This window comes from Segniliparus rugosus ATCC BAA-974, from assembly GCF_000185725.2.
Classification (GTDB): Bacteria; Actinomycetota; Actinomycetes; order Mycobacteriales; family Mycobacteriaceae; genus Segniliparus; species Segniliparus rugosus.
This window is the reverse complement of record NZ_KI391954.1, coordinates 1,292,951-1,403,991: the sequence shown is the minus strand read 5'-3', so window position 1 is coordinate 1,403,991 and position 111,041 is coordinate 1,292,951. Positions and strand designations below refer to the sequence as shown.

104 protein-coding genes, 1 other RNA gene and 4 pseudogenes (2 of these 109 running past the window's edge) are annotated in these 111,041 nt (G+C 69.1%); 46 read left to right on the top strand and 63 right to left on the bottom strand.

Annotated elements, in window-relative coordinates:
- The 5 genes from HMPREF9336_RS16435 to HMPREF9336_RS16415 all read right to left on the bottom strand — a co-directional run.
- Positions 1–718 carry the 5' portion of a TetR/AcrR family transcriptional regulator gene (locus HMPREF9336_RS16435; protein WP_040586184.1) on the bottom strand. It extends 68 nt beyond the left edge of the window, so 718 of the gene's 786 nt are visible here — the first part of the coding sequence; the start codon lies at positions 716–718; its stop codon lies beyond the left edge, outside the window.
- Positions 719–744: 26 nt separating this feature from the next.
- Positions 745–1,626: an SDR family NAD(P)-dependent oxidoreductase gene (locus HMPREF9336_RS16430; RefSeq protein ID WP_007468916.1), complete on the bottom strand. Its 882-nt coding sequence runs from the start codon at positions 1,624–1,626 to the stop codon at positions 745–747.
- Between the two features lie 39 nt (positions 1,627–1,665).
- Positions 1,666–2,130 (bottom strand): hypothetical protein, encoded by a 465-nt coding sequence (locus HMPREF9336_RS16425; protein ID WP_007468915.1) that lies wholly within the window; start codon positions 2,128–2,130, stop codon positions 1,666–1,668.
- A 38-nt stretch (positions 2,131–2,168) separates the two neighbouring features.
- Positions 2,169–2,582 (bottom strand): hypothetical protein, encoded by a 414-nt coding sequence (locus tag HMPREF9336_RS16420; RefSeq protein ID WP_021030886.1) that lies wholly within the window; start codon positions 2,580–2,582, stop codon positions 2,169–2,171.
- 492 nt (positions 2,583–3,074) lie between these two features.
- Positions 3,075–3,902: a TetR/AcrR family transcriptional regulator gene (locus tag HMPREF9336_RS16415; RefSeq protein ID WP_007468913.1), complete on the bottom strand. Its 828-nt coding sequence runs from the start codon at positions 3,900–3,902 to the stop codon at positions 3,075–3,077.
- A 461-nt stretch (positions 3,903–4,363) separates the two neighbouring features.
- On the opposite strand from HMPREF9336_RS16415, the gene HMPREF9336_RS16410 reads away from it, so the two are divergent.
- The gene (locus tag HMPREF9336_RS16410) at positions 4,364–5,347 is read left to right on the top strand and encodes an amidohydrolase family protein (protein ID WP_007468912.1); all 984 of its coding nucleotides are present in this window, start codon (positions 4,364–4,366) and stop codon (positions 5,345–5,347) included.
- Between the two features lie 62 nt (positions 5,348–5,409).
- Here HMPREF9336_RS16410 and HMPREF9336_RS18590 read toward each other — a convergent pair whose 3' ends face one another.
- On the bottom strand, positions 5,410–5,709 hold the full coding sequence (locus HMPREF9336_RS18590) for a hypothetical protein (protein WP_156920443.1): 300 nt from the start codon (positions 5,707–5,709) through the stop codon (positions 5,410–5,412).
- A gap of 124 nt (positions 5,710–5,833) precedes the next feature.
- Here HMPREF9336_RS18590 and HMPREF9336_RS16405 point away from each other — a divergent pair, with 124 nt between their 5' ends.
- The 4 genes from HMPREF9336_RS16405 (at position 5,834) to HMPREF9336_RS16390 (ending at position 9,844) form a co-directional block, all read left to right on the top strand.
- On the top strand, positions 5,834–6,583 hold the full coding sequence (locus tag HMPREF9336_RS16405) for a glucose 1-dehydrogenase (RefSeq protein WP_007468911.1): 750 nt from the start codon (positions 5,834–5,836) through the stop codon (positions 6,581–6,583).
- A gap of 245 nt (positions 6,584–6,828) precedes the next feature.
- Positions 6,829–7,533, top strand: coding sequence for a GntR family transcriptional regulator (locus tag HMPREF9336_RS16400; protein WP_007472597.1), 705 nt, complete (start codon positions 6,829–6,831; stop codon positions 7,531–7,533).
- Positions 7,534–7,556: 23 nt separating this feature from the next.
- Positions 7,557–9,308, top strand: a complete 1,752-nt coding sequence (gene atzF / locus HMPREF9336_RS16395; RefSeq protein ID WP_021030885.1) for an allophanate hydrolase — start codon at positions 7,557–7,559, stop codon at positions 9,306–9,308.
- Positions 9,309–9,415: 107 nt separating this feature from the next.
- Entirely contained in the window at positions 9,416–9,844 is a 429-nt protein-coding gene (locus HMPREF9336_RS16390) for an arsenate-mycothiol transferase ArsC (protein WP_007468907.1), read from the top strand.
- On the opposite strand, the gene HMPREF9336_RS16385 is transcribed toward HMPREF9336_RS16390, so the two are convergent.
- Positions 9,825–10,811: an alpha/beta fold hydrolase gene (locus HMPREF9336_RS16385; protein WP_007468906.1), complete on the bottom strand. Its 987-nt coding sequence runs from the start codon at positions 10,809–10,811 to the stop codon at positions 9,825–9,827. The genes HMPREF9336_RS16390 and HMPREF9336_RS16385 overlap by 20 nt on opposite strands.
- 21 nt (positions 10,812–10,832) lie before the next feature.
- Positions 10,833–12,092, bottom strand: coding sequence for an FAD-dependent oxidoreductase (locus HMPREF9336_RS16380; protein ID WP_007468905.1), 1,260 nt, complete (start codon positions 12,090–12,092; stop codon positions 10,833–10,835).
- Between the two features lie 150 nt (positions 12,093–12,242).
- Between HMPREF9336_RS16380 and HMPREF9336_RS16375 the strand changes: the two genes are divergently transcribed.
- The 3 genes from HMPREF9336_RS16375 (at position 12,243) to HMPREF9336_RS16365 (ending at position 14,520) form a co-directional block, all read left to right on the top strand.
- Entirely contained in the window at positions 12,243–13,019 is a 777-nt protein-coding gene (locus HMPREF9336_RS16375) for a TetR/AcrR family transcriptional regulator (protein ID WP_021030884.1), read from the top strand.
- 74 nt (positions 13,020–13,093) lie between these two features.
- Positions 13,094–13,510 (top strand): ArsR/SmtB family transcription factor, encoded by a 417-nt coding sequence (locus HMPREF9336_RS16370; RefSeq protein WP_007468904.1) that lies wholly within the window; start codon positions 13,094–13,096, stop codon positions 13,508–13,510.
- The gene (locus HMPREF9336_RS16365; protein ID WP_007468903.1) at positions 13,507–14,520 is read left to right on the top strand and encodes a cation diffusion facilitator family transporter; all 1,014 of its coding nucleotides are present in this window, start codon (positions 13,507–13,509) and stop codon (positions 14,518–14,520) included. The genes HMPREF9336_RS16370 and HMPREF9336_RS16365 overlap by 4 nt, the downstream gene beginning before the upstream one ends.
- On the opposite strand, the gene HMPREF9336_RS16360 is transcribed toward HMPREF9336_RS16365, so the two are convergent.
- Positions 14,492–15,460, bottom strand: a complete 969-nt coding sequence (locus HMPREF9336_RS16360; RefSeq protein ID WP_007468902.1) for an oxidoreductase — start codon at positions 15,458–15,460, stop codon at positions 14,492–14,494. The two genes, HMPREF9336_RS16365 and HMPREF9336_RS16360, sit on opposite strands and share 29 nt — an antisense overlap.
- Before the next feature lie 51 nt (positions 15,461–15,511).
- Here HMPREF9336_RS16360 and HMPREF9336_RS16355 point away from each other — a divergent pair, with 51 nt between their 5' ends.
- Positions 15,512–15,949 carry a MerR family transcriptional regulator gene (locus tag HMPREF9336_RS16355; RefSeq protein ID WP_007468901.1) on the top strand — a complete coding sequence of 146 codons (438 nt, stop codon included), beginning with the start codon at positions 15,512–15,514 and terminating at the stop codon, positions 15,947–15,949.
- A 14-nt stretch (positions 15,950–15,963) separates the two neighbouring features.
- Here HMPREF9336_RS16355 and HMPREF9336_RS16350 read toward each other — a convergent pair whose 3' ends face one another.
- Positions 15,964–17,583 carry an AMP-binding protein gene (locus HMPREF9336_RS16350; RefSeq protein ID WP_021030882.1) on the bottom strand — a complete coding sequence of 540 codons (1,620 nt, stop codon included), beginning with the start codon at positions 17,581–17,583 and terminating at the stop codon, positions 15,964–15,966.
- Positions 17,583–18,509: an SDR family NAD(P)-dependent oxidoreductase gene (locus tag HMPREF9336_RS16345; protein WP_007468899.1), complete on the bottom strand. Its 927-nt coding sequence runs from the start codon at positions 18,507–18,509 to the stop codon at positions 17,583–17,585. Before HMPREF9336_RS16345 ends, HMPREF9336_RS16350 begins: the two co-directional genes overlap by 1 nt.
- Positions 18,510–18,585: 76 nt before the next feature.
- Here HMPREF9336_RS16345 and HMPREF9336_RS16340 point away from each other — a divergent pair, with 76 nt between their 5' ends.
- On the top strand, positions 18,586–19,185 hold the full coding sequence (locus HMPREF9336_RS16340) for a TetR/AcrR family transcriptional regulator (RefSeq protein WP_007468898.1): 600 nt from the start codon (positions 18,586–18,588) through the stop codon (positions 19,183–19,185).
- 135 nt (positions 19,186–19,320) lie between these two features.
- Positions 19,321–20,178, top strand: a pseudogene (locus tag HMPREF9336_RS16335) (class I SAM-dependent methyltransferase); the annotation flags it as partial.
- A 222-nt stretch (positions 20,179–20,400) separates the two neighbouring features.
- On the opposite strand, the gene HMPREF9336_RS16330 reads toward HMPREF9336_RS16335, so the two are convergent.
- Together HMPREF9336_RS16330 and HMPREF9336_RS16325 are read right to left on the bottom strand one after the other, a co-directional pair.
- Positions 20,401–21,126, bottom strand: a complete 726-nt coding sequence (locus HMPREF9336_RS16330) for a hypothetical protein (RefSeq protein WP_007468896.1) — start codon at positions 21,124–21,126, stop codon at positions 20,401–20,403.
- Positions 21,127–21,137: 11 nt separating this feature from the next.
- Entirely contained in the window at positions 21,138–21,728 is a 591-nt protein-coding gene (locus tag HMPREF9336_RS16325; protein WP_007468895.1) for a DinB family protein, read from the bottom strand.
- Between the two features lie 102 nt (positions 21,729–21,830).
- On the opposite strand from HMPREF9336_RS16325, the gene HMPREF9336_RS16320 reads away from it, so the two are divergent.
- On the top strand, positions 21,831–22,631 hold the full coding sequence (locus tag HMPREF9336_RS16320) for an acyl-CoA thioesterase (protein ID WP_007468894.1): 801 nt from the start codon (positions 21,831–21,833) through the stop codon (positions 22,629–22,631).
- Here HMPREF9336_RS16320 and HMPREF9336_RS16315 read toward each other — a convergent pair.
- Genes HMPREF9336_RS16315 through HMPREF9336_RS16305 form a run of 3 tightly spaced genes read right to left on the bottom strand, consistent with a single transcriptional unit; the run spans position 22,615 to position 26,247 of the window.
- Positions 22,615–24,009 (bottom strand): CoA transferase, encoded by a 1,395-nt coding sequence (locus HMPREF9336_RS16315; protein ID WP_021030879.1) that lies wholly within the window; start codon positions 24,007–24,009, stop codon positions 22,615–22,617. The two genes, HMPREF9336_RS16320 and HMPREF9336_RS16315, sit on opposite strands and share 17 nt — an antisense overlap.
- A gap of 29 nt (positions 24,010–24,038) precedes the next feature.
- On the bottom strand, positions 24,039–25,397 hold the full coding sequence (locus HMPREF9336_RS16310; RefSeq protein WP_007468891.1) for an ABC1 kinase family protein: 1,359 nt from the start codon (positions 25,395–25,397) through the stop codon (positions 24,039–24,041).
- A gap of 58 nt (positions 25,398–25,455) precedes the next feature.
- Positions 25,456–26,247, bottom strand: a complete 792-nt coding sequence (locus tag HMPREF9336_RS16305; RefSeq protein WP_021030878.1) for a polysaccharide deacetylase family protein — start codon at positions 26,245–26,247, stop codon at positions 25,456–25,458.
- A gap of 195 nt (positions 26,248–26,442) precedes the next feature.
- Here HMPREF9336_RS16305 and car point away from each other — a divergent pair, with 195 nt between their 5' ends.
- The 3 genes and pseudogenes from car (at position 26,443) to HMPREF9336_RS16290 (ending at position 31,734) form a co-directional block, all read left to right on the top strand.
- Positions 26,443–30,009: a carboxylic acid reductase gene (gene car / locus HMPREF9336_RS16300; protein ID WP_007468889.1), complete on the top strand. Its 3,567-nt coding sequence runs from the start codon at positions 26,443–26,445 to the stop codon at positions 30,007–30,009.
- Between the two features lie 95 nt (positions 30,010–30,104).
- Positions 30,105–31,090: pseudogene (locus HMPREF9336_RS16295) on the top strand (MerR family transcriptional regulator).
- An 11-nt stretch (positions 31,091–31,101) separates the two neighbouring features.
- Positions 31,102–31,734: an FMN-binding negative transcriptional regulator gene (locus tag HMPREF9336_RS16290; RefSeq protein WP_007468887.1), complete on the top strand. Its 633-nt coding sequence runs from the start codon at positions 31,102–31,104 to the stop codon at positions 31,732–31,734.
- A 39-nt stretch (positions 31,735–31,773) separates the two neighbouring features.
- Here the strand turns inward: HMPREF9336_RS16290 and HMPREF9336_RS16285 are convergent, their stop codons facing one another.
- From HMPREF9336_RS16285 to HMPREF9336_RS16275, 3 genes are all read right to left on the bottom strand, one after another.
- Positions 31,774–32,265: a hypothetical protein gene (locus HMPREF9336_RS16285; protein WP_007468886.1), complete on the bottom strand. Its 492-nt coding sequence runs from the start codon at positions 32,263–32,265 to the stop codon at positions 31,774–31,776.
- A gap of 138 nt (positions 32,266–32,403) precedes the next feature.
- Complete coding sequence (locus HMPREF9336_RS18120; RefSeq protein WP_244431685.1) at positions 32,404–32,865, bottom strand: hypothetical protein; 462 nt, start codon at positions 32,863–32,865, stop codon at positions 32,404–32,406.
- Positions 32,865–33,617, bottom strand: coding sequence for an alpha/beta fold hydrolase (locus tag HMPREF9336_RS16275; RefSeq protein WP_007468884.1), 753 nt, complete (start codon positions 33,615–33,617; stop codon positions 32,865–32,867). The genes HMPREF9336_RS18120 and HMPREF9336_RS16275 overlap by 1 nt, the downstream gene beginning before the upstream one ends.
- 98 nt (positions 33,618–33,715) lie before the next feature.
- Here HMPREF9336_RS16275 and HMPREF9336_RS16270 point away from each other — a divergent pair, with 98 nt between their 5' ends.
- Positions 33,716–34,342 (top strand): TIGR03085 family metal-binding protein, encoded by a 627-nt coding sequence (locus tag HMPREF9336_RS16270; RefSeq protein WP_007468883.1) that lies wholly within the window; start codon positions 33,716–33,718, stop codon positions 34,340–34,342.
- A gap of 558 nt (positions 34,343–34,900) precedes the next feature.
- Here HMPREF9336_RS16270 and HMPREF9336_RS16265 read toward each other — a convergent pair.
- Positions 34,901–37,003, bottom strand: coding sequence for a prolyl oligopeptidase family serine peptidase (locus HMPREF9336_RS16265; protein ID WP_007468882.1), 2,103 nt, complete (start codon positions 37,001–37,003; stop codon positions 34,901–34,903).
- Between the two features lie 84 nt (positions 37,004–37,087).
- Here HMPREF9336_RS16265 and HMPREF9336_RS16260 point away from each other — a divergent pair, with 84 nt between their 5' ends.
- Positions 37,088–37,339 carry a hypothetical protein gene (locus HMPREF9336_RS16260; RefSeq protein WP_007468881.1) on the top strand — a complete coding sequence of 84 codons (252 nt, stop codon included), beginning with the start codon at positions 37,088–37,090 and terminating at the stop codon, positions 37,337–37,339.
- A gap of 30 nt (positions 37,340–37,369) precedes the next feature.
- Here HMPREF9336_RS16260 and HMPREF9336_RS16255 read toward each other — a convergent pair whose 3' ends face one another.
- Positions 37,370–37,729, bottom strand: a complete 360-nt coding sequence (locus tag HMPREF9336_RS16255; RefSeq protein ID WP_007468880.1) for a hypothetical protein — start codon at positions 37,727–37,729, stop codon at positions 37,370–37,372.
- A gap of 83 nt (positions 37,730–37,812) precedes the next feature.
- Here HMPREF9336_RS16255 and HMPREF9336_RS16250 point away from each other — a divergent pair, with 83 nt between their 5' ends.
- Positions 37,813–38,739 (top strand): dienelactone hydrolase family protein, encoded by a 927-nt coding sequence (locus HMPREF9336_RS16250; RefSeq protein ID WP_007468879.1) that lies wholly within the window; start codon positions 37,813–37,815, stop codon positions 38,737–38,739.
- 12 nt (positions 38,740–38,751) lie between these two features.
- On the opposite strand, the gene HMPREF9336_RS16245 is transcribed toward HMPREF9336_RS16250, so the two are convergent.
- Entirely contained in the window at positions 38,752–39,501 is a 750-nt protein-coding gene (locus HMPREF9336_RS16245; protein ID WP_021030874.1) for a hypothetical protein, read from the bottom strand.
- Positions 39,502–39,621: 120 nt separating this feature from the next.
- On the opposite strand from HMPREF9336_RS16245, the gene HMPREF9336_RS16240 reads away from it, so the two are divergent.
- Positions 39,622–40,905, top strand: a complete 1,284-nt coding sequence (locus HMPREF9336_RS16240) for an FAD-dependent oxidoreductase (protein WP_007468877.1) — start codon at positions 39,622–39,624, stop codon at positions 40,903–40,905.
- Positions 40,906–40,942: 37 nt separating this feature from the next.
- Here HMPREF9336_RS16240 and fadD5 read toward each other — a convergent pair whose 3' ends face one another.
- Together fadD5 and HMPREF9336_RS16230 are read right to left on the bottom strand one after the other, a co-directional pair.
- Complete coding sequence (gene fadD5 / locus HMPREF9336_RS16235) at positions 40,943–42,481, bottom strand: fatty-acid--CoA ligase FadD5 (protein WP_040586176.1); 1,539 nt, start codon at positions 42,479–42,481, stop codon at positions 40,943–40,945.
- Between the two features lie 424 nt (positions 42,482–42,905).
- Complete coding sequence (locus tag HMPREF9336_RS16230) at positions 42,906–44,498, bottom strand: DEAD/DEAH box helicase (RefSeq protein ID WP_007468874.1); 1,593 nt, start codon at positions 44,496–44,498, stop codon at positions 42,906–42,908.
- 60 nt (positions 44,499–44,558) lie between these two features.
- Here HMPREF9336_RS16230 and HMPREF9336_RS16225 point away from each other — a divergent pair, with 60 nt between their 5' ends.
- Together HMPREF9336_RS16225 and HMPREF9336_RS16220 are read left to right on the top strand one after the other, a co-directional pair.
- Complete coding sequence (locus HMPREF9336_RS16225) at positions 44,559–45,428, top strand: 1,4-dihydroxy-2-naphthoate polyprenyltransferase (protein WP_007468873.1); 870 nt, start codon at positions 44,559–44,561, stop codon at positions 45,426–45,428.
- 163 nt (positions 45,429–45,591) lie between these two features.
- Complete coding sequence (locus HMPREF9336_RS16220) at positions 45,592–46,458, top strand: cyclopropane mycolic acid synthase family methyltransferase (protein ID WP_007468872.1); 867 nt, start codon at positions 45,592–45,594, stop codon at positions 46,456–46,458.
- A gap of 7 nt (positions 46,459–46,465) precedes the next feature.
- Here the strand turns inward: HMPREF9336_RS16220 and HMPREF9336_RS16215 are convergent, their stop codons facing one another.
- The gene (locus HMPREF9336_RS16215) at positions 46,466–46,798 is read right to left on the bottom strand and encodes a DUF4229 domain-containing protein (protein WP_007468871.1); all 333 of its coding nucleotides are present in this window, start codon (positions 46,796–46,798) and stop codon (positions 46,466–46,468) included.
- A gap of 66 nt (positions 46,799–46,864) precedes the next feature.
- On the opposite strand from HMPREF9336_RS16215, the gene HMPREF9336_RS18750 reads away from it, so the two are divergent.
- A complete protein-coding gene (locus HMPREF9336_RS18750) occupies positions 46,865–47,017 on the top strand; it encodes a hypothetical protein (RefSeq protein WP_007468870.1) in 153 nt (50 codons plus the stop codon).
- Positions 47,018–47,107: 90 nt separating this feature from the next.
- Here the strand turns inward: HMPREF9336_RS18750 and ccsB are convergent, their stop codons facing one another.
- Positions 47,108–48,058 (bottom strand): c-type cytochrome biogenesis protein CcsB, encoded by a 951-nt coding sequence (gene ccsB, locus HMPREF9336_RS16210; protein WP_021030872.1) that lies wholly within the window; start codon positions 48,056–48,058, stop codon positions 47,108–47,110.
- 62 nt (positions 48,059–48,120) lie between these two features.
- Here ccsB and HMPREF9336_RS16205 point away from each other — a divergent pair, with 62 nt between their 5' ends.
- A complete protein-coding gene (locus HMPREF9336_RS16205; protein ID WP_007468868.1) occupies positions 48,121–48,555 on the top strand; it encodes a hypothetical protein in 435 nt (144 codons plus the stop codon).
- Here HMPREF9336_RS16205 and resB read toward each other — a convergent pair.
- From resB to hemL, 5 genes and pseudogenes are all read right to left on the bottom strand, one after another.
- A pseudogene (gene resB, locus HMPREF9336_RS16200) lies at positions 48,497–50,061 on the bottom strand (cytochrome c biogenesis protein ResB). The gene HMPREF9336_RS16205 and the pseudogene resB overlap by 59 nt on opposite strands.
- Positions 50,058–50,837, bottom strand: coding sequence for a cytochrome c biogenesis CcdA family protein (locus HMPREF9336_RS16195; RefSeq protein ID WP_007468866.1), 780 nt, complete (start codon positions 50,835–50,837; stop codon positions 50,058–50,060). Before HMPREF9336_RS16195 ends, resB begins: the two are co-directional and overlap by 4 nt.
- The gene (locus tag HMPREF9336_RS16190; RefSeq protein ID WP_007468865.1) at positions 50,834–51,445 is read right to left on the bottom strand and encodes a TlpA disulfide reductase family protein; all 612 of its coding nucleotides are present in this window, start codon (positions 51,443–51,445) and stop codon (positions 50,834–50,836) included. Before HMPREF9336_RS16190 ends, HMPREF9336_RS16195 begins: the two co-directional genes overlap by 4 nt.
- Positions 51,442–52,074 (bottom strand): histidine phosphatase family protein, encoded by a 633-nt coding sequence (locus tag HMPREF9336_RS16185; RefSeq protein ID WP_007468864.1) that lies wholly within the window; start codon positions 52,072–52,074, stop codon positions 51,442–51,444. Before HMPREF9336_RS16185 ends, HMPREF9336_RS16190 begins: the two co-directional genes overlap by 4 nt.
- Before the next feature lie 93 nt (positions 52,075–52,167).
- Complete coding sequence (gene hemL / locus HMPREF9336_RS16180; RefSeq protein ID WP_051357456.1) at positions 52,168–53,490, bottom strand: glutamate-1-semialdehyde 2,1-aminomutase; 1,323 nt, start codon at positions 53,488–53,490, stop codon at positions 52,168–52,170.
- A gap of 109 nt (positions 53,491–53,599) precedes the next feature.
- On the opposite strand from hemL, the gene HMPREF9336_RS16175 reads away from it, so the two are divergent.
- Together HMPREF9336_RS16175 and HMPREF9336_RS16170 are read left to right on the top strand one after the other, a co-directional pair.
- Positions 53,600–54,541: a TIGR03564 family F420-dependent LLM class oxidoreductase gene (locus tag HMPREF9336_RS16175; RefSeq protein ID WP_007468862.1), complete on the top strand. Its 942-nt coding sequence runs from the start codon at positions 53,600–53,602 to the stop codon at positions 54,539–54,541.
- Positions 54,542–54,621: 80 nt separating this feature from the next.
- Positions 54,622–55,875 carry an HNH endonuclease signature motif containing protein gene (locus tag HMPREF9336_RS16170; RefSeq protein WP_007468861.1) on the top strand — a complete coding sequence of 418 codons (1,254 nt, stop codon included), beginning with the start codon at positions 54,622–54,624 and terminating at the stop codon, positions 55,873–55,875.
- A 127-nt stretch (positions 55,876–56,002) separates the two neighbouring features.
- Here the strand turns inward: HMPREF9336_RS16170 and HMPREF9336_RS16165 are convergent, their stop codons facing one another.
- The 11 genes from HMPREF9336_RS16165 to aspS all read right to left on the bottom strand — a co-directional run bounded on the left by HMPREF9336_RS16165 (position 56,003) and on the right by aspS (position 74,630).
- Positions 56,003–57,070 (bottom strand): endolytic transglycosylase MltG, encoded by a 1,068-nt coding sequence (locus tag HMPREF9336_RS16165; RefSeq protein WP_007468860.1) that lies wholly within the window; start codon positions 57,068–57,070, stop codon positions 56,003–56,005.
- Between the two features lie 196 nt (positions 57,071–57,266).
- Positions 57,267–57,761, bottom strand: a complete 495-nt coding sequence (ruvX, locus tag HMPREF9336_RS16160) for a Holliday junction resolvase RuvX (protein WP_007468859.1) — start codon at positions 57,759–57,761, stop codon at positions 57,267–57,269.
- Positions 57,754–60,417, bottom strand: a complete 2,664-nt coding sequence (gene alaS / locus HMPREF9336_RS16155; protein WP_021030870.1) for an alanine--tRNA ligase — start codon at positions 60,415–60,417, stop codon at positions 57,754–57,756. The genes ruvX and alaS overlap by 8 nt, the downstream gene beginning before the upstream one ends.
- 88 nt (positions 60,418–60,505) lie before the next feature.
- Positions 60,506–61,465 carry a hypothetical protein gene (locus tag HMPREF9336_RS16150; RefSeq protein ID WP_007468857.1) on the bottom strand — a complete coding sequence of 320 codons (960 nt, stop codon included), beginning with the start codon at positions 61,463–61,465 and terminating at the stop codon, positions 60,506–60,508.
- Between the two features lie 44 nt (positions 61,466–61,509).
- Positions 61,510–63,222, bottom strand: coding sequence for a DUF4185 domain-containing protein (locus tag HMPREF9336_RS16145; protein ID WP_007468856.1), 1,713 nt, complete (start codon positions 63,220–63,222; stop codon positions 61,510–61,512).
- A gap of 10 nt (positions 63,223–63,232) precedes the next feature.
- Complete coding sequence (locus HMPREF9336_RS16140; RefSeq protein ID WP_007468855.1) at positions 63,233–64,582, bottom strand: replication-associated recombination protein A; 1,350 nt, start codon at positions 64,580–64,582, stop codon at positions 63,233–63,235.
- Positions 64,570–65,724: a phosphotransferase family protein gene (locus HMPREF9336_RS16135; protein WP_007468854.1), complete on the bottom strand. Its 1,155-nt coding sequence runs from the start codon at positions 65,722–65,724 to the stop codon at positions 64,570–64,572. The genes HMPREF9336_RS16140 and HMPREF9336_RS16135 overlap by 13 nt, the downstream gene beginning before the upstream one ends.
- 186 nt (positions 65,725–65,910) lie before the next feature.
- Positions 65,911–66,804 (bottom strand): transglutaminase family protein, encoded by an 894-nt coding sequence (locus tag HMPREF9336_RS16130; RefSeq protein ID WP_007468853.1) that lies wholly within the window; start codon positions 66,802–66,804, stop codon positions 65,911–65,913.
- On the bottom strand, positions 66,795–69,464 hold the full coding sequence (locus HMPREF9336_RS16125; protein ID WP_007468852.1) for a circularly permuted type 2 ATP-grasp protein: 2,670 nt from the start codon (positions 69,462–69,464) through the stop codon (positions 66,795–66,797). The genes HMPREF9336_RS16130 and HMPREF9336_RS16125 overlap by 10 nt, the downstream gene beginning before the upstream one ends.
- Positions 69,465–69,475: 11 nt before the next feature.
- A complete protein-coding gene (locus HMPREF9336_RS16120; protein ID WP_007468851.1) occupies positions 69,476–72,823 on the bottom strand; it encodes a transglutaminase family protein in 3,348 nt (1,115 codons plus the stop codon).
- Positions 72,824–72,830: 7 nt separating this feature from the next.
- Positions 72,831–74,630 (bottom strand): aspartate--tRNA ligase, encoded by a 1,800-nt coding sequence (gene aspS, locus HMPREF9336_RS16115; RefSeq protein ID WP_007468850.1) that lies wholly within the window; start codon positions 74,628–74,630, stop codon positions 72,831–72,833.
- 213 nt (positions 74,631–74,843) lie between these two features.
- Here aspS and HMPREF9336_RS16110 point away from each other — a divergent pair, with 213 nt between their 5' ends.
- Positions 74,844–75,194 (top strand): hypothetical protein, encoded by a 351-nt coding sequence (locus tag HMPREF9336_RS16110; protein ID WP_007468849.1) that lies wholly within the window; start codon positions 74,844–74,846, stop codon positions 75,192–75,194.
- A gap of 9 nt (positions 75,195–75,203) precedes the next feature.
- Here HMPREF9336_RS16110 and HMPREF9336_RS16105 read toward each other — a convergent pair whose 3' ends face one another.
- From HMPREF9336_RS16105 to HMPREF9336_RS16075, 8 genes are all read right to left on the bottom strand, one after another.
- Positions 75,204–76,451, bottom strand: coding sequence for an MFS transporter (locus HMPREF9336_RS16105; protein ID WP_007468848.1), 1,248 nt, complete (start codon positions 76,449–76,451; stop codon positions 75,204–75,206).
- Between the two features lie 51 nt (positions 76,452–76,502).
- Positions 76,503–78,335 (bottom strand): phospholipase C, encoded by a 1,833-nt coding sequence (locus HMPREF9336_RS16100; RefSeq protein ID WP_007468847.1) that lies wholly within the window; start codon positions 78,333–78,335, stop codon positions 76,503–76,505.
- A gap of 73 nt (positions 78,336–78,408) precedes the next feature.
- Positions 78,409–79,632, bottom strand: coding sequence for a Dyp-type peroxidase (locus HMPREF9336_RS16095; protein WP_021030869.1), 1,224 nt, complete (start codon positions 79,630–79,632; stop codon positions 78,409–78,411).
- Positions 79,629–80,726: a hypothetical protein gene (locus tag HMPREF9336_RS16090; protein WP_021030868.1), complete on the bottom strand. Its 1,098-nt coding sequence runs from the start codon at positions 80,724–80,726 to the stop codon at positions 79,629–79,631. Before HMPREF9336_RS16090 ends, HMPREF9336_RS16095 begins: the two co-directional genes overlap by 4 nt.
- The gene (locus tag HMPREF9336_RS16085; RefSeq protein WP_007468844.1) at positions 80,723–81,163 is read right to left on the bottom strand and encodes a nitroreductase family deazaflavin-dependent oxidoreductase; all 441 of its coding nucleotides are present in this window, start codon (positions 81,161–81,163) and stop codon (positions 80,723–80,725) included. The genes HMPREF9336_RS16090 and HMPREF9336_RS16085 overlap by 4 nt, the downstream gene beginning before the upstream one ends.
- 9 nt (positions 81,164–81,172) lie before the next feature.
- Positions 81,173–82,726 carry a sensor histidine kinase gene (locus HMPREF9336_RS16080; protein ID WP_007468843.1) on the bottom strand — a complete coding sequence of 518 codons (1,554 nt, stop codon included), beginning with the start codon at positions 82,724–82,726 and terminating at the stop codon, positions 81,173–81,175.
- A gap of 4 nt (positions 82,727–82,730) precedes the next feature.
- A complete protein-coding gene (locus HMPREF9336_RS17690; RefSeq protein WP_007468842.1) occupies positions 82,731–83,375 on the bottom strand; it encodes a response regulator in 645 nt (214 codons plus the stop codon).
- A gap of 10 nt (positions 83,376–83,385) precedes the next feature.
- Positions 83,386–84,273, bottom strand: coding sequence for a universal stress protein (locus HMPREF9336_RS16075; protein ID WP_007468841.1), 888 nt, complete (start codon positions 84,271–84,273; stop codon positions 83,386–83,388).
- A gap of 172 nt (positions 84,274–84,445) precedes the next feature.
- On the opposite strand from HMPREF9336_RS16075, the gene HMPREF9336_RS16070 reads away from it, so the two are divergent.
- The 6 genes from HMPREF9336_RS16070 to HMPREF9336_RS17685 all read left to right on the top strand — a co-directional run bounded on the left by HMPREF9336_RS16070 (position 84,446) and on the right by HMPREF9336_RS17685 (position 89,298).
- On the top strand, positions 84,446–85,282 hold the full coding sequence (locus tag HMPREF9336_RS16070) for a hypothetical protein (RefSeq protein ID WP_040585700.1): 837 nt from the start codon (positions 84,446–84,448) through the stop codon (positions 85,280–85,282).
- A 132-nt stretch (positions 85,283–85,414) separates the two neighbouring features.
- Positions 85,415–85,915: a WXG100 family type VII secretion target gene (locus HMPREF9336_RS16065; RefSeq protein ID WP_007468839.1), complete on the top strand. Its 501-nt coding sequence runs from the start codon at positions 85,415–85,417 to the stop codon at positions 85,913–85,915.
- Entirely contained in the window at positions 85,915–87,354 is a 1,440-nt protein-coding gene (locus HMPREF9336_RS16060; RefSeq protein ID WP_007468838.1) for a lipase family alpha/beta hydrolase, read from the top strand. The genes HMPREF9336_RS16065 and HMPREF9336_RS16060 overlap by 1 nt, the downstream gene beginning before the upstream one ends.
- Positions 87,354–87,959, top strand: a complete 606-nt coding sequence (locus HMPREF9336_RS16055) for a hypothetical protein (protein ID WP_021030866.1) — start codon at positions 87,354–87,356, stop codon at positions 87,957–87,959. Before HMPREF9336_RS16060 ends, HMPREF9336_RS16055 begins: the two co-directional genes overlap by 1 nt.
- A 27-nt stretch (positions 87,960–87,986) precedes the next feature.
- Entirely contained in the window at positions 87,987–88,430 is a 444-nt protein-coding gene (locus tag HMPREF9336_RS16050; protein ID WP_007468836.1) for a DoxX family protein, read from the top strand.
- On the top strand, positions 88,420–89,298 hold the full coding sequence (locus tag HMPREF9336_RS17685; protein ID WP_007468835.1) for a hypothetical protein: 879 nt from the start codon (positions 88,420–88,422) through the stop codon (positions 89,296–89,298). The genes HMPREF9336_RS16050 and HMPREF9336_RS17685 overlap by 11 nt, the downstream gene beginning before the upstream one ends.
- A 21-nt stretch (positions 89,299–89,319) precedes the next feature.
- Here HMPREF9336_RS17685 and HMPREF9336_RS16035 read toward each other — a convergent pair whose 3' ends face one another.
- Positions 89,320–90,780 (bottom strand): flavin-containing monooxygenase, encoded by a 1,461-nt coding sequence (locus tag HMPREF9336_RS16035; RefSeq protein ID WP_021030865.1) that lies wholly within the window; start codon positions 90,778–90,780, stop codon positions 89,320–89,322.
- Positions 90,780–91,652, bottom strand: coding sequence for an SDR family oxidoreductase (locus HMPREF9336_RS16030; protein ID WP_007468833.1), 873 nt, complete (start codon positions 91,650–91,652; stop codon positions 90,780–90,782). The genes HMPREF9336_RS16035 and HMPREF9336_RS16030 overlap by 1 nt, the downstream gene beginning before the upstream one ends.
- Before the next feature lie 156 nt (positions 91,653–91,808).
- Between HMPREF9336_RS16030 and HMPREF9336_RS16025 the strand changes: the two genes are divergently transcribed.
- Positions 91,809–92,477, top strand: coding sequence for a TetR/AcrR family transcriptional regulator (locus HMPREF9336_RS16025; RefSeq protein WP_051357455.1), 669 nt, complete (start codon positions 91,809–91,811; stop codon positions 92,475–92,477).
- Between the two features lie 41 nt (positions 92,478–92,518).
- Here the strand turns inward: HMPREF9336_RS16025 and HMPREF9336_RS16020 are convergent, their stop codons facing one another.
- Positions 92,519–93,415, bottom strand: coding sequence for a metal-dependent hydrolase (locus HMPREF9336_RS16020; RefSeq protein ID WP_007468831.1), 897 nt, complete (start codon positions 93,413–93,415; stop codon positions 92,519–92,521).
- Between the two features lie 250 nt (positions 93,416–93,665).
- On the opposite strand from HMPREF9336_RS16020, the gene HMPREF9336_RS16015 reads away from it, so the two are divergent.
- The 6 genes and pseudogenes from HMPREF9336_RS16015 to HMPREF9336_RS16000 all read left to right on the top strand — a co-directional run bounded on the left by HMPREF9336_RS16015 (position 93,666) and on the right by HMPREF9336_RS16000 (position 97,275).
- Entirely contained in the window at positions 93,666–93,962 is a 297-nt protein-coding gene (locus HMPREF9336_RS16015) for a metal-sensitive transcriptional regulator (RefSeq protein WP_007468830.1), read from the top strand.
- A 28-nt stretch (positions 93,963–93,990) separates the two neighbouring features.
- Positions 93,991–94,581, top strand: a complete 591-nt coding sequence (locus tag HMPREF9336_RS16010) for a mycothiol-dependent nitroreductase Rv2466c family protein (RefSeq protein WP_007468829.1) — start codon at positions 93,991–93,993, stop codon at positions 94,579–94,581.
- A gap of 19 nt (positions 94,582–94,600) precedes the next feature.
- Positions 94,601–94,768: a hypothetical protein gene (locus tag HMPREF9336_RS18745; RefSeq protein WP_169727327.1), complete on the top strand. Its 168-nt coding sequence runs from the start codon at positions 94,601–94,603 to the stop codon at positions 94,766–94,768.
- 2 nt (positions 94,769–94,770) lie between these two features.
- Positions 94,771–95,928, top strand: a complete 1,158-nt coding sequence (locus HMPREF9336_RS16005; RefSeq protein WP_007468828.1) for an NAD(P)/FAD-dependent oxidoreductase — start codon at positions 94,771–94,773, stop codon at positions 95,926–95,928.
- A 162-nt stretch (positions 95,929–96,090) separates the two neighbouring features.
- Positions 96,091–96,217: pseudogene (locus HMPREF9336_RS19370) on the top strand (MMPL family transporter); the annotation flags it as partial.
- A 14-nt stretch (positions 96,218–96,231) separates the two neighbouring features.
- Entirely contained in the window at positions 96,232–97,275 is a 1,044-nt protein-coding gene (locus HMPREF9336_RS16000) for a TQO small subunit DoxD (RefSeq protein WP_425277277.1), read from the top strand.
- Between the two features lie 21 nt (positions 97,276–97,296).
- On the opposite strand, the gene HMPREF9336_RS15995 is transcribed toward HMPREF9336_RS16000, so the two are convergent.
- From HMPREF9336_RS15995 to prfB, 9 genes are all read right to left on the bottom strand, one after another.
- Entirely contained in the window at positions 97,297–98,007 is a 711-nt protein-coding gene (locus tag HMPREF9336_RS15995) for a lysoplasmalogenase family protein (RefSeq protein ID WP_007468826.1), read from the bottom strand.
- Positions 98,008–98,457: 450 nt separating this feature from the next.
- On the bottom strand, positions 98,458–98,985 hold the full coding sequence (locus tag HMPREF9336_RS15990) for a hypothetical protein (protein WP_156920441.1): 528 nt from the start codon (positions 98,983–98,985) through the stop codon (positions 98,458–98,460).
- Positions 98,986–99,399: 414 nt separating this feature from the next.
- Positions 99,400–99,768 (bottom strand): hypothetical protein, encoded by a 369-nt coding sequence (locus tag HMPREF9336_RS15985; RefSeq protein ID WP_007468824.1) that lies wholly within the window; start codon positions 99,766–99,768, stop codon positions 99,400–99,402.
- A gap of 65 nt (positions 99,769–99,833) precedes the next feature.
- Positions 99,834–100,205: a transfer-messenger RNA gene (ssrA, locus tag HMPREF9336_RS18115) on the bottom strand.
- Between the two features lie 57 nt (positions 100,206–100,262).
- Positions 100,263–100,751 carry an SsrA-binding protein SmpB gene (gene smpB / locus HMPREF9336_RS15980; RefSeq protein ID WP_021030863.1) on the bottom strand — a complete coding sequence of 163 codons (489 nt, stop codon included), beginning with the start codon at positions 100,749–100,751 and terminating at the stop codon, positions 100,263–100,265.
- 33 nt (positions 100,752–100,784) lie between these two features.
- The gene (locus HMPREF9336_RS15975) at positions 100,785–101,609 is read right to left on the bottom strand and encodes a hypothetical protein (protein WP_007468821.1); all 825 of its coding nucleotides are present in this window, start codon (positions 101,607–101,609) and stop codon (positions 100,785–100,787) included.
- Positions 101,610–101,611: 2 nt separating this feature from the next.
- A complete protein-coding gene (ftsX, locus tag HMPREF9336_RS15970; protein ID WP_007468820.1) occupies positions 101,612–102,538 on the bottom strand; it encodes a permease-like cell division protein FtsX in 927 nt (308 codons plus the stop codon).
- Positions 102,539–102,548: 10 nt separating this feature from the next.
- The gene (ftsE, locus tag HMPREF9336_RS15965; protein ID WP_021030862.1) at positions 102,549–103,241 is read right to left on the bottom strand and encodes a cell division ATP-binding protein FtsE; all 693 of its coding nucleotides are present in this window, start codon (positions 103,239–103,241) and stop codon (positions 102,549–102,551) included.
- A 75-nt stretch (positions 103,242–103,316) separates the two neighbouring features.
- Entirely contained in the window at positions 103,317–104,435 is a 1,119-nt protein-coding gene (prfB, locus tag HMPREF9336_RS15960) for a peptide chain release factor 2 (protein ID WP_007468818.1), read from the bottom strand.
- A 198-nt stretch (positions 104,436–104,633) separates the two neighbouring features.
- On the opposite strand from prfB, the gene HMPREF9336_RS15955 reads away from it, so the two are divergent.
- From HMPREF9336_RS15955 to HMPREF9336_RS15935, 5 genes are all read left to right on the top strand, one after another.
- The gene (locus HMPREF9336_RS15955; protein WP_007468817.1) at positions 104,634–105,542 is read left to right on the top strand and encodes a metal-dependent hydrolase; all 909 of its coding nucleotides are present in this window, start codon (positions 104,634–104,636) and stop codon (positions 105,540–105,542) included.
- Between the two features lie 43 nt (positions 105,543–105,585).
- Positions 105,586–106,494 carry a metal-dependent hydrolase gene (locus HMPREF9336_RS15950; protein ID WP_007468816.1) on the top strand — a complete coding sequence of 303 codons (909 nt, stop codon included), beginning with the start codon at positions 105,586–105,588 and terminating at the stop codon, positions 106,492–106,494.
- A gap of 72 nt (positions 106,495–106,566) precedes the next feature.
- Complete coding sequence (locus tag HMPREF9336_RS15945; protein WP_007468815.1) at positions 106,567–107,454, top strand: metal-dependent hydrolase; 888 nt, start codon at positions 106,567–106,569, stop codon at positions 107,452–107,454.
- A gap of 50 nt (positions 107,455–107,504) precedes the next feature.
- Positions 107,505–108,404: a metal-dependent hydrolase gene (locus HMPREF9336_RS15940; protein WP_007468814.1), complete on the top strand. Its 900-nt coding sequence runs from the start codon at positions 107,505–107,507 to the stop codon at positions 108,402–108,404.
- Positions 108,405–108,447: 43 nt separating this feature from the next.
- Positions 108,448–109,488, top strand: coding sequence for a ferredoxin--NADP reductase (locus HMPREF9336_RS15935; RefSeq protein WP_007468813.1), 1,041 nt, complete (start codon positions 108,448–108,450; stop codon positions 109,486–109,488).
- A gap of 135 nt (positions 109,489–109,623) precedes the next feature.
- Here HMPREF9336_RS15935 and HMPREF9336_RS15930 read toward each other — a convergent pair whose 3' ends face one another.
- Entirely contained in the window at positions 109,624–109,986 is a 363-nt protein-coding gene (locus HMPREF9336_RS15930; protein ID WP_021030861.1) for a hypothetical protein, read from the bottom strand.
- Between the two features lie 24 nt (positions 109,987–110,010).
- Between HMPREF9336_RS15930 and hisN the strand changes: the two genes are divergently transcribed.
- Together hisN and HMPREF9336_RS15920 are read left to right on the top strand one after the other, a co-directional pair.
- Positions 110,011–110,802, top strand: coding sequence for a histidinol-phosphatase (gene hisN, locus HMPREF9336_RS15925; protein ID WP_021030860.1), 792 nt, complete (start codon positions 110,011–110,013; stop codon positions 110,800–110,802).
- Positions 110,803–110,891: 89 nt separating this feature from the next.
- Positions 110,892–111,041: the 5' portion of an acyl-CoA dehydrogenase family protein gene (locus tag HMPREF9336_RS15920; RefSeq protein ID WP_007468808.1), read on the top strand. The gene runs 1,218 nt beyond the window's last position; 150 of the gene's 1,368 nt are visible here — the first part of the coding sequence; it begins with the start codon at positions 110,892–110,894; its stop codon lies off the right edge, out of view.

Genomic DNA, 111,041 nt, shown 5'->3' with positions numbered 1-111,041 from the left:
CGGGCAGTTCGACTCCAGGCACCTGGGTCACGGCCGGGCGCAGCAACATGTGGATGAGGACCGGAGACATCAGTTGTTGGACCAGCAGCAGCGGAGGCAGCTCACGGATCCGGCCTGCCCGGACCTCCCCGTCGAGCCACGCGCCGACCACCGCCAGCAGGCGGGGCGAGTTATGTCCCAAGAGGTTCTGCACCGCCTGGCCGTCCGGGCGGGCCATCGCCTCCGCGAACAACGCCGGAGTCACCCGGGGCTCGCGGTCGAGGTCCCGAGCGAGCACCCCGTAAAACTGCCGCACCGTCGCGCGCAAGTCGCCCGGCGTGGCTTCGAAGAGATCTTCGATGTCCAGCATCGGGCTGTAGCTTTCGAAGACCGCCCGCAGCAGCTCGTCCCGACCCCCGAACACCGCATACAGGCTCTGCGTGGAGCAGCGGGCGCGGGCGGCGATCGCCTCGGACGTCGCGGCGGCGAGCCCGGACTCGCTGATCAGCTCGGCTGCGGCTTCCAGGGCGCGGGCGCGCACCGGGGCCTGGCCGCCCGGATCGACGCCGACGGCGCGCACCGCCTCGTCCAGCGCGGCTCGTGAGCCGCCGAGGCGGCGCAATAGGGTGCTGCGCGAAACGCCAGCCTCACGGGCGATCGCGATGATTGGGACGTCAGCGACATCTTTGCCCAATGCGGCCGCGGCCCGCAACGCAGCCTGCACCAAGTCCTCGCCCACGATGGCTTCTTCGGTCATGTCAGCGCTCACCGTAGGCTCTGGGCGCCGTCAACGACGATGTTGGCCCCGCTCACGTAGCTGCCCAAGTCCGAGGCGAGGAACAGGACCGCTTTGGCGATCTCGTCGGGCCAGCCCGGCCTGCCCAGCGGCATCATCGCGGTCAGCATCTGCGCCATCGACCCCGACTGGACCCGTGCCTGCAGCAGCTGGCGGGTCGCCTCGGCTTCCGCGGGCACCTGTTCCAAAGGAGACGAGCCGTCCTGGAACGCGGCGAGCCGTTCCTCGGTGATCGTCGAGCCCGGAGTGACAGCGTTGACCAGGATCTGATGCGGGGCCAGTTCCTTCGCCAGGTTCTGGGTGGCCGCCCACAAACCGGCTTTGGCCGACGCGTAGGCGGCCAGGATCCCCATAGGCCGGAACGCATCCACCGACAACACGTTGACGATCCGCCCTCCCCCACCAGCGGCGATCATCGCCTTCGCGGCGTATTGGGCCATGAAGAACGCGCCCTTCAGGTCCGTGTCCACGACGCTGTCGAACAGCTCTTCGGTGGTGTCCAGCGCCAGCGACGGTGTGAAGATGGCGGCGTTGTTGACCAGGACGTCCACCCGGCCGAACCGCTCTGCCGCCACGTTGACCACCCTTTGCGAGTCAGCCGGTTGGCTGATGTCGGCGGGCACGCCGACCAGCGCGGCTCCAGAACCGGCGAGCCGTTCTTCGGTCTCGCGCAGCGCGCCTGCGCCGCGTCCGGTGAACACCACCGCCGCGCCCGCTTGGGCGAGCCTGCGCACGATGGCCTCCCCAAGGCCTCGGCTGCCGCCGGTCACCACCGCGCACTTTCCATGCAACGACAACAACTCGTCTTGCGGGGTTGGTTCGGGGATGGTCGGCAATGCGGGTGCGGTCATCTCGATCTCTCTTTCTCGTCGTCTGACGGGTTCGTCTGTTCAGTCGTGCTCGCCGAGCATCATCAGTTGGACGCTGCCCGACGGCATGTTCGCCCAATCCGTCCGCTCGATCTGCTGATACATGGCTTTAAGCTCGGCGCGGATCGCCGGGATGTCGACGTCCGGGTCATCCGTGGCGTGGAAGTTGTACATCGGCGGCGGCGCGTCCGCCGCCGCGATGGCGGCCACGATTTTCGTGTGCAGCGCCACGTGCTCCGGAGCGCCCAACGCCCATTCCTTGAACAATTCCAATGTCGGGAACGTGTAGAACCACAACGTCAGACGCTCGTCGTCGCCCGCGCCGAGGAATTTCGGCCCGATGATCCGCAACCCTCCCGGCATCATGTTCCACGACAGCATCTTGCCCGGCTTGATCCACCTCTCCTCGATCGCCGCCACCTCGTCAGCGACGTCCAGCTCGGCCAGCCACTGCGGACACGGCCCCATCTGTCCTCGCATAAACATGCGTTCGCCTCTGCTCTCTCAGATCATTCCTGCGTCGGTCACAAGTAGGGGAAGCTCGCGTCCACCTCTTCGCGCAGCACTTTGGCGACGTCGGGAAACAGCTCCCACCGCTGCTTGTAGAGCTCGATGATCTTCTGAGGCGTGTCGGCGGGCTCGTCAGGAGTGATGATGTCGAACGAGCGCACCCTGGCCACCGTCTCCCGCAGGGAGTTGGCCTCGTCGGGGCCGTGTGGGGCGCGCATGTGGATCCCGTAGGCCTCGATGTCTTTGAACTTCACCCACGCGGCGTCGTCGTAGCCGTCCTCCGGGTTCCCCAAGTAGCGGCCAGCGTTCCCCTCTTCGATATACGGGGCAGCCGAGAAAGCCGCGTTGAACATCGACAACCGCTGCTCGGCCTCCTCCATCGTCGGCTTGCGCTTATACCCGTGGTACGCGATGTGGTAGATCGCCATCATGCTCCTCCTGAGGTAGGTCCCGCTGTCATCTCGTGCGAGATATCTGAATAGTGGAACTTCTATAGTTATATCACTTAATCACATCTCATGCAACGCGGCCCCGCCCAGACGTTCCGCATCTATCCGCAGCGCAGCAACAGACCGCCCGCAGTTCTGCGAACACCCCCTCGCAAAACACTGCGATGCGACAGATCAGGTGAGACAAATGCCGAAATGCGACAACCAAACTGAGACAGAATGCCGAAATGCCGTCTCACATTGTTGTCGCAGGACTGATCAGAGCCCCCGACTGCGACAGATCAAACGAGACGGGACACTCGCGGAGAACACCGATGCCTCGACCGGAACGGTGGATCGGTTGATGCGGCTGGTCAACAAGGTGGTGGAGGCCGAACACGGAGCCGACGCGGACGCTGGCCAACCAACCGTCCGGGTTGTTCGAGCCGGCGACCGCGTGCCATGGACGCAGAAAGAAGCCGTAGCCGCCCGCTACCCCGAGACGGTTGCTATGACCGCGTTACTGCTCAACCCCGGCTGGGTCTCTGCTATTCGAAACCGGAAAGAAGGGGCAAGGGTGTTCGGGCTCGACATGCTCGTCCGACGAGCCACAGGACGATACAGCCCCATCGGCCAAGCCGATCCGCTCTCGCCAAGCACTATCGCTAGAGGGAACTCGCGCCCGAGTCCTGACCAGGAGGAAGGCTCCTCCCTAGACAAGGGGGTCGATGCCGGTCGTGGGCGTGCGCCGTCGAGCGCGAGGTCGACTAGTCCGCTGATGTAGTCGCGGTCGGCGGTCTTGTTGCGCAGCAGGATGTGTAGGTTCAGCGCCCCCGCGACGGACTCGACGACGATCTCGGGATCGACGTCGGGGTCGAGTTCGGCGCGTTCGACGCCTCGATGGACCAAGAGCCGCGCGCGGGCGAGCCGCAGGTCCCAGAACTGGGCGCGGGCCTCTTCGAACGAAGCCTCGTCCTGCGTTGCGGCGAAGACGAGGGAGGCCACGGAGCGGCCCGCCAGTGTGGCCAGGAACTCGGCCAACACGGTGTAGAACAGGATGAGATCTTCGCGCGCTGAGCCGGTGTCCGGAAGCGCCAGCTCAGCGTCCACTTGGTCGGACAAGGCGGCGGCGATCAGTTTGGCGCGGCTGCCCCACCGTCGGTAGATCGAGGTCTCGTGCACCCCGGCCAGGGCGGCGACATCCGCGATCCTCGCGCCCCCGAGCCCCTCGGCGGCGAGCAGTTCGCGAGCCGCTTCGAGGACCGCGCGGTCGACTGTCGCGCCCTTGCGGTACGCGGGCGGGCGGCGTGCTGCGGACATACGGCCATTCTATCGCAAGTCAACTTGCGGAATTTGACGCGCGATGGTTTACTGGTGCTACCGCAACTCGACTTGCGGTAGCACCAGTGGTCGAAGGCCGGCTTGAAGCCGAGAGAGGGAAGCATGAAAATCCGCAGATGGCCGAGTGCGGTCGCCGCCCTATTCTCGTGGCGGTCAATGGGTCTATCAGTTCGACTACGCCGCCTCCGCATCGCTCCTCGGCTCCTGCCATCGCGCGGAACCGCCCTTCCTCCTCGGGGCGGACTCCGACCGGGCCGCCGCGCCGATGCTCGCAGGCTCGGAACCGGACGACGTGGCCACGCTCGGACACCGCATGAGAGCGTCCTGGCTCATCTTCGTGCGCACCGGCGCACCGACCAGGACGGCTCATGGCCGCAACACACGCCCAAAGCATCCACGATCCACCGCTGGAACGCCGACGACCGAAAGGAACACGCATCATGAAAAACAAGATCGCCCTCGAAGAGCACTTCGCCACACCGCAAACCATCGGCGACTCCGAAGAGTACTTCACCGCCGACGTCTGGCCCGAACGTCGCCGTCAACTGCTGGACCTGAACAGCGAACGCGTCGACAGGATGGACGCCTGCGGCATCGAGTACAGCATTCTGTCGCTCAACGCCCCCGCGGTGCAGGCCATCCCAGAGGCCGCGAAGGCCGTTGACGTCGCCAGGCACGCGAACGACGCCCTCGCGGAGCAGGTCTCCGCGCACCCGAACAGATTCGGGGCCTTCGCCGCGCTGCCCATGCAAGACCCGGACGCGGCCGCCGCCGAACTGAACCGCGCCGTCACCGAACTAGGATTCAAAGGCGCGCTGGTCAACGGATTCAGCCAAATCGGTTCCCTCGATAACGCCACGTACTACGACCTGCCCCAATACCGGCCGTTCTGGGCAGAGGTCGAACGCCTGGGCGTGCCGTTCTACCTGCACCCGCGAAACCCCTTGAACAGCCAGCAGCTCGGCTACCAGGGGCACCCCTGGCTGCTCGGGCCCGCGTGGGCGTTCTCCATGGAAACGGGCTTGCACGCGCTGCGGCTGATCGGCAGCGGGCTCTTCGACGCCTATCCCAACCTGACCGTGATCCTCGGCCACCTCGGAGAGTTGGTGGCCACCCATCTCTGGCGCACCTCGCACTGGGCCTCTCCGGACGGCAAGAACCCCATGGGCGTCGTCACCGAGCAATCCTTCACCGACTGCTTCCGCCGCAATTTCTACGTCACCACCAGCGGGAACTTCCGCACCATCGCCATGCGCAACGCCATGGAGGAAATCGGCTCGAACCGCGTGCTGTTCTCCACCGACTACCCCTTCGAGACGATGGAAGAAGCAGCCACCTGGTTCGACCACGCCGAGATCGGCGAGAACGACCGCGAACGCATCGGCCGGAACAACGCGGCCGAACTCTTCGGAATACCCAGCTGAGCTGCAGGTCAGAGTTCGCTACTGCGACAGATCCATTGAGACAGGACGCCCAGCGGTTGTCATCACAGCCCGAAGCTGACTGCATGGCCGCCGCTCGCCCGGTCCGCCGAATGGCACGCACCAGCGATGCTGGCTTTTCGCTCAATTCGTTGTCGCCTTGAAGCGGTTCGCTCAATCTCAATATAGTCGGCGTAGTTGGCGCGGCGTATTGATCCTTTTGCGCGCGATTCGGGCGCTGAGCGCTGGGCCATAGCCCTGGCGTTCAGGCTGCCGGCCAGCCGCCCTTGAAACTCGTCTTCGAGCGCTGACAAAAATTGGTTGTGCTGGAACAAAAATGATTTGTTTGACGCAAAGCGCGGCATGCATGTATGCATATATTGTTACACCTCGCCGTTGGATAGGAGGTGAACCCCGTCGCCCGAGCGAGATGACCCTGGGCAGCCAGTGACTCCTAATCAGGACACAAGATCGAGCGAGGAGCAGTTGATGGGTTTTGAGGGCAAGGTCGCGATTGTCACCGGGTCGTCGAAGGGGCTGGGCCGCGCCATCCTGCTGCGCCTGGCCTCGTTGGGCGTCAGCGTGGTGGTGAACTATTCCAGGGACAAAGCCGCCGCCGACGAAGTCGCCTCGGCAGCTGAAAAGCTCGGGGCCAAAACACTCGTGGTGCAGGCCGATGTCTCAGAGGTGAGCGAGATCGCCCGCCTATTCGACGAGACGTTGCGCGCTTTCGGGAAGATCGACATAGTGGTGGCCAATGCCGGAGTCGAGAAGGTGAATATCCCCGTTGTCGATGTGACCGCAGAGGACTTCGACCTGCTGTTCCGGGTCAACACCAAGGGGCCGTACTTCGTGATGCAGGCCGCGGCCCGGCATGTTGCGGACGGCGGGCGGATTATTAACATCGCTTCGAGCTCGACCTCGCGGCCGCAGCCGGGGCTCGGCCTGTACGGGACGAGCAAGAGCGCGGCGAAGTACCTGGTGCGGGTGTTGGCTCTGGAGTTAGGCTCTCGGCAGGTCACGGTCAACTCGCTGGTTCCCGGGCCTATCGACGGCTCTGGCATCTTCACCGGGGTCAGCGATACGGACCCCTACAAGAAGAGCCTGCTGGACACTATCCCGATCGGCCGCATGGCCACAGCCGAGGATGTTGCCGGCTTCGTGGAGTTCCTGGCCAGTGAGCAAGCCCTGTTCATCACGGGCGAGGAGATCCTCATGAACGGCGGGTCCAGCAACTAGCGGCTTCGAGCCAAATCGCCAGGATCGGATTGGCCGCCAAGCCCTTGTGCCAGCAAGCCCTTGGGCCAGTCCGGGTTCTCGGCGCTGTTGAAGATCACTGGCGCGCCCCGGGCGAGGATGGGGGTTCGGCTCGTCGGAGCCGGCTGTGCGGTCGCGACCGAGCTTTCTTGGCTGCCCGCAGGGTTCACCGAATGGTAACGCGCTGATATGCGCATGAAACGCGCTGGTCAATAGTGTATACAGGTATGTCGACAGAGCTGCGCGCAGATCTCGGCCCGGATATGCCCCTCCGGGAGGCGGTGTACCGGGCGCTGCGGGACGAGCTGATGAACGGCGCGGTCAAATTCGGGGAGCGGCTGACCGAGCCGAAGCTCTCCGCTCGTTTCGGGGTGTCGCGCACGCCGGTCCGGGAGGCGCTGGGCCTGCTGTGCGCGGACGGGCTGCTCCGGCGGGAGGAGTACGGCTTCTCCCCCGTGCGCCCGAGCATCCCGAAGATCCTCGACCTCTACGAGCTGCGGCTGACGATTGAACTCGGCGCGTTGCGGCGCGTTGCGGACAATCCCGGCCTCGCCCACGACCGGGCGGCGCTGCTGCGGCTGCGCGGAGAGTGGACGGCGCTGCGGGACGACCCGCCCGCGCAGGAGCCGGGTTTCGTGGTGCGCGACGAGGGGTTCCACGAGGCCCTCTGCGCGGCGGCGGGGAACGCGGAGCTGGCACGGGCGCTGGCGTCGGCCAACTCGCGCATCCGTCACGTGCGCATGTTCGACTTCATGGCGAACGCGCGGGTGGAGACGACCATCGCGGAGCACCTGGAGATTCTGGGCGCGGTCTTGGACGGGGATCTCGAGCTCGCGCAGCGCCTGCTGCGCGCCCATATCGGCGAGTCGCTCGATGTCGTGCTGGGGCGGGTCTCCCGCGCCATGGCCACGATGTCGATGGACTCCGACTGACCGGCAGAAGACAAGGAGAGCACATGGGATCGGGTTTCGAGGCTCCGGACGGCCGGAGCCACACGCCGGCCGAGCGGGTCCGAGCGGCTTACGCCCGCATCGCCGAGGCGGACCGCCCGGAAGTGTGGACCGCCCTGCGCCCGGAGGCCGACGCGTTGGCCGACTCGGCCGAGGTCGAGGCCCGTCTGGAGCGCGGCGAAACGCTCCCCCTGGCCGGGCTGCTCGTCGCGGTCAAGGACAATATCGATGTCGCGGGCCTGCCGACCACCGCAGCCTGCCCCGCCTACGCCTATCGCCCCGAGACGACCGCCGCCTCGGTCGAGCGACTCGTCCGCGCGGGCGCGGTCGTCCTCGGCAAGACCAATATGGACCAGTTCGCCACCGGCCTCGTCGGGACGCGCAGCCCCTACGGCCCTGTGCGCAACGCCCTGCGCCCCGAGCTGGTCTCCGGCGGGTCGAGCTCCGGCTCCGCCGTCGCCGTCGCGCTCGGGATCGCGGATCTCGCCCTCGGCACCGACACGGCAGGCTCCGGGCGCGTCCCAGCGGCGTTGAACGGCCTGGTCGGGATCAAACCCACCCTGGGCCTGGTCCCCAATCACGGGGTCGTCCACGCCTGCGCCGACTACGACAGCGTGACCGTGTTCGCCGCCGGACTGGACCTCGCGGCCCTCGCCATGGCCGTCATGATCGGGCCCGAAGCTCGGGATCCGCGCAGCAGAGCAGTCCCCGCCGAGGCCAAGCTCGCCGCGCCGAGCCGCCCGACGCTCGCCGTCCCCGCGCCCGCGAACCTCGCCGCGCTCTCCCCCGCCTACCGCGAAGCTTTCGCGCGGACCCTCGCCGCCCTGCCCGACACGGTGGAGCTGCGCGAGGTCGACGTGGCCCCGCTCCTCGACGCGGCCCTCTTGCTCTACGACGGGGCCATCGTGGCCGAGCGCCACGCGGCGGTCGGCGCGTTCGTCGAGGCGGCGCCCGCCGAAGACCTCGACCCCACCGTCGCGGCCATCATCCGCGCCGCGGCGAACACCACCGGCCCCGGCTTCGCCCGCGACCTCGGCGCGCTCGCCGCCGCCCGCGCCGAGGCGGCCCGGCTCCTCGCCGGGGCCGACGGGCTCCTCCTGCCGACGACCACCGAGCATCCCGCCATCGCGGCGGTCCACGCCGACCCGGTCGCGATCAACCGGCGGATGGGCACATACACCAACTTCTGCAATCTGCTCGACATGGCGGCGGTCGCCGTCCCAGGACAGCCGACCTCGGACGGCCTCCCGTTCGGGGTGATGGTCGTCGCCGGGGCCTTCGCCGACCAGGTCGCGCTCGACGTCGCCGCCACGATCGTCGGAGCCGGAGCGCCGCCCCTGCTGTTCCCGCCCGCCGCCGAGCTCGCCGTTTTCGGAGCGCACCTGCGCGGGCAGCCGCTGCACTGGCAGCTCGAAGCCATCGGGGCCAGGTTCGCGGGGGAGATCGCCACCAGCGACGCCTATCGGCTCGCCGCGTTGGACACCGCCCCGCCCAAACCCGGCGTGGTCCGGCGCGGCCAGGGCCTGGGCAGCCCCATCTCGGGCGAGCTTTACCAGGTCTCGGCGGCTGGGCTCGGCTCCTTCCTCGCCGCCCTTCCCGCTCCCATGGCGCTGACCAGCGTCGAACTCGCCGACGGCAGGCAGGTTGTCGGCTTCGCCTGCGCTCACGACGCTCTCGACGGGGCCGAGGACATCACCGGTTTCGGCGGCTGGAGGGCGTACCTCGAGCACCTGCGGCAGGCGCCGAGCGCGGTGTGACGAACCCCGACCGCGCCTCGGCCTCGGCGGAGCCCATGCGTTAGCCTCGGGACGTCACACCGCGAACCGCCAGCGGACGAGCTGGCCCGCACAGGAGCAGAGCGCCGATGAGCCCAGAACACCAGAAGCCGTCCGTGTTGTTCGTGTGCTCGACCAACAGCGGGAAGTCGCAGATGGCCGCCGGGCTCATGCGCAAAGAAGCCGGGGGCCGGATCGACGTCCACTCCGGGGGCACCCATCCGGGGACTGAGGTCAACGAGCAATCCGCGCGGTCCCTGCGGGAGGTCGGCGCGGATATGTCCGGGGAGCGTCCCAAGCCCATCGACCCCGGCCTCTTGTGCTCTGTCGACCGCGTCGTCATCCTCGGCCAGAACGCCCAGCTCGATCCGCCCGAAGGGGTGCGCGTCGAGCGCTGGGAGACTGACGAGCCCTCCCAGCGCGGGATCGAGGGCGAGGAGCGGATGCGCCTGATCCGCGACGACATCGCCGCGCGCGTGCGCGCGCTCGCCGAGGAACTCACCGGAGGCGAGTCGTAGCGGAGCCTCGCGCGTCAGCGGACGAGACCGCCGAACCGGCTCCGGCCGCAGGGCCGATGAAGTCGACGCCCGCCACAATCGCGGGGCGGTGGCGCAGGATGCGGTAGTGCGCCAACTTGCCGAGCCCTTTGGTGGCCAGCAGCTGCGCGCCCGGCCAGGACGCGGCGATCTGCTCGCTCGCCGAGAACGGGGTGTCCGGGTCGTCCGGGTCGTGCACGAGCAGCAGCGGCGGGTACCCAGTCCGCGCCGCAGCGCGGGGGATGTCGGTGTCGAACAACGGCATGCGCAGCCATCGGTCCAATCTGCGGTGCAGGCGCTCGTGGATCCGTGGCCCGTAGCCGTGCCTGCGGGCGAACAAGTCCAGGTACAGCGCGAAGTCGCCCATCGGGGCCAGGAACACGAACCGCTCCACGGCCATCCCCTGCGCGGCGGCGAGCACAGCGGCCTTGGCCCCGAGCGAGTGCGCCACGATCGCCCGCGCGGGCCCGTGCTCGCGCACGATCGCTGCCGTCGCCGTCGCGCATTCCACGATGGTCGTGCGCCCTGGGGCGTGCTCCCCCGGTTCAGACTCGTTGTGGCTGGGCAGGTCGAACGCGATCACCCGGTGTCCGGAGTCCACCAACGGTTTGACGAACATGCCCAGATGCGGACGGCGCCCGCCCCAGCCGTGCACGAGATACACGTTCGGCCCCTCGCCCCAGGACTCCCCCGCGATGCGGTGCCCGTCCCAGAACGCCTCGAGGGGCTCCCCTGCCGCGACGCCGGGCGGCATGCGCAGGCTCTGCTCGACGACCGGAGCCGTGCACCACAGCTCGCTCGCCCACCTGGCCCCGATCGCGGGGGCCATGCGCTCGAGGAACCAGAACGCCTGGCGCACCTGCGGGTCAACGGGCAGCTCGACTCCGGAGCCCGTCTCCTCGGCGCGGGCCGCCGTTCCCGCTGCCTTCGAATCGTCTGTGCCGACCATCTTGACGATTCTAGGGAGCCGTCAGCCGCGAACGCCGTCCGCCCGGCTGTCCGCGAGCTGGGGGCGGCGGGCGAAGTCGGGGGCGTGTTCGGGCCGCACGCCCATCCCGACGAAGCGCGCAGGGAGCACAGATAACCATGGAAAGCGGGAGAGCAGGCCCAAGAGCCAGCTCGGCGCGGACTTCGTCGTCCCGCCGGCGACGATCGGATCGAGGATCCGCCGATGGGCGAAGACCTGGACTGCTTGGGTCGCGGCGGCGGGGAACATGCGGCGGCGTTGGACCGCCGCCAGATCCTTGCGGGAGAGGAGCCCCTCGCGCAGGGGCTTCGCCAGTATCCGCGCCGCCGCCACGGCATCCTGCACGGCGATGTTGATGCCGACCCCGCCAAGCCCCGACATGGCGTGGGCGGCGTCCCCGATGCACAAAAGGCCGTCGACGTGCCAGACCGGCAGCCGGTTCACCCGCATGTCCAGGAGTTTGACCTCGTCCAGCGACTTGATCTCGCCGACCGATCCGGCCAGCTCCGGAATGGCCTCGGCGATGTCGCGGCGGAACGTCTCCAGTCCGCGCTCTCGCAATTCGGCGTCCGCTCCCTTGCGGATGAAACGGGCGATCTGCAAATAGCCCTCGCGCGGTATGATCCCGAAGAACTTCCCATCCTTGAAGCGCGGCAGCAGCTCGGTGCCGATTCCCGGCGCTGTGGGCGCTCGGAACCACCAGATGTCGGTGCCGATGCGGAACTCGCGGGCGACCAGACCGGCCTCTTGGCGGCATCGGGACCAGCGCCCGTCGCACACGAGCGTCAGGTCGGCCCGCAGCTCGCCCTGGCCTTCCGGGCCGGTGTAGCGCACGCCCGCGATCTTCCCGGACTCCTCGCGCAGCAGCCCGACGACCTCATGGCGCATGCGCAGGTCGAAATGCGGCTCTTCCCGCCCGGCCTCGGCCAGCATGTCCAAGAGGTCCCATTGCGGCACCATGGCGATGTGCTGGTGCGGGACCCGCAGCCGGGTGAAATCCGCGACGGCGGCCTTGCCGCCGGGCATGTCGAGCGACACCCGTTCGAGTTTGCTCTGCGGCAGTTTGGCGAACCGGCCGTACAGGCCGAGCTCGTCGAGGAGCCGCAGCGTGGACGGGTGCACGGTGTCGCCCCGGAAGTCCCGCAGGAAGTCTCCGTGCTTCTCCAGCACGACGACGTCCACGCCGCCGCGCGCCAGCAGCAGGCCCGCGAACATTCCGGCGGGGCCTCCCCCGACCACCACGCAGGTTGTCTTCTCGCTCATCGTTCGCTCCTTCCGGCGGATTCGCCCATTGTGTGGAGCCTGTTCCGCGCGGAACAAGTCCTTTGAAATTCGAATAAAGATTACATGTATAAGAGTTCCTTTGTCCAGGGGTATACTCGTGCGGTGACAACAACGAGACCGGGAGCCGCCGTGCCGGACGGCATTGTGCGCGCTGCGCTGCGCGCGGCGGAGGCGCTGGGCAAGGACGTCGCCGACGTGCCGCTGGTCGACGTCGCCCGCGAGGCGGGGATCTCGCGCAGCACGCTGCTGCGCCGCCTCGGCGGCACGCGGCACGCGCTGGACGCCGCCGTCCGCGCCGCCGGGGTCGACCCCGGCGGGCGCGCCCCGGTGCGCGAGCGGGCCACTCTCGCCGCGGCGGAGCTGATCCACGAGCGCGGACTGTCCGCCACGACCCTTGAGGCCGTCGCGACCAGGGCGGCGTGTTCGGTCCACAGCCTCTACGCGACGTTCGGCGGGAGGGACGAGCTGCTGCGCGCCGTCTTCGACCGGTTCGGCCCGGTCCTCGACATCGAGGAGGCCGTTGCCGACAAAGAGGCCAGCTTCGAGGAGACCGTGCACCTCGTCTACCGGCGGATCGCGGCGGCGTTCAGCCGCGAGCCGAGGGTCCTCCCCGCCATGTTCGCCGAGCTGATGGCCCGCCCAAACGACCCCGCCGTGAGCGCGCTGGCCCAGCACACCGCCCCCCGCATGCTCGCCAGCCTCGGGCGGTGGCTCGCCGACGAGATCGCGGCGGGCCGGATTCGCGACATGCCGCTGCTCGTGCTGATGCAGCAGATGGTCGCCCCCGTCGTGATGCACACCGCCCTGCGGCCCGCCGCGGAGAACGTGGTCGGGCTGGCCTTCCCCGAGCTGCACGAGAGCTGCGAGATCTTCGCCGAAGCCTTCCTGCGCGGGGCCCGCGCGTAGCCCGCTCCCCCATCACGCGCGTGTGCCTGGTCCAGCGGTAGCGGAACCGGCCACAGAACCTCTATTATCTGCGTATGCATGCAGATAATAGAGGAGTGTGCCGTCGGCGGCTGCCCGACGACCAGGTCGATCTGATCGTTGAGGTGTTCCGCATGCTCACCGACGCGACGCGAGTGCGGGTGCTTTGGGCTTTGGTGGACCGGGAGTGCTCGGTGAACGAGTTGGCCGAGCACGTCGGCAAGCCCGCATCGTCGGTCTCGCAGCACCTGGCGAAACTGCGGATGGCCCGGCTGGTGAAGACCCGCAAGGAGGGCGTGCAGGTGTTCTACCGGTTGGAGAACGACCATGTGCGCCAGTTGCTCACCGACGCGGTGTTCAACGCCGAGCACGCGGGGCCGGAAGTCCCCGCACACCACCGGGGCGAGGAGGAGCTGCGCGTGCTGCACCAGAACGTCGCCAAGCCCCAGCGCCGGAACGGGCTCGGCGCATGAGCGGCGGGCATCACGGGCACAGCCACCACCACGACCAGTCTCGTCGGGACGGCCTGTTCGGGGCGGTGCGCCACGCGCTCGTCCCGCACAGCCACGACGCCGCAGACAAGATGGACGAGGCGCTGGAGTCGAGCGCGGAGGGCATCCGGGCCGTCAAGATCAGCCTGATCGCGCTGGGCGCGACGGCGCTGGCGCAGCTCGCCGTCGTCGCGGCCTCCGGGTCGGTGGCGCTGTTGGCGGACACGACGCACAACGCGTCCGACGCGCTGACCGCGGTCCCCCTGTGGATCGCGTTCGCGCTCGGCCGCCGCGCTGCCACCAAGCGCTTCACCTACGGGTTCGGTCGGGCCGAGGACATCGCCGGGCTGTTCGTCATCGCCATGATCGCGCTGTCCGCGCTGGTCGCTGGCTTCGAGGCGGCGCTCAGGCTGATCCATCCGCAGCCCATCGGGCATCTCGGCTGGGTCGCCGCGGCGGGGCTCGCGGGGTTTCTCGGCAACGAGCTCGTGGCCGTCTACCGGATCAGGGTCGGGCGAAAGATCGGCTCGGCGGCGCTGGTCGCGGACGGGCTGCACGCGCGCACGGACGGCTACACGTCGTTGGCCGTGGTCGCCGGCTCCGCGTGCGCGGCGCTCGGCTTTCCCTCCGCCGACCCGATCGTCGGCCTGATGATCATGGTCGCGATCCTCCTCGTTCTGCGCGCCGCCGTCCGCGAGGTGTTCGGCAGGCTCATGGACGGGGTCGATCCGAGCCTGGTGGAGAGCGCCGAAACTGTCCTCGCGGCGCTCCCCGAGGTCCGGGGCGTACGGGCGCTTCGGATGCGCTGGATCGGGCACCGGCTCCACGCGGAAGCCGAGCTGGACATCGAGCCGCGCACCAGCCTTGAGGCCGCCCATCAGCTGGCCCACCACGCCGAGCACGAGCTGGCCCACGCGATCCCCAAGCTCTCCTCCGCGCTCGTCCACGCCTACCCCGCCCGGCTCACCGGACCAAATCCGTCGCGGTCATAGCCGAGGTCAGCCGCCACAGGCGCTCGGCGGAGCCGGGATCGAGCGCGTACGGCCGCACGCCGCCGTCGTCCATCGACCCGTTCGGCTCCGCAAGGAGCGCGACGTCGCAGTCTTCGAGGTAGAGGCCGCCCCTGCCGTCCAAGGCGGGGCTGGTCGCCGCCCACAGCCCCGTCGCGGCTCCTTGGCTCGGCGTTTTCAGATCCGGCAGGAGGACCTTCCCGTCCTGGTCGACCCAGCCGAGCGCAAGCAGTTCCTCCGCCGCGATATCGCGTTGGAGCCCGGTCATGATCTTCCCCGGGTGCAGGGAGAACGCTCGGACGCCGTCCTGCCGGCCGAACACGTCCAGCTGGGCGGCGAACAAGATGTTCGCGGTCTTGGACTGGCCGTACGCGGCCCATTTGTCGTACCCGCCCAAGAAGTGCGGGTCGTCCCATCGGATATCCGACGCGTGATGCCCAGCCGAAGAGTAGACGACCACCCTCGCGCCCCGCGCGGCCAGCAAGGGGTAGAGCCTGGCGATGAGCGCGAAATGGCCCAGATGGTTGACGGAGAGCTGATAGTCCCAGCCCGGTCCGACCGGCCGGCTTGGGGTCGCCATGACGCCCGCCGCCGCGACCACGATGTCGAGCCGGTCGACCAGCCCGGCGATTTCCTCGGCGGCGCTGGCGACGCTCGCGAGGTCGCCCAAGTCGAAGCGGTCGACCAGCCGCACGTCCGCCGCCCCTGCCAGCGCCGTCCGGGCCGCGTCGGCCTTGCGGACCGGGGCGATGACCCGCGCTCCGGCGCTGGAGAGCGCCCGGACCGTCTCAAGGCCGAGACCGGAGGACCCGCCGGTCACCAGCGCGGCGCGTCCGGTCAGGTCTAAGCCGTCTAGCACCTCCCCCGCAGTCGCGGCCGCGCCGAACCCTGACCCGATGGGGCGTTGTTCTTTCGTCGTCATGCCGCGAAGCTACGATATAAAGCGCAGTCTAAGTCAAGGGGTCCGTGGCGCATGGCAGGCAAAAAAGATCCGGGCTACGCCATCGGCGAGGTCGCCGACGCAGTCGGCATGAGCGCGCACGCGCTGCGTTTCTACGAGCGCGAACGGCTGCTGATCGGCCCGGTCTCGCGCGATTCGGGAGGCCGCCGCCGCTACAGCGAGGCCGATGTCGACTGGTTGCGCATCTGCGTCCGACTCCGGGCGACCGGCGTGCCGCTGTCCGACCTCAAGCGCTTCGCCGCGCTCGTCCGACAGGGGCCGGGGAACGAGCGCGAACGGCTCGCGTTCCTGTCCGCGCAGCGCGCCCGGCTCGACGAGCAGATCGAGGCGCTCGAAGCGGCCCGCGCGATCATCGCGTGGAAGACCGAGGTCTACGAGCGGCATCTGCGCGCGGGCGAGGCCGAGGGCCTCTGGGACCCGACCCTCCCCGCGCAGGGCCGGGGCCGCTAGCCGGAGCGGCGCGGTCAGCTCCTCGGCAAGACCACTTTGCCGCTGGGGTTGCGGGGGATCTCCGGCAGGAAGACGAATTCTTTGGGCACTTTGTACCGCTCCAACCGACCTTTCACATGCGCCTTGAGCTCCTCCGCCGTCGGCGGCTCGCTCTGCGGCGCGACCACGACGTAGGCGCGCAGCACCTGGCCGTACTCCTGGTCGGGGACGCCGCGCACCACGACGTCGGCGAGCGCAGCGTGGGCGCACAGCGCCTCTTCCACCTCGCCGGGGAAGATGTTCTCCCCGCCGGAGACAATCATGTCGTCCGCCCGCCCGTCCACGTACAGCCTGCCGTCGGCGTCGAAATGGCCCATGTCCCCGGTGCTGATGTACCCGGCGACGACCTCTTTTGCCGCCGGGCTCTTCACCGGGTCCTCGGTGTACGCCGAGGTCGCAAGGCCGCCTTTGACGAACACCTCGCCGGTCTGGCCGGGGGCGAGCTGAGCCCGGTCCTCGCCCAGCACGCGCACGCCGACCCCGAGGACCGGGCGGCCGACCGTGCCGGGGGCTTCGGCGAGATCGCGGGGCGCTGCGAGGGACACGATCCCGACCTCGGTGGACCCGTACCCGTTGACCATGATGTCCCCGAACACTCCGGCGAACTCTCTGACCACGTGCGGCGGCATCGGGGCCGCGCCGGTCAGGGCGAGCCGCAGGCCGGTCCGCCTCGGCGCGGGCCCCGCGGCGGCGAGGAGGCGTTGGAACATCACCGGCACCCCGAAGAAGACCGAGACCCGGTGCCGCTCGATGGCCTCCAGCGCCCACGCGCCGTCGAACTTCTTGGCGCACACCAGCGTCCCGCCCACCGCGAAAGAAGCCACCGCGGCGAGCATCCCGAACCCGTGGAAGAGCGGCGGGGCCACCAGCATCACGTCCCCCGCCCGCAGCCGCAGCACGTTCAGGCCCGAGACCGCGAGACCGATCACGCCGAGCGGGCTGACCGATTTGGGCACGCCCTTCGCCAGGCCCGTGGTCCCGGAGGTCAACATGGTGATCCTGCTGGGGCGGCGCACCCGTGGCGGCCGCAGGCCCTCGGCGGCGGCCAGCCCGGCGAGGGTCTGCGCGCCGTCCGCCCGCTCCAGGTCCGCGACGACGAGCCTGCCCTCGTACCCCGCCGAGGCGAGGGCGGGCAGGTATTCGGCGTCGGCGATCAACGTCTCGGGCCGGTGGCGGCGCAGGATGTGGCCCAACTGCGCCTCAGGCAGCTCCGTGTTGACCAGCACGACCTCGCTGCCCAGTTGCAGCGCCACGACGAGCGCCTGGACGAAGCCCCGGTGGTTGCGGCACAGCACGCCGACCGATTCCGGGGCCCTGCGGCCCGATGCGGCGTAGAGCGCCGCGCTGACCGCCTCGCACTGCTCCTGGAGCCGCGCGTAGCTCAGCTGGCCGGTCTCGTCGACGACCGCGAGCCGGTCCGGGGTTCGGGCCGCGGCCACCGCGACCAACGTCGCCGGGCTCGGGCCGAACCGGACGACGGCCCGGAGCATCCGCGCGAGAGTCCTCGGCCCGACCGGGCCGAGGACCCCGGAGCCGAGCCCCGCGCGGGCCGCCCCGAGGACCGTGCCCGCCGCCCGCCGCAAGGAGCCCCGCATCAGGCCGACTCCGCCGACTGCCTCGCTTTGGCCGCCTCGAGGGCGCTGAGCGAGGCTTTCGTCTCCCCCGTGTACCGGTTGACGAAGCCCAGCCACATCTCGACCGGGACGCGGAAGATCACCGAGGCCACCTCCGCGGGCCTGCCGATGATCGGGGACTGGATGCGCGGCTTGCGCACCAGCGAGCGCGCGATGATCTGCGCGGCCTGCTCCGGGGTGTGCCCCGGCATCCGGTGCACCCAGCCGGTGGCCACCATCCTTGTCTTCAGATGGCCCGCGTAGATGCTGCTCAGGCCGATCCCGTCGGCGCGGGTCTCCATCGCGACCGAACGCAGCCAGATGTCGAACCCCGCCTTGCACGCCTGGTAGAAGCCCCACCTCGGCGCCACAGGGAACTGGACCCCCGCCGTGCAGATGTTCACGATATGGCCGCTGCGGCGCTCCCGCATGCTCGGCAAGAGCGCCATCGTCAGCCGCATCGGCCCGAGGAAGTTCACCCCGACCATCGCGTCCATGTCCTTGGTCCGCTCGCAGGAGAGGTAGATGGACCGGCGCAGCGACTTGCCCGCGTTGTGGATGAGGTAGTCCACATGGCCGTGGTCCGCGAGCACCTGGGCCGCGAACCGCTCGACCCCCGGCAGATCGCCCATGTCCACCTGGTAGGCGTGGGCCCGGCCCCCTTGTGCCTCGATCTCGGCGACGACCTCGTCCAGCCGCTCCTTGGTCCGCGCCGCGAGGACGACGACCGCGCCTGCGCTGGCCAGCAGCCGCGCGGTGGCCTCGCCCTGCCCGAACGACGCGCCGGTGACCAGGGCGACTTTCCCCCGCACTTCCGCGCTGAGCTCGGGGAGGCTCTTGAGCCGCCTCGGGCCGACCACCTCCATGAGCAGCTCTTCGGCTCGTCCCCAGATCGACGGAGCGGACATAACGGCACCTCTCATTCGAATATCGATGATATCCAGATAGTAGCATTATCTGGATAACGCCGCTACGATACCACGCATGACCCGCTCCGCCCGCATGACCCGAGCCGACAGCCAGGCGCAGACCCGCGCGCTGCTGCTCGCCTCGGCGCGCGAGCTGTTCCTGCGCGACGGGTACAACGCCACCGGAGTCACCGCCGTGACCGAGCACGCGGGCTTCTCCAGCGGGGCCTTTTACTCGAATTTCCCGAATAAGGCGGCGCTCGCGCTCGAAGTGCTGCACGGCATCCAGGCCGAACGGACCGCAGAGCTCGAAGCGATCCTCAGCGAGCGCTCCCCCGAGTCCGTCGCGAAGATCGAGCGCTGGAGCGAGGCGGTGCTGCAAAGCGGATGGCCCCTCTTGGAGCTGGAGTTCGCGCTGGCCGCGCGGGGGAATCCCGACCTGGTCAAGGAGGAGGGCGGGCGGCACGCGCGCAGCGTCGACTTCATCGCGGAGTCCATCGAGAGGCTGCTGCCCGAGGAAGCGGCCGGAACGCTGCCGGTACGGAAGGTCGCCGAGGCCATGCTCAACCTCGTGGTGGGCGTCGCGGTGCGCCGGATCATCGACCCGAAAGTATCCGCCGCCCTGCTGGTCGAGATCGCCGCGCTCGCCGAGCCGTTCCTGCGCCCCGCCCGATGACCGGGCACGGGACGCGGAGTCCGTCGGATATGAAATTCCCGCGATCTTTTGCCCGGCGCCGATCCATGCTGACACGGAAATATCGTGACCATTTTGTCAGCATTTTTGGACGGAATCTGTGGAAGACTCGGAACCGTGCCAAAACTCAAACCCTTCTACGGTGACATCGAGGCGCATTACGACTTGTCGAACGAGTTCTTCGCCTTGTGGCTCGATCCAACGATGACCTACACATGCGCGTACTGGCCAAGGCCAGGAATGACGTTGGAAGAAGCGCAGCTCGCGAAAATCGACCTCACGCTGGAGAAGCTGAACCTCAAGCCGGGGATGACGCTCTTGGACATCGGCTGCGGATGGGGTTCCGCTTTGCTCCGGGCGTACGAGAAGTACGACGTGAACGTCATCGGGCTCACGATCTCGACGGAGCAGTACGACTATCTGCGAGCCAAGTTCGACCAGCTCGACGGCCCGAGGAAGGCCGAAGTGCTCCTGCAGGGGTGGGAGGAGTTCGAAGGCAAAGCCGACCGGATCATCACCATCGGCTCGTTCGAGCATTTCCGCTACGAGCGCCACGACGCCTACTGGGACAAGGTCGCCGAGATCCTGCCGGACGACGGCGTCTACCTCCTGCACACGATCGTGTGGCACACCTTCGAGGAGTGGCAAAAACGCGGCACCCCGCTCAACGGGACCGGGCTGCGCTTCCTCTACCTCTTGACGCGGTACATCTTCCCAGGGGCGCAGCTGCCGACGCCGCAGATGGTCTTCACCGACTCCGCCCGCGTGGGCTTTCGCTGCGACAACATGCAGTGGCTCGGCCTGCACTACGCGAAGACGCTGCAGACCTGGCGAGAGAACCTTCGGGCGAACAAGGACCGGGCCATCGAGCTGACCTCGCCGGAGACCTTCCGGATCTACGACAAATACCTGGAAGGCTGCGAGCACTACTTCCGCGCCGGCCAGATCAACTTGATCCAGTTCACCCTCACCAAGCAGCAGCCCGAGTGGCTCGGGCCGGACCGGGGCCAGATCGACCTCGGGGGGTTCCAGATCGACCGGAACTTCGTCCCCAACGCGAGGCGGACCAAGGTCGCCAAGCAGTCCTGGCAGGAGCAGGCCGAGAGCTCCGAGCGCGGCTGACGCGAATAGCGGAGCAGCCCGCCCGGCCCGGCTCGATACAACCGATGACCGCCGCAGAAGCCGGCGACGGCTCGGTCACGGGGTCCAGATCGCCACCGTCGGCCAGGTCCGAGGGTTCTGCCCCACGACCGAGGGCAGCGTCAGCTCCACGCCGAAGAGCGGACGGGTGTCCGGGATGAACTGCTCGGCGCCCTGGGACGCTTCCGGCCCGGTGTTGACCTTGCAGCTCGCGAGGTACTGCGCGCCGGTCTGCTCGAAGTGCAGCGGCGCTTTGTGGTCCCAGTCCCGCACGGCCTTGCCGAGGGCTTTGTCCAGATCGTCCGGGGCGTCCGAGACGGCAGAGAGCGCCACCTCGCTGTAGAAGCCGTACTTCGCGTCCTTGGCCTCGCCGAACAGGCCGAACACCCCCTGGAAGTCCCGCCGCCAGCTGCGCCAGTCCGTGTCGGGCTTCGCGTCAACGATCCACGTCTGCGCCACGCGCCACCACAGCCCGCAGTCGAGGAGGTTGCCGACGAGCCCCTGCGGCGTTTCCTTCGTCTTCTCCCAGCCGCGCGGGGCGACCGTGATGGACACCCCGTCGCGCTGGTAGGTGATCGGCTGGCCGAACTTCGGCCGCAACGGCTCCTTCTTGTCCGCGTCCTTGGGCGTGACCACTTCCGCCGGAGGGAGCGCGACGGCCGTCGAGGCCGAGGGAGCGGCTTTGCCGCTGCTCGGCGCGCTCTGCTGCTTGTCCGAGCAACCGGAGAGCGCCACCGCGAGCGCGGCGGCGAACGCCGGAACGGCCTTCGCCGAACGGGACATCCGAATCATCTTCACATCAAACCTGCCTGTTTCGCCACGCGTTCGAGCTTATCTCGGTGTTGCGCCCACCCTGCCGCGCCGCTGATGGCGAGGTTGTCGTTGCCCTCCCGATACCCGGCGGAGCCGTCGATCAGCTCGCGGACGATGTCCGCGTGACCAGCGTGCCGATGAGTCTCCGAGGTCACATGGACCAAGACGTGGTGCAGGGTCGGCTCGGCGCGCTCTTCGGGCCACCAGGGCACCCGGCCCCGGTCCGCCAGCCCCCGCGTCTGGATCGTCGTCTCGGCCCACGCCCACGCGCGCCGGTAGAGCGCGACAATGTCTTCCCGAGCCTCCTCTGGCGTGGCCCACATGTCGCCGCTCGGGTCGGCCCCGTCCGCCCACCAGGGCAGATCCTCCTCGGGCGGTCTGGCGAACGTCAGCCCGAAATACCCGAACTCGACGCTCGCCAAATGCTTGACCAGGCCGAGCAGGTTCGTCCCCGTCAAGGTGAGCGGCCTGCGCGCGTCGTACTCCGAGAGCCCGTCGAGCTTCCACAGCACGGCTTCGCGGGCGGTTTGCAGGGAGGCGCGCAGATCCGCCTTCATCATTTCTTCGGACACCCGTCCCAGTCTGCCACGCGGCCCGGCCTCGCGGCCGGACCCGCCCGAGCGGCTACGCTGCTACAGCGCACCAGCGCCCGGAGTGAAAGGCCAACGGACCCGATGCAACACGCTTTCGACGCGACTATCGCCGCCGAGGCGGTGGGCCGGTACGACTTCGCCGCCCGCACCAGCCCCGCCTACGCCAACATGGTCAGCCCCTTCGGCGGGGTCACCGCAGCGACCGTGGTGGCCGCGGTGCAGTCGCACCCAGAGGCGCTCGGCTCCCCGTTGGCGCTCACCATCAACTACCTGGCCCCGCTGGAGCAGGGCGACTGGACGTTGGCGCTGCGGCCGCTGCGGACGAACCGCACCAACCAGCACTGGTCCTTCACCGCCCATCAGGGCGAGACCGCCGTCCTCTCCGGCACCGCGGTCCTCGGCCTCGCCCGCCAGACCTGGGGCGAGAACGAGGCGAAACCGCCCGCCGCCGATGCGCCCGAGGCGTACCCGGTCTTCGAGTTCCCCGAGTTCGCGACATGGGCGAAGAACTACGAGTCGCGGTTCATCGTCGGAGCGCTCGCCGCCGAGCCCGCCGACGACTCCACCTCCACGCTCTGGATCCGAGACAACCCGCCTCGGCCGCTGGACCACCCGGCGTTGACCGCGCTGGCCGACACGTTCTTCCCCCGCGTCTTCCTCCGCCAAGGCTCCTACATGCCCGCGGGCACGGTCTCGCTGACCGTGTACTACCACGCGACCAAGGACGAGCTGGCCGCCCATGGCGAAGCCCACGTGCTCGCGACCGCCCGCGCGGCGCGGTTCGGCCACGGCCATTTCGACCAGTACGGGCAGCTCTTCGGACAGGACGGGACCCTGCTCGCGACCACCCACCAGCTCGTGTACTTCAAAGACCCGAAGTGAGCGGGCGGGAAGCGCGGCCGGCCCGCGAAGCCCACGCGAGCGGATCCGCCCCGTACGGGCCGGGAACCGAACGGTAGTCCAGTCGGGCCCCGTCCGCGAACACCGGCGGCAGCGCGAAGCGCAGCGGTCCGAACGAGGACGCGGCTTCGCCCTCGGCTCCGGCCAGCTCCCGCCGCGTCTGCTCGGGCACCTCGAGGTCGAGCAGCAGGTGCGCGGTGCGCGCCAGGCACAGATGCGCCCAACCGGCCCCGGACTCGCGCCGCCTCGCCAGCAGCGCCAGCGCCGCTGCGGCCGCGCCGTAGCCGGTGGCGTGGTCGAGCGCCTGGACCGGCAACGCGCCGGGGCGCCACGAGCCATGCTCGTCCGTACGTCCGTAACGCTCGCCGATCCCGGTCGCGGACTGCACCACCGAGTCGAAGCCCCGGCGCTCCCCCCACGGCCCCTGGTCTCCCCACGCGTCGAGCGTGACCACCACGAGGGCGGGGAAACGCTCGCGCAGGCTCCGCGCGTCCAGCCCGAAACGGCGCAGCGCCCCCGGACGGTAGCCCGAGACCACCACGTCGGCGGAGCCCGCGAGCTCGATCACCGCCGCCAGCCGCGCGGGGTCGGCGAAGTCCGCGACGGCGCTGCGCTTGCCGAACCCCGCGTCGATGTGCTGGTCGAGCAGCTCGGGATTGCCGGGCGGGTCCACGCGCAGCACGTCCGCGCCGAACAAGGCCAGCAAACGCGTCGCGACCGGTCCGGCGATCACCCTGGTGAGGTCCAGCACGCGCGTCCCGGCCAGCGAGCCCTGCTCCGCCAGCCCCCGCCGCCCGCCTTCGCCCAGCTCGAACCGGATCCACGGCTGCTCGTCCACGGCCCGGCCCATGGGGCTCTCCCGCCACGCCGCTGCCGCGCGCAGGACGACGGCGAGCCCGCCCGCCTCGGTGACGCGCGCGGCGACGTCCTCCGCCGACAGCTCGGCGAGCGCGCGCGACAGCTCTGTTTTCGTCGTCGCGCCCGTCGCGGCGCGCAGCGCCCGTTCGTGCTGCGGGTAGTTCGCGTGCAGCCGGACCCAGCCGTCGCGGGTCGGGAAGTATCCGGAGAGCGGGGCGAAGCCTTCCGGGGCTCGTCCGCCCACCCGCAAATGCCCCAACGAGTCGAAGGCCGAGGCCACCGAGGCCGCGTCGGAGGAAAGCCGGGAAGCCCTGCCGAAGAGGAGCTGCGCGGCGGACAGGGCGGCCTGCACGCTGCCCAGCGCCAGGCCCTCCACGTCGAGCGGCCCCGACCACCACGTCCTCGGCCCGTCGATCCTGGCCACCGCCTCGTCCGGCACGCGGCCGAGAGCCGGGGACAGCCATTCGTGCAGCGCGGGGACGTCCGCGAGGGAAACCGGCATGGCTCCGATGCTAGTCCGCCGGACGGGCCTCAGGCGCGCGAGAGCGCGTCCGCCGAGCCTTTCTCCACGAAGCCAGGGAGCCATTGCTCGGCGAGCGCCCGCGCTGGCACGTCCGCGTCGAGCTGCCCGATGATCGTGCCGACGCCGCTCAGCGCCCGCCCGATCATCAAGTATTCGGTCGGCATGTTGAGCTTGCGTCCGAACTGGACCGTCCGCATGCCGTTCTCGCCGAGCAAGATCCCCGTGGCGTCGCCGACGATCTCCTGGACCTTCTCCCGCGACATGTGGAAGCGCTCCTCGCCGAAGATCTCCTCCACCAGCGGCGCGTATTTCACGATGAGATGCTCCGGGATCGGCTCGCCCTTGCGCAGAAAGCCCGCCGCCTGGAACTCCTCGGTCGCCTCGTCGAACCGCTCCGCGAGAGACAGCCGGAGGCATTTGCCGATCGCCCGTGGCAGGCCGTCTGGGTACTGGGCCGCCGCGCCGAAGTCGAGCACGCCCAGCCGCCCGTCGTCCATCAGCATGAAATTGCCCGGGTGCGGGTCGACGTGCAGCGCCTTGACGACCACCGGGCTGGCCACAGTGAACTCCAGGAGCCGCTCGGCGGCCAAATCGCGCTGCGCCTGGCTCCCCTCCGCGATGATCGTCCGCAACGAGACCCCCTCGATCCATTCGGAGACGAGGACCTTCGGCGAGCTGGCCAGCACCTTCGGCACGAAAAAGCGCGGGTGGCCCCTGTACGCCTTGGCGAACAGGCGCTGGTTGTCCGCCTCCTGCCGGTAGTTCAGCTCCTCTTCGGTGCGGTCGACGGCCTCTTGGAGCAGCGTGTCGACGTCCATCTGCGGCAGGATCGGCTTGATCAGCTTGGACAGGCTCCGGATCGTCCGCAAATCGCTGCGGACCGCCTCGTCCGCGCCTGGGTACTGCACCTTGACGGCCACCGGCCTGCCGTCGGACCAGACAGCCCGATGGACCTGGCCGATGCTGGCCGCCGCGACGGGGGCGTCGCCGAACGACTGGAACCGCTCGCGCCAACGGGTGCCGAGCTGCTGGTCGAGCACTCGATGAATCCGGTTCGCCGGCAGTGGCGGGGCCTCGTCCTGCAGTTTGGCCAATTGCTCGCGGAACGGGGCCGCGATCTCCTCGGGCAGCGCGATCTCGTAGATGCTCAGGAGCTGTCCGACCTTCATCGCGACGCCCTTGAGCTCGCCGAGGACTTTGAACAGCTCCTCCGCGGTCCTGACCGCCATCTCGACGTTGACTTCGTCCTGGCTCTTGCCGCCCAACCGTTTCCCAAGCCCGGCGGCGGCGCGGCCCGCCACGCCGACGGAGAAGGAGGCTAATTTCGCGTTCCGCCGCCACCCTTTGCGAGGGATGTCTTCACCCAATGCCACAGCCTCCTCAATGAAGTTTTGCCCAGCATAGCAGGGCGTATGTGATCTCCGTCTACGCGAGGCCGAAGGCGTCCCGCAATGTCACCGTCCGCAACCCACGGTTCTTGATGAGCTCCACGAGCTGCCCGTAGCAGTGCGTGACCCCAGGCAGATTGGCGTGGCTGAGCACGATGTTCTGCGGCCAGAACACGCTGCGCGCGGCCTGGACCAACCGGTCCGGGCTCTGCGCCCCGGCCACCGTCGAGTCGCCGAGCGTGCCGCCCCACAGCGCGACGGAGCGGTAGCCGTTGTCCGCCGCGATCTGGTCGGTCGCGGCGTTGCGCTTGCCGTAGGGCGGGCGGAAGAACGGCTGCCCGGTGACGCCGTAGGTGTTCTTGAGGAACCGCTCGTTGCGAACGATCTGGTCCGCGACTTCTTTCGCCGGAAGCCTGGTGATGTCCGGATGCGACCACGTGTGGTTGCCCAACGCCACCTGCCCGGACTCCACCATGGGGCGCAGCGCGGGGGCGCACAGGGTCCAGGAGGCGTTCACGCCGTTGGGGAAAAAAGTCATCCGGACTCCGGTGTCTTTCAGGAAGGCCGCGAACGCCGCGACCACGGCGACGCTGCACCCGTCGTCCACGGTCCACGCGAGCTGCGCGCCCTCGCCGGGCAGCCGGGTGATCACCCCGAACGGGGCGCCCACGACGGCGGGAGCCGGGCCGACGGGCGTCCGCGCGGAAGCCCTCGGCGTCCTCTGCCCCTCGGGCAGCACGTCGTCGAGGGCCACGTCCATGCCGCCGGTCGCCGAGCCGACGACCGCGACGCTCGCCGCCAGAGCTTGAAGGAACCGCCGCCTCCCCATCGCTGCCATGCTTTGATAGTACTGCGGACCAGGTCTCCCAAGCAGGATCAAACGCGTGTCGCAGTGCCAAAGTTCACACGTCAGGCTCTGTTCTTCAGCCGGCCCCGGGTATACAGTTAGGGATTAGAAACTATGTTTTCGGGCGTTTGTCGCGCTCAGGGCGCGACGGCATCTTGTTGAAAGAAAGGATCCTCCATGACTGAGTCGCAGAGCTACGAGACCAGGCAGGCCCGGCCGGCCGGACAGAGCCTCGCCGAGCGCGTCGCGCGCCTTGTCGCCATCGATCCGCAAGCCGCGGCCGCTGTGCCGGACAAGGCCGTCGCCGAGCGCGCGACGCAGCAGGGTTTGCGCCTCGCGCAGCGGATCGAAGCCTTCCTCTCCGGCTACGGAGACCGCCCGGCCCTCGCCCAGCGCGCTTTTGAGATCACAAAAGATCCCATCACCGGACGGGCTGTCGCGACGCTGCTGCCGAAGTTCGAGACGGTGAGCTACCGCGAGCTGCTGGAGCGCTCGCACGCGATCGCGAGCGAGCTGGCGAACCACGCCGAGGCCCCGGTCAAGGCCGGGGAGTTCATCGCGACCATCGGGTTCACCAGCACCGACTACACCTCTCTCGACATCGCGGGCGTGCTGCTCGGGCTCACCTCGGTGCCGCTGCAGACCGGGGCGACGACCGACACCCTCAAGGCCATCGCCGAGGAGACCGCGCCCGCCGTGTTCGGCGCGAGCGTCGAACACCTCGACAACGCCGTGACGACCGCGCTCGCGACCCCGTCGGTGCGCCGCCTGCTCGTGTTCGACTACCGCCAGGGCGTGGACGAGGACCGCGAGGCGGTCGAGGCCGCCCGAAGCCGGCTCGCCGAAGCGGGCAGCGCCGTCCTGGTGGACACGCTGGACGAGGTGATCGCCCGTGGCCGCGCCCTCCCCCGCGTGGCGCTCCCGCCCGCCACCGACGCGGGCGACGACTCCCTGTCCCTGCTCATCTACACCTCCGGGTCCACCGGCACCCCGAAGGGCGCGATGTACCCCGAGCGCAACGTCGCGCAGTTCTGGGGCGGCATCTGGCACAACGCCTTCGACGACGGCGACTCGGCCCCGGACGTTCCCGACATCATGGTCAACTTCATGCCGCTCAGCCACGTCGCCGGGCGCATCGGCCTGATGGGCACCCTCTCCAGCGGCGGCACCACGTACTTCATCGCCAAGAGCGACCTCTCCACGTTCTTCGAGGACTACTCGCTCGCCCGGCCCACCAAGCTCTTCTTCGTGCCGCGGATCTGCGAGATGATCTACCAGCACTACCAGAGCGAGCTGGACCGCATCGGCGCGGCGGACGGCTCGCCCCAGGCCGAGGCGATCAAGACCGAGCTGCGCGAGAAGCTCCTCGGCGGGCGGGTCCTCACGGCGGGCTCCGGCTCGGCTCCGATGTCCCCCGAGCTCACCGCTTTCATCGAATCCGTGCTGCAAGTCCACCTGGTGGACGGCTACGGGTCGACCGAGGCGGGCCCCGTGTGGCGCGACCGCAAGCTGGTCAAGCCGCCGGTGACCGAGCACAAGCTGATCGACGTGCCCGAACTCGGCTACTTCTCCACCGACTCCCCGTATCCCCGAGGCGAGCTGGCGATCAAAACCCAGACCATCCTCCCCGGCTACTACAAGCGCCCGGAGACCACCGCCGAGGTCTTCGACGAAGACGGCTTCTACCTCACCGGCGACGTGGTCGCCGAGGTCGCCCCTGAAGAGTTCGTCTACGTGGACCGGCGCAAGAACGTCCTGAAGCTCTCGCAGGGCGAGTTCGTCGCGCTCTCGAAGCTGGAGGCGGCGTACGGCACGAGCCCGCTGGTGCGGCAGATCTCCGTCTACGGGTCGAGCCAGCGCTCGTACCTGCTCGCCGTCGTCGTCCCCACCCCGGAAGCCCTCGCGAAATACGGCGACGGCGAGGCGGTCAAGTCGGCGCTCGGCGACTCGCTGCAGAAGATCGCGCGCGAGGAGGGCCTGCAGTCCTACGAGGTGCCGCGCGACTTCATCATCGAGACCGATCCCTTCACCATCGAGAACGGCATCCTCTCCGACGCGGGCAAGACGCTGCGCCCGAAGGTGAAGGCGCGCTACGGCGAGCGGCTCGAAGCGCTGTACGCGCAGCTCGCCGAGACCCAGGCTGGCGAGCTGCGCTCGATCCGGGTCGGCGCGGGCGAGCGCCCGGTGATCGAGACCGTCCAGCGGGCCGCCGCCGCGCTGCTCGGAGCCTCCGCCGCAGAGGTCGACCCCGAGGCCCACTTCTCGGACCTCGGCGGCGACTCGCTCTCCGCGCTCACCTACTCCAACTTCCTGCACGAGATCTTCCAGGTCGAGGTGCCGGTGAGCGTCATCGTGAGCGCCGCGAACAACCTGCGCTCGGTTGCGGCGCACATCGAGAAGGAGCGCTCCTCCGGCAGCGACCGGCCCACCTTCGCGAGCGTGCACGGCGCGGGCGCGACGACGATCCGCGCGAGCGACCTGAAGCTGGAGAAGTTCCTCGACGCCCAGACCCTCGCCGCCGCCCCGTCCTTGCCCCGCCCGGCAAGCGAGGTCCGCACGGTGCTGCTCACCGGGTCCAACGGCTGGCTCGGGCGCTTCCTCGCCTTGGCCTGGCTGGAACGTCTGGTGCCGCAGGGCGGCAAGGTCGTCGTGATCGTGCGCGGCAAGGACGACAAGGCCGCCAAAGCCCGGCTGGACTCGGTCTTCGAGAGCGGCGACCCCGCGCTCCTCGCGCACTACGAGGATCTCGCCGACAAGGGCCTGGAAGTGCTCGCGGGCGACTTCAGCGACGCCGACCTCGGCCTGCGCAAGGCGGATTGGGACCGGCTCGCGGACGAAGTCGACCTCATCGTCCACTCCGGCGCGCTGGTGAACCACGTTCTGCCCTACAGCCAGCTGTTCGGCCCGAACGTGGTGGGCACGGCCGAGGTCGCCAAGCTCGCCCTCACCAAGCGGCTCAAGCCGGTCACCTACCTCTCCACGGTGGCGGTGGCCGTCGGCGTGGAGCCCTCGGCCTTCGAGGAGGACGGCGACATCCGCGATGTGAGCGCGGTGCGCTCCATCGACGAGGGCTACGCGAACGGCTACGGCAACAGCAAGTGGGCGGGCGAGGTGCTGCTGCGCGAGGCATACGAGCACGCGGGCCTGCCGGTCCGGGTGTTCCGCTCGGACATGATCCTCGCGCACCGCAAGTACACCGGACAGCTCAACGTCCCGGACCAGTTCACCCGGCTCATCCTGAGCCTTTTGGCCACCGGCATCGCCCCGAAGTCCTTCTACCAGCTCGACGCGACGGGCGGGCGCCAGCGCGCGCACTACGACGGCATCCCGGTGGACTTCACCGCCGAGGCCATCACCACACTCGGCCTCGCCGGTTCGGACGGCTATCACAGCTTCGACGTGTTCAACCCGCACCATGACGGGGTGGGCTTGGACGAGTTCGTGGACTGGCTCGTCGAGGCGGGGCACCCGATCTCGCGGGTCGACGACTACGCCGAGTGGCTGTCCCGGTTCGAGACTTCGCTGCGCGGCCTGCCGGAGGCGCAGCGCCAGCATTCGGTGCTCCCGCTGCTGCACGCGTTCGCCCAGCCCGCCCCGGCGATCGACGGCTCCCCGTTCCAGACCAAGAACTTCCAGTCCTCGGTCCAGGAGGCCAAGGTCGGCGCGGAGCACGACATCCCGCATCTGGACAAGGCGCTCATCGTCAAGTACGCCGAGGACATCAAGCAGCTCGGCCTGCTCTGAGACGCGGGGCGGGGGCGGCGAAAGACCCGCCTCCCCCGCCCCGCGCCTTGACCTTGCCCCTAAGGGCAAGGTGTAGCTTCGACCGCATGAGCGGCATGACGATCGGCGAACTCGCGAAGCAGGCGGGCGTGACGGCGAAAGCCGTGCGCTACTACGAGTCGCTCGGCCTGATCGAATCCGCGCGACTCGCCAACGGCTACCGGAGCTACCGCGAGGACGACGTGCGCCTGGTCCGCGAGATCAACGCCCTGCGCGGGCTCGGGATCCCCGTCGCGCGCACCCGCCCGTTCCTCGAATGCCTCGAGGCGGGGCACCCGCACTCCGACGAGTGCCCCGCCTCGTTGGCGGGCTTGCGCGACGCGATCCGCGAGACGACCGAGCGCATCGAGGCGCTGTCCTCCCGCCGCACGGCCCTGATCGCCCAACTGGCCGCCGCCGCGCATCGGGGCAGCGCCGCCGCCCCCGCGCTCTGGCGCTCCTACCTCGCCCTGCCCGAGGGCCTGCCGGTCCCCGAGGACGACGGAGCCGCCGCGCACCTGCCCGGAGCCCGCGTGCCGAAGCTCTCGCTCGCCGACACGTCGGGCGCGGCGGTCCGGCTGGACGAGCTGGGGCCGCGCCGCGCGGTGCTCTACATCTACCCCTCACCGGCCGCCCGGACTTCGACCTGCCGGAGGGCTGGAACGCCATCCCCGGAGCGAGGGGCTGCACCCCGGAGTCGTGCGGCTTCCGCGACCACTTCCACGACCTCCTCGAAGCGGGGGCAGGACGCGTGTACGGGCTGTCCAGCCAGGACTCCGACTACCAGCGCGAAGTCGTCGAACGGCTCCACCTGCCGTTCGACATGCTGTCCGACCCCGGCTTCAGCCTGGCCGAAGCCCTCCGGCTGCCCACCTTCGAGGCGGGCGGGGCCCGGTTGCACACGCGGCTGACCCTCGTCCTGCGCGAGGGCAGGGTCGAGCATGTCTTTTACCCGATCTTCCCGCCCGACCGGCACGCCGAGCAGGTCCTCGCCTGGCTGCGCGGCAACCCCCTCGAACCAGGCCGCGCCCCTGCGGCCCCGCCGCCGGAAAACAACAGCTGAAAGGCCGCCCGTTGCACATCCCCCGCCCCTTCGAGCCCGACGAAAGCTCCGTCCGCGACCTGCTCGCCAACATGGGGGCCGCCGACCTGGTCACCATGACCCCGCGCGGCCTGGCGGCCACGCCGCTCCCCTTCCAGCACGACCCCGGCTCCGGCGAACGCGGAGCGCTCCTCGGCCACATGGCGCGGAGCAACGGCCACTGGCGCGAGCCCGCGCAGGGCGAGGCGCTGGTGATCGTCCGAGGCCCGGAGGCGTACGTGACGCCGTCGTGGTACCCGACGAAGGCCGAGCACCACCGCGTGGTCCCCACCTGGAACTATGTGACCGCGCACGTGTACGGGCGGCTCGTCGTCCACGACGACCCGGCATGGGTCGAGCGGCAGATCCGAGGCCTCACCGATCGGCACGAGGCCGACTCCGCGACCCCGTGGTCCGTCGACCAGGCCCCCGCGCAGTTCGTCGAGCGCCAGCTGCGGGCCGTCGTCGGCGTCGAAGTGGTCATCAGCCGCGTCGAGGCGAAGTTCAAGCTCAGCCAGAACCAGCCGCCGGAGAACATCGACGGCGTGATCGAAGGGCTCCGAGCCAGAGGCAGGCCCGACGACGCCGCCGTCGCCGCCCTGGTCCGGGCGCACCGGGACGCGTGAGCGGCGCGGGCAGGCAGAGCCCCGTCCGCGCAGGGAGCCTCAGGGCTGGTACTTCGCCATGTCGAACAAACCGTCCACCGGGACGAAGAAGCGCTCCACCTGCTCGTCGTCGGGGCAATCCCGCGCCACCGACTTGACCGTCCGCCCCCGGTCCACCACGGTGATGCTCCAGATCCCCGCGTCGAAGCACCTCCCCGAGCGCTTGCCCTCCTCCTCCCCGCTCGGCAACGCGGACGCGTCGGCGAGCAGTTTGGACCACATCGCCTCCGGCACCGGCCTGGACTCCTGGCCGAGCACCGCGTCGCCCTGCCCGTGCACGACCAACCTCGCGTGGCCTCGGCGCACTTCGAAGCTGAACCGCCGGAGCCATTTCGTCCCATAGGTCAGCGGCGAAACGTTGGCGTAGGACAATTCGAGGACCGTGCCGTCGGGGTCGAGCGGCGCGGCGGCGGCGGACGGGGCGATCAGCGCGGCGAATGCGACGGCGACGGCGAAAGCCCGTCGACAAACCCCCACGGACGAGACGAACATGCGCCGATGCTACGCCCCCTCACGAGCGGGTCAGCGTGAACCACAGCAGTTTGACCGCCCGCCCGCGCACATCGGCCAGGCCGAGGCACAGGTACACGTTCGGGGAGATCTGGACGGCCTCGTCCACCGCGGTACGCATCACGAGCGTGGTCGCAGGGTCGCGGTAGTCGACGGTGAACACCGCCTTGCCGGGGAACACCAGGCTCTCGGTCCGCTTGTTCGCGAACCGGACGCCCCACAGCCGGGCCTGGTCCGCGTGGAAGCCGCCGCCGGGGAAGACGAGCGGGGCGAGCGGGCGGAACCAGCGGGCGAACCCGTTGATCCCCCGGCCCCGCCCGCGTCGAACTTCTTGTGCAGCCAGAACCCGGTGTTGAAGAAGAGCCGCACCACCGCGTCCACCGGCAGGCCCAGCGGCGCCGCCACCAGGCCGATGTCCGTGTTCCCCGCGATGGACTCCGGCGCGGGAGCGGCTTGGAAGACGCGGGCCAGCTCCGCGAACGCGGCGCGGCGACGGCGCAGGCTGGCCCGCCGCGTCCGCGCGCACCAAGCTGCGGCCTCGGCGTCGGAGGCGAACGGGAGCTTCGAATCCGCCGGGGCCATCACGCCACAGCCTCGTTCTCGGCGGCCCCGAGCCATGCCTCGATCTGGTCCACGACCCACGGGCCGTCGTCCAGGGTCAGATCGTGCCCCGCCGTCTCGTGGTAACGGATCGGGGCTCCGAGCCGGGCCGCGATGGTCTCCGAGGAGGAAGCCGCCACCAGCCGGTCCCGCCGAGCGGCGAGGACCAACGCGGGCGGACGCACCCGTTTCGGCATCGGGAACACGACCGCGGCGATGATCTGATTGGCCAGGCTCGCGTTCGAAGGCCGCTGCTCGGCGAGGTAGCCCGCCCAGCGCTCGGCGAGGCCGGTCCGGTCGATCCCAGGGTTGTTCGTGACCCGCTCCAGGACGGTCAGCTCCCGTTCCACGTCGGACTTGAAACGCCCGAGCGCGAGCTCGGGCAGCGCGGACGGCGCGAACCGGTGGAAGAGCGGGGTCGCGGCGGTGCTGGAGTTGATGACCACCACCCTGCCGAAATCCGCCGGATAGCGGGCGCACCAGTCCAGCGCCACCATCCCGCCGAGCGAAATGCCCAGCAGCGTCCAGTCCGCCCCGCCACCGCCGAAGCGCGCCCTGATGTCGTCGGTGATGCCCGCGATCGTCCGAGGCGAGACCCTGCGGTGCTCCGACCCGAACCCAGGAGCGTCCACGCACGCCACCGTCGCCCCGAGCCTGCTCTCGAGCAGCGCGGGGAACTCCTCCCAGTGGCGGCTCTCCCGGCTGAGCCCCCGCAACAGCAAGAATTTCGGCATCGGCCTCTCCTGACGCTCGCGAAGCGGACCTGATCGCCTCACTGTAGCAATCCCGGTCGGAGCCGCCGCGCCGGCCGACCTCCCCTACACTCACCGCCATGACATTTTCTCAGAACGAGCGGGCCGGCCTGGTGCGCGCGGCGCAGACCGCCGGACCCGACGCGCCGACCCTCTGCGAGGGCTGGACGGTCCGCGACCTCGTCGCCCACCTCGTCCTGCGCGAATCGCTCCGTTTCGACAACGCCGCCGGGATCGCCGTGCCGATGCTCGCCGCGCGCACCGCCCGCGCGCAGCAGAAAGTCGCCGAGCGCGGCTGGGAATCGCTGCTCGACGCCGTCGCGGGCGGACCGCCATGGTACACCCCTTTCGCCCTGGTCGACCGCGCTGCGAACCTGGTCGAGATGTTCATCCACCACGAGGACATCTTGCGGGCGCAGCCCGGCCACCGGCCTCGGACAGCCACCCCAGGGCTCCGCAAAGCGCTCGCCCGGCCCATGCGGCTCATGGGCGCGGTCGCGCTGCAGAAGACGCCCGGCTCCGTGACCCTCTCGACCCCGCAGGGCGCGGTGCTCGCCCGAGGCGGCCAAGGCGGCGAGCCCGTCGCCGTGACCGGCGAGATCGAAGAGCTCGTGCTCTTCGCCTACGGCCGCAAGCCCGTCACCGTCGCCCTCGACGGCTCCGAGGCCGCGAAGGCCGCCGTCCTCGCCGCGCCCCGAGGCATCTAAGCCGGGGCGGCCAGGGCCGGCAATCATGCGATGCGCCACGCCGTGGAGCCGTGACCAAAGAGGCATCGCCATGGGCCACGCGCCACGGAGCCACTCCTCGTTGCGCCTCTGATGGCGCTCGGGCCGGTTTTGACCATGAATTTGGGAAACGCTTTGCCCCGAGTTCGTGAGCAATCGATCTTGCTCCGAGTCACCGAGCGCTTTCAGGATTGGCGAGCAAAAGGCTCCTGGATTCGGGAGCATGATCAGCGGGAAGCCGGGATGACGCAGGCGAACGGCCGGCCTCGATCTGCTCGTCCTCGGGGTCCTCGGCAGCCCGTACTGCTTCACGCGCGGGCCGACGTCCTCGCGCCCGGAGCGGTACACCATGCGGCACAGCCTTTCGATGCCTCACGGCATGCGCTTCTGGGATCGCCGAGAAGCGCGCGATCACTGTTCCGCTGGAAACTACGCTGAAAGCAGCAGCATCGCAACTTGCGGATACCGCAATCCGTCAAGCTCCGCCCCGCTTGCGCATGCGCGTCGTTCGGGACGAGGCGCGGTTCCTGACCAGCCCGGTCACATGAGCTGGCGCTGGAAGTACGTGTACTCCAGCGCGGTGGTGACGGCGCTCTGCGCGATGTTCGCGCCCGAGCCGTGGCCGCCCTCGGTGACTTCGTAAAAGAAATACGGATCGCCGAAGGAGGCGAGCTTCGCGGCGAATTTGCGGGCGTGCTGCGGGCCGACCCGGTCGTCTTTGGTCGTGGTCCAGATGAACGGCGCGGGGTACCGCACGCCGCGTTTGAGGTTCTGGTACGGCGAGACGGATTCGAGGAACGCGCGCTCCTCCGGCACGCGCGCGCTGCCGTACTCCCCGGCCCAGGACGCGCCCGCGTCGATCTGCTCGTAGCGCAGCATGTCCAGGAGCGGGACGCCGATGTCCACGGCGTTCCACAGCTGCGGGCGCTGGACGAGTTCGACGCCCATCAGCAGCCCGCCGTTGGAGGCTCCTTGGATCCCGAGGCGGCGGGGCGAGGTGATTTTGCGGGCGACGAGGTCTTCCCCGACCGCCGCGAAGTCGTCGTAGGCGCGCTGGCGGTTGGTCTTGAGCGCGGCGTCGTGCCAGGCCGGGCCGAATTCGCCGCCGCCCCGGATGTTCGCGAGGACGAAGACGCCGCCCCGCTCGAGCCAGAGCTGCCCCCGGACGCCGCTGTAGGAGGGGGTCATCGAGTTGCCGAACCCGCCGTAGGCGTAGAGGATCGTGGGGTTGGAGCCGTCGAAGGGGATGTCGTTGCGGCGCACCACGAAGTACGGGACTTTCGTGCCGTCTTTCGAGGTGGCCTCCAGCTGCTCGGCCATCAGGCCGGTCGCGTCGAACTGCGGCGGCAGCGATACGACCGGACGGGCCGTTCCGGCCGCCGCGTCCATCCGCCACACCGTGGTCGGGGCGAGGAAGGAGCCCACGGAGAAGTACGCGGTCGCGCTGTTCGGCGCGGCGGAGAGCAGGTCAGCGCTCGCCAGCTCCGGGATCGGCACGTCCTTGCTCGACCAGGAGCCGTCTGCGGCGGGGAGGTATTCGGCGATCCGCCCGCTGACCTCGTGCAGCGTGCTGACGATCAGACCGCCCCTCGTGACGGCGACCCCGTGCAGGGCGTCGCGCGGCCCTGGGGCCCAGACGAGCGTCGGCCGCAAGCCCGCCGGGTCCGCCGTCAGGTCGGCGAGGCGCAGCGAGACGAGCGAGCCTGAGGCGAACGTCGAGCCCGCGACGGCCCAGTCCTGGTCGAGCCGGACGACCAGGCGCCCCGCGACCAGGCCCGCCAGGCTCGACTTCGGCGGCAGCGCGAGCTTCGGGGTCCCGTCCTGCGCGACGAGGCGGTACTCCGACTCGAAGAACGAGGGGTTGCGCACCAAGAGCGCGACCGCGCCGCCGTCGCCGTCGTGCAGCACGGCTGCGGACTCCTGCATGTCGGACTGCTGTCCTCGCCCGATCTCGGCCGCGCTGTCCAACGTCTGCCCGCGCCGAAGCGTTTTCACGATGTACGGATAGCCGGAGCTGGTCAGCTCACCCGGCCGCCACTCCCGCGACACCAGGAGCGTGTCCTCGTCCAGCCACTGCGCGTCCTGCTTGCCGCGCGGCAGGGCGAAGCCGTCAGGGACGAACGAGCGCGTCCGGGTGTCGAATTCGCGGACCGTCACCGCGTCCTCGCCGCCCTCGGAGAGCTCGACCAGGCACCGGTTCGGCGCGGCAAGCGAGCAGTCCGCCCCTTTCCACACCCAGTTCTTGCCCTCGGCCTCGGCGACCCGGTCCAGGTCGAGCACCGTCGTCCAGTGCGGCTCCCCTGTCTCGTAGCCGCCGACGGACGTCTGGCGCCAGATCCCTCGCGTGTGGTCCTTGTCCTGCCAGAAGTTGAAGACCGAGTCGCCGACGATCTGCGGCCGCGCGAGCCGCTGCGGCGACTCGCCGAGCGCCGTCGCCTTCGCCAGGTTCTCCGCGTAGCGCGGATCCTCGCCAAGCGCGGCCATGGTCTTCCGGTTCTCGTCGGCGACCCAGCGCGAGGCCTCGGGGCTCGCCACCGCTTCCAGCCACAGGAACGGGTCTTGCTCGGCGCTTCGCGTTCCGCTCGAACACGCGCCGGTGAAAAGGGCCAACGCCGCAAGCGCCGCCCTGCGCATACCTCTCATGCTTGCCCAGCATACGGGGGCCCGTCCCTGCCACGCTGCGGAAAACCGCTCCCCCGCGTCTGCCTTTTGCATTAATATGTGCTCATGACGCACGACGAACTCAAGAACATGGCCGACCAACTCGTCGCCGTTCTGGGCAGCGAGACGGTGGCCCCGATGGACCGCGCCGCGGCCCACACCGTCCTCGTCTCCATCGTCGACCAGATCGAAGCCGGCTGGCGCGAGCGCATCAACGTCCGCGACGAGCTGCTCAAAGCCGCCGAGGAGCGCATCTTGTCCCTTGAGGCGGAGCTGTTCCTGATCAACCAGGGCAAGCCCGCCGCCAAGGACGAGTGAGGCCGGCTCCGGCCGCTTGCCCGTTCCGGCTCATTCGCCCCAGGAGCCGAATCCGCCGCGCCCCCGCTCGTCGACGACGCCCTCGAACCACGTCTTCGCGCGCGCCGCCTCGTCCGGGCACATATGCTGCACCAGCAGCCGGAAGACCCGGTGCGCGCGTTCGACCGACTCCGGGCCGTAGTCCTTGCCGTGCTCTTGCAGCCATGCCTCTGCCGGAGCTTTCTGCTTGGCCTGGATCACCAACGCTTCTTCGACCGTGCAGCCAAGGACCCTGGCGACCAAGGGGATCGCCTCCTCGACCACGCCCTCGCGCTCGAGATAGCCCGAGATGCCGAAGAGCGCGTACAGATCGACACTGCCGGTGAAGTCGTAGGAGCTGCTCTGATCCACTGGACTATTCTAAGCGAGCCCGGCTCGCGAAGCCCTCCCGCTCGCCCAGCGCAGGACGGGAGTTTCCTGCTTAGGATGGTGGTATGTTCCACCGGTACATCGCGGAAGAGATCGCCACCGATGGCGCAGAGGGGGTCATCCCCCGCCGCGAAGCTCTCGCCAGGCTCACCGCGCTCGGCCTCTCCGCCGCCTCGGCGGCGGCGCTCATCGCCGCGTGCGCTCCCGAGGGCCAGAAGCCGGGCCGGGCCGGGGAGGCCGGTTCTGGCTCGGGCTCCCCGCAGCCCGACGAGGCTCCGCCTGGCGTCCTCGGCGCGCTGCGGGTGGAGCCGACGACGTTCCCCGGAAGGCGGGGCGAGTTGCTCGGAGCCTGGTCGAAAGCCGACCGAGCCAGGGGCGCGGTGCTGGTGATCCACGAGAACCGGGGCCTGACCGAGCACATCAAGACCATCCCAGGCCGCCTCGCGGGCGCGGGCTTCTCTGCGCTGGCCGTCGACCTTCTCTCCGAGGAAGGCGGCACCGCGAAATTCGCGAGCCAGGACGAGGCGACCAAGGCCTTGATGGCGGCCCCCGCCGAGCGGTTCGTCGCCGACCTGCGATCCGCTCTCGACGAGCTCGCGAGGCGCGAGCCAGGCAAGAAGCTCGCCGTGGTCGGCTTCTGCTTCGGCGGCGGCCTGACGTGGCAGCTGCTGCTGACCAAAGACCCCAGGATCGCCGTCGGAGCCCCGTTCTACGGGCCACTGCACGAAGAAGGCCCGCCCGAAGCCCCGGTGGATTTCCGGGGGAGCGACGCGGCGGTGATCGCGTTCTACGGCGAGGAGGACGCGCGGGTCAACGCGAGCCGCGCGGCGGCGGAAAGCTCGCTCCAAGCGGCCGGTTTGACCCACGCGATCATAGTCGAGCGCGGGGCCAACCACGCCTTCTTCAACGACTCCGGGCCCCGGTACGTCCCGAGGGCGGCCGAGGACGCATGGCGCCAGCTGATCTCCTGGTTCGACAAGTACCTCGCCTGACCCAGGCCGAAATCAGGCCGAGCGGACCCGGTCCGCAAGCTGTTCCAGCAGCTGCAACGCCAGCTCTTGGTCGTCGTCGTTGCGCCACGAGACGCTCACGAACACCCCGCGCAGGCCGCCGATGACGCTGACGACGCGGTCGGCCACCTCGTTCTCCTGGTCGCTGCCGGTGATCCGGACGTTGCCTGTGGTCCGCTGCTCGTAGGAGACGGCCTCGTCAAGGCCGAGCGCGGGAGGCTTGAGCCGCTCCAGCGTCACCGTCTCTTCGCCCTCGACCCCGCCGAAGCTCGGCGGGGTGCGATATCGCCCGCATTTGGCGAGCCAGTCCTCGATCTGGCCCGCATGGCCTTGGGCCGCAGTCTGCTTCCCGATCGCGACGACCACCGTGCGCCGGTCCGACTCGTCCGAAGGCAACGCCGCCGCGACCACGTTGGCGACGAAACCTGCCGGATTGCCCGTCGCGCAGCCTGGGGGATCCGTCTCTGGCAGCTTGCGCTTCCCCGTCCCGGACGCGTCCGCCGGGCTCGGGCTCAAGAACGCGTCCGGGGGAAAGTCGTCCTGCGTCGGCAGAAGGGCGAACAAGTCGTTGTCCGGACGCGTGGCGAGCTGCCCTTCCGCGCTTTGCGGGCTCGGAGCCGGAACAGCAGCGCGGGCGCTTGGGGAGGCCAGTCCGCCCGCCGCCTCGGCGGACCGCTCGCACCCGGCAAGCCCGAACGCCGCGACGAGCGCCGCCAACGGCACAACTGTCCCCCGACTCGCCATGCTCGCAACTCCTCTCGATCCCCTGCCTGTCGATAGCGAGATTCTACTGCACCCCCCGCACCTCCTAGGCGAAAGAGCTGGCGCGGACTAGGCTCGGCTGTAGAGGAAAAGGAGCGCGCCATGGTCGAGGAGACGACAAAGACGACCTGCGCCATCGTCGGCGGCGGACCGGCGGGCATGGTGCTCGGGCTCTTGCTCGCCAGGGCCGGGGTCGACGTGGTCGTGCTGGAGAAGCACGGCGACTTCCTGCGCGATTTCCGCGGCGACACCGTCCACGCGAGCACGTTGACCCTGCTCGACGAGCTCGGCCTCGGCGAACGGTTCAAGAAACTGCACGCCAGGTTCATCCAGTCGCTGCGAGTCTCGCTCGACTCCGGCTCCATCGAGATCAACGCCCTCGGCAGGCTGCCCGGCCCGCACAAGCACATCGCGATGATCCCGCAGTGGGATCTCTTGGACCTGCTCGCCGACGCGGCTGCGAGCGAGCCGGGCTTCCGGCTCTGGATGCGCGCAGAAGCCACCGGGACCGTCGTGGAGGGCGGACGCGTGGTCGGCGTGCGGTATCTGCGCGACGGCGAGCCCGGGGAGCTGCGCGCCTCGCTTGTCGTGGCCGCGGACGGGCGCTCGTCGCGCATGCGTGACGCGGCGGGCCTTCGGCCGCTCTCCTTCGGCGCGCCCATCGACGTGCTGTGGTTCCGCCTTCCCCGGTTCGAGGGGGCCGATCCTGTGGGTCTGACCGGCCGGTTCAGCCAAGGCGAAGGCCAAGGCATGGCCCTCATCGACCGAGGCGACTACTTCCAATGCGCCTATCTCATCCGCAAGGGCTTCGACCGCGCGCTGCGCGAGGAAGGGGTGGCGGCGTTCCGCGACCGGATCGGCTCGCTGGTGCCCTGGCTCGCCGACCGCCTGTCGTCCGTCACGAGCTTCGACGAGGTGAAGCTGCTCGACGTCCAGCTCAACCGGCTGCCGAAGCGTTGGCACACGCCGGGGTTCCTCGCCATCGGCGACGCCGCGCACGCCATGTCGCCCGTCGGCGGGGTCGGCATCAACCTCGCGGTTCAGGACGCGGTCGCCTCGGCCCGGCTCCTCGCCGGACCGCTCGTGCGGGCGCAACAGTCCGGCGCGCCGATCCCCGACCGGGCGCTCGCCTCAGTGCGCCGCCGGCGCCTCTACCCCACCTTCGTGATCCAGACTTTCCAGCGCGTCGCCCACCGGCTGGTCTTCGCCAAGGTCGGCTTGCCGGGGCCCGCCCCAGCCCCGCGCGCCCGCCGCCGCGCGCCGTTCGTGCTCCGGCTCGCCCAGCGCTTCCCCCTCTTGCAGGCGTTGCCCGGCATGCTCATCGCCATCGGCCCGCTGCCCGAGCACGCGCCCGACTGGGCGCGCCGCCAGCCCGTCGGCGACTGAGACACCACACCGCCCGTCGGCGACTGCTGCGCGGCGCTCAGCCGAGCTGCGCCCGCAGCTCGGCTTTGACCACTTTGCCACTGGCGTTGCGCGGGAGCGCGGGGACGACCACGACGTCTTTGGGGTGCTTGTAGCGCGCCAATTTGTCCTCCAGCCACGCGGACAGCTCCTCGGCAGTCGGCGCTTCCCCGCAGCCTGGAGCCAGCGCGAGCACCGCGACGACCGTCTCGCCCCATTTCTCGTGCGCCCTGCCGACCACGGCGGCCTCCGCCACGGCGGGGTGCCCGCACAGCGCGTTCTCGACCTCGACGCAATAGATGTTCTCGCCGCCGGAGATGATCATGTCCTTCTTCCGGTCGACGACGAAGACGAACCCCTCTTCGTCCATGCGCACCAGGTCGCCCGAATGGAACCAGCCGCCCGCGAACGCCTCGGCGGTGGCCTCCGGGTTGTTCCAGTACTCGCGCATCATCGTGGGGCCCCGGTAGACGATCTCGCCGACCTCGCCCTGCGGCACCTCGCGCATCTCGTCGTCCACCACCCGCGCCGCCAAGGTGCGGATGACCCTGCCGACCGAGCCGAGCTTGCGGATCGCGTCCTTGCCGTCGAGCAGGCAGGTCACCGGGGACATCTCGGTCTGGCCGAACACCGCGACGTTGTCCGCGTCCGGGAAGACCTCGGCCATCTCGCGCAGGAGCGCGTCCGAGGCTGGGGCGGCCCCCCACGAGATGATCCGCAGATTCAGCGGCCGGGGCCGCGCCCGCTGCTCCGCGCACAGCGCCTGCCATTGGGTCGGGACGAAGAACGTGGTGGTGACCCGCTCGGCCGCGAGCGCGTCGAGAACCTGGGCCGGGTCGAACCCGCCGGTCGGATGGATCACCGTCGGGAAGCCGAGCACCAGGTCAGGGCCGATGCTCCCGAGCCCGGCGATGTGGAACATCGGGGCCGCGACGAACGCGATCTCCTCCTCCGGGCGCAGGTGGAAGGCGCAGATCGCCGTCAACGTCTGCCCGTGCAGGTTGGCATGGGTGAGCACGGCTCCTTTCGGCCTGCCCGTGGTGCCGGAGGTGTACATGATCAGCGCGGGCGCGTCGTCCGGGGTCGCGCGCTCCGCGCCGAGCCGGTCGCCCGCCACCGCCGTCGCGTAGGGCGCAAGGCCCCCGTCCGCCTCGACCCCGACGCCGATCGCCAACGCCAGCTCGGGGACCTGCGCCGTCACCGCTTGGGCCAGGGGGGCCAGCGCTTCGTCCGTGACGACAGCCCGCGCGCCGCAGTCGCGCGCGATGAACACCACCTCGCCGGGGGCGAGCCGGAAGTTGACCGGCACGGCGATGGCCCCGAGCCTGCCCAGCGCGAGAGCCGTCTCGACGTACTCCGGGCGGTTGAGCATCAGCACAAGGACCCGGTCGCCGAAGCCGACGCCCCGCTCGCGCAGGAAACCGGCGAGCCTGCTCGTCCTGTCTTCGAGCTCGGCCCAGGTCGTCGTCCTGCCTTGGAATCGGATGGCGGGCAGGTCAGGACGCATCTGAGCGTGTCGAACGACGCTGGCGGCCCACGTGTTGCGGCAGGCGCTCAGCGGCTGGCCGTCCGGGTCGAGCGCCGCCGTGTTCCGGTGGTCGTCATGGCGCAGGAGTGCGGTCACAGCTTTCCTTCCCTTCTTTTCCCGGGCTGGCGCGAGACATTGTTACGAACGCAGTGTCATCGTAACACATCACATTGCCGTGAGACTATGCGCGAGAACACAGTCCGATCGTGTCGAACCCCTCGGAAAACGACATTTGTCGACCCGCTGGGCCTGATCGGCGGCATCGCGGGCCGACGGGCTGGCCTTCCGGCGAACAGCGTCGCCTTCGTCCTCCAGGCCATGCGCCCGGTGATCGGAGACGTGGCAGGCCGGCACTCGGCCTACGACAGAGCCAGTTCCCCTCGACCAGAGCCGAATTCGCGCGCTATCTCGACCGGATCAGCGCTGTGGCCCGCGCTCGGGCTCATCCCCGCCGTCACCAGCCGCTTCTGCGAGTGCCGCCCTTACGGCCGCCCCGCTCGCCGCGCTGCTCCCAGCCACCGCCGCGCTGCTCGCGTCGCCCGCCCGGCTCGCGACGGCCTGAGCCGAAGCCCTCCGACCTGCTCCCGAAACCGCCGGCGCCCCGCTTGTGGAAACCGCCTTTGCGGCCGTCCTGGCCGCCCCGGCCCTCGCCGTCCTTGCTCCAACGCCCCTCGCCCCGGTCCTGTTTCGGGCGCTTGCGGAACTCCTGCTCGTCGGCGTCCTCCGAGAGCAAAAATTCCTCCCCGCCTCGGGTCTGGGCCGCGAGCGCCGCCGCGATGTCGGCCATCGGCACGTTGTTCTCCCGCTCGTAGTCCTCGACGAGCCTGCGGAACTGCTCCACGCCGGGCAGGCCGAGCGCCTCGGTGATCGAGTCCCGGAATTTCGCGATACGGCCCGCGTTCACGTCCGCCACCGTCGGGAACGGGGTCTCGGCCAGCGGCTGGCGCGTCGCCCGTTCGATAGCCCCGATCATGGAGCGCTCGCGCGGGGTGACGAAGAGGTAGGAGACGCCGGTGCGGCCCGCTCGCCCGGTGCGGCCGATGCGGTGCACGTACGACTCGGTGTCGTGCGGCGCGTCGTAGTTGAAGACGTGGGTGATCCGCTCGACGTCCAGGCCCCTCGCCGCCACGTCCGTCGCCACCAGGATGTCGATCTTCCCCTCGCGCAACGCGGAAACAGTGCGCTCGCGCGCCGCCTGCGGGATGTCGCCGTTGAGCGGACGGGCCGCGAACCCCCGCGCCCGGAGCCGCTCGGCGAGCTCCTCGGTCGCCTGCTTGGTGCGGACGAAGACGATCATGGCCGAGAACGGCTCGACCTCGAGGATCCGGGTCAACAGGTCCAGTTTGCGATGGTGCGCGACCAGCGTGTAGCGCTGCTCGATGTTCTCCGAAGTCGTCGTCGCGGCCTTGACGGTCACCTCGACGGGGTTGTGCAGGTACGTCTTGGAGATCTTCCGGATGGCTCCGGGCATCGTCGCGGAGAAGAGCGCGACCTGCTTCTCCTCCGCCGCCGCGCCGAGCACCCGCTCCACGTCCTCCTGGAAGCCCATCTTGAGCATCTCGTCGGCCTCGTCGAGCACGAGGAAGCGCAGCTCCCCGAGCTTGAGCGTCCCGCGCTCGAGGTGGTCCACCACACGGCCGGGGGTGCCGACCACGACCTGCGCCCCCCTGCCGAGCGCCTGCAGCTGCACCGGGTAGGCCCCGCCGCCGTAGATGCAGACCACCGAGACCTGCGGCATCTTCGAGGCGTACCGGCTGAACGCCTCGGAGACCTGGAGCGCGAGCTCTCGGGTCGGCGCGAGGACCAACGCCTGGGGCCTGCGCAGCTTGGGGTCGATCCGAGAGAGGACCGGAAGGGCGAACGCCGCCGTCTTGCCCGTGCCGGTGGCGGCCAGGCCCACCACGTCCCGCCCGTCGAGCAGGGCGGGGATGGTCTGGGCCTGGATCGGCGAGGGCGTCTCGTAGCCGACTTCTCGCACCGCTTCGAGGACCGAGGGGTGCAATTCGAGATCGGCGAAGGTGACGTCTGCCGAAGATTCTGAGCTCACTGGGCGGAAGTCTACCGGGGCGACGCCGCTTTCGCCTAATGAATGAGGAATGATCGGCCCATGGCAACACTACGAGAATGGGCGCAAGGAGCCCGACCGCGCACCTTCCCGAACGCCGTGGCCCCGGTGCTGCTCGGCTCGGGGGCCGCCGCCGAGCTCGGCGGGTTCGTATGGTGGAAGGCGCTGGCCGCGCTGATCGTCTCGCTCGGCTTCATCGTCGGAGTCAACTACGCCAACGACTATTCGGACGGCGTCCGGGGCACCGACGACGAGCGGGTGGGGCCGATGCGCCTGGTGGGCTCGCGCGCGGCCAGCCCCAAGGCCGTGCTGCGCGCCGCCGTCGCGAGCTTCGCCGTCGCCTGCGCGGCGGGCCTCGTGCTCGCCGCCACCAGCACATGGTGGCTCGTCGTCCTCGGCCTCTGCTGCCTCGCGGCTGCCTGGTTCTACACCGGCGGGTCCAAGCCGTACGGCTACCTGGGCTTCGGCGAGGTCGCCGCGTTCCTTTGCTTCGGCCTCGCGGCCGTCCTCGGCACCGAACTCTCCCAGGCGGGCGGGATCAGCCACGAGGGCGTGCTCTGCGCGGTGGGAGCCGGAGCCTTCTCCGCGGCGGTGCTCGCCGTGAACAACCTGCGCGACATCGAAGGGGACGCGCGCAACGGGAAGCACACGCTGGCGGTCCGGCTCGGAGACGCGAAGACGCGGGTCTTCTACATGGGGCTGCTCGTCGTGCCGTTCCTCGTCTCCGCCGCGCTCTCCGCCACCGTCCCCTTCGCGATCTTCTCGCTCGCCGCGGTGCTGCTCCTCGTCGGCCCCGGCATGGCGGTGCGGCGAGGAGCCGTCGGGCCCCGGCTCATCGCCGTCCTCGGAGCCACGAACGCGGGCATGCTCGTGTGGTCCGTGGTCATCACCGCCGCGTTGTTCTTCAACTAGCCCGCTCTCTTCCCCAGTTGAGCCGCAATTCCCTTGGTCAGGCCGAGTTTCGCGTCTTGCCCGGTAATATCGCCCACAGTGTTGTAGTCTGCACCGCAGGCCGGGCGAAGCCGCCGGCCAAGGAACGCCACCCCTCCTTCGTGTGGCATGCAAAAGGCAGCCCATGTCTGATTTGAAGCCTTTCTACGAAGACGTCCAATCGCATTACGATCTTTCGGACGACTTTTACGCGCTGTTCCTCGATCCGACGCGCACCTACAGCTGCGCGTACTTCGAGCGCCCGAGCATGTCGCTCGAAGAGGCGCAGCTCGCGAAGGTCGACCTCGCCCTCGGGAAACTGAACCTCCAGCCCGGCATGACGCTGCTGGACGTCGGCTGCGGCTGGGGCACGGTGCTCAAACGCGCGCTGGTCAAGTACGACGTGAACGTCATCGGCCTCACGCTCAGCAAGAACCAGTACGCCCATGTGACGGACGAGCTCGCGAAACTCCCCAACCCCAACGGCCGCACCTCGGAGGTCCGCCTGCAAGGCTGGGAGGAGTTCGACCAGCCCGTCGACCGCATCGTCTCCATCGGAGCCTTCGAGCACTTCCGCCGCGAGCGCCACACCGCGTTCTTCGAGAAGACCTACCGCCTGCTGCCCGCCGACGGCCGCATGCTGCTGCACAGCATCGTCTGCTTCGACTTCTACGAGCAAGCCGCCAAGGGCATCAACCCCTCCTCCCAGCGGCTGCGCTTCGCGCTGTTCATGAACAAGGAGATCTTCCCCGGCGGGCAGCTCACCAACCCGAAGAAGATCCGCGAGCTCTCCGAAGCGGCTGGTTACTCCTTGGAGCGGGAGCATTCGCTCAACATCAACTACGCCCGCACCCTCGACCATTGGGCGTGGGCGCTCGCCGAGAACAGGGACAAGGCGGTCGCGATCAGCGGCCAAGAGGTTTACGACCGCTACATGAGGTATCTCTCCGGCTGCGCCGTCTGGTTCTGGGACGGCGCCCTGGACGTCGAGCAGTTCACGCTGGTGAAATAGCGTCGGCTCAGGAGCCCTTCGGCTCCTCGGAGCATTCCCCCGCGAGCTGGGCTCGCAGCGCCGCGCGCTCCGAGCGCCGGCGCGAGTCCGCTTCCGCCATGCCCGCACCGATCTTCGCGTTGTACCGGTTGAACAGGAGCCAGGACAGCGGCATCGACGCGACGCCCGCGAACAGCAGCGCGACGATCGGCGGCACGGCCACCCCGACAAGCTGGCCGATCCCGTAGATCAATGCGGCGACGACGAGGAGCAACGCGAAACGCAGCAGCATGTACCCGGCGACGCCTGCGGCAAAACGGCCTCGGCCGGGAGCGGACTGCGCGGAGCTGGGATCGGACATGTTCTCAGGGTAGTCGAAACGAGGGAGCCGAAGCGAACAGCGGGTGAACGGGTTATCCTGAAAGGTATGGCCTATCTCGTAGCCGCGTTGGCGATCGCAGTGGTCGTGGTGCTGCTCTGGCGGGCACGACCAGCGCAGCGCAGTCGCGTCCTCGCCCCGGACGACGACCCGGATTTCCTGTTGGATTTGCGCAACCGGATCAACCGCGACCAGAAGTGACCGGAGCGCCCGACTGGTTTATGAGCGCAACCGACTGAGCCCGGTCGGCCGAGGCCTCGGTCCAGCTGGACCGATCAGTCCCGGACCGATTCAGTTCAGGCCGGTGTAGCTGTGCAGGCCGGACTGCACCAAGTTCACGTAGAACAGGTTGAAGAGCAACATGCCGAAGCCGACGACGTTGATCAGCGCCGCGCGCTGCTCTTTCCATCCCGCTGTCGCTCTGGCGTGCAGGTAGGCCGCGTAGATCACCCAAACGACGAACGAGATCGTCTCCTTCGGATCCCAGCCCCAGAACCGGCCCCAGGCGGACTCGGCCCAGATCGCGCCGCAGATGACGCCGATGCCGAACAGCGGGAACGCGAACACGGCGGACTGGTAGGCGACTCGGTCCAGCGCCTCCCCGGCCGGGAGCCTGCTGCCCCAGGTGGTGTTGTGGAACCGCTCGCGGGCCAGGTACAGGGCGCTGGCGACCCCGGAGACGAGGAACACCCCGGTGGCGGTGGAGATGATGGAGACGTGGATGGCGAGCCAGTAGGACTTGAGCGCGGGCACCACAGGGGCGGTCGGCGTGTAGAGCCACTTCCCCGCCACGTACAGGAGCACCACGGCGGGGCCGAGGGCGAATACGAGGCTGCGCCGGGTGGCGTCCGAGCGCAGGAGGACCATCGCGGCCAGCAGGCCCGCGGCCGTCGCGAGAGTGATGTACTCGAACATGTTGCCCCACGGCGGCCTGCCAGCGGCGAATCCTCGCAGGAGCAGCACGAGGACGTGGAAGAGCCACCCGAGGATCATGGCGGCGAACCCGGCGCGACCGGCCCGCTCCCCCGCCGTCCGGGCCGGGCCCGCGTTCGGCGCGCTCACCACGCCGGGCCTCTGCGGCGCGCCCGCCGGGACGAGCTCTTTCGCCTCGTGCCCGGCTGGCTGCTCCTTGACGGCCCGCGCCCATTCGAAGAGCAGCGCCGCGAAGGCGACCACGTAGCAAGTGAGGGCCGCTCCGAAGGCGACCCCGGCGTATCCGGCCAACGTCTCGTTCACCGGCATAGCGCGCTCCTTCTCATAGCAAGCCAGACTACCGTACGTAGTAGAGAGAAAGGCCGTTCGATATGGAAAGCTCCGTCTTGCTCCTGCCTCCGTTCTGGCTCGGGATGGTGGTGGCGGTCTCCTTTCTCGAAGCCCCGCTGAAATTCCGCGCCCCCGGCGTCACCTTGGCGTTGGGGCTCGGCATCGGCAGGCTGGTCTTCCGCGCGTTGAACCTGGTCGAGCTGGTCTTGGCGGCGCTGCTCCTCTGCGGTCTCGCCGCAAGCGGTCCGAACGTGGAGCGCTGGGCGTGGGCTAGCCTCGTCGTCGGGGCGCTGCTCGCGCAGCTCCTGGCAGTCCGTCCGTTCCTCGCCCGGCGCACCCGGCAGGTCCTCGCCCGCCCCGAGGAAGCAGCCGCCAGCCGCTCCCGCGCGCACTACGCGTACGTGGGGTTGGAGCTCGTCAAGGTCGCGGGCTTGATCGCGCTGTGTGTTCTCGCAGCCCTTGGTCGATCTGCCTGACCAGTTTCTCGAATTCGCCGTGCCAGCCCGCCTGGTCGGTGCGGGCCAGCCCGCCCAGCTCCAGCTCCCCGACTCGAACCTGGCCCACACGCGCCGTCTGCGCACGACGAGGGAGCCGAGCAGGCCCGCCACCATGGTCACCGCGAAGAGCAGCACCCACAGCTGCGCCGGATCTTTGGACACTTGCAGCGACACCCAGGGCCGCACGCCGTCGAACCGGACCACGACGCCGTCCGGCAATGTTTCGGACTCCCCTTGCATGAGGTTCCTGCGCGCCTTGCGGACGAGCTTGCCGGACTCGATCAGCCGATGGTCGAGCGAGGTGGCCGACTGCGGCCGCCCGGAGTTCAGGCCCGTGTCGCCCTCGTAGATGTCGATGGCGACTCCTGGATTGGTGAGCTCCGGGGAGAGCGAGGTCAAAAGCGTCCCGTGCAGCCCGGCGCTCGGGGCGAAGAGCCCTTCGAGCGCAATGCCGTGCTGGTCCCGCTCCCCGAGGTCCGGCCACATGCCCGCTGGCGGGTCGAAGCGGGCCGCGCCGCTGGAGAGGAAAGTGGTCCCGTCCTGCGGGATGAACGGCACCGTCTCGGTCCGGCTCTGCCCGTTCGGGCCGCCCGGCCAGGTGACCGTGAAGGTCGGCGCGAAGCCGTGGCCCATGAGGTAGACCCGCAGCCCCTCGACCCGCAACGGATGGTTCACCCTGAGCGTGTAGTCGCGCCAGCTATTGCGCGCGAAGTCGTCGGGCAGCTGGTAGGCGACCGTCGACTCGTAGTCGTCCGGCTGGCCGTTCGCGAGGAATTTCTCGTGGAAGGTCTTCGCCTGGAGGCAGAAGGGGTCCAGATCGGTTCCGTCCTCGAGCAGCCCGCCCCGGAAGGAGTCGTAGACCGACGTCGAGGTATTGCAGAAACCGGTCTCGTCGGGACCGGCGATCAGGGTCCGGGTGCCCTCGTAGCCCCACAGCCTGCCGAGCGCGATGGCGGCGAGGATCCCGAGCAGGGCGAAGTGGAAGAGCAGATTGCCGAATTCGTGGGCGAAGCCCCGCTCCGCCGAGATCTCCCAGCCGCCCTCCGTCTCGCGGACCTCCTGCCGCCAGCCGCGCAGCGCCTCGCGCACCTGCCTCTGTGCGAGCTCTGCGCCGGCGGCCCGCAGCGCGGCGTGGTGCGGGAGCCGGGAGAGGTTGCGCGGGGTCTTGGTCAGCGGGGCGCGCAGCTGCTTGGACTGCTCGACCAGCCGAGGGACGAGGCAGCCCACCAGGGAGACGAAGAGCAGCGCGTAGATCGCGGTGAACCACGGCGAGATGAAGATCTCGAAGAACATGCACTTGTCCAGCCACGGGCCGATCTTGGGGTGGTCGTGGATCCAGCGGTCGACCTTGCCGATGTTGAGGTCTTTTTGCGGCAAGATCGCCCCCGGCACGGCGGCAACGGCGAGGAGGAACAGGAGCACGAGGGCGGTCCGCATGCTGGTCAGCGAGCGCCAGCTGGCGCGGAGGAAGGCGAGCGGGGTCATATCGGCGAGACGTACTCCCCGCCAAGCGCAGAACGCAGCTGCCCGACCAGGGCGTCCCATTGCCCGGTGAGCAGCAGCACGCCGATGAGCGCCATGGCCGCCGCGCCGACGATCCGCACCGCGCGCGCGTGCTCGCGCAGCCAGGCGGTGGCGCTGGCCATGGTGGCGGAGCCGATCGCAACCAGGAGGAACGGCACGCCGAGGCCGAGGCAGTAGGCGAGCACGAGCCCGGCCCCTCTCGCGGCGTCCACCCCGCCGGTCGCGAGGGCGGAGGAGACCACGACGCCGAGGGTCGGGCCGACGCAAGGGGTCCAGCCGAGGGCGAAAACGGCTCCGAGCAGCGGAGCCCCGCCGAGGTGGGCCACCGGGCGAGGGGCGAGGCGGGCTTCTTTGCCCAAGACCGGGGGCCAGCCGAGGAAGACCAGGGCGAGGAGGATCGTCACCGCGCCGCCGATCCGGGAGAGCGTTTCCCTGTGCTGGACGAATTGGTCGGCGACGCCGAAGACCAGCGCCGTCTCCAGGAGGAAGACCACGCTGAAGCCGAGGACGAACAGCCCCGCGCCGAGGGCGGCCCGCCCTTTCGCGCCCGCGCCGCGCGGACCCGAGTCGTCCACGCTCGCCCCGACCAGGCCCGCGAGGTAGGACACGTAGCCGGGGACCAAGGGCAGGACGCAGGGCGAGGCGAACGAGACCAGCCCGGCGAGCGCGCACGCGCCCAAGGCCAGCAGGATCGGCCCCGAGGCCGCCGCCTGTTCGAAGGTCGCGCCGAGGCTCATTCCGCGACGACTTTCAGGATCAAGGGCTCGAGCGACGTCTGGGTCACGGCCCCGATGTGCACCAGCGCGACCGCGTGCGAGCGGTCGAGCACGACCGTCGTGGGCACCGCGCTGGTGGAGACCTGCGAGGAGAGCGGCAGCAGCGACCGCCCCGCCGGATCGTAGATCGACGGGTAGGAGACTTTGCGGTCGAGCACGTAGTCTTTGGCGCTGTCCCTGGAGTCTTCTCTCAGGTCGATGCCGAGGAAGGCCACGCCCTTCTCCTTCGTCGCCTGGTAGGTGGCCTCAAGCGCGGGGGTCTCGCCCCGGCACGGCCCGCACCAGCTCCCCCAGGTGTTGATCACCACGACTTTCCCGGCGAACTGCGGGTCGTCGAGGGAGATGCGCGCGTCGGTCAGCAAGTCGGGCCCGGCGATCGCCCCGGTGAGGGTGGGCCGGCGGCCGGGGTCGTACCAGTGCTCCGGCTTCCCGTCCGGGGAGAAGATCCCGTTCGGGGAGGGCTGGCGCACCACGCACCCCGCGCTGGCCAGCGCGAGCAGCGCGCAGCCGAGCGCGGCGAGCGGCCCGCCCGCGCGTCCGCGCCGTGTTCTCGCCCTGAGCCGGGTCATATCCCCGCGCTGGGCTCGCTGTATTTGATCTCCGCGACCGCGTCGCCCTCGAAGACGATGCTCGTGATCGACGCGAGGTCGCACTCGCGCTTGCGCGGGTCGTGGAAGAAGCCCTTGCCCTCGTAGTGCAGGCGCAGCGTGTACACCGGCAGCTGGTGGCTGACGATGACCGCCTCGTGGCCCCGGACGCTGTCGCGCACGGAGGTCGCCACGCGGACCATCCGGTCGCGGATCTCGGTGTACGGCTCGCCCCAGGATGGCTTGAACGGGTTGCGCAGCTTCCACCAGTGCTGCGGCTTGAGCAGCACGCCCTTGCCCTCGGCGAAGTTGGTGCCCTCGAAGACGTTGCCCGCCTCGATCAGCTCGTCCTCGGTCTCGATCTCGAGGCCGAGCGCCTCGGAGATGGGCTTGGCGGTCTCCTGCGCGCGCTGCAGCGGGGAGACGACAAGCCGCTTGATGTCCTTGCCGGTCAGATGCTCGGCCACCTTCTTCGCCTGACGCTGGCCGCGCTCGGAGAGCGCGAAGCCCGGCAGTCTGCCGTAGAGCACTCCGGTGGGGTTGTGCACCTCGCCGTGGCGCATGACGTGGACGGTCGTGCGGACGATCTGCTCGTCGCCGGTCTGGGTCATCTGGTCTCCTTACGATCCTGTAGCCCTAGGCAGTCTAGAGGGCTCCGAGCTCGTCCACGACATCGACGAGCATTGCGGCGCGCACGCGGCGGCCTATCGCTCCGCCGAGGCCTTGTCGGCGGCTCGGGCCGCTGCGGGGAGGGCTTTCGCGAACACGTCCAGCGCCTCGTCGGTGATCGCGGTCGAGACGAACCACGCCTCGTAGGCGCTCGGCGGCAGGTGCACGCCGTTCTCGAGCATGGCGTGGAAGAAGGCCGGGTAGCGCCAGGTCTCGGTCTTTCGGACCGCGTCGTAGTCGTTCGGCGGGGCGTCGGAGAAGAACACGGAGAACAGGTTCCCCGCCCTGCCGATGGCGACCGGCAGCCCGACCGAGGCGAACTCCTTGACGACCATGCCGATGATTTCCTCCGCGGCGGAGTCCAGCCGCGCGTAGGCCGCATCGTCGGCGAGGCGCAGCGACGCGAGGCCCGCCGCCGTGGCGAGCGGGTTGCCCGCGAGCGTGCCCGCCTGGTACACCGGCCCTGCGGGCGCGAGCTGTGCCATGATCTCGGCGCGGCCGCCGAACGCGGCGGCGGGCAGGCCGCCGCCCATGACTTTGCCGAAGGTCACGAGGTCCGCCGGAACGCCGCCAAGCCCGCCGGCTTTGGAGCACAGCCCGTGCCAACCGGCCCTGCTGACCCGGAAGCCGGTCATCACCTCGTCCGAGATGAGCAGGGCCCCATGGGCGCGCGGCGCTTCGGCCAGCGCTTTTTGGAACTCGGGCGTGGGCGCGACCACGCCCATGTTGCCCGGAGCCGCCTCGGTGATGACCGCGGCGATCTCGTTCCCCCGCTCGGCGAACAGCTCGACGAGGGCGCGCGCGTCGTTGTAGGGCAAGACGAGCGTGTCCGCGGCGGCCCCAGGGGTCACCCCTGGGGAGGACGGCGTGCCGAACGTCAGCGCCCCGGAGCCCGCCGCGACGAGCAGCGCGTCCGAGTGCCCGTGGTAGCAGCCGAAAAACTTGACGATCTTGGCGCGTCCGGTGTGCGCGCGGGCGAGGCGGATCGCGCTCATCGTCGCCTCGGTGCCGGAGGTGACCAGGCGCAGCTGCTCGACTCCAGACCCCGCGACTCGGGCGATGATCTCCTCGGCCAGCTCGGCCTCCCCTTCGGTGGGGGCTCCGAAGGAAAGCCCTCTGCTGGCCGCCTGGGCCACCGCCGCCACGATTTCGGGATGCGCGTGGCCGTGCAGCATCGGCCCCCAAGAACACACCAGATCGAAATACCGGAGCCCGTCCACATCGACCAGCCAAGGGCCCTGCGCCTTCGCGATGAAGCGAGGTGTGCCGCCCACCGCGCCGAACGCCCGAACCGGCGAGCTCACCCCGCCTGGGATGGCCCGGCTCGCTCGCTCGAACGCGGTCTGCGAGGCGGGTATTGCGGCGGGTTCGGGCGCGGTGGTCACAGAAGCAACAGTATCGCAATCGGGTCCGAGGCAGCGGACGCGAGGCTCCCGCCTGGGCCGAGGATCTCACTACCCTGGCGGCATGACTCTCGGCGTGGCGCTCAACCATTTCGAACTCGCCCCGGACGGGAACGCGGTCGAGGACGCGACCCATCTCGCGAGCCGGGCGCAGGCCTTCGGCCTCGGCTCGCTCTGGCTCGGCCAGACTCTGAGCTACGACGCCATCACGCTCGCGGCGGTCGTCGGCGCGAGCGTTCCAGAGCTCGCCGTCGGCACCGCCGTGACGCCGCTGCACCCCCGTCATCCGCTGGTCGTCTCCGGACAGGCCAGGGTCGCGCAGGCGGCAACCGGCGGCCGGTTCAGCCTGGGGCTGGGGCTCGGCGGCGCGGACCTGCTGCGTGAGCAGTTCGGGTCGAGCCCGGCGAAGCCGATCGCGCATTTGCGGGAGTATCTGCAGGTGCTCGCGGAGATCGAACGCACCGGGGCGGCGCGGTTCGAGGGAGAGACGCTGACCGCGCGCTCTGGGGAATGGACGCTGGAACTGCCCGGCTCGCAGCCGGGGCCTTCGGTGGTGGTCGCGGCTCTCGGGCCGCAGGTGTTGCGGGCGACCGGCGAGCTTGCGGATGGGACGGTGACGTTTTTGACCGGGCCGCGCACCATCGAGTCGTTCATCGCGCCGACGATCCGAGCCGCGGCGGAACAGGCGGGACGGCCTGCGCCTCGCGTGATCGCATTGGTCGCGGCGGTCTTGACGGACGACGCGGAGGAGGTCCGGGGGCGGGCGGCTTCGATCTTCGACTTCTATCTGACGCTCCCCTCGTATCGGGCTGTGGTCGAGCGGGAAGGCGTGGGGCATCCGGTGGACCTCGCGTTGATCGGCGACGAGGCCGCGTTGGCGCGTGGCGTGCGGCGGCTTTTCGATGCGGGGGCCACGGAGGTCGTCCTCACGCAAGGGCTGCAACTCGGCGGTGCCGAAGCGCGACTGCGGACGTGGGAGTTCGCGGGCACGCTCGCACAGCAATAGCCCGTATGCTCGATCACGTCGGTGAAAAAGCATCTGGTTTTCTCTTGTGATGTAACACACTTTCTGGTAGAGTCGAATGTATGAGCGGGACTGTGGGAGTCGCTGCGGAGGAGTTGTTTTCCAGCCTCCGGCCGGACGCGTGTGCGGATATGAAGGACGTGCATGCGGCGTTGCGGGAAGTGGAGCGCCTGGACGCGGTGCTGCTGGCCCGCAAGGCGGCGTTGGTGGCGGACGCGGCGGAGCGGATCGCCCGGCGGAAGGCCGAGGAGGAGAAGGTCTTGGGGAAGGGGATCTTCACCTTTTCGGCTCGTGAGGCGGCGATCCTCGAACTCGCCCCGGCGCTCGGTGTCTCGTCCAGGGAGGCGAAGGGCGTGTTGTCGTTCGCGGAGGACATGACCGAGCATTACCCGGAGTTGGGCGCGAGGCTCGCCGCCGGGGAGGTCACCGCGAAGGTCGCCCGTTTGGTGGGCAAGTCGTTGGAGTCCGCTCCCGCGGGGTGGCGGGAGAAGCTCGACGTCTGGCTCGCGGAGCGCGCTCCGCGTTGGCGTTTGTGCTCCCAATCGAAGATCCAAGGGTTGATCGAGGCCCAATACATCCGCTGGGACTCCGAATGGACGAAACAACGCCGCCAGAAGGCCCACGCCGAGCGAGGCTTGTTCTTCAAACCCATTGGCGACGGCATGGCGAAAATCTGGGGCGCCATGCCCCTCATGGAAGCCGCGATGGTGAAAGACAAGCTCGACGCCGCCGCAAGGACCGTCTGCCCTGGGGATCCCCGCGCCATGTGGACCCGCCGGAGCGACGCGCTCGCCGCCCTCGCCGGCCACGGGGAAGGCCACCTCGCCTGCGAATGCGGACGCGACACCTGCAAGGCGGCGCAACGACCCGCGCCCCAGGCCAAACCCGTCGAACTCGTCGTGGACCTCGCCGTCCTCGCCAACCTCTCCGATCTGCCCGCTTGGCTCGCCGGAGCCCCCATCGACCCCGACTTAGCCAGAGCGATGGCCAAAGCGTCGAAGAACATCCGCTTCACCACCGCGTCGGACCTCTACAAACCGACTTCAGCTGTTGAGACCCACGTCAACGCCCGCGACAAACACTGTCGCTTCCCAGGCTGTTATCGCCGAGCGAGAACCGAACTCGACCATACGCACCCCTTCAACCACCACAACCCAGCATCAGGCGGACAAACCGTCCCCCAAAACATAAAACGACTCTGCAAACACCACCACCAAGCTAAAACCCATGGACGATGGCGAGACAAACAAAACCCCGACGGCGCCGTCACATGGACATCACCCACCGGCCAGCACTACACCACCAACCCCGACTGAGCGGCAGGCGCGAGGTTGCTATGGTCCTGCAGTGGTGTCAGCCCTGTTGACGGGGATCCAGACAGGTTCTGGTTGAGATCGCCACAGCCTGACCAACAACCTCCGAGGTTCGCCCCCGGCCTCGGCCTTAGTTCTCGTGCGGAATGAAGCCGTTCGCCTTCGCGGTCTCCACATTCTTCAGGTGCTCCTCGTAGGTGTCGCTGAACAGCGTCGTGCCCTTGTCGTCCACCGTCACGAAGTACATCCACTTGCCATCGGCAGGTTTGATCATCGCTTTGATCGCGGCGTAGCTCGGCGAACAGATCGGCGAGGGGGTGAGGCCGGGACGGACGTACGTGTTCCACAGCGTGGGGTTGCGCCGGTCGTCGTCGCTCGTCCCCACCTCCTGCTTGTCCAGCACGTAGTTGATCGTGGAGTCGAACTGCAGCGGCTGGTTCGCGGCGAGCCGGTTGAGCATCACTCGGGCGACCTTCGGCAGATCCTCGGGGAAGACGACCTCGCGTTCGATCAGCGAAGCGCCGACGAGCGTCTGGTACGGGGTCCAGCCCAACGACTTCGCGCCGTCGAGCAGGCCCAGCTCCTCGTATTGCGCCGCCGTGCTCTCGATCAAGTAGCGCAGGATCGTCAACGGGTCGGCCTGCGGGTCGAAGTTCATGTCGCCGACGATCAGACCTTCCAGCCTGCGGTCGCGGGGCACGCCTTCGGGGAAGCCCGCGACTTCTTTTTTCGCCCAGTTCGGCACCCCGAGCTCGTCGAGCGTCGCGTTCTGCGCGGTCGAGCGCAGATCGCTGGCCGAGACGCAATGCTCCTCGCCGTTCAACCGCACGCAGCTGGCCTCGGCGATGATGTCATAGATCGCCGGAGTGCGTTTGCCGGTGGTGGTGATCGTCCCGTCCAGCGCGCGCGAGCCGGGGACGCTGAGATAGCCGACGACCTCTTTCTTCCCGCGCTCGGTGAGCTTGGAGAGGGCGAGCGCGGCGGGGATCTTCGTCGGGAGCACGTAGTAGCCGGGGTTGATGGAAGTCAGCCCCGCGTCGAGGAACGCCTCTTTGCTCTTGACCACATTCCGCGCGACCAAGTGCTCCCCGATGATCGCATTGCCTTCGCCCGAGGCGACGTGGAACACCAGCTGCGGGCCGGGCGGGCCGGCGAAGTCCGGGGCGGGGGCTTCGGCGGCGGCTCGTCGCCGCCCCACCAGAAGAAGACCACGCTCCCTGTGATCAGCAGCGTGCCGACGAGGAGGAGCACGGCGGCGATCCGGCGACGGCGCAGAATCTCCGGAGACCGGTCGCGCATCGCTCGGGTGCCGCGCTGCGCGGGCAGCTTCGGCGGTCCCACGACTTCGGGCCGAGCCCTTCCTCCGCCGCGCAGGCCTGGCCGCATCGGGTCACTCATTCTCGTCCACTTCCTTGTGTCTCTTCACGTCCTGGCCCGTCGAGCCATCCTTGCAGAATCGCCGTAGCCGCCAGCTGATCGACCACGCCGCGTTGCCCTTTTCGGACGAGACGTTTGCCACTGACTCCGGCCTCGCGCAGCTGTCGGTGCGCCAAGAGCGTCGTGACCCGCTCGTCCACCAGCCGCACCGGCACTGGCGCGACCGCCGCGCGCAAGCGCTCGACGAACTCTTCGGCGGTGCGGGCGGCTCGCGCCGCCTCGCCCTTCAAATTCCTCGGCCAGCCGACGACGACGAGGGCGATCCGGTGCTCTTCGACCACCCCGGCCAACGCGGCGAGGTCGTCCGCGAGGGCCAGCTTGGGCGGTTTGCCCGTCGCGCGTTCGAGCGCCATGAGCGGCGCGGCGAAAACCCCGCCTTGGTCGGAGATGGCCAGCCCGATCCGGGCCTGCCCCAAGTCGACGCCGAGGCGCGGGCCGAGGGGATCAGGCACGAGCCCCGAGCCCGGCGAGCTCCTCTCGCAACGCCGCCTGCGCCGCCGCGACGCCGGAGGCCTCCGTGCCGGAGCCTTGGGCCAGGTCGTCCTTGCCGCCGCCTCGTCCGCCGAGCGCGGGGGCGATGGCGCGCAGCAGCTCGCCCGCCTTCGCGCCGCGCTCGTTGGCGGCCTTCGTCGCGAGCACCGCGAACGAGACCTTGCCGCCGGACTTGTGGAACAGCGCGGCGACCGCGGCGCGCGGGCCGAAGGCGTCTTTCAGCGAGGTGGCGAGGCCGCGCAAATCGTCGGAGTCGACCTCGGCCCCGACGAACTCGACCGCGCCGACCGGGACCGCCGTCGCGGCGAGGCCGACAGCTTGCGCGCGGGCCTGCGCCTGGGCTTGCCGCGCGATCTCCCGCTCCAGGGTCTTCACCCGTTCCACGAGGGCGCGCACCTTGTCGGGAGCTTCGGCCGCGGGCGATCCCACCGCCGAGGCGACCGCCGCGAGCAGGGTGCGCTCTTTCGCGAGATGCTCGCGCGCGTCGTAGCCGACCAGCGCTTCCACGCGTCTGGTGCCCGAGCCGGTGGAGGACTCGCCGAGCAGCACCACCGGGCCGATCTTCCCGGACGAGGCCACGTGCGTGCCGCCGCACAGCTCCATGGAGAACGGCCCGCCGATCTCCACGACCCGCACGCGCTCGCCGTAGTTCTCGCCGAAGAGGGCGAGCGCGCCCATCGACCGGGCCCGGTCGATGTCGGTGACGAAGGTGTTCACCGGGTAATCGGTCTCCACCGCCTCGGCGACGACGGACTCGATGTCTTGGCGGGTCTCGGGCGAGAGAGCGCTGTGCCAGCGGAAGTCGAACCGGAGGTAGCCGGGTTTGTTGAGCGATCCGGCCTGCGTCGCCTCGGGGCCGAGGACCTGCCGCAACGCCGCGTGGACCAGGTGCGTGCCGGAGTGCCCTTGGTTCGCGCCGTGCCGCCACTTCGAGTCGACCTGCGCGGTGACCTCCGCGCCGACCGCGAACGCGCCCTCTGTGACCTTGACCCGGTGGGTGAAGAGGCGCTTGGCGATCCGCTGCACGTCGGTCACGTCCGCGTGCGCCCCCGGCGCGCTGATCGAGCCGGTGTCGGCGAGCTGCCCACCGGATTCGGCGTACAAGGGGGTGCGGTCGAGGATGATCTGCGCCTCTTGGCCCGCGTGGACCTCGTTCGCGAGCTGCCCGTCCACGACGATGCCGAGGATCGAACCGCGCGAGGACAGCTCGTCGTAGCCGGTGAACTCGGTCGCCGGGCCGTCGAGCAGCTCGTGGTAGACCGACTGGTCCGCATGGGCCTGCTTGCGGGCCTTCGCGTCCGCTTTGGCCCGGTTGCGCTGCTCGGCCATGAGCCGGGCGAAGCCCTCCTGGTCGACCTGGAGGCCGACTTCCTGCGCCATCTCCAGCGTGAGCTCGAGCGGGAACCCGTAGGTGTCGTGCAGCGCGAACGCCTCGGCCCCTGGGATGACCTTCCCCGAGGAGCTGCGCACGCCCTCGGCCACCTGCTCGAAGAGCTTCGAGCCGGAGTCGATGGTGTTGCGGAAGGCGGTCTCCTCGCCAGCCGCGATCCGCTCGATCCGGGGCGCCTCCCTGAGCAGTTCGGGGTACATCGGGCTCATCGCGGCGACGACCTCGCGGACCAGCGCGGGAGTGACCATCTCCGTCGCGCCCAGCAGGCGCGCCGAGCGCACGATGCGGCGCAGGAGCCTGCGCAGCACGTAGCCCCTGCCGTCGTTGCCGGGGTTCACCCCGTCGCCGATGAGCATGACGGCGGTGCGGGCGTGGTCGGCGATGACCCGGAAGCGCGTGTCGTCCGCGTGCGAGCCCGCGCCGTACCGGCGGCCGGTGAGCTGCTCGGCGCAGTCGATGACGGGGCGCACCACGTCGGTCTCGTAGACGTTGTCCACCCCCTGCAGGAGGAACGCGACCCGCTCGACGCCCATGCCGGTGTCGATGTTGCGCTTGGGCAGCGGGCCCGCGATGTCGAAGTCCGTCTTGCTGCGGATCGCGGCCAGCTCGTTCTGCATGAAGACGAGGTTCCAGATCTCCAGGTACCGGTCCTCGTCGGCCTCGGGGCCGCCGTCCGCCCCGAACTCGGGCCCTCGGTCGAAGTAGATCTCCGAGCAGGGGCCGCTCGGGCCGGGGATGCCCATCGACCAGTAGTTGTCGGCGGGGCCTCGGCGTTGGATGCGCTCGTCGGGCAGGCCCGCGACCTTCTTCCACAGCTCGATGGCCTCGTCGTCGTCCTCGTAGACGGTGGCCCACAGCCGGTTCGGGTCGAAGCCGTAGCCGCCGTCCTCGACCGAGGAGGTCAACAGGCTCCAGGCGAACTGGATCGCGCCCTCTTTGAAGTAGTCCCCGAAGGAGAAGTTCCCCGCCATCTGGAAGAAGGTGTTGTGCCGGGTGGTCACGCCGACCTCTTCGATGTCCTGGGTGCGCACGCATTTCTGCACGCTCGTCATCCGGGGCGAGGGCGGGGTGCGCTGGCCGAGGAAGTACGGCACGAATTGGACCATGCCCGCGTTGACGAACAACAAGTTCGGGTCGTCCAGGATGAGCGAAGCGCTCGGGGTCAGCTCATGGCCATTTTTGATGAAATGCCCGAGAAAGCGCTCGATAATCTCCGCTGTCCGCATGGGGGTCTAGCCTACCGGACGCGTCCGCAAGGTCTGAAGCGGCGAGGAACGAGCCCGAGCGAGGGAGACCGCCCCGGACCCAGGAAGGCTATTTCTGTTTGATCCGCTGGATCGTCTTGCGGAGCAGCTGCCCCACCACGTCGGGATCCCCCGTGGAGCCGTCGTCGGACTGCGGCAAGGACAGCGCGAACCCTGCTCGCATCCCGGAGCCCATGACGACCAGCCCCCTCGACCGGGCCCCGGTCATGGTGAGCACGACCGGGATGGAGATGGCCATCGAGGATTCCAGCCGCCCGCGCATGGTGATGGTCATCGACTCCGATGCTCCCGGCACAGTGTCCCGCTCCGCGCGCAGCCGCATCACCGCCGTGGAGCCTTCCGAGCTGAGCGTCACCGTCGGGCAGCGCTTCGCGAAGTCCTCGGCGGCGGCGAACGAGCCTGAGCCCTGGGGGTCGCGCACGAGGCGCACTTCCGCGGAAGAAGTCTCGACCAGCAGCATCCCGGTCGACTCCCCCTTCACCGAACCGACGATGTCCGCCTTCCTGGTCGCTTTGCGGATGTCGCACTCGGGCGGGCTGATGCTCGACTGCGGCATCTCGGAATCTGGGCTGTCCGCGCCGCGCGTCTTCGTCACCTTCCAGCCGGTCGGATAGTCGTCCTCGGTGGGCAGCAGGGCGAACAGCTCGTCGTCCGACAGCGCCGCCAGATTGTCCGGCTTCGGCTTCGGGGCCTCGATCAGCGCCAGCGGGCCGGGCTCCCCGCTCTCCGAGCGCCGCATGCCCCACCACCAGCCGAGCAGGAAGATACAGGCGAGGACCAACCCCGCCGCGAGCGCCTTCTCCCACCGTCTCGGCTGCCCGAGCCGCGTCTGCTCGGGCTGCTGGGCCTGCGCGGGAGGGGCGGGGTAGCCGACCGGGTGCGGCGGTCCGGTTTCCGGATCGGGGGTCTGCGGCAGCCCGAGGGCCGGATAGAACCACTGCGGCACCCCGCTGTTCTCTGGGCTGTTCTCTGGCGGGAAGTGCTCCGGCTGTCCAGGTGTCGCGGCCATCACTCCATCTTGCCTGATATCGGCCCGAGCATCCAGAGCCGGGGCTATCCGCCGTCGAACGCCGGGCCGAGCGGGTCGCTCAACGTGATCCGCACTTGGTATGTTCCGTAGCCGCCCCAATGCGAGATCGTGGCGACCAGTGTGTCGCCGTCGCTTTGCGCGGAGCTGAGGAAACCGCCGTAGACCCCCCTCGGGTCTTTGAGGCTGGATTCGCGGCCGTCGCCGGTGACCACAGCGAGTTCCGGGCCGAACTCGGTCGGACGGTCCAGCGGCGCGATCCGCATCGCGATCGGGGTCTGCATGTTCCTCGTGTACACGAAGACGAGGTACGGGCCGACCTGCAGCAGGCTCGATTCGCCTATGCCGTCCTGCGGGCCGTACTTCCTGCCCAGCGCCGAGGGCAGCGGCGGGGTGACCGGCAGCGCGCCGAGCGGTTTCCCCGCTTTCGGGCGCTGCCAGCCTTTGGCCGTGTAATACTCCCAGCGCTCAGGGTCCAGCAAGTCGTCCGGCGCGGAACGCGCCATGTGCAGCCCGTCGTTGGCGCGGCCCTCCTGCGTCCCGCCGATGTAGACGAGCGGCGGTTCGTCCTCGGACGGCTGGACCATGGCGAACTCCATCTGCTGGAACGGGGCTCCCCGGTTCCAATCTTTGGGTTTGGAGGCGGGCCGCTGCCCGTGCGGGTTCGTCAGCACGAGCGTCGGCACGGGCAGCTCGGGGATCGGCAGGACGACCCGCCGCGTGTCGGGGTCGAGGTCGAACTGGACGATCTGCGCCTGCAAGGTGGTCCATTGCGCCGAGACGTCCCAATTGTTCGCCACCTGGAAGGCGACGAAGAGCTTGTCGTCGACGACGATGGCCGAGGTCGGCACGATCGAAGCCGGGCCGTTCCCCTTCGCCTTGCCGCCGATGGAGCGCACCACGTCCAACATCGCGCCGTCCGGGGTCCCGCCCGCCGCGTCCCTGCCGATGAGGTCCAGCGGCAGGCCGATCCGGCCCGGATCCGGAGCCGGGGGCGGCTCGGGGTCGACACCCGCGGCTTGCAGGGAGTCCCACACTCCCCGCACCGACCACGCGGGGTAGGCCGGAACGTCGTCCTCGTCGGCGAATCCGTCCACGATCTCGTTCCCGTACTGGTCCAGGTGCGTGTACAGCATCGGATTCGCCCAGGTGACCTCGGCGTCCATGTCCGGGCCGCCGTGCGAGAAGGGCTGGTTGCGGCTGGTCGCGTCGCCGAAAATGTAGCCGATGACGCGCTCGCCCCGCGCGTTCGTGCCAAGGTCCACGGCCACGCCCAGGTCTGCCCCGTCCATCCGCCAGTCGGTTTCGATCCGCCGTCCGTCTGGGCCGACGCCGCCCACCATGTCGTCCGCGACAAGCGGCCGGATCGGGTCGTCGGCGGGCTCGTCTGCTTCCGGCTCCTCGTCGGGCTCCGCGTCCGCGTCGGGCTCGTCGGGGTCTGGAGCCGTCTCTTCCGCCGGTTCGGGGCTCGCCTCCTCCGGCTCTGCCTCCACCTCCTCCTCCGGTTCCGGGTCGTCCTCGGGGCGCACGGGCTCGACGCTGACGATGCTGATGTCCTTAGCCGGTTTCGGAGCCTCGTCCGGGCCGTCGTCCTCGCAGGAGACCACGCAATGCCGCTGCTCCGCTTGCGCCGGAGCTTCCGCGAGCGACCAGAGGAAAGGGGTTGCGGGCAGGCCAAGCCCGCCGGCGATTGAGGCGTAGCGCAGCCCAGCCAGCAGCCACGCTTGTCGTCGTTGCATTCGCGCCAGTTTAGCCTTTGCCGTCTTCCGGTTGGACCGCCCGTCTCGGTTTGGGCCCGCCTCGGACGATATTGCGCAGCTTCGGCACCCGTCCGCTCAGCTCCCGCTCGAACCCGTGGCCGGTCGGCCGGTAGTAATCGACGCCGACCAGCTCGTCGGGCGGATACTGCTGGGCGAGCACCCCGTCCTTGGCTTCGTGCGGGTAGCGGTACCCGGCTGTTTTCCTCGTCTTGCGCGCGTAGGAGGAGTGGCCGTCGCGCAAATGCTGCGGCACCGGCCCCGCTTTGCCCGCCCGCACGTCCGCCTCCGCCGCGCTGATCGCCTGGATCACCGCGTTCGATTTCGGCGCGGTGGCCAGATGGATGGTCGCCTGGGCCAGGATGATGCGCGCCTCCGGCAGGCCGACGATGGCCACCGCCTGCGCCGCCGCCGTCGCGACGGTCAGCGCGGTCGGGTCGGCCATGCCGACGTCCTCGCTGGCGTGGATCATGAGCCGGCGGGCGATGAAGCGGGGGTCCTCGCCCGCGATCACCATGCGCGCGAGGTAGTGTAGCGCCGCGTCCACATCCGATCCCCGGATCGACTTGATGAACGCGCTGACGACGTCGTAGTGCTGGTCGCCGTCCTTGTCGTAGCGGACCATCGCCTCGTCCAAGCTCGCGGTGACCTGGTCGAGGGAGACCGTCCACGCCGCCGAGTCGGGGGCCTCCGCCTGCGCCAGGTCCGCCGCCGCCTCCAGCGCGGTGAGCAAGCGCCGCGCGTCGCCGCCCGCGACGCGCAGCAGATGCTCGCGGGCCTCGTCGGAGAGCGCCACCGAGCCGCCGTAGCCGCGCTCGTCGGCGAGCGCCCGGCTGATCAGCGCGTCCAGGTCCTCGCGGGCGAGCGGGCGCAGTTCCAGGACGAGCGATCTGGAGAGCAGCGGGGAGACCACCGCGAAGCCCGGGTTCTCCGTGGTGGCCGCGACCAGGAGCACGATCTGGTGCTCCACTGCGGCGAGCAGCGCGTCCTGCTGCGTCTTCGAGAAGCGGTGCACCTCGTCGATGAACAGCACGGTGCGCACACCGGCGGCCAAGCGCATCCGCGCGTCCTCGATGACTTCTCGGACTTCCTTCACGCCCGCCGTGAGCGCGGAAAGCGCCACGAACTCGCGCCCCGTCGCGCTGGAGAGCAGCGAGGCGATCGTCGTCTTCCCTGTCCCCGGCGGCCCGTGCAGCACCACCGACGCGACCCCGTGGCCGTCCACCAACCGCCGCAGCGGTCGGCCCGGTCCGAGCAGATGGTCTTGGCCCAGCACATCCGCCACGTCGTTCGGGCGCATACGCACGGCGAGGGGGACGTGCGCCGCGCTCACCAACGCCATGCCGCGCGCAGTGCCGCGATCACCGTTTCAGCGTGTTCCGCCACGGCGAGGTCGCCCGCCGCGTTCGCGAGGCCGAGCAGCCCCTCCCAGCGCGCCATCAACGCCTGCGGCGTCGGCGTGGAGAGGGAGTGCCGGTGCGACCACGCGCCGTCCCTGCCGTGCCCCGGCAGCCACCATGCGGTGGTCAGCCAGACCCAGATCAGCATCGCGCCGAGCACGCGCTTCTGCAGCGTGACATCGTCGGCGAGCGCGGGCCACACCGCGACCGCCTCGGCCCGCCATGCCTGCACGATCCGCTGGTCCAGCTCCGACCAGTACTCCTTGCTCTCCTCTTTTCGCATGGCGCCGCGATAGGTGACCAACGCGTACGCGATGTCCAACGTGGCGTCGCGGAAACCGCCCCACTCGTAGTCCAGGAATCGCACGCCTTGGTCGGCGGTCAGCAGGATGTTGTCCGGGCCGGGGTCGGCGGGGCTGAACGCCCGCATCGTGCCCTTGTCGAACAGCTCCTTCGCCTTCGCCGCGATCGCCCGCACCTCCTCCGGAGTCTCCAGGGACAGCTGCTCGCGCAGCTGCCTCGGCAGCGCGAGGACCGCGCCTTGCACCTGCTGGCCGATGATGTCCCGGCTGGGCGGCACCTTGGCGCGGCGCAGCAGCGCAGCGAAGTCGATCTCGCGGCCGGCCGTCGCCGCGTGCATCCGCCCCAGCCGCTGCGCCCAGGCCATGAGCGCGTTCTCCTCCCCGCCCGACTGCGAGGCGAGGACCTGCGACATCGGCGTCGCCTCGCCGAGGTCCGAGATGATGAGCACGCGCTCCTCCGAATCCCAGGCCAGCAGCTCCGGCCCCGGTCGGTCCCCGGTGGCGAGCGAGGTGGTGAACTGGTAGCTCACCACTTCCCTCGTGAACATCTCCCTGCTGCCCTGCGGCGGCGTCTGCTTGATCACCAGGGTCCTTGGCAGGGAGAACGGGTTCTCCCCGACCCGCGCGCGGACCACCAAGGTCTGGCCGGTGCCGCCGAGGTCCTCGACCTCGACGAGGGTGACCTCGGCCCCGGTCCGTTTGGTGAGCAAGCGGACCGCGGCGGCGATGACCGAGGCGGCTTGCGCGGTGCCGAGCGACGGTGGATCCGTGAGAAGTGACATCGCCCTCCAACATACTCGCGCAGACTGACAAAAACGGAAACACGACGCAGACTTAGAGCTCTCTTACAAACCCCGGCCTGCGATCAGCGCTCCGTCGGCGGTGCGCAAAGCCGGTTATCCGCGCCATGAAGAACACGCGGACCCGTCTCCCCCGCCATCGCCGTCCTCCTTCCGCGGCGCTCGCGCCTACAGCTCCGCCACGTCGACGGAGACCCCGATGGTGCTGCTCTTGGCCTCCGAGTAGATCACGCCGCGCAGCGGCGGCACGTCCGCGTAGTCCCTGCCCCAGGCGCAGGTGACGTACTCGTCGTTCACGAGCTTGTCGTTCGTCGGGTCGAAGGCGAGCCATCTGCCCCGCCCGAAGCTCACGGCGGCCCACGCGTGCGTCGCGTCGGCCCCCACCAGCTTGGGCTGCCCCGGCGGCGGGTTGGTGAGCAAGTAGCCCGAGACGTACCTGGCCGCCAACCCGTGTCCGCGCAGGCAGGCGACGGCGAGGCGGGCGAAGTCCTGGCACACCCCGGAGCGCTGGGCCAGCGCGGAGGCGACTTTAGTGCTCACCGTCGTCGAGCCCTGCGTGTAGCGCAGCTCGGTGTTGATGCGGTGCGTCAGCTCGGCGACCACGTCGATCAGGGGCCTGCGCGGCGCGAAGATGGGCGCGGCCCAGTCCAGCACCTCGTCAGTGATCTCCGGGGGGTCCAGGTCGAGGACGTACTGCTGGGCGAGGGGCTCCTGCGCGAGGCGGAGGCGCACGTCCTCCCATTCCGCCCGGTCGTCCCAGTCCGCCCAGTCGGAGCATTCGGCGCGGACGGCGACCTGGGAGGCGGCGTCGACGACGAGCCTGCGATGGGTCTCGGTGACGTGGAAGTACAGGTCGTGGTTGCCGAAGGCGTCCACCCCGGTGGACTGGTCCTCCGGGGTGGGGTACACCGTCACGGCGTGCGAGAGCCTTCGCTGGCCCGAGAACTCCCTCGGGCACAAAAAGCCCCGCCCGTAGGACGAGGTCACATCGTCGTCGTACTCGTACACGGTGCGGTGGACCACCTGGTACAGCCGCTCCCCCGGTTCGCGGGTCAATTCCATGACTGCTCCTTCGACCCGGCCCACAGCGGGCGCATCTGGCTCGGCGGGGTGAGCCGCGAGCGCTCGATCACCGTCGCGAGATCCCCGAGCCCGGTGTGCACGGCGGTCAGCCACTGGGCCAGCGCCGCGCGCTCCCCCTCGGGGGAAACCCGCTCCAGCTCGTCCGGCTCGATTCGCCGCAACAGGCTGAACAGGGACTCCAACGCGTGCTCGGCCCGGGTGGAGCGGGCCGCGTCCGGCAGCGCCATCAGGTTCCGGCGCAGCGCTTCGAGCTGGTAGAGCAGCGAGCGGGGATTGTCGACGTCGAAGAAGAGCAGCTCGGCGACGGTGCTCACCCGGACGCGCAGATGATGCCTGCGCCGATAGATCACGGCGGACTCCACCGAGGAGAGCACCGCCTCGGTCAGCGGGCGCTCCACGTCGGGCTCGTACTGTTTCACCAGCGTGGCCCGCACCAACGCGGTCAGCTGCAACGCCCGCTCGATGCGCTTGCCGATGTCCATCAGCCGCCAGCCGGGATCGTGCACCATCGACTCCGCCGCGAGGCCCGAGAGGGCGAGCATGCCCGCGAGGACCTGGGACTGCGCGATCGACAGCTGCACGATCTCGTCCGCCCACGAGATCTGCGAACTCTGCTGCAGTGGCTGCTCCAAAGCGCGTTCGAGGTCGGCGAGGACCATCCAGGTGTCCACTGACAACTGGTCCCGCACCCCTTGCGCCGCGTTGCCGAGCCGGTCGACGGACTGGGCGAGCGAACCAGAGCGCTCCCGGTCGAAGGTGAAGGACCGCAGCTCCCGCAGCCCGAACTCCACGCCGATCTCGGCTCCATACTCCGGTCCGGCGGTCACCTGCGGCACCGCACCGAACAACGACTGCAGCGGCTCGGCGAACGGCACGTCGGGGCCGCTGGACGAGCGCTGCTCCTGCAGCCGCTCGCGGATCACGATGAGCAGCCTGGCCAGCGCCTCGGCCCGCTCCCCGTACCGCCCGATCCAGAACAGGTCGGCGAGCACGCGCGGGGAGGTGACCGTCTCATCCGCGCGGGCCTCCGGCGGGCTGGGCTGCGGCACGTCCATCGCCACCACCCGCGCGCCCTGCTCGGACTGCTGTTTCCCGCGCGCGGCCCCTGTCGCGGGCTGGGCCACCCAGATGTCTTTCGTCGCGGTGGAGACCGGCAAGCCCTGGACCTTGCCCCGCGCCATGACCTGGCCGAGCCCGCCGGGCAGCACCACCTGGCGGTTGCCGTGCGCCACGGTGAAGCACCGGAGCAGCACCGGGGCACCTTCCAACAACGTCGGCCCGTCTTCGGCCTCCGAGCCTCTGGAGTCGGGGATCACCGGGGCGGAGCCCAAGCCCATCGGCAGCTGGCCGACCCAGCGCCACGGCTCGGCGGCCAACTGCCTCGCGAACTTCTCGCGGCCCTCGGCGGACAACGCCGCGCCGGGCTGCGCGGCCCCGGTCACCACGTCCCGGATGACGAGTTCGGCGCAGTCCTCGGCGAGCTTCGCCCGGTCGGTCGGTCGCCCGCCCCACAGCACGGCGGCGCTGTCCAAAAGAAGCTCCTCGTCCAAGAGCGCCCGCGCGAGCTGCGGGAGGAACACCGCGAGCGCGGGGTTCTCCAGCACGCCGGAGCCGATGGAGTTGACCACGGTCACCGTGCCCCGGTTCGCCGCTTCCACCAGGCCGGGGACGCCGAGCTGTGAGTCTGGGCGCAGATCCAGCGGGTCGACGTACTGCGAGTCGACCCGGCGCAGGATCACGTCGACGCGTTTGAGCGTCCCCAACGAGCGCATCCACACCTTGCCCTCGCGGACCATCAGGTCCGCGGCCTGGACGAGGGGGAAGCCCATGATGAGCGCGAGGTGCGCCTGGTCGAACGCGGTCTCCGACCCGACGCCGGGCGAGAGCACCACGACCGTCGGATCCTCAGCCCCCGCCGGGGCCGCCTCGATCAGCGCGAGCCTCAGCTCCTGGACGAACGGCCCGAGCGAGCGGGGGCCGACCGCCTGGAACACGCCGGGCGCGGTGCGCATCAGCACCCGTCGTCCCGCGACGGCGTACCCGATGCCCGAAGGAGCCTGCGTGCGGTCGGCGTGGACGACGAATTCGCCGGACGGCCCCCGGCCCAGCTCCACCGCGTGCAAAAACACCGGCTTCTCCGGCGACGGGGCCTGCAACGCCATGCGCAGGTAGCCCCGGTGCGCGAACACGAGTTCCGGCGGGAGGACGCCCTGCTCCAGGATCCGCTGCGGCCCGTAGAGGTCTGCGAGCAGCGCGACGAAGAGCCTTGCGCGTTGGGCGAGGCCCTCCTCCAGCACGGCCCAGTCCTGCGCGGACACCACCAGCGGGACCGGGTCCAGCGGCCACGGCGCAGGTCCGCCGTGGACCGGGGCCTGTTTCTCGGCCCCCGGCCCGCCCCGCGCGGTCGAGAGGGCGGGCGCGCCCACCGGGTTGTAGGTGATGCCGTCGTTGTCGACTTGGCGGGCCACCCTGGCGCGCATCCGCTCCAGGCCCGCCGGCCCCAGCGGCGCGAGCGAGGCGATCAGCTCCGACCAATGGGCACGCGGCTGCCCCTCGTCGTCGGTCAGCTCGTCGTATCCCTCCGAAGCTTCCCCGAACAAAACTTGTTGCGCTTGCGGCCCCAAGCCGGTCGGACTCATGTTGGTCGAATTTACCGGAGCACCGTCCGTGCTCTGCGCATGTCCAGGATGCCCGGTGCCCCGGTGTCGACGGCTATCCGAGCGGCGATCTCCGCGATTTTGCCCAGGTCGACGGCTCCAGGAGTGATGCTCATCGGCTCGAACCTGCCGATCCGGCGCGACTGCGCGGTGGCAGAGTTCACAGGCGGGTCGTCGTAGGCGATGCCGCCGGGGTGCACCACGTGGTAGGTCGCCCCGCCGAGCGAATGCCCGGAGTAGCGGTCGATCAGCTCGAATCTCAGCGGCGAGTCGACAGTGATCGTCGGGTGCAGCGCGCTCGGCGGCTGCCAGGCCCGATAGCGGACCCCTGCGACCTGGACGTCCTCTTTCTCCGTCTGTCGCAAAGGGACGGGGATGCCGTTGCAGGTGGCGATGAAGCGACCGGGGTCGGCTCCGACGAGCTTGATCTGCAGGCGCTCCACCGAGGAGTCCACGTACCGCGCGGTGCCGCTCCCGGTCGCCTCCTCGCCGAGGACGTGCCACGGCTCGATGGCCGTCCGAAGCTCCAGCTCGGCCCCGCCGACGACCACCGAGCCGATCCGGGGGAAGCGGAACTCGGTGAACGGCTCCAGCCAGGACTGCTGGAACTCGATGCCCGAGCTGCGCAGGTCCGAAACGATCTCCGCCGCGTCCGCGATGGTGTAGTGCGGCAGGAGGTAGCGCCCGTGCAAGGCGGAGCCGTGCCGGGTCAGCGGCGCGCGCAGCGGCTGTTCCCAGAACTTCGCGACGAGGGAGCGCACCAGCAAGGACTGCACGAGGGCCATCTTCGGATGCGGCGGCATCTCGAAGCCGCGCAGCTCCAACAGGCCAAGGCGGCCTCGGGTGGAGTCCGGGCTGTAGAGCTTGTCGATGCAGAACTCCGCACGGTGGGTGTTGCCGGTCAGGTCCGTGAGCAGGTGGCGCAGCGCCCGGTCCACTTGCCAGGGCTGGAAGTCGCCGGACCGCGCGATCCTGTCGAGCTCGGCGAAGGCGACCTCCATCTCGTAGAGCGACTCGGGCCGCCCCTCGTCCGCCCTTGGGGCCTGCGAGGTCGGTCCGACGAACCGCCCGGAGAAGAGGTAGGAGAGAGCAGGGTGGCGCTGCCAGTACGTCAGCAGGGACACCAACAAGTCAGGACGGCGCAGGAGCGGCGAGTCGCTCGGGGTCGAGCCGCCGACCGTGATGTGGTTGCCGCCGCCCGTGCCGGTGTGCGTGCCGTCGAAGTCGAAAGACTCGGTGGACAGCCGGGCGAGGCGGGCCTGCTCGTAGAGGCTCTCCAGCAGCTCGGTCTGCTCCTCGAAGCTGCCCACCGGGGGGACGTTCACCTCGATGACGCCGGGGTCCGGGGTGATCGACATGAACTTCAGGCGGGCGTCCGACGGCGGGTCGTACCCTTCCAGCACGACCGGGACGCCAAGCTCGCGGGCGGTGCCCTCCACGGCTCCGACGAGGTCGACGTACGCCTCGGCGGTCGGCAGCGGCGGCAGGAAGACGTGCAGATGCCCGTTGCGGACCTCGGCCACCAAGGCCGTGGTGGAGGCTCCGGACAGGCTCGCGGGGGGCGGCGGCTCGGAGGACTGCGGGCGCGGCTCGCGCTCTTCCGGCTTGGGCAGCTTGGGCCGCTTCACCGTGGGGTCGGCGGGCGGGAACTGCGCCGCCGGGGACCAGCCGACCGAGTCGAGCGGCAGGCGCAGGCCCGCGGGCGAATCCCCTTCGGCGAGGACGATCCGGCCCCGTCGGGTCTTCCACACCGCGCTCGCCCAGCCGTTCCCGTCCCACGACGGCTCGAGCGGCATGACGTACGCGGCCGGCAGGCTCGCCCTGGCGTTGAGGATCTCGACGAGCTTCGCCCTGGCCTCCGGCGAGTCGACGTCGGGGCCGAGGTCGAGCGCAAGGTCAGACGGATCCCCCTCCGGGAGGCTCAGCGCCCGTTGCAACTGCGCGAGCGGGTCCTCGTACGCGGCTTGGGCGGCCTCTGCGGCGAGCCCGAGCTGCGCGGCGAGGCGCTGGGCGAACTGCTCGGCCAGCTTCGCGGACTCCTCGGGGTCGATCGCGCGGGGCGCGGGCTCCCACGGCTTGGCGAGCAGCGACGCGTCCGACCACACCGGCTCCCCGTCCGTCCGCCAATGCAGGCCGATGTTCCACCTCGGCAGCTCCTCCCCCGGATACCACTTGCCCTGGGTGTGCGAGAGCAGCGCGCCCTGCGCGAGGTGGTCGCGCACGCGCCGGGCGAGCTCTTCGGCCCGCTCCCGCTTGTGCGGCCCGTCCGCCGCCGTGGTCCATTCCGGCGAGACGCGGTCGTCCACGGAGACGAACGTCGGCTCGCCGCCCATCGTCAGCCGCACGTCCTCGTCTTTCAGCCGCTGGTCGACGGCGAGCCCCAGCTCGTACACGGACTTCCATTGCTCGTCCGTGTACGGGAGGGTGACCCTCGGATCCTCGTGGATGCGCCGGACCGTGTTCGAGAACTCGAAGGAGACCTCGCATTTGTCCGTCGCCCCCTCGATCGGGGCCGCGAGCGCGGGCTCGGGGGCCGCCGCGAGCGGGATGTGCCCTTCCGCGGCGAACAGCCCGGAGGTCGGGTCCAGGCCGACCCAGCCCGCGCCGGGGAGGAAGACCTCGGTCCAGGCGTGCAGGTCGGTGAAGTCCGCAGTCGGCCCGGACGGGCCGTCCAGCGCGGGCAGGTCGGCGGTGAGCTGCACGAGGTAGCCGGAGACGAACCTGGCCGCGTAGCCCAGCTCGCGCAGGACCGAGACCAGGAGCCAACCCGAATCCCGGCAGGAACCGATCTTGCTGCGCAGCGTGTGCTCGGGAGTCTGCACCCCGGCCTCCATCCGGACGCTGTAGCCGATCTCCTCGCTCAGCGCGGCGTTGATCGCCGAGAGGTGCTCGATGGTCCTGATGCGCCCAGGGCTCGCGAACCGCTTCACGAAGGCTTGGACGAGCTCGCCGGGGCCGGAGCCCGCGTCCGCGTCGTTCACCCGCCGCCGGTACGGGGAAAGCGAGGCCGCGAGCACCTTCGGGTAGGTGAAACCGAAGTGCTCCGCGTAATCCTCCACGAAGAACTCGAAGGGGTTGATCGGGGTGAGGTCGGCGACGAGCGAGACGGTGAACGAGATCCCGTCCGCCCGCTCCGGGAACACCGCGCGGGCCAGGAAGTTGCCGAACGGGTCCTGCTGCCAGTTCAAGAAGTGCTGGCCGGGGTGGACGGTCAGCGAGTACGCCTCGATCTTGGTGCGGGTATGGGGAGCGGGCCGGAGCCGGACCACGTGCGGGTAGACGGCGGTCTGCCGGTCGAAGTGATAGCTCGTGTGGTGTTCGAGAGCGACCTTGATCCCCATCGTCCTTCTACTTCTTCGTTGGCTCGGGACTTGGCTGCGCCGCTGCCGCCGGCGGGCGGGAATCGACGCCGGTCTCGGCGCGCTGGGCTGGGGTGATGGGGCCGGGGGCCCCGGTCAACGGGTCTTGTCCGCCGCCGGACTTGGGGAACGCGATCACCTCGCGGATCGAGTCGACCCCCGCGAGCAGCGCGGTGATCCGGTCCCAGCCGAACGCCATGCCGCCGTGCGGGGGCGCGCCGTAGGCGAAGGCGTCGAGGAGGAACCCGAAGGCGGCCTGCGCCCGGTCCTCGTCGAATCCCATAAGCTTCAACACGCGCTCCTGCACTTCCCTGCGGTGGATGCGGATGCTGCCGCCACCGATCTCATGCCCATTGCAGACCAGGTCGTACGCTTGGGAGAGCGCGGAGCCGGGGTCCGCCTCTAGAGTAGCCAAGCTTTCCTCAGTCGGCGCGGTGAACGCGTGGTGCACCGCCGTCCACGCGCCCTCCCCGACCGCGACGTCGCCCGCGGCCTTCGCCTGCGCGGCGGGCTCGAGGAGCGGGAAGTCCACCACCCAGGCGAACGCCCATTTCGGGCCATCGGCGATCAGGCCGAGCCGCGCGGCGATCTCGCATCGGGCCGCGCCGAGCAGGCTCCTGGCGCTCTTCGCGTCGCCTGCCGCGAAGAAGACGCAGTCGCCTGGCCGCGCGCCGACATGCGCGGCCAGGCCATCGCGCTCGGCTTCCGAGAGGTTCTTCGACACCGGGCCGGACAGTTCGCCGTCATCGCCGATCAGCACGTAGGCGAGGCCTTTCGCGCCGCGCTGACGGGCCCAATCCTGCCAGCCGTCCAACGTCCGGCGCGGCTGGTCCGCCCCGCCCGGCATGACCACCGCGCCGACGTGCTCGGCCTGGAAGACCCGGAACGGGGTGTCCTTGAAGTATTCGGTGCAGTCCACCAGCTCCACCCCGAAGCGCAAATCCGGCTTGTCCGAGCCGTACCTGCGCATCGCCTCCTCGTAGGTGATCCGGGGCAGCGGCAGCTGCGGCTCCTCGCCCAACAGGCCCCAGACGGCCGCGACGACGTCTTCGGCGAGCGCGATCACGTCGTCCTGGGTGACGAAGCTCATCTCAAGGTCCAGCTGCGTGAACTCGGGCTGGCGGTCGGCGCGGAAGTCCTCGTCGCGGTAGCAGCGGGCGAGCTGGAAGTACCGCTCGACGCCGCCGACCATGAGGAGCTGCTTGAACAGCTGCGGGCTCTGCGGCAGGGCGTACCAGTTGCCGGGCTTCAGACGCGCGGGGACGATGAAGTCCCGCGCCCCTTCGGGGGTGGACCTGGTGAGCGTCGGCGTCTCCACCTCGATGAAGCCCTGGTCAAGGAGGGTCTGGCGGGCGGCGGCGTTGACCGTGGAGCGCAGCCGCAGGATCTGCGCCGCCTCCGGCCTGCGCAGGTCGAGGTAGCGGTAGTGGAACCGGGTCTCCTCCCCCGAGGGCTCGTCCAGCGGGAACGGCAGCGGGGCGGACTCGGAGAGCACCTCGAAACTGGTGACCCCGACTTCGACGGCCCCGGAGCCCAGCGCGGGGTTCTCGCTGCCTTCGGGCCGACGGTCGACGACGCCGTTGATCTTCAGGCAGTACTCCGCGCGCAGGGCGTGCGCGCGCTCGAGCACGTCGCCGTCGCGGAACACGACCTGCGCCAGACCGGACTTGTCCCGCAAGTCCACGAAGATCACCCCGCCGTGGTCTCGGCGGCGGGAGACCCAACCAGTGAGCGCCACATCGGTCCCGATATGGCTTTCCCGCAGTTCACCGGCCAAATGCGTGCGCACGCGCCACCTCTTCCTTCTTCGTTTCCGGTGGCACTTTACGGGTTCGCTCGCGCCCGACGCAACCGACTTGGGCCAGCTGGCCCGCGTTGCTGTGAGACCACTGGCAATAGCTGGCAATTTGCTGTACATCCCCGCTCAGCCCTAGGGAAATTGGTTTCATAGGGCTAATCTTTTCGTGGCAGAGATTTATCGACACGAAGTCGGAGGTTCGACATGAACAAGAGATTCGCCAGAGACAAGGCGCGCTCGCTCGGCAAGGCCGCCCTGCTGGCCGGAGCCATCACTGCCCCGCTCGCGATGGCAGGCGCGGCGACCGCGCAGCCCGCCGCCGAGCACATCGGACCGCTCAAGTCGGACGTGTGCGTCACCGGCCCCCTCGGGTTCGTCCGGGGCTGCGTCGACACCGACCACCACCGCTGGTGGGACGGAAACCGTTGGTGGAACGGCGACCGGGCGTGGGACGGCGACGACTGGCACCGCTACCACGACGGCCCCGGCTGGCGCCACGACAACGGCAGGCACCGAGGCTGGGACAAGCACGACGACTGGCGCCACCGCCACTGAGCCCGAGGCTCATTCGCCGGGGGCCGCCCGCTCCGCCCAGTTGGTCCACAGCCGCAAGGCCAGGCCGGCTGCGGCGGAGCCGGCCCCGGCGAGGCACACGCCCGCCCAGCCCGCGCTCTGATAGAGGAATCCGGACACCGCCGAGCCCGTCATCCCGCCGAGGAAGTACGGCACCATGTACGCGGAGGTCGCCCTGCTGCGCGCGGCGGCGTGCTTGTGGTAGATCGCGTGCTGGTTGGACAGGTGCACCATTTGGACGCCGAGGTCGAACACGACAAGGCCGACGATGAGTCCGGCGAGCGAGGACGACCCCCACGCCAAGAGCGGCCAACCCGCGAGGACGAAGAGCCACGCGACAGTCGCGACCAGCACGCCCCTGCCCCGGTCCGCGATTCTGCCGATCACCGGAGCGCCGAACGCCCCTGCCGCCCCGGCAAGGCCGAACAATCCGATCACCGCTTCGCCGTAGTGGTAGCGCGTCCCTCCGTCGCCCGCCAAGAGGAACGCGATGCTGGTCCACAGCTCGCTGAATCCGGCCATCGTCAAAAAGCCAAGCGCCATCCGTCGGCGCAGGAGCGGCGACGAGCGGACCAACTGCCCGACCGAACGCAAAAGCGCGCTGTACGGCCCCTCCGCCGACGGACCCGTCTCGGGGATCGAACGCCACAAGACCGTCGCGAGCACGAGCGACAACGCCGCCGCGATGAAGAACGCCGCGCGCCACGAGCCGAAAAGGTCCGCTATCGCGCCGCTCGCCGTCCGCGCGAGCAGAATCCCGAGCAAAAGGCCCGACATCACGGTGCCGGTGGCTTGGCCTCGGCGCCCCGCCGTCGCCAAATGCGCGGCGAGCGGCACCGCCAGCATCGCCGCCGAGGCAGCGACGCCGACGAGGACCAAGGCCGCGCACAACAACGAGAAGCTCTGCGCCGAGCCTGCCGCGCAGAGCACCAGCGACGAAAGGGCGACCAGCCCGGTCAACGCCTTTTTCGAACTCACCAAGTCGCCGAGCGGCACGATGAACAACAAGCCGACCGCGTAGCCGACTTGCGAACCGGTGACCAGCAGCCCCGCCGCGCCGACCGAGACGTGGAGCCGGTCGGCGATCACGCTCAACAGCGGCTGCGCGTAGTACAACCCGGCAACGGAGGCCGCCGCCGTGACGCTGAGCAGGAGCACGAGCCCGGTGGACAGCCCCTGGCCCTCGGGCTCCAGGCGCGCGCCATCCCCGATCCGGTCCTTGGTGCCTTCCTCGATCACTCGGTCACTGTACCGAACCGAGCCCAAGTCATCCGATGAATATGCGGCAGATCACCCGTCGCCCCGGCGACGGGCGAGCAGCAGCGCCCCGCCGCCGCCGACCACGAGCACGGCCAGCACCGTGCCGCCGAAGAGCGCCCAGGTCTGCGACCACCATGGAGCGGCGACCGCCACGCCGGGGCGGTGCGCCGTGCCCTTCGTCGGATTCACGAACGCCTTGTCCGGTGACGCGTGCAGATCGCCGTCCGTCGCCACCGCGCCGGTGTCCTCGCGCAGCAAGAGCCGGTCGGTCCGGGGCGGGGCCGCGAAGTCGAACATCGCGTCCAACCGCCCCGCCCGCTCGTCGAAGCTCGCCCCGCCGAGCCGCCCGAGGCCCCAGTTGTCCTGGATGAACTTCGTGACGGAGGTCTGCTCGGTGTAGGTGTGGTCCACGAAGTTGCGCTTCGCGTACGGCGAGATCACCAGGAGCGGCTGGCGGGTGCCGGGGCCGCAACGTGCCTGCTGCCCGGCCAGCGGCGGGTGCGCGGCCGCGAAGTCGCGGCACCACGTGTCGTCCGCGCCGGGGTCGTCCTCGTAGGCGGCGGGGTTGTCCGACCCGTTCAGCAGGACCGGGGCCTTATGGTCGTACCAGCCGTCGGAGTCGTCGTACGCGATGATGATCGCGGTGTCTTTCCACGCCGGGGACTGCTGGACCGCGTTGACCCAATGGGCGATGAAACGGCCCTCGTCGATCGGGTCCGAGTAGCCCGCGTGGCCGTCCTGGTACTGCGGCGGCTTGAGGAAGCTCACGGCTGGCAGCGCGCCCCGCGACAGCGCCTCTTGGAAGTCCGCCATGTCGTACTGGTGGTTCGCCTGGCCGTCGTGCCCGATCTCCTCGGGGGACTTCGGCGGCAGGTGGTGCGGGTTCGCGGTCTGCGGGAAGTATTGGAAAGGCTGGTGGTGCGCGGAGTAGTCGTCCGCCGCGTTCTTGCCGACGTTCTTGTGCCCCGTCTTGCAGATCGCCCGGTCCCCGTCGCGGCTCGACGGGCGGAAGCCCGCCTGGAACCAGCCCCAGCTGACCCCCTTCTCCCCGAGCTGGTCGCCGACGGTCCTCGTCCCGGGGACGAAGCCCGCGAGGTTGTCGTCCGTGGAGCGGTCGTTGCGGTTCGAGCAGTCGTCGAACGCCGGGTCCGGGTCGTCCACCATCGTGCCGACTCCCTCTGCGTTCGGGGCCTTCACGAACCTGTCCGGCTTCGCGGTCGGCTGCCCGGTCGCGGGGTCGAAGGAGCGGATCCCGTACGTGGTGCCCGCGACGAGGTTCACATGCCCCGGCGTGGACGGGCCGAACACGGAGCTGAAGCTGTTGTCGTTCAACGCGTAGTGCTGGGCGTAGTTCCACAGGGCGGCCACGGTGTTCCCGTCGAAGTAGCCCATGTTCAAACCCCGGCGCTCGAACATGTTCTTGCTCTTGCTCGAGCACTTGTCTTTGCTCGCGGTCTCGAAGGACTTGTCCATCTTCCCGCCGTTCGCGGCGCGCTGCTCCGCGTCGTACTCGTGGTTCTGATCGCACGTCAGCGCCTGCTCCGGGGAGAGCCGGAACGGCTTCTGGGCGTTCGGGTTCGCCTCCCCCAGCAGGCCGTCGTGCTCAAGGGTCGCGACGTCCGCCGGAGTCGCCGGGTCGGCCACGAACTTCGGAGCCCGCTCGCCGGAGCCCTGCAACGTCTCCCCGTCGATGTTCGCCGCGTGCGGGTAGGTCGCGAAATAGTGGTCGAAGGAGATGTTCTCCGGGAAAATCACCACCAAGTGCTTGATCGGCGTCGCCGTCGCCCCCGCCGCGGAGGCAGTCGGAGCCAGGGACAGCGCGAACGCCAAAGCCGACGCGAGCGCGATGCGCAGAAGTCTCATCTCTTTCTCCTACCTTCCGTCGATGTGGCGCCACTGTAACAGCACCCGGTGACAGGACGATTGCGCGTTTGCCCTACGCCAGCAGACCCCGCCCCAACCAGTCCCGCTCGTCCCGCGCTCCGGGCAGGGCGAAGAAGTACCCGCCGCCGAAATTCCTGATGTAGTCGGCGAGCGGCTCGCCGACCAGCCTGCGCTGGACCGCCGCGAACTGCCGCTCGACGTCCTGCTGGTAGCAGGTGAACACGAGCCCAAGGTCCAAGTTGCCGTTGGAGTCCAGGCCGCGCGAGTAGTTGTAGGCGCGGCGCAGGATGCGCGAGTCGTCCGTCTCCGGGTCGCGAGGGTTCGCGAGCCGGATGTGGCTGGTGAGCGGGATGACCTTGCCCGCAGGATCGCTCGCGTAGTCCGGATCGTCCGTCTCCGCGTTCCCGGTGAGCGGGGCCCCGCTGGCCCGGTCGCGGCCGAAGATCTGTTCCTGCTCGCCGATGGAGATCCGGTCCCAGAACTCGACCAGCATGCGGATCAGCCGGACGACCTGGTAGCTGCCGCCCTTCGTCCACGCCTGGTCGTCCGGGGCGGCCCACACCAGCCGGTCCATCTCCCCCGCGTTCGCCGGGTCCGGGTTCGCGGTGCCGTCTTTGAAGCCGAAGTGGTTGCGCGGGGCGCCGTCCGGGCGCGGCGGGGCCGTCGCCCCGTCGATCTTCCAGTTGAGCTGCATCGCTCCCCTGGTGTGCCGCGCGATGTCGCGCAGCGCCCGCAGCGTCGCGTCCTGGCTCTGCGCCGCGACGACCAAGCTCAGGTCGCCGTGGCACCAAGCGGGGTCGAGCTCGTCGCCCTCGAACGCCTCCATCCTCGCGAGCCGGGCGGGTTTGCGCCCGGCCAGGCCGTAGCGCCCGTCGAAGAGCGAGGCCCCCACGCCGAGCGTCACCGTCAGGCCCGAGGGCTCCGGAGTCGGGCCGAGCGTGCCGGAGTCGGCGGGCACATCGCCGATGCCGGTGGACATGGGCGCTTTGCCCGAGGCCAGCGTCCGGATCCGCTCGGTGATGGTCTTGAACAGCTCGGCCAGCTCTCCCCGGCCCGCAGCCAGCACGTTCGCGCTCGCCACGACGGCAGCGGGGGCCGGCTCGGCCAGCACGCCCGGCTGATGCTCGCCGTACAGCGGCGCGGGTTTCGCCGCGCCGGGCGGCTCCGGCCGATCAGGTCCGCAGCTCGCGAGCGCCCCCGCCGCCGCGACGGCCCCGCCGAGGAGCAGCGCCCGCCTGCCGAGGCTCGCTTCCGCCCCTGCGCCCGAGTCGGTCACCGGGACCTCCGGATGTCGCAGATGGCGGCGACTTCGGCGAGGTGCTCCGCGAGTTGGCCGAACGAGGCGTTCAGCCGCTGCCCCGTCTGCCGCGCGGCGACGAGCGCGCCGGCCGCGTCGAGCTCGTCGCGCAGCCGGTCGAGCGACGGGAGGCGGGGGCGCAGCAGCGGGTCCAGCAGGCCCAACAGCTCGCGGACGCCGTCGAGGTTCGCGGCCAATGTGGCCAGCATGCTGTGCGAGCCGTGGTCGTCGCGCCCGGTCAGCGTCTTCTCGATCGCGTCCTCCACGATCTCGTGGGCCCGAAGCCCTAGGTCAAGCGGATCCACTTGGGCCTGAGGGAAGTCCTCCGCGAGCGCGTCCGCCGCCGAGGCCAGCGCGCCGCCGGCCTGGGCCGGATCGCCCCGGCCCGACCACAGCGCCGCCTCCGCCGACGCGAACGCGGCCTGCACCGCTTCGCCCGCGTCGCCGAACGCGTCGTACGCCGCGCCGAGCGTCTCGTACCGCCGGTGCGCGGAGAGCCAGCCCTGCTTGCCCGGCTCTCCCCCCGCCGCCGCCTGCCGCGCCTCGGCAGCCAGCAGGGGCAGCTGTCCGGCGACCCATTGCTCGTACGCCCTCGCGGTGGGGTCGAGGTCTTGGACGCTGACGGGGAGGATCGCCCTCGTCGCGCCGAGGGGAGCCGGGCCGGGACCGGCCGCCGCCTCCTCGGCGGGGGCCACGGCGAACGGCTCGCTGTACATCACCCTGCGCTCCTCGAAATAGCAGGCGTACCGGTACCTGCCGGGAGCCAGGCGCACCGGCTGGGCCCGGGTCGAAGCCGGGGCGACCGGCTCGATCTCGAACACCGCAGCCGGGCTGTCCGGCAGGACGACGCGCAGCTCCAACGGCGCGGCGGACGTGTTCGTCACCGCCATGACCTGCTCGCCGGTGGCCGCTTTCGGCTCCGCGACGCAGCCGTCCCCGACGGCGCGCACCTCGGTCACCGGCAGGCCGGGCCAGAGCGCCGCCCACGGCGACAGTCCGGCTCCCGCGTCCGAGGCGCAGCCCGCCGCGACGAGCAGCAGGCACCCCGAGAGCGCGAGCCGGCCGCCGGTCACGCCTTTTTGGTCAGCAGGAACACCGGGATGAGCCGGTCCGTCTTCGTCTGGTACTCGGCGTATGGCGGGTACACCTCGACGCCGCGCTGGAACCAGAGGTCGCGCTCCTCCCCTTCCACCTCGGTCGCCACGACGTTCCAGATCTCCGAGCCGTCCTGCAGCACGGCTTCGGGGTGCGCCTTGAGGTTGAAATACCAGCTCGGGTGCTTCGGGTCGCCGCCCTTGGAGGCGATCGCGGCGTATTGGCCCTCGTGCTCGACGCGCATGAGCGGGGACTTGCGGATGGCTCCGGTCTGCGCGCCCTTCGTGGTGAGCAGGATGACCGGCGCGCCGCCGAGCACCTCGAGGCTCGGCGTTGTCCCGGTCGCCTCGATGGTCGCGACGTGCTTGTTCACCCAGCCCCACGTGCTCGGCTTGTACTCTCCGCTCAGTGTCATGCGACCAGTCTACTCAAGCGGCGCGCGCCAAACGAGCCTCGCCCCGCCCAGTTCGGACGGCCCGACGGAGAAGGATCCGCCAGCCTCCTCGGCCCGGCTCGCGAGATTGGCGAGGCCGCTGCGGTCGATGTCCTCCGGGACGCCGATCCCGTCGTCGGACACTTCGATCACAAGCTCGTCCGCCACGGACATCTCGACCAGGATCTCCGAGCCGCGCGAATGGCGCACGGCGTTGCTCACCGCCTCGCGCACCACTGCCTCGGCGTGCTGGGCCAGCGGGGCCGACAGGACGCCGAGCGGGCCCGCGACCCTCGATGTGACATGCAGTCCGGAATCGGCGGAGAGGTCCGCGACGATGTTCTGCAGCGCCACTCGCAGCCGGACCGCCCCGGACCGGTCCGGCTGGAGCTCGAAGATGGTGGCGCGGATGTCCTGGATCACCTCGTGCAGCTTGTCGATGTGGTCGTCGAGCCGGTCCGCGAGCGCGGGCAGCTCCGCCATCCGCCTCGTGCTCTGCATGCCGAGCCCGATCGCGAAGAGCCGCTGGATGACGTGGTCGTGCAAGTCCCGCGCGATCCGCTCCCGGTCCGCGAGCAGTTCGAGCTCCCTGCGAGTCTCCTGCTCCGCGGCCCAACGAAGGCCGAACGCGGCCTGCTCGGCGAACGAGCCGACCAGACGCACGTCCTCCTCCTCGAACGGGGCCGCGTCCGGATCCCTCGCGACAAGCAGCGTTTTGAGGCGGACGTGCCCGGTGCGCATCGGCGCGACGAGCACCGGACCCGACCCTGGGGCGGCCTCGCCCGGCGCGAACCGCCGGGGCGCCCCGTCCTCGGCCAAGTCCCGCAGCCGAGGCTCGTCCATCCGGGACAGCCCCGAAGGCACCCTGCCTTCGCGCACCGCGATCCCGAACGGCTCCCCCTCCGGGCCCGAGACCAGCACGGCGGCGAACGAGGAACCCGCGAGGCCCATGGCGCGCTCGGCGACCAGCCGCAGCACCTCGTCTCGCGCCGTCTCCGCCAGGATCGCCTCGGTCACCTCTTTCGTGGCCTCCAACCAGCCGCGCCTGCGCCGCGAGTCCTCGTAGAGCCTGGCGTTGTCCACCGCGACCCCCGCAGCCGCGGCGAGCGCGAGGACGAGCCGCTCGTCCTCGTCGGTGAACAGGCCGCCGCGCTTCTCGGTGAGATAGAGCCTGCCGAAAACCATCCCGCGCGCCATGATCGGCACCCCGAGGAACGAGCGCATGGGCGGATGGCCCTCGGGGAAGCCCACCGAGGCGGGGTGGTCTTTGATGTCCACCAGCCTCAGGGGTTTCTGGTCGTCGATCACCACGCCCAGCACGCCCCGTCCGAGCGGCAGGTCCCCGATCTGCTTGCGGGTCGCCTCGTCGATGCCCTCGTAGATGAACTCCGCGAGCATCCCGTCCTCGCGCAGCACCCCAAGCGCCCCGTACTCGCAGTCCACCAGGCCGACCGCGGCCTGGACGATCGCCCGCAGCGTCACCGACAGGTCCAAGCCCGAGGAGATCGCGAGCACCGCGTCGATCAGGGAACTCTGTCCGGCCATCCGTTCAGCGTACGGTCCGCACCGCGAGCACCGCCGCCTGCGTCCTGCGCTCCACGCCGAGTTTGGCGAGCAGCTTGGAGACGTAGTTGCGCACCGTCTTCTCCGCGAGGAACATCCGCTCCGCGATCTGGCGGTTCGTCAGCCCCTCGCCGATCAGGTCGAGCAGCACGCGCTCCTGTTCGGTGAGGCTCGCCAGCGGCCCAGGGTCGGGAGTCCCCGCGCGCAGCTGGCGGATCAGCGCCTCCGCCGCGCGGTTGTCGAGCAAGGACCGCCCCGAGCCCACCGCGCGCACGGCTGAGACCAGCTCCATCCCCTTGATGTCCTTGATCACGTAGCCCGCCGCCCCGGCGAGGATCGCGTCCGTCATGGCCTGCTCGTCGGTGAACGAGGTCAGCATGAGGCAGCGCAGCTCCGGCAGCTTGGAGCGCAGCTCGCGGCAGAGCTCCACCCCGTTGCCGTCGGGCAGCCGGACGTCGAGCACCGCCACGTCCGGGGCGGCCGCGGGAATCCGCGCGAGCGCCTGCTCCGCCGATCCGGCCTCGCCCACCACGGCCAAGTCCGGCTCCTGTTCGAGCAAGTCCGCGACGCCCCGCCGGACGACCTCGTGGTCGTCCACTAAAAACACCGAGATCCGGGCGTGCTCTGTCATTGTCCGCCGCTCACTGCTCGCGGGCGATGACGACCGGGCAGGGGGCGTGATAGATCATCGCCTGCGCGGTGGAGCCGAGCACCGTGGACACGAACTCGCCGTGGCCCCTGCTGCCGACGACGAGCAGCTGCGCCGAGGCGGCCCGCTCCAAGAGCGCGTGGTTGGGCCGGTCCCGTGTGACCTCGGTGCGCACCGGCACGTCGGGGTACTTCTCCCGCCAGCCCGCGAGCTGCTCGGAGAGCAGCGCGCGTTCCTTCGTCTCGATCGAGGCCCAGTCGATCAACAGCGGGTAGGCGTACACCCCGCCGCTGTCCGAGAACGACTCCATCCAGGCGTGGACCGCCAACAGCTCCGCTCCCCGCCACGAGGCCTCCTCGAACGCGAGCGCCACCGCGAGATCGCTCGCCTTGGAGCCGTCGATCCCGACGACGACCGGGCCCGCCTGGGCCGCCTCTACTTGGCCGCGCACCACCGCGACCGGGCAATGCGCCCGATGCGAGACCGCGACAGCGGTCGACCCGACGAGCATGCCGGTGAACGCGGTCTTGCCGGTCGAGCCGAGCACCACCATGCGCGCGGAGCGGGAAGCCTCGACCAGAGCAGCGACCGAGCCGCCAGGGCGCACCTCCGCCTCGACCGACAAGCCGGGGTGCGCTTCGGCGAGCTTCGCGCCGAGCTCTTCGACGAGCTGCTTGCCCTCCTCCTCGATCGACCAGATGAAATCGCCGTCGAAAAGCACGCCAGAAGCTGCCGCGAAAGACGGCAGGCTGACCGAGTGCAACAGTTTGAGCGGGATGTTCTCGCGCAACGCGATCTTCGCCGCCCAGCGAGCGGCGTGGGCCGACGACTCCGAGCCGTCGATCCCGACGACGACCAGTGGTGTGTTCGAGTTGGTCATGGCCCGTTCCTTCCAATCGGCTGTTGCCAGCGTCCGCAGGCTCCGCGTCGAGCCTCCCCTCCGACGGTACGCCTCCCCCGCGCGGCCCCGCACGGAGCGGAAGTCACCGTTGCGGAAGGACATATGCCCTCTGTTTCCGTCGGCCTCCTCATGGGCGGCGTAGCCTGGCTGTGTGACTCGACCGACGGCACTCGCCCCGCACCGTCTCGTGCTCCCCGCAGCGGAACTCGGCCACCTCTTGGACGTGCTCCAATGCGATCTGCCGCCGAGTTGGCGGGCGAGCGCGCCCGCGCCTGCGCCCGAGCAAACGGCCGCCTGCAGGCGCGGCCTCGTCCAACGTCGGGCCATGATGGCAGAGGGGGACGGGAAAGCGGCGGTCAACCCCTCGGTCGCGATGAACCTCCAAGTCCTCACCCACCCGCAGGCGATGCTTGCCACCTCCGCGCATATCGGATCGCGCGCGGTGCAGTGCCTGCACGCGATCTCGGGGATCTTCGGAGCCTCTCTCTTCCGGCTCGACGGGAACCAGCTGGAGCTCTCCTTCTTCCGAGCGGTCGACCTCGGCAAAGAGCTCGCCCGTGCGGTGCCGCCGGAGTCCGAGCACGCGCCGGACCTCGCGAAACTTTTCGGCGACGAGCCCCGCGAGCCACTGGCCGGAGCGCTGCCGCTGCGCGCTGTCGAGGAGCTGGGGCTCGCCGTGACGCTGCGCTCTGCGGACCCGCCCGGCGTCGGGGCGGTGCTCGAAGCGCTCGCCCTGCCCCAGGAGCAAGCCCGCCTGGCGAGCCGTCTCGCCGACGAGACCGACGGCCTGCTCACCTGCGATTTGACCGGACGCTCCGCGAGCGGGCCCCTTGTGGACCGGATCGTCTGGCTGCACGCGGGGAACTCATGGCTCGGCCTTCGGCCGGACAACGGCCCGGACGGCGAGCACCTCGTCCGGCTCGAACCGACGCAGCCGGGATCGCTCGGCGTGTGGGCCGCGGGCTTCCTCGCCTCGATCCTCTCGTGATCTCTCGGACGGCGATCTTTCCGAAAACTCGATGGAACCGAATCGGGCAAAACCGCGTCTAACCCGATAAGAGCTTGTGATGCGCGAGTAAAATGTGATGGAACCAACAGGCCGAGGGACGGAGACCAGACGATGCCTTTCTACGGCAACCCGGACGATCTCGAAAGAATCGCAGCCGAGATCAACAGTCAGGCCTCGCATGTCCGCGACCGGGCGACGGAGCTGGTGAACAAGGCAGGGGCCATGCGCTGGCACGGGATCGCCGCCGATCGCTTCCGCGAGCTCGCGGGAGAAGACCGGAGCAAGCTGAACGACGCGAGCAGCGGGCTCGACAAAGCCGCCGACGAGCTGCGCAAGCACGCCCAGACCGTGCGGGAGCGCCTCGCGCTGATCAAGAAGTTCGAGGAAACCGTCGGCGACTGGTTCCACAACGCGGTCTCCTGGTTCAACAACGCCGTGCACGAGATCGCGAACGGCGTGAAATCGGTGTGGAACCACTTCTTCGGCAGCGAGGAGTCCCGGCCCACCGAGCCGTGGGCCGGATTGAAGTACAGTCCGAACAACCTCCCCGAGCCAGGGCATAAAGACTGGATCGAGGTCGGCGAGTACATGCAGAAGAACGGGAAGATCTGATGGGCGAGCCTCCCGGCAGCTCCATTCCCGACACCAACATCAAGGTCTCCGGCGGCGCAGGCGGCACTTCCGCGGTGTTCGAAGACTTCGGCGAGATGGGCAGGCTCACCGACGACATCGGCGGGGACGCGCTCGTCACCGCAGGCAAGAGCCACAAATATCTTGTGGACCCGAACGTCGTCGCCTCCGCTGTCCTCGACCCCGTCGGAGCCGCGAAGTTCGAAGGCGCGATGCTCGGCGCGCTCGACGGCCCGAAGGGCCTCACGGCGGTGGCCGGGACCATCGAGCTGCGCTCCGTCGCGCTTCGCGCGGCCGAGGCGGGCTACCAGCTCGCCGACGAGGCGAACCGCCAGCTTCTCGCGGACTTGGAATGGACCCTCGCGGCGGCGGCTCCCGGCGCGCTGCCCGCCGAACTCGTCGGGATCCTCGGAGTCGCCACCGGCTCGGCGCTCGCCGACTACATCAAAAATGGCGGGGACCTCAGCAAACTCAAAGACGACGAGATCGCGGCGTTGCAGCGTCTCATCGTCGAGCACCCTGGCCTTGTGGACGCGGCGGTGAACATGGCCCCCGGCATGATATCCAACCTCCAGGGCTTCCCCGTCGACCTGCAGCAAGGAGCGGCGGAGATCGGCCTGCTCATGCCGGACGGCAAGGCGAACGTCGTCGGGAAAGGGATCGATACGGACACGTACGCGAGAACCCCGCCACAAAACCTCGGCGACATCATGGCCCAACTGAACCACCGCAACGACACGGCGCAGCAGGACGGGAACACCGGGCCGAACATCGACGTGCGCAAGGTGACCGGGCCGGACGGGAAAACCCGTTGGATCGTGGACGTGCCCGGCACCAAGGTCTGGAACGCTTCCACTCCGGGCAGCAACAACACCAATATCAACGACCTCGGCACCAACATTCACGGAGTCGCGGGCCAGGACACGGCGCTGCAACAGGCGATCGACCAGGCGATGCAACAAGCCGGAGTGTCCAAGGGCGACCCAGTGATGCTCGTCGGCCACAGCCAGGGCGGCATCGTCGCCGCGAACGCCGCCGCCGATTGGGTCCACGAGGGCAAGTACAACGTCACCAATGTCGTCACCGCAGGCTCGCCGGTAGGATTGGTCGACATGCCCTCGAACGTCCAAGTGCTGTCATTGGAGAACAATGGGGACATCGTCCCGCACCTCGACGGCCGGAACAACCCGGACACGTCCAACTGGACCACCGTCACCTTCGACCACCAGACCGGCACTGTCGGCGGAAACCACAAGATGGGCGGCCCCGGAGACCACGGCTACACCGATGTCGCCGCCTCGCTCTCCAACAGCACCGACCCCTCCGTCGTCGCGTTCAACCAGTCCCTCGCCAACAATGGCTTCACCACAGGAACCTCGGTGGAGACGCAGCAGTACTATGCCACTCGGGTGCCGAACTGATGCGCCGCTTCTTCCCAGTCCTCGCTCTTGTGCTCGTCTCCGCGCTCTGCGCGGCGTGCGGCGACAGCAGCGTCCCCAAACTCGGCCAGAAGATCGTCGCAGAACTCAAGGCCGATCCCCTCGTGGCCGAGGCTCGCTACTCGTACTGGCATCCGGGGCTCGACGACTCGCAAGAGCCCAATATCATTTTTTCGATCACGGCTGCGTCGGACGCCGTCGAGCTCCCCGCCTTCCAGCCTCTCATCAGCAAGGCAACGGAAGAGGTCTGGCAGTCGAAAACAGACCTGACGCAGATCTGGTACGTGATCACAGCCAAAGGCTTCGCACCGCCGTCCTCGACGACCTGGCCGCCCGGCGGCCTGGTCCCCGAAGGCAAATTGATTCAGCTCTGCGTCTGGCTAGCACGCAGCGACACGGCTCAGCCCAGTTCTTCCGTACAGCCTCCTGAGCCGTCTTCCTCCGGAGGGGCCGCTCGCTGGCGCCCGCATATCGCCACCAATTCCTTCAATGACTGCAAGAGCCAGGAGAACACCCCGGAGCAGCGCTTCGCAAACGCGCTGTCCGCCGATCTGCGAGCCAAATACGGCTTGCACCAGACCCGCTGACCCGAGCGTTGAAGCACAACCGAACACATGGCGCTCCTCGATGACCACAACAGCCCTGAGCGGGACCGGGCGATCGGCTACGCCCTTCTGCGGCTCGCCGTCGGCATGAGCATGTTCGGGCACGGGCTGATCTGCATCGTGAAATTCCCCGAGTTCCACACCCACCTTGTCGGGGCTTTCGCGAAATCGCCGCTGCCAGGGAGCCTCGTCTCCCTCTTCGCCGCCGTGCTGCCGTTCGTCGAGCTCGCTGTCGGGGCCTTGCTCCTCGTCGGCGCGCTCACCAGGGCCGCGCTGATCGCGGGCGCAGCGCTGATGACCGTTCTCATCTTCGGGTCGAGCCTGATCGAGCATTGGGGGCCCATCGCGCAGCAACTCGGACACGCGGCCCTGTTCGCGGCACTGCTCGCGTTCCTCTCCCACAACCGTTACTCCGTCGACGCGTGGAAGAAGACAAGACACCATGAGCTATGACATTTTCGCATTCGACACCGGAGCCGTCTCGGCCGACGAGGAGCTGCTCCCCTGGTTCCGGGAGCAGGCAGAATGGTCCGAAGCTCGCGACTACAGCGATCCAGAGGGCGCCGCTCCCGAGCTGCAGGCGCTCTATCGCGAACTGATCCGGCTCTTCCCGCCCCTCAACGGGCCCCACGCGCCGGAGGTTTCGCCGGATCAGGACGTTTCTCAGTTCGCCGACTACTGCATCGGCAGCCAGATCCTCTACGTGGGCTTCTCCTGGTCCCAGGCCGAGCAGGCGCGGGACGCCTTCGTCCGGCTCGGGCTCAAACACGGGGCCGGGGTGTGCGAGGTGAGCGCGACGCCGTCCGTCATCCACCGCCCCGCCGAAACGGGACGGCACACACGCCAGCTGGTGGTCAACACGACGCACCGCCAGCGCGAATACTGGCTGGCCCCTGGCTCCAGCGCCGCGCGGCGGCTCGCCGCCGAGATCGAGCGGCTCGGCGCGGGCGGCGAGGAGGAGGAACGGACGATCAATCTCGTCCTCGTCCCCCTCGCTCCCGGGCGGGAGTACGAGGAGGACCGGACGACGAAAGAGTTCCTCCAGACCGCGGGCACCGCAGAGCGGCTGACCGCGGAGATCAAACGGCGCGAGCCCGACGGCTCGCACCGGCAATACGTCCTCGGCCGCCCGAGCGCCGCCGAGGAGACGGACCGGTCCGAGCTGATCCGGTTCGGCGAGTACCAGCAAGCAGTCCGCCCCTCCGAAGTGCTCACAGCGGCGGAGGTGGTCCCGCTTTTCCAGCACTACCACGAACACGCCGCGATCCGAGGCGACTGGCATCTGCGCGAACTCCCGCGCTTCGCCGAAGCCGGGGAGTGACCCGCCGGGCTCAACCCCGCTCTAGTACGTCACCTCGTAGTCCGACTCGTCGGGCGCGGTCAGCATGGCCGTCATCGTCTTGCGATCGTACGGCCAAAGGTCGACCGCGCCGTTCTGGTTCAAATACCAGGAGTTGCAGCCGGTGTTCCACACCGTCGGGCCGAGCGCTTCTGCGACCCCTTCGTTGAAGTGCTTCGTCGCCTCGTCCGTCACCTCGACCGTCCGCACGCCGTCGTCGCGGAACCGGCGCAGCCAGTGCGTGATGTATTTCGCGGTGAGCTCAGCGGAATACTGCAGCGACACCGATCCGACCGGCGAGTTCGGGCCAAGGACGGTGAACAGGTTGGGGAAGCCGGGGATCGCGGTCATCCGGTAGGCTCTCGGGCCCTCCGCCCACGCCTCGTCGATGGTCAGCCCGTCCTTGCCGCGCAGGTCCATCGGCCGCATGTAATTGTGCGCCTTGAAGCCGGTGGCGAGCACGATGACGTCGAAGGGGCGCTCGCGCCCGTCGCCCGTTCGGATCCCGGTCGGGGTGACCGCCTCGATGTCCTCGGTCACCAGCTCGGCGTTGGGCCGCGCGATGGCCCGGTAGTACGTGCTGGAGACGACCTGCCGCTTGCAGAGCGGCTCGTAGTCGGGGGTGAGCTTCTCGCGCAGGACTCGGTCGCGGACCAGCGCCCGCAACGAGAGACGGGCGTACGCCTGGACCGCTTTGCGCCGCCAGGTCGGACGGGTGGTCACGTCGGCGAGGATGTTCGAGCCCCACAGCGCGAGCGCGTAGATCCTGCGCTGCAGCTCGGGCCGCGCGGCGAGGAACCGGGAGACGAAGCGCGGCTGCGGCACGCTCATCGGGGCCCAAATGACCCACTGCGGGCTTCGGACGAAATGCGCCACCGAACGAACGGCGGGCTGCAGCGCGGAGACGACCTGGACCCCGGTCGAGCCGGTGCCGATCACCGCGATCCGCTTGCCCTCGGTCGCGACCGAGTCGTCCCAGCGCGCGGTGTGCACGACCGGCCCCTGGAACGAGTCCAGCCCAGGGATGTCCGGAATCGACGGATGGTGCAGCACTCCTGTCGCGCAGACGAGGAAGTCTGCGTCTTCGATATGCCCGTCCGCCGTGACGACCCGCCAATGGCCGTCCCGGTACTCGGCGGAGACGACCTCGCTGTTCAGCCGGATGTATTGGTCGAGGCCGAGCCGGTCGACGACGTCGCGGTGATAGCGCTGGATCTCGTCGCCGGTCGCGCAGACCTGCGACCAGTCCGGCTTGAGCGCGAACGAGAGCTGGTAGATCTGCGACGGCACATCGCAGGTCAGCCCCGGATAACGGTTCCAATGCCACACCCCGCCGACGTCCGAGCCCTTCTCAAGGACGACCAGGTCGGTGAACCCCGCGCGGGTGAACGTGTGCGCCGCCGCGATGCCCGCCATCCCCGCGCCGATGACGCAGACGCGGGGGCTCCGGACCGTCCTCGCCATCACAGCTCCCCGATGTTCGCGGCGTGCTTGCTCGCCTGGCGGTCGAGCCGGTCTTGGTAGGCGCGCCGTCCGACCGGGTCGGTGTTCAACGCCCTGCGGTCGTTGATGACCCGACGGCCGAAGTTCACCAGCGGCTCCGGCAAGAGTGTGAGCAGCGAAGCGGGGAAGAGCAGCCAGCCGGGGACGGAGGTGCGGGCCCGGCGCGTCCGCAGGGTGCCGACGATCGCTTCCGCCACGTCTTCTGGCTGCACCTTCAACAGGCTGCCGCCGGGCATGTCCGCGCCGGAGGCCAGCTCCGTGTTCACCGCCGAAGGCAGCACCGCCGAAATGGTGACGCCGGAGCCCCGGTACTCGGCACGCGCGGCGAGCGACGCTCCGACCGCGCCGAACTTGCTCGCGTTGTAGGTGGTCATGCCTGGAATCGGCACCACGCCGGCCAACGAGGCCACATTGACGATGTGGCCCCGCCCGCGCGCGAGCATGTCCGGGAGCACGGCGCGCATTCCGGCCAGCACTCCTCGGACGTTCACGTCGAGGATCAAATCGACAGTGGCCCACGACATCTGCTCGAACGCGCCGAGCGGCATGACGCCCGCGTTGTTCACCAGCACGTCGATCCGCCCGCTCCCCTCGTTGACCGCCGACACGAACGCGTGCCACGACTCGGGGCTGGTCACATCGAGGTAAGCGCTGCGCGCGCCGGGGATCTGCGCCGCCGTCTGGGCCGCCACATCCGCGTCCACGTCGCCGATCCACACCGTCGCGCCTTTGGCGGCGAACAGCTCCGCGGTGGATTTGCCGATGCCGCGCGCGGCTCCGCTGATGACGACCACCGCGCCATCGACGGAAATGGGTTGAGACCGGTTGGCCATGGCATGTCCTCCTCGCAGCGGGCGGTCCGCTTCGCGGACGATGTTACGCAGATTACTCGATGTGTCCGCGCGTAAAATTCCTTACATAACAGAGTCTCATGGTATTCAGATACCCGAAGAATGTCAATGGCCGCCCCCTGCGGCTATCATCTGCGCATGCCCCGATTGACCCGGTCCGAACGACAGGCCCAGACCAGGGCCGAACTGCTCCAAGCCGCCAAGGCCCGGTTCCTCGCCATGGGCTACGCCGCGACCACGCTCGAGGACATCGCCGACGAAGCCGGGTACTCCAAGGGCGCGGTCTACTCGAACTTCTCCGACAAGCCGACGCTCTGCGGCGAAGTCCTCGACCTGATCCACCGCGAGAAAATGGCCGAGATCGGCGAGATCGTCGCCGCCGAGACCAGCCTCGGCGACCGGCTCTCGGCGTTGGCCCGGTGGCTGGACACGAGCCTCGGAGACGTGGGCTGGACGATGCTCGAATTCGAGTTCGTCGTGCTCTCCCGGCACGACCCCCGGCTGGCCCAGACGATTGTCGAGCTGCGCTCGAACGCGCACCAGATGACCGTCTCCGCGCTGCGCGACGCGCTCGCCGGGCTCGGAGGCGAGGAGGCCGACCCCGCCATGGACCAGCTGCTCTCGGACGCGGCGAACCTCGCGCTCAGCGCCGGGATCGGGCTGAGCGTGCAGCGCGCCATCGACCCGGCCATGGCCGCGCGCCCCGTCGGCGACATGGCGCGAGACCTCGTCGCCCTCATCGCCGCGCGCATAGGCGAGGGCCCCGCCGACGAGTTGCGCGAGATCCTCTCGGGCGAGACGCGATAAAAGCGCGGGCGAGGCCGGGGGCCGCGCCCGCGCGAATCCTCCTACTTCAGGTGGTCGACGAGGCGGCCCTGCTCCCCGAACAGCTCGGCTCCCCATTCTTCGAGGAGCGGCGTGGTGTCGATGTCGTCGGGATGAAAACCGCGCCGCCCGAATAATGCGATGTCCTTGCGCAGACCCTTGACCAGCGGGCTGCGCAGCAGCTTGATCCCGTCTTTGAACACCTTCAACGGATGTCGCCGCGCGTAGGAGTCGGTGGCGAAGACGGTGCCCAAGACCAGGAGCGTGAACGTCGGGACCAGCAGCGGCCCCGCGACGCGGACCATCAGGACGCGCAGCCACTCCGGCCCGCCGATGGTGCGGTACACGTCGAAGGCGACCGCCTTGTGCTCGAGCTCCTCGAAGGCGTGCCAGAGGATCAAGTCCTTGATCGACTGGTCCGACATCAATGCCTGGAGCTCCTCGCTCCGGAGAATCCGCTCGGCGGCCAACGCCGTGAAGTGCTCGCCCAGCGCCGTGCCCGCGAGTTCCGCCAGCTTGTAGAGCCGGAAGCGCTCGCGCGGGAACTCCTCGTCCAAGACCTTGTCGAAGGCTTCCCAGAACTTGCCGCCCTTCTCAAGCAAGTGCTTGTAGGGATAGCCAAGGGCCACCAGCTTCTCGTTGAGCTCGCGGTGCTGCAGGCCGTGGACGGCCTCTTGTCCGATGAAGGCCGCGACCCGCTTCTTCAGGACCGGGTCGGTGACCAGATGGGAGTATCGGCGGACCGACCGGATGAAGGTCTCCTCGCCGGGCGGAAAACTGTAGGAGAGCATCGCGAACAGCTGGCTCATCACGATGTTGTCGTCCGCGTAGTACTTCTTGATCGGCTCGGGATCCCCGAACGGGAAGCTGATCCGCCGCACCTTCGGAAGCGCAGTCTTCGCGGGGAGGGTCGCTGTCATCTCGAACTCCTTTACGTCAACCAAAGAGAAACGTCAGTAGGCAGGCTCCGAACCAATCCGGTAATACTGCTACCCCTAGTAGCATATACCACCAGTGAGTCGAATCACAAGCATGGGCGGCCACGCGCGAGGCTTCGCGCCCGAACGCAAGCCCGAAGCCAGATTCGCGCCTCCACGCGTCCCCCCTTCTGCGGCGAGGGCCATTCGCAACCCCTGACCAATACTATACCCCCTATGGTATAAATGGGACATGACGACAACCTTCGACAACGCCGTCCCGCACGGGGCTCCCGAAGACATCGCGGCAGTCCTCGGCCGCCTCCGCCGCGCCCAGGGCCAGCTTGGCGGCGTGATCGCAATGATCGAGCAAGGGCGCAACTGCCGAGACGTGGTGACCCAGCTCGCCGCTGTGTCCCGCGCGCTCGACCGCGCGGGCTTCAAGATCATCGCGACCGGCCTGCGGGACTGCATCGCCGACGACAGCCGCACCACGCGGCAAGGGCTGACCGTGGACGAGCTGGAGAAGCTGTTCCTCAGCCTGGCCTGAGCCCCGGACTAAGACGAAGGAGACCGATATGGACGAGATCACGCTCTGGCTGGACCCGGTGTGCCCGTACTCGTGGACCACGGCCCGCTGGCTCCGCTCCGTGGCCGACAAAGAGGGGTTCGTCCCGCGCTGGGAGCTGATGAGCCTTGCCGTGCTGAACGAAGGACGCGAGCTGCCCCCGCCGCAGGCGGAGCGGATGCGCGCGTCACGCTCGGTCGGACGGCTGTTCGCGAGCCTCGCGCGGACCTTGGACGACGACGGCATGTGGTCCGCGTATGCGGCGTTCGGCGAAGCGTTCTTCGAGCGAGGAGCCCCCTTCGACGACCGCCTCGTCGGCGAAGTCCTCCGCGCCTGCGCCGCGACGGGCTCCCACGAGCAGAGCCCGTCCGACGAGACGCTGGACGCGGCGGTGCGGGCCTCGCACGAGCGCGGGCAGCGGGCGCTCGGCGACAGCGGCGGCAGCCCCATCGTCAGCATCGGCGGCACGGCGTTCTTCGGACCGGTGCTCACCTCGCTCCCCGGCCAGGCCGCCGGGCCGGAACTCTTCCTGGCCCTCAAGGCGCTCGCCGCGATCCCCGAATTCTCGCAGCTGCAACGACCTCGGCCCGTCCGCCACTGACGACAGTAAGGAAAACATCGTGTGCCATCCGGCAACCTGCCGCGTCTGCGGCAAAACCACCTGGTCCGGCTGCGGCGCGCACATCGAGTCGGTCAAACGCCGCGTGCCGCCAGAGCGGTGGTGCGACGGCCATCAGCAGTCATCAACCCCGTCCTGGCTGGGACGGCTCTTCCGAAGGAGCAACTGATCATGGGCAACAGACTCGTCATCCTCGGCGCGGGCATCGGCGGGCTCAGCGTCGTCAAAGAACTCCGGGACTCCCAGATCCCGCTGGACGATCTCGACGTGACCCTCGTGGACGAGAGCTTCGACCACTTCCTCGGCTTCGCGCTGCCATGGGTCATGCGCGGCTGGCGCACCGAGGAAAGCGTCCCGATCCGCCTCGCCGAGCATGCGGCCGCCGAGGTCAAAACCGTGCGGGCGACAGTCGGCGGCGTGGACCCGGCGCGGAAGACCGTCTTGCTGGACGACGGCTCCGAACTCGAATTCGACGCCCTCGTCGTGGCCTTGGGCGCGAAAAACGCCCCGAGCAAAGTGCCGGGTCTGCAAGAGGCGCTCGACGCGGGCCTCGCGGTGCACTACTACAGCGCCGCCGAGGCCGGACGGGCCCATCAGGCCCTCGCGGACTTCGCGGGCGGGAAGCTCGTCTTCCTCGTCGCCGCCCAGCCCTACCGCTGTCCGGTCGCGCCCTACGAAGGAGCGCTCCTCGCCGCCGATCTCCTCGAAGAGCGCGGCAAGCGCGCCTCTGCCGAGATCGCCGTCTACACCCCTGAAAAACAGCCCATGCCCTCGGCGGGGCCGGACGCGGGGCCCAGGCTCGTCGAACTGCTCAGCCAGAACGACATCGCCTTCCACCCGGAGCACGCCGTCGAGCTGGTCGACCACAGCAACCGGACCGTGCGCTTCGCGAACGGCCAGACCGTCGCCTTCGACCTGCTCGTGTTCGTCCCCCCGCACGAGCCCGCAGTCGCCCTCGGCGAGCCCGACTGGATTCCCGTGGACCGCGAGAGCATGCGGACCGAGCACGAAGGCGTCTGGGCCATCGGCGACATCACCACGGTCATCTCCCCCTCCGGCAAGCCACTGCCGAAAGCCGCGATCTTCGCCAAGAACGGCGGCAAAGCCGTGGCCCGCAACATCCTGCACTACTTCGGCAAGGCCGAGGCCCAAGACCGGCTCTCCGGGCTCGGCTACTGCTACATCGACACCGGCTCGCACCACTCCGCGCGGGGCAAAGGGGACTTCTTCGCGCTGCCCCACCCCGGCGTGATCCTCGACGAGCCCTCCGAGGAGCTGCACAACGACAAGCTCGAGGAAGAGCGGGCATGGCGGGCGCTCTGGGAATGAGCCTCCGCCCGGATTCTCCCGCGCACGCCGGAGCGACAAGAACCCAGCAGACCTCCTGCCTGATGAAAGCTGGATGAGCGCGCGCGACGGCCTCCCGTCGCGGTTCGCAAGGGCCATGCGCCTCGTCTCGTTTCCGGTCGTCCCGGCGTGGCTGGCCTTCGCCTCGGCCTGCTCTTCGACACCATCGTCGTGCGCTCCTTCATGCACCCCGCCATCGCGTCCCTGCCCGGACGCTGGTTCTGGTGGCCGCTGAACGTGCCCGCCCGTCCCCGACCGCCTCGCACAACGACAAGGAAACCCGCATTGACCGAAGCGAACATCCCGACCAGTCCCGCGAAAGACCGGAGCCCGATCGGCTCCGCGGCGCTCATCGCCCTGCCGATCCGGCTCGTGATGGGCTGGGCCTTCTTCTCCGCGTTCTGGCGCAGGACCGCCTTGAAAGACGCGCTCGACCCGGACGCCGCCGGTTACGTCGGGGAGAAGTTCAACCACTTCCTGCCAAACGCGCTCATCGTCAAACCCGCCATCGAGCACCTCCTGGCCCACCCCGGGCAGCTGCACGCCGCCATGGTCCTGTTCACCGTCGCGGAAGGGGTTGTCGGCCTCTTCCTCCTCGTGGGGCTGTGCACCCGCGCGATGAGCCTGGCCGCGATCGGCCTCTCGCTCGGCATCCTTCTCGGCTCGGGCTGGCTCGGCACCACCTGCTTGGACGAGTGGCAGATCGGCGTCCTCAGCTCGGCCTGCGCCTTCGTCCTGCTGTTGACCGGCGGCGGACGCTACTCGTTGGACCACGCGCTCGCCAGGCGCAGACCTGCGCTCGCGCGCTCGAAGTGGTTCGCGCGGCTGGCCTCCGGGGAATGGGCCGTCCCCGCGAAAGCCGCGCTCGCCGGCTCCCTCGCGATCCTGCTCGTGGACCTGGCCACGAATCAAATCTTCCACGGCGGCGTCTACGGCCCGCTGCACAACAAATCCGTGCGGCCGAAGATCGAGATCTCCGACGCGCGGATCGCCGACAACATCCTCCAGTTCTCGGTCTACCGCACCGAAGGCGTGGACGTGTACGGCTCCTTCCTCGTCGAAGCCGCCGTCGTGGACACCCAGACCGGGGCGGCCGCGGCCACCGTGCTCGCCAACCAGCTCGGGCACCTTCCCGCGCAGGCCATCCGCAACACGTACGTGGCGAAAGTGAAGCCGGCCGGGCGCAGCCTGCTCGTGCCCCTCGGAGCGAAAGCGCAGGTGACCCTCGACGTGCGAGGAGCGCAGCTCGAACCGAGGCACCCGCACGCCCTCGTCCTCACCGACATCAGCGGAGCCCAGTGGAAAGCGCCGCTCAAGACCGATTCCTGACCGCTCGGACGCGCCGTGCGGCTACGCGTCCGACCAGACCGCCGCCCGCGCCGCGCCGCCCGCGATCAAGTACTGCGCGGTCGCGTAGGTGGCCATGACCACCGCCTCCGCCACGGGCGGCGCGCCGCGCCACAGGAACCTGCGCAGCCCAAGCACGGCGTCGCTGACGAGGAACGCCAGTCCCCCCGCGACCAATCGGCGGCGGGCCGGGGCCGGGATCCCCGCGCCAAGCATGGTCGCGCTCGCCGCCGTGCTCGCCAAAGCCGCCGAATAGCCGAGCAGGACCGGAGCCAGATAACTCGCCTCCCTTCCGGCTGCCAGCGCCACGCCCGGCGCGCTCGCCGCCCACACCCCCGCGATCGCCTTGGCCCCGCGCCCAGGGCCGCCAGCCCGGTATGGGAGCAAGCCGCAGATGTACGCGGCGTGCCCCGCTGCGAAACTCGTTGCCCCGCGCGCGAAATCCCTCGGCCCGTCCCCGAGCAGCGCCACGTCCCCGCCCCAGCCCGCGAGCTGCCCGGCGAGCGTGGTCCGCAACAACGGGGAGCGGCGCGCGCCGGGATCCGAGGCCAACGAGGCCGCCAGCAGCGGCATCAGCAACGGCTTGGTGAACCGCCGCGCCCGATGCGCGCTGTGGCTGGCCGAGCCGGAGAGCACGACGTCCACCGCGGCCACGCCCGCGTACACGGCCCGCAAGCCGACTGCCAACCGCTGACCGCCGAACGAAAACGCCACGTCCGCAACGATACCTTCTCGGCCCAGCCCCGCCGGTGGAACGGCTCAGACGGAAGCAGTTGGAAGTGGAGCTGCCGAGAATCGAACTCGTTCCTACATGCAGATAGCTGGATCACTCCCCCGCTGAACTGCTTCTACTGTTCTTTGGAGCTTTCTTCGGCCATGCTCTGTTCTGCGGAAACCGTGGGCAAAATCTGGGCGGAATCAACTCGGGCGATCCCCTTAGCCATCAGCTCCGACAGATCACCGAGGTCGCTCGGATAGGGGTGCCCCAAACCAGTGCGTCGTGGACCGCTCAACCTGCGCCCGAAGAGCCAGGACGCGTCTTGGCTCCCGCGATCCGCATGCGCCTCGGTCCCCCGGGGTTTGCGGGGGTTTGCGCCGCCAACGTGCCATATCCAAGGCGTCCGCCACCAGTTCGGCGCGGATGTGGCCCGCCATCAGGTCGTCTTAGTCCGCCATCAGGTCTTCGCCGCAGCGTTTCGAGTAGACGTCGTTGAACTTCCGGAACGCCTGGATGGCGTTCTTCACCTTGTCGGAAATCCGGCGCGCCTTCTCGTCCAACGGCAAATGCGTGCCGACCGGGCTGGTCGTGTCGTCGAACCAGGTCGCGGTGTCGTCGTTCACCTGGGCGAGGTTGTCGGCGGCGTCCCGCAGATCGGGGAAGTCCACCTCGGGCTCGGCGTCCCGCAGCTCGCCGCTCGACTGGCGCAGCGAACGCGAGAGGTCGCCAGCCTGGAAGAACAGGGCCACGACGTCGAAGCTGCCGGTCTCCTCCTCCGGATTGTCCGGGTGCGGCAGGGCTGGCGAGACGAACTGAGCGACGCCGTGGAGCTTGTCCACGTTCGCAGCGGTGTCGTGCGCGGCGCGGTCAAGCGCGGCGCACGACGCCTCGGCCCCGAGGGCTGGAGCCGCGTGCGAGAAAGCGGCGACCCCAAATCCGGCCGCCGCGACGGAACTCAACAATGCAATGGTCACGCGAGAGGTTTTCATCGACAACTCCAACTCTGTCAAGTGGGTGGCGCAGCGGTCCGCTGCAGCTCCAGCTTCAGTGGGGACGAGCCAGGCCCGTCCGCTTCGGGGCCGAGACTTCGTTGTCATCGATGTGACCGGGGCCCTTGCGCGCGCCGGCTCCTTGGAGATTACCATGAATCCACGCATGTCGCTTTTCTTAAATCCCCAGCTCAGAGTCTTAAATTCCCATGGGTTGCCCCTGGCTTCCCAGACACCGTGCCCGGAAAACAGGGAACGGCTCACACGAGACCTGGCGCTGAGCGCTGTCACCTCGCTAGCTGGCGGTTCCGAGATGCTCCAAGGGGTTATGCGCACGTGCCAAGTCTTTAGATTTGGCACCCCGTTAGGTGGTGATCATTCATACGGGCAAAGCGGCGGTCACCGATCCAAAGCCGCGAGGAAGCCGTCTGGATCTGTGAGACTGATTGCCAGAGAGCGGATAGGCCATCGAAAGAGCGGCGCCTTCGCTGGTTTGATCGGAGCATCGAACTGGACGATCACGATTCCGTCGCGAGACCCATTGACGAGCCAGCCATTCTGGAAGGCATGAACTCCCCACCCCAAAGGCCGTTTGCCGTAGATGCGGGCAGACGAGATGTTCGCAAGGGGCACGTCGATGCGGAACGACCAGCCGTGTCGGACGTGGAGCACATCGTCGACGATTCTGATGACTGTCCGCTTCGGCCCCATCCAAAACACGGTCGCGAGCAGCTGGTACCACCGGTCATATCGCATCGCGAAATCCATACGACAATTGTCGTCTAGCGCGGAGTCAACGACGCACGCGCCCGCAGCGCGGAGCTGAAACCCCTGGGTGGAGCTGCCGAGAATCGAACTCGGGTCCTTCGTCGCTTCAAAAGGCCTTCTCCGTGCGCAGTCCGCTCTGTCATTGCTCGGGCCTCCCGGTCACACGGACAAGCCGGGAAGACGGCCCCAGTCACTGTTTGGTGTCACCGCCAACCCCGTGACCGGGCTAGCGGTTGGATCCCTCTTGCTGATGCCAGGAACCGGGCCGAGGGCGTTCCCGGGCTGACAGACACGCTATCGCTTAGGCAGCGAGGGCGTAGTCGCGCTGAGTAGAGTCGGCGCTTATATTTTTTACAACGACGCTTATACGGTGGTCAGTTGCCTGCACCGGCACGCTTCTCCTTCATCGACGTTCGAAGTCGAAACCTGTCAGCCCCTAACGTCGCCAGCCGCGGAGCACGGCCGACTTGACGATTGTAGCATCCCCGCCAAGATCATTCCATGCCTTTGCGGCGGCGGCCCATGGCCCGGATGACTTCGCGGTCGGCGTCGCGTTTGGCGAGGTCTTGGCGTTTGTCGTGCAGCTGCTTGCCTCGGGCGAGGGCGATTTCGACTTTCACCCGTCCGGCCTTGAAGTACATGGAGAGGGGGACGAGGGTGGTGTTGCCTTCGCGGGTCTTGCCGACGAGGTCTTCGATCTCGCGCCGATGCAGCAGCAGTTTGCGGGTGCGGGTCGGGGTGTGGTTGGTCCAGCTGCCGTTGCGGTATTCGGGGATGTGGACCCCGCGCAACCACACTTCGTCGCCGTCCACGGTGGCGTAGGCGTCGAGCAGGTTGGCGTGCCCTTCGCGCAGGCTCTTGACCTCCGTGCCCTGCAACACCACCCCGGCCTCGTAGACGTCGAGGATCGAGTAGTCGTGCCTGGCCTTGCGGTTGCGCGCGATCAACGCCTCGTTCGGGTCGTTCTTCTTCACGCTCTTCATAACCGGAAAAGGTTACCAGTCAGGGCAAATGCTTTAAATGAGGATGTAATCCACTCGGCTTCTGTTGCGGTCCCAAAGCTCCTGGTAGCTGCGCTGGCGTTCTGCTTGCGGGGCTTCGCGGTCGCCCATGCCGCGCAGGACGCGGGCGTTGAAGCGGCATTCCTCCAAAACAACTTTGATCCGCGCGGTCATCATGTCGCGCAGGCGCTCCAAGCTGGGGGCGATGTCGCGAGTGGGCCAGACCCCTGAGCGGGCGTCGCGGACCGCGAGGTCGAGCAGGCCGTGCAGCTGGAGGTATTCGTCGCCCGCCACGACGATGGTGGACCAGACGCCCGCGACGAAGTGGCACATTTCGACGTCGGCCTCGGAGAGCTGGGCGGCTTCGCCGGACTCGTCGGGTTCGTCCTGTACGAAGGCTCCGAGGCTGCTTCGCACGGCCTGGGTGGCGGCCAGGACGCGTTTGCGGCGCCGCTGGAGCGCGGAGGCCGCTGCTTTGTCCCCGTCGCCGAGCGAGCGCCGCAGCGCTACGGCGATCTCTTCCTCGCCCTCGGCCCGGCGCACGGCGGCGAGGGCTATCTCGCACGCGCCGACCAGCCAGTCCACCAGGCAGATCAGCTCGCGCAACGCGGCCTGGGGGTATTCGTGCGCGCGGGTGAGCTGCTGGTCGAGTTCGAGGGTCAGACCGTCCTTCCAGGTCTGGCCCACCACGCTGCGGATCGGCTCGTTGAGCACTGAGGGATGCTCCGCGCCGGGAGCCCACATCTCCTGATAGCGGCGCAAGGCTTCGATCAGCTCCCCCAGCGCGCGGGCTGTCCGCTCCCGGACGTCCCCTTCCCCTGCCGGGGAGGTCTCCGCCACGGTCAGGTCCGCACGTACCAGCGCAGGGTCACATACGCGGTCGAGGCCGCGAGCGCCGCGCCGATCAGCGTGATGAACGGAGCAAGCTCCCAGACGTTCCCGGTGGTCACCGGGGCGACGAGGCCTGCGAGCTGGAAGTCCTGCAGGGAGTTCTGGAAGAACATCTTGCGGGAGATGAAGAGCCCGACGACGGCGAGGCTGGAGCCGAAGAGCGAGGCGATCACCGCCTCGACGAGGAAGGGCAGCTGCGTGTACCAGCGGGTCGCCCCGACCAGGCGCATGATGGCGATCTCGTTGCGCCGGGTGAACGCCGCGATCTGCACCATGTTGGCGATGAGGAAGACCGCGATGACGGCGCAGATGACCGCCATGGCGAAGGCGACGTCCCGCGCCCCGTCGAAGACGTGGAAGACGCGCTTGACAAGCTCGCGCTGGTCGACGACGCTTTGCACTTTCCCGTTCAGCTCCGCGTCGTCGCGGAACTTCTCCACGAGCTGGCCGAATTGCTTCTGGTCGGTGGCGGTCACCTTGAAATAGGCCAGCAAGGCTTCCTTGCCGTGCTGCGCGGTGAGCTCCTGCAAATCGGGCTGGTCGGCGAACACGCGGTGGATCGCGTCGTCGTACACCTCGTCCGGGGAGAGGTAGCGCACCGAGGCGACGCCGGGGGTTGCTTTGAGCTTCGCCTCGAGCGCCTTGCAGGCGGCCTGCTCGCATTTGGGGTCCGGGCTGGTGAAGCTCTTGGAGAGGTTCACCCGGATTTCGAGCTCGGAGAGGAATTGCTGCTTGCTCCGGTCCGTCAGGCCGACGACCAGGATGCCCGTGCCGAGCATGGTGAGCGCGATGGCAGAGGTCAGAATCATCGCGATGGCGATGGTGATGTTCTTCCGAAAGCCGGTGAGGACCTCGCCGACGAGGAACTTCAAACGCATTTTCTTGGGATTACCTTCCGACTCCGTAAACGCCTTTGGCCTCGTCGCGCAGGACTTTCCCGAACGACAGCTCGATCACCCGCTTGCGCATGGAGTCGACGATGTGATGGTCGTGCGTGGCCATGAGCAGCGTGGTCCCGCCGTGCCGGTTGATCCGCTCCAACAGGCTCATGATCTCGCCGGAGGTCTCCGGGTCGAGGTTGCCGGTGGGCTCGTCCGCGATCAGGACCAGTGGCTTGTTCGCGAAGGCTCGCGCGATGGCGACGCGCTGCTGCTCGCCGCCGGAAAGCTCGTGCGGCAGCCGGTCGGCTTTGCTCGCGAGGCCGACGAGCTCGAGCACTTCGGGCACGGTCTTGTCGATCATCGCCTGCGGCTTGCCGATCACTTCCAGCGCGAAGGCCACGTTCTGCGCGACCGTCTTCTGTTGCAGGAGGCGGAAGTCCTGGAAGACGCAGCCGACGGTCTGGCGCAGCCGGGGCACGCGCCGCGACGGCAGTTTGTTCACGTGGAACTTCGCGAGATGGATGTCGCCCGAGTCGGGGACGTCCTCCCTGATGAGCATCCTCAGAAGCGTGGACTTCCCGGAGCCGGACGGGCCGATCAGGAAGACGAACTCGCCGTCGTCGACTTCGATGTTCACCTTGGACAAGGCTTCCCTGGTGGACTTCGGATACGTCTTCGACACGTTCTGCAGACTGATCACAGCGTGCAAGTGTACTGGGAGCCGCCCAGAAGCCCCAGCCAACACAGCATCTCGCCCGACACGACAGCCCGGCGGCTACGCAACGCCCGCGCCCGCCCGGCGCCAGCGGATCCCCGATTCGAGGAAGCCGTCGATGTCGCCGTCCAGCACTGTGGTCGGATTGCCGACCTCGTACTCGGTGCGCAGGTCCTTGACCATCTGGTACGGGGCGAGCACGTAGGAGCGCATCTGCGTGCCCCAGGAGCTGCCGCCGTCGCCCTTGAGGGCGTTGAGCTGCTCCTGCTCCTCCTGACGGCGCCGTTCGAGAAGCTTGGCCTGCAGAACCCGCATCGCGGAGAGCTTGTTCTGCAGCTGCGACTTCTCGTTCTGGCAGGTGACGACGACGCCGGTGGGCAGGTGGGTGAGCCGCACCGCGGAGTCCGTGGTGTTCACCGACTGCCCGCCGGGGCCGGAGGAGCGGTAGACGTCCACCCGAACCTCGGACTCCGGGATCTCGATGTGGTCGGTGGTGCCGACCACCGGCAGCACCTCGACGTCGGCGAAGGAGGTCTGCCGCCTGCCCTGGTTGTCGAAGGGGCTGATCCGCACGAGCCGGTGGGTGCCCTGCTCGACCGAGAGCGTGCCGTAGGCGTAGGCGCTCTTGACCGCGAAAGTGGCGCTCTTGATGCCCGCCTCCTCGGCGTACGAGATGTCGTAGATCTCCACCGGGTGCTTGTGGCGCTCCGCCCAGCGGATGTACATGCGCATGAGCATCTGCGCCCAGTCCGCCGCGTCGATCCCGCCCGCGCCGGAGCGGATGGTGACCAGCGCCTCGCGCTCGTCATACTCCCCGTTGAGCAGGGTGCGCACTTCGAGCGTCTCGATGTCCTCGCGCAGCGCCTTGCGCTCCGCGTCCGCCTCGGCGAGCGCTTCTTGCCCCTCCGCGCCGCTGTCGTCCTCGGCGAGCTCGTAAAGCACGTGCAGGTCGTCCAGCCGGGAGCGCAAGGCGGTGACCGCGCGCAGCGTGGCCTGCCTTCTGGCGAGCCCGCTGGTGACCTCTTGGCCCCGGTCCTGGTCCTCCCAGAGCGAGGGGTCGGCGGCTTGTGATTCGAGGTCGGCGATCTCGGCTTCGAGCTTGCTGAGATCGAGCGCCGACTCCACCGTGGAGAGCGTCGCCGAGAGCCCGGCCAGATCCGCCGTTGTGTCTGGATGCATGGGAAACCAGCTTACCGTGCGCGGCGCTTGCGGAATCTCCGGAGAAACCGGACGGGCCGCCGCGTTGGGTTTATCACAAGATTTCGCATGAAACACCCCCTGTGTATGGCGCGAGTCACCAGTATCTGCTACCTTAGGTAGCACTCAAGTTGAAAAGTGTGGATTGTCGTCAGATCGTCAGAATAGGAGGTTGCCCGTATGTCCGCACCCACAGTGAACAAAACTTTCTACCCCAAGGTTCGCCGCATCGTCTTCCCCTTCGGCCAGTCCGCGCCGATCGACAAGTATTTCATGAAGGGCAACATCCCCTTCAGCCACCTGATCGCGCAGCTGTCCTTCGCCTTCCCGCCCGGCGAGGAGTTCTTCATCCGCTCGGTGCGGCGCTACTCCCACCTGATCGCCGACCCGGTCCTGAAGAAGCGCGTCGCCGGGTTCATCGGCCAAGAGGCCGTCCACGGCCTGCAGCACCGCGACCTGAACGACAAGCTCGTCGAGATGGGCTACGTGGGCCGCGACCGCGTGGAAAACCAGTTCAAAACGATAGAGGAACGCGAGAACCGGCTGGACGCGCAGTGGCCCGTCGCCGAGCACCCGGAGAAATACCGGCTGACCCGCTTCGCGATGTTGGCCGCGACCGCGACTGCGGAGCACGGCACCGCCGTGCTCGCCGAACGAGTCCTCGCCATCCCCGAGTCGCAGGCGCTGATGGCCGACTCCGAGGTCAAGAACCTCTTGAACTGGCACGCCTTCGAGGAGCTGGAGCACAAATCCGTCGCCGCCGACGTCTACCGCGCCGCAGGCGGCCCTGAATGGCTCCGCGTCTTCATCGCGCGCTACTTCGCCGCCACGAATTTGCCGCTGCTCTTCCTCGTCACCCTCGGCTCGATCATCGCGACCGACCGGGCCGCGCTGCTGCGCCCGATCCGGCTGGTCAAAGACTTCGTCGAGATGTTCCAGAGCCCCGTTCTGAAAGGAACGACCAAAGCCCTCAAGGTCGCCGGGCGGCGCGGCTTCCACCCCGACGACATCGACACCACGTCGCTGCTCGACAAATGGAACGCCGAACTCTTCGGCGACAACGGCGCCCTCCTCGACCACCTCAAATAAGCACCACGTCCAACAACAACTTCATCTGACGACAGGAGCCCATATGTCTGCCCCCACCCTCAGCAAGGCCTTGTACCCGAAGGTCCGCCGCATCGTCTTCCCCTTCGGCCAGCCCGTGCCGATGGACAAGTACTTTGTCGACGGGAACATCCCCTTGAGCCACCTGATCGCGCAGATGTCTTTCGTCTTCCCGCCCGGCGAGGAGGCTTTCATCCGCTCGGTCCGCCGCTACTCCCACCTGATCACCGACCCCGGGTTGAAGAAGCGCGTCGCCGGGTTCATCGGCCAAGAGGCCGTCCACGGCCTGCAGCACCGCGACCTGAACGACAAGCTGGTCGAGATGGGCTACCGGGGCTGGGAGCTCTCGGAGAACTTAGGCAAGAAGAACGAGGAGCGCGAGAACCGAATGGACGCGCAGTGGCCCCCGGCTCAGTACCCGGAGAAATACCGGCTGGCCCGTTTCGCGATGTTGGCCGCGACCGCGACTGCGGAGCACGGCACCGCCGTGCTCGCCGAACGCCTGCTCTCCCTTCCCGAGGCGCAGGCGCTGATGACCGACCCCGAGGTCAAGAACCTCCTGAACTGGCACGCCTTCGAGGAGCTGGAGCACAAATCCGTCGCCTTCGACGTCTACCGCGCCGTCGACGGCCCCGAATGGCTCCGCGTGGCCATCGCGCGAGTCACCGCCGCGACGATTGTGCCCGTGCTCGTCATCGGCAGCCTCATCTCCATCCTGGGCTGCGACAGGGGCGCGCTTCGTCGCCCGATCAAGATCGCCAAGGACGTGGTCCAGGTCTTCAAGCACCCCATCATGAAAGGTCTTCGCAAGGATATGAAGCTGGCCGGCCGGCGCGGCTTCCACCCCGACGACATCGACACCACGCCGCTGCTCGACAAATGGAACGCCGAACTCTTCGGCGACAACGGCGCCCTCCTCGACCACCTGAAATAACCCGTTCCGACCATACATAACAACCACTGGCAGAAATAAAAACAAAAGAGCAGAAAGAAGACGGAGTCGTTCATGTCCACCCCCACAGTGCCGAGAGGCAGCTACCCCAAGGTCCGCCGCATTGTCTTCCCCTTCGGCAAACCGGCGCCCATGGAGCGCTACTACGCCGATAACAGCGTCGTGTTCAGCCATCTGTTCGCGATGCTCTCCTTCGGCTTCCCGCCTGGGGAGGAGATCTTCATCCGATCGGTGCGCCGCTACGCGGACCAGATCACCGATCCGGGCTTGAAGAAGCGCGTCGCCGGGTTCATCGGCCAAGAGGCCGTCCACGGTCAGCAGCACCGCGAGCTGAACCTGAAGCTGATCGAGATGGGCTACTCGGCGGGGAACTTCATGGAGTGGGGCGGCAAGCTCCTCGAAAAGTGGGAGGACGGAGCGGTCAAACGGCTGAAGTTCATGCGCCCGGTCTTCCTCGCGGGCACCGCCGCCGCCGAGCACGGCACGGCGACGTTCGCCCGCCGAATCCTGACCAGCGAACAGGCACAGGCGATGCTGCGGGCGGGCGACCCGGAGGTCATGCACCTCTTGAACTGGCACACCCTTGAAGAGCTTGAGCACAAGTCGGTCGCGCACGACGTCTACCTCGCGGTCGGCGGCCCGGAGTGGCTGCGCAGGCTGGCGGGGGCGGTCGTCGCGTACGGGCTCTTGCCGCTGTGGACCCTGGGCACGCTGCTCTCCATCCTGCTCACCGACCGAGGGGCGCTGCTGCACCCGATCCGGCTGATCCGCGAAACGCGCAAGCTCTTCGCCAGCGACTTCATGCAGGGCGTGATCGGCGAGCTCGCCCTCTACACGAAGCGCGGCTTCCACCCAGATGACATCGACACCAACGAGCTGCTGGAGAAGTGGAGCGCCCAGCTGTTCGGCGAGCACGGCGCCCTCGTCGGCCATCTCAAGTGACCGCCTTCCCAGCCTGTCTCTCGAGATGATTTTTCGATAAAGGAACCGCCATGCCATCCCCCACTCCCAAGTCGGCAACCCTTCCCAAGGTCCGCCGGATCGCCTTCCCCTTCGGCAAGCCCAAGCCGATGAACAAACATTTCATGAAGGGCAACATCCCCTTCAGCCATCTGCTCGCGCTGCTCTCGTACAGCTTTCCGCCTGGCGAAGAGTTCTTCATCCGCGCGGTGCGCCGGTTCTCGGGCGAGATCACCGATCCCGTGCTCAAGAAGCGCGCGGCGGGGTTCGTCGGGCAGGAGGCCATGCACAGCCAGCAGCACAGCGTGCTCAATGAGAAACTGTTGGAGCTGGGCTACTCGAAGACCGTCTACAACATCACCATGATCGGCGGACGCGCTTTGGAGCGGGTGGAGCGTTTCACCGACGAGCACGCCATCCCTGGGATCAAATGGTTCCATCTCGGCCTGCTCGCCGCGACGGCCGCTGGCGAGCACTTCACGTCCGTGGCCGCCGAACGCATTCTCGGGCACGACGACGTGCAAGAGATACTCAGCGACCCCGAGGTCAGGAACCTCATGAACTGGCACGCCTTCGAGGAGATGGAGCACAAATCCGTCGCCTTCGACGTCTACAAGGCCGCAGGAGGCCCGGAATGGCTCCGTATCGCGGCGCTGCGGTTCTGGGCCGCTACGATGTACCCGCTGATCACGTTGGCCGTGTTGTTCTCCATCATCATGTCCGACACCGCCGCGCTGCTGCATCCGGCGCGACTCGTGCGGGAGACGGCCGACGTCTATCGCAGCGCCTTGGTCAAGGACATCCTCGGCAAGTTCAAGCCCTTCTACAAGCGCGGCTTCCACCCGGACGACATCGACACCAACGAGCTCCTGGAGAAGTGGAGCGCCCAGCTGTTCGGCGAGCAGGGCGCCCTCGTCGGCCACCTGAAGTGACCGGTGCTACGGAAACCACTACGATAGGATCTCAATCACCACTATGAATTCGCATACCCACGAGTTGACTGTCTTCGAAGTCGTCAGGGAAACCGCAGACGCGGTCTCCCTCGTGTTCGACATCCCTTCGGAGATCGCCGACAAGTTCGCCTACTCCCCCGGCCAGTTCCTCACGTTGAAAGTGCCGAGCGAGCAGACCGGCTCCGTGGCACGGTGCTACTCCCTGTCGAGCAGCCCGCACCGGGACAAGCGGCTCAGCGTGACCGTCAAGCGGACGGTGGACGGGTACGCGTCGAACTGGATCTGCGACAACGCCAAGCCGGGCGCGAAGATCACCGTTCTCGAGCCCTCTGGGACGTTCGTGCCGAAGACGCTGGACCACGACGTGCTGCTCTTCGCGGGCGGCAGCGGCGTCACCCCGATCCTGTCCATCGTCACCTCGGTGCTCGTCGCGGGCACGGGCAAGGTGGCAGTGGTTTACGCGAACCGCGACAAGGATTCGGTCATCTTCGCCCAGCGCCTCCAGCAGCTGAGCGACGAGTTCTCCGACCGGCTGACCGTGCTGCACTGGTTGGAGTCCGAATCCGGCCTGCCGACCCCGGAGGGCATCGCCGAGCTGGCGCGGCCCTACCAGGATCGCGATCTGTACCTTTGCGGGCCTGCGGGCTACTCCGCCGCGGTGCGCGAGGCGCTGGCCGTGCTCGGCGTGGCTCCGGGCGCGCTGCGCCACGAGGAGTACATCTCCCTGCAGAACAATCCGTTCGACGAGGCTCCGATCGTGATCCCCGAGCCCCAGGAGCTTGGCGACACGGCGGTCGTCGAAGTGGAGTTCAAGGGCGAGACCTTCGAGCTGAGCTGGCCGAAGGAGACGCCCTTGCTCGACGTCCTCCTCGCCAAGGGGATCGACGCCCCGTACGTCTGCAGGGAGTCGGCCTGCGGCACCTGCGTCTGCACGGTGAAAGAGGGCGAAGTGGAGATGCGGATGAACGAGTCGCTTATCGACGAGGAGCTTGAGGCCGGCATCATCCTTGCCTGTCAGGCGCGCCCCCTCACCCATCGGGTCCGCGTCGCCTTCGACCAGTAACGGGCCTCCGTTGTCCCCATGCAGGCGCGCCGCCATGGTCGCCTGCATGGGGATGCACTCGGGTTGCGCGAGGGCCACGTGGTCGCGGGGGTTCGCCTCCGATGTCGCGACCGGTCCGCTGCGCGAGATGCCGGCCTAGTACGCGTTCCACCCGGCGCGCGGCTCCAGCCACCAGTGCGTGGCCGCCTTCCCAGGCAGATAAAAGGCTGTGAGCTGCTCCCCCGGCCTCGGCCAATGCCCGCCTGCGAGGACGACGATGCGATCGTAGACCTCGGTCGGCGCAAGCTCTGAGGAATTCAAGAAGCCGCTGATCGTGCAGAACGCCTCCGGGCCGTCCGGTCCCCGCTCCGGGGACACGCCCGTGACGGTGAGCGTTGCGAGGACCGCTCCGGCTGGCGGGCACGGCAGCGCCCGCGAGCCGGAGAAAAACTGCCGTCCGTGCCAAATCAGCAGACCAAGCATCGCCAACGCGAACAACACCCCAAACGCTACGAACATCCACTCAGATTACGCTCGACGTCCATGAGCATCTCAACTTGGCAGGACGACCTCGACGTCGCGCTGCGCCTCGCCGAGGCCGCCGACGCCATCACCACGCGCCGGTTCCTTGCTTCGGACCTCTCTATCACCGCGAAGCCCGACCTCACGCCGGTGACCGAGGCCGACCTCGCCGTCGAGACTCGGATCCGCGAGATCCTCGCCGAGGTGCGCCCCGCCGACGCCGTGCTCGGCGAGGAGTTCGGCGGCGAGGCGGCTTTCGCGGGCCGACAGTGGGTCGTCGACCCGATCGACGGGACGAAGAATTACGTGCGCGGGGTGCCGGTCTGGGCCACCCTCGTCGCCCTGCTCGTGGACGGGGTTCCCGTCGTCGGAGTCGTCAGCGCCCCGGCCCTGCACCGGCGGTGGTGGGCGGCGGAGGGCGCGGGCGCGTTCGTCGCGGCTCCCGGCTCCGCGCCGCGCCGCGCCAAGGTGTCCGAGGTCGCCAACCTCCACGACGCGAGCCTTTCGGTCTCGGACTGGCGGGAAGGGGCGTTCGGCGAGCGGATCCGGGCGCTGGAGTCGAAGGTCTGGCGACTGCGCGGCTACGGTGACTTCTACCACTACTGCTTGCTCGCGGAGGGCGCGGTCGACCTCGCCGCGGAGCCCGAGGTCTCGCTCTGGGACCTCGCCGCCCTCGATGTCCTCGTCCGTGAGGCTGGCGGCCGTTTCACCTCGTTGACCGGGCAAGACGGCCCCCATGGGGGCAGCGCTCTGGCGAGCAACGGTAGACTGCACGGCATGGCTCTCGAAGCCTTGGGGGGACCCGGCGCGTAAGCAAAGGCGCCCCGCCGGAAAGCCTTAATTACTGGTCAGTAACATAGCTCTCGACCCAAGGAAATTCGGCGATAGGAACCTCGACGGACATGTCCACCAAACCCGCTTCTGCAGACGCTTCCCCCAAGCCGCTTTCGAGCAAGAAGAAGACCCCGATCGGCCTGGGGCTGCGCGCCCTGTCCGCGATCACTGGCTCGGATCTGGTCAATAAATACGACCTCAACAAGCAGTTGACCTGG

Excerpts from the sequence above, each read along its gene's own strand:
- HMPREF9336_RS16050 (WP_007468836.1), top strand. The coding sequence starts at position 87,987 with ATGGCGCTCCTCGATGACCACAACAGCCCTGAGCGGGACCGGGCGATC.
- HMPREF9336_RS16425 (WP_007468915.1), bottom strand. The coding sequence starts at position 2,130 with ATGTTTATGCGAGGACAGATGGGGCCGTGTCCGCAGTGGCTGGCCGAG.
- HMPREF9336_RS15955 (WP_007468817.1), top strand. The coding sequence starts at position 104,634 with ATGTCCGCACCCACAGTGAACAAAACTTTCTACCCCAAGGTTCGCCGC.
- HMPREF9336_RS17690 (WP_007468842.1), bottom strand. The coding sequence starts at position 83,375 with ATGACAGAGCACGCCCGGATCTCGGTGTTTTTAGTGGACGACCACGAG.
- HMPREF9336_RS16385 (WP_007468906.1), bottom strand. The coding sequence starts at position 10,811 with ATGGTCGGCACAGACGATTCGAAGGCAGCGGGAACGGCGGCCCGCGCC.
- HMPREF9336_RS16060 (WP_007468838.1), top strand. The coding sequence starts at position 85,915 with ATGGGCGAGCCTCCCGGCAGCTCCATTCCCGACACCAACATCAAGGTC.
- HMPREF9336_RS18750 (WP_007468870.1), top strand. The coding sequence starts at position 46,865 with ATGGCCTATCTCGTAGCCGCGTTGGCGATCGCAGTGGTCGTGGTGCTG.
- HMPREF9336_RS16145 (WP_007468856.1), bottom strand. The coding sequence starts at position 63,222 with ATGCAACGACGACAAGCGTGGCTGCTGGCTGGGCTGCGCTACGCCTCA.
- HMPREF9336_RS16360 (WP_007468902.1), bottom strand. The coding sequence starts at position 15,460 with ATGACGACGAAAGAACAACGCCCCATCGGGTCAGGGTTCGGCGCGGCC.
- HMPREF9336_RS16075 (WP_007468841.1), bottom strand. The coding sequence starts at position 84,273 with ATGACCAACTCGAACACACCACTGGTCGTCGTCGGGATCGACGGCTCG.
- HMPREF9336_RS16170 (WP_007468861.1), top strand. The coding sequence starts at position 54,622 with ATGAGCGGGACTGTGGGAGTCGCTGCGGAGGAGTTGTTTTCCAGCCTC.
- HMPREF9336_RS16140 (WP_007468855.1), bottom strand. The coding sequence starts at position 64,582 with ATGGCGTTGGTGAGCGCGGCGCACGTCCCCCTCGCCGTGCGTATGCGC.
- HMPREF9336_RS16150 (WP_007468857.1), bottom strand. The coding sequence starts at position 61,465 with ATGGCCGCGACACCTGGACAGCCGGAGCACTTCCCGCCAGAGAACAGC.
- ccsB (WP_021030872.1), bottom strand. The coding sequence starts at position 48,058 with ATGCCGGTGAACGAGACGTTGGCCGGATACGCCGGGGTCGCCTTCGGA.
- HMPREF9336_RS16410 (WP_007468912.1), top strand. The coding sequence starts at position 4,364 with ATGAAAAACAAGATCGCCCTCGAAGAGCACTTCGCCACACCGCAAACC.
- HMPREF9336_RS18120 (WP_244431685.1), bottom strand. The coding sequence starts at position 32,865 with ATGGCCCCGGCGGATTCGAAGCTCCCGTTCGCCTCCGACGCCGAGGCC.
- prfB (WP_007468818.1), bottom strand. The coding sequence starts at position 104,435 with ATGCATCCAGACACAACGGCGGATCTGGCCGGGCTCTCGGCGACGCTC.
- HMPREF9336_RS16035 (WP_021030865.1), bottom strand. The coding sequence starts at position 90,780 with ATGGCGAGGACGGTCCGGAGCCCCCGCGTCTGCGTCATCGGCGCGGGG.
- ftsX (WP_007468820.1), bottom strand. The coding sequence starts at position 102,538 with ATGCGTTTGAAGTTCCTCGTCGGCGAGGTCCTCACCGGCTTTCGGAAG.
- HMPREF9336_RS16305 (WP_021030878.1), bottom strand. The coding sequence starts at position 26,247 with ATGGGGAGGCGGCGGTTCCTTCAAGCTCTGGCGGCGAGCGTCGCGGTC.
- HMPREF9336_RS16400 (WP_007472597.1), top strand. The coding sequence starts at position 6,829 with ATGTCGACAGAGCTGCGCGCAGATCTCGGCCCGGATATGCCCCTCCGG.
- HMPREF9336_RS16100 (WP_007468847.1), bottom strand. The coding sequence starts at position 78,335 with ATGAGACTTCTGCGCATCGCGCTCGCGTCGGCTTTGGCGTTCGCGCTG.
- HMPREF9336_RS16330 (WP_007468896.1), bottom strand. The coding sequence starts at position 21,126 with ATGTCCCGTTCGGCGAAGGCCGTTCCGGCGTTCGCCGCCGCGCTCGCG.
- HMPREF9336_RS16355 (WP_007468901.1), top strand. The coding sequence starts at position 15,512 with ATGGCAGGCAAAAAAGATCCGGGCTACGCCATCGGCGAGGTCGCCGAC.
- HMPREF9336_RS15985 (WP_007468824.1), bottom strand. The coding sequence starts at position 99,768 with ATGGATTTCGCGATGCGATATGACCGGTGGTACCAGCTGCTCGCGACC.
- HMPREF9336_RS16125 (WP_007468852.1), bottom strand. The coding sequence starts at position 69,464 with ATGAGTCCGACCGGCTTGGGGCCGCAAGCGCAACAAGTTTTGTTCGGG.
- HMPREF9336_RS16010 (WP_007468829.1), top strand. The coding sequence starts at position 93,991 with ATGGACGAGATCACGCTCTGGCTGGACCCGGTGTGCCCGTACTCGTGG.
- HMPREF9336_RS16055 (WP_021030866.1), top strand. The coding sequence starts at position 87,354 with ATGCGCCGCTTCTTCCCAGTCCTCGCTCTTGTGCTCGTCTCCGCGCTC.
- HMPREF9336_RS16430 (WP_007468916.1), bottom strand. The coding sequence starts at position 1,626 with ATGACCGCACCCGCATTGCCGACCATCCCCGAACCAACCCCGCAAGAC.
- HMPREF9336_RS16405 (WP_007468911.1), top strand. The coding sequence starts at position 5,834 with ATGGGTTTTGAGGGCAAGGTCGCGATTGTCACCGGGTCGTCGAAGGGG.
- HMPREF9336_RS15945 (WP_007468815.1), top strand. The coding sequence starts at position 106,567 with ATGTCCACCCCCACAGTGCCGAGAGGCAGCTACCCCAAGGTCCGCCGC.
- HMPREF9336_RS16130 (WP_007468853.1), bottom strand. The coding sequence starts at position 66,804 with ATGGAATTGACCCGCGAACCGGGGGAGCGGCTGTACCAGGTGGTCCAC.
- hisN (WP_021030860.1), top strand. The coding sequence starts at position 110,011 with ATGAGCATCTCAACTTGGCAGGACGACCTCGACGTCGCGCTGCGCCTC.
- HMPREF9336_RS16275 (WP_007468884.1), bottom strand. The coding sequence starts at position 33,617 with ATGCCGAAATTCTTGCTGTTGCGGGGGCTCAGCCGGGAGAGCCGCCAC.
- HMPREF9336_RS16175 (WP_007468862.1), top strand. The coding sequence starts at position 53,600 with ATGACTCTCGGCGTGGCGCTCAACCATTTCGAACTCGCCCCGGACGGG.
- HMPREF9336_RS16340 (WP_007468898.1), top strand. The coding sequence starts at position 18,586 with ATGACCCGCTCCGCCCGCATGACCCGAGCCGACAGCCAGGCGCAGACC.
- HMPREF9336_RS16065 (WP_007468839.1), top strand. The coding sequence starts at position 85,415 with ATGCCTTTCTACGGCAACCCGGACGATCTCGAAAGAATCGCAGCCGAG.
- car (WP_007468889.1), top strand. The coding sequence starts at position 26,443 with ATGACTGAGTCGCAGAGCTACGAGACCAGGCAGGCCCGGCCGGCCGGA.
- HMPREF9336_RS15930 (WP_021030861.1), bottom strand. The coding sequence starts at position 109,986 with ATGTTCGTAGCGTTTGGGGTGTTGTTCGCGTTGGCGATGCTTGGTCTG.
- HMPREF9336_RS16250 (WP_007468879.1), top strand. The coding sequence starts at position 37,813 with ATGTTCCACCGGTACATCGCGGAAGAGATCGCCACCGATGGCGCAGAG.
- HMPREF9336_RS16025 (WP_051357455.1), top strand. The coding sequence starts at position 91,809 with ATGCCCCGATTGACCCGGTCCGAACGACAGGCCCAGACCAGGGCCGAA.
- smpB (WP_021030863.1), bottom strand. The coding sequence starts at position 100,751 with ATGAAGAGCGTGAAGAAGAACGACCCGAACGAGGCGTTGATCGCGCGC.
- HMPREF9336_RS16135 (WP_007468854.1), bottom strand. The coding sequence starts at position 65,724 with ATGTCACTTCTCACGGATCCACCGTCGCTCGGCACCGCGCAAGCCGCC.
- HMPREF9336_RS18590 (WP_156920443.1), bottom strand. The coding sequence starts at position 5,709 with ATGCCGCGCTTTGCGTCAAACAAATCATTTTTGTTCCAGCACAACCAA.
- HMPREF9336_RS16390 (WP_007468907.1), top strand. The coding sequence starts at position 9,416 with ATGAGCCCAGAACACCAGAAGCCGTCCGTGTTGTTCGTGTGCTCGACC.
- HMPREF9336_RS16220 (WP_007468872.1), top strand. The coding sequence starts at position 45,592 with ATGTCTGATTTGAAGCCTTTCTACGAAGACGTCCAATCGCATTACGAT.
- HMPREF9336_RS16080 (WP_007468843.1), bottom strand. The coding sequence starts at position 82,726 with ATGGCCGGACAGAGTTCCCTGATCGACGCGGTGCTCGCGATCTCCTCG.
- HMPREF9336_RS16320 (WP_007468894.1), top strand. The coding sequence starts at position 21,831 with ATGCAACACGCTTTCGACGCGACTATCGCCGCCGAGGCGGTGGGCCGG.
- HMPREF9336_RS16420 (WP_021030886.1), bottom strand. The coding sequence starts at position 2,582 with ATGGCGATCTACCACATCGCGTACCACGGGTATAAGCGCAAGCCGACG.
- HMPREF9336_RS16315 (WP_021030879.1), bottom strand. The coding sequence starts at position 24,009 with ATGCCGGTTTCCCTCGCGGACGTCCCCGCGCTGCACGAATGGCTGTCC.
- HMPREF9336_RS16005 (WP_007468828.1), top strand. The coding sequence starts at position 94,771 with ATGGGCAACAGACTCGTCATCCTCGGCGCGGGCATCGGCGGGCTCAGC.
- alaS (WP_021030870.1), bottom strand. The coding sequence starts at position 60,417 with ATGCGGACAGCGGAGATTATCGAGCGCTTTCTCGGGCATTTCATCAAA.
- HMPREF9336_RS16205 (WP_007468868.1), top strand. The coding sequence starts at position 48,121 with ATGGAAAGCTCCGTCTTGCTCCTGCCTCCGTTCTGGCTCGGGATGGTG.
- HMPREF9336_RS16215 (WP_007468871.1), bottom strand. The coding sequence starts at position 46,798 with ATGTCCGATCCCAGCTCCGCGCAGTCCGCTCCCGGCCGAGGCCGTTTT.
- HMPREF9336_RS16240 (WP_007468877.1), top strand. The coding sequence starts at position 39,622 with ATGGTCGAGGAGACGACAAAGACGACCTGCGCCATCGTCGGCGGCGGA.
- HMPREF9336_RS16265 (WP_007468882.1), bottom strand. The coding sequence starts at position 37,003 with ATGAGAGGTATGCGCAGGGCGGCGCTTGCGGCGTTGGCCCTTTTCACC.
- HMPREF9336_RS16185 (WP_007468864.1), bottom strand. The coding sequence starts at position 52,074 with ATGACCCAGACCGGCGACGAGCAGATCGTCCGCACGACCGTCCACGTC.
- HMPREF9336_RS16260 (WP_007468881.1), top strand. The coding sequence starts at position 37,088 with ATGACGCACGACGAACTCAAGAACATGGCCGACCAACTCGTCGCCGTT.
- HMPREF9336_RS16020 (WP_007468831.1), bottom strand. The coding sequence starts at position 93,415 with ATGACAGCGACCCTCCCCGCGAAGACTGCGCTTCCGAAGGTGCGGCGG.
- HMPREF9336_RS16415 (WP_007468913.1), bottom strand. The coding sequence starts at position 3,902 with ATGTCCGCAGCACGCCGCCCGCCCGCGTACCGCAAGGGCGCGACAGTC.
- HMPREF9336_RS16195 (WP_007468866.1), bottom strand. The coding sequence starts at position 50,837 with ATGAGCCTCGGCGCGACCTTCGAACAGGCGGCGGCCTCGGGGCCGATC.
- HMPREF9336_RS16345 (WP_007468899.1), bottom strand. The coding sequence starts at position 18,509 with ATGTCCGCTCCGTCGATCTGGGGACGAGCCGAAGAGCTGCTCATGGAG.
- HMPREF9336_RS16030 (WP_007468833.1), bottom strand. The coding sequence starts at position 91,652 with ATGGCCAACCGGTCTCAACCCATTTCCGTCGATGGCGCGGTGGTCGTC.
- HMPREF9336_RS16110 (WP_007468849.1), top strand. The coding sequence starts at position 74,844 with ATGAACAAGAGATTCGCCAGAGACAAGGCGCGCTCGCTCGGCAAGGCC.
- HMPREF9336_RS16370 (WP_007468904.1), top strand. The coding sequence starts at position 13,094 with ATGCATGCAGATAATAGAGGAGTGTGCCGTCGGCGGCTGCCCGACGAC.
- HMPREF9336_RS16225 (WP_007468873.1), top strand. The coding sequence starts at position 44,559 with ATGGCAACACTACGAGAATGGGCGCAAGGAGCCCGACCGCGCACCTTC.
- HMPREF9336_RS16245 (WP_021030874.1), bottom strand. The coding sequence starts at position 39,501 with ATGGCGAGTCGGGGGACAGTTGTGCCGTTGGCGGCGCTCGTCGCGGCG.
- HMPREF9336_RS16085 (WP_007468844.1), bottom strand. The coding sequence starts at position 81,163 with ATGACACTGAGCGGAGAGTACAAGCCGAGCACGTGGGGCTGGGTGAAC.
- HMPREF9336_RS15935 (WP_007468813.1), top strand. The coding sequence starts at position 108,448 with ATGAATTCGCATACCCACGAGTTGACTGTCTTCGAAGTCGTCAGGGAA.
- HMPREF9336_RS16120 (WP_007468851.1), bottom strand. The coding sequence starts at position 72,823 with ATGGGGATCAAGGTCGCTCTCGAACACCACACGAGCTATCACTTCGAC.
- HMPREF9336_RS16285 (WP_007468886.1), bottom strand. The coding sequence starts at position 32,265 with ATGTTCGTCTCGTCCGTGGGGGTTTGTCGACGGGCTTTCGCCGTCGCC.
- HMPREF9336_RS16365 (WP_007468903.1), top strand. The coding sequence starts at position 13,507 with ATGAGCGGCGGGCATCACGGGCACAGCCACCACCACGACCAGTCTCGT.
- HMPREF9336_RS17685 (WP_007468835.1), top strand. The coding sequence starts at position 88,420 with ATGAGCTATGACATTTTCGCATTCGACACCGGAGCCGTCTCGGCCGAC.
- HMPREF9336_RS15940 (WP_007468814.1), top strand. The coding sequence starts at position 107,505 with ATGCCATCCCCCACTCCCAAGTCGGCAACCCTTCCCAAGGTCCGCCGG.
- HMPREF9336_RS16015 (WP_007468830.1), top strand. The coding sequence starts at position 93,666 with ATGACGACAACCTTCGACAACGCCGTCCCGCACGGGGCTCCCGAAGAC.
- HMPREF9336_RS16270 (WP_007468883.1), top strand. The coding sequence starts at position 33,716 with ATGACATTTTCTCAGAACGAGCGGGCCGGCCTGGTGCGCGCGGCGCAG.
- HMPREF9336_RS16350 (WP_021030882.1), bottom strand. The coding sequence starts at position 17,583 with ATGCGGGGCTCCTTGCGGCGGGCGGCGGGCACGGTCCTCGGGGCGGCC.
- HMPREF9336_RS16380 (WP_007468905.1), bottom strand. The coding sequence starts at position 12,092 with ATGAGCGAGAAGACAACCTGCGTGGTGGTCGGGGGAGGCCCCGCCGGA.
- HMPREF9336_RS15950 (WP_007468816.1), top strand. The coding sequence starts at position 105,586 with ATGTCTGCCCCCACCCTCAGCAAGGCCTTGTACCCGAAGGTCCGCCGC.
- atzF (WP_021030885.1), top strand. The coding sequence starts at position 7,557 with ATGGGATCGGGTTTCGAGGCTCCGGACGGCCGGAGCCACACGCCGGCC.
- HMPREF9336_RS16190 (WP_007468865.1), bottom strand. The coding sequence starts at position 51,445 with ATGACCCGGCTCAGGGCGAGAACACGGCGCGGACGCGCGGGCGGGCCG.